Below are 84,324 nucleotides of genomic sequence, written 5' to 3'. Positions count from 1 at the left end.
GAAGCGATGCTGATCCTGACCGACCGCAAGGGCGTGATCCTCGACACCGTCGGCGACACCTCGACGCTGAACAAGGCCCGGAAGATCAACCTGACCGTGGGCGGCGTCTGGAGCGAGGATGCCGCCGGCACCAACGGCATCGGGACGGCGCTCTTCATGGGTGCGCCGGTCTATGTGCATGGCGACGAACACTTTTGCGAAGGCATGAAAGCGTGGAGCTGCGCCGCCGCTCCGATCCGCGATCCGGTCGACCAGTCGATCATCGGTGTCATCAACCTCAGCGGGCTGACGACGATCTTCCAGAAGCACAACGCCGCCTTTGCCGCCACCGCAGCCCGCGACATCGAGGTGGCCATCGCCCAAGAGCAGTCCCTGCTCAACATGCGCCTGATGGAGGAAACCATCGGCCATTTCCCGAAGACCTCCGGCCCGAATGACGGCCTGGCGATCATCGACCGGTTCGGCCGCCTGATCTTCAACAGCAACTGCGGAGAGACCGTGCCAAAGCTGGGCCAGGGCCTGGGTCTTGGGGCCAAATTCCTCGATCTCCCCGACGGGCTGTCCGAGGAAATGATCCTGCGTGCCCTGCCCGAAGGGCTGCGCTGTCAGGACATCCGCCTGCTGAAGATCGACGGCGACATGCGGGGCGCAGCCCTCGTCTTCAACCAACCAAGTTCCTTTTCGCATCCCCAGCCCGCCCCCCTGTCGCGGAAGGCCGCCCCCGACCTGCCCGGCGTCGCAATTCCGGACACCAACCTGACCATTGTCGGCGGTAGTGCTGCGATCCTCGATGCGCTGGACACGGCCAGCCGGATCGACCTGACGGACGCGGCCATCCTCATCGAAGGACAGACCGGCGTCGGAAAGCAGCTTTTTGCCCGCCTGATCCATGCCCGCATCGCCCCGCCCGGCAAATCCGACTTCACCACGATCAATTGCGGCGCGGTCACCGAAAGCGTCTTTCGCAGCCGTCTTCAGGGCTCCAACGACGCCAGTCCCGGCACGCTGCTCTGTCTGGACGAGATCGGAGAGCTTCACCCGGAAAACCAGACGCTGCTTCTGCGCCACCTTGAAGAACGCCTCATCCGGCTGAGCGGGCCAGAGCGTCAGAACGACTCCCTGGTCCTCTTGTCGCTGACCAACCGCAACCTGCAGGCCGAGGTCGAGGCCGGGCGGTTCCGGCGTGACCTGTTCTACCGTCTCAGCAGCACGGTCCTGACGATCCCGCCCCTCAAGGACCGGGACGACGATGTCCTGCTGATTGCCGAACATTACAACCGCAAGCTCGCGCGCGAAACCGGGCGCGACCTCCTGATCTTCGGGGACGAGGTCCAGTCGGCCCTCCTCGCCCATTCCTGGCCGGGCAACGTCCGCGAGTTGCGCAACGCGGTCATCAGCCTGCACGCCTTGGCGAAGTCCCGGCATGTCACGCTCGCCGACCTGCCCCGCGCCGTCACCGCCCCGGCGCCCGCCCCGGCCGACCCATCGCTTCTGGCCGCCCACGACAGGCTGCAGGCCGGATCGGTGTCCTTGCGCATGGCAGAGGTGCTGTTGATCGAAAGCGCACTGGCCCAGCATCGCGGCAACCTCAGCAGCACCGCCAAGGCCCTGGGCATCTCCCGGCCGACGCTTTACCGCAAGCTCCACGACTACGGCATCGACGCGCGCCCGGACGAACCGAAGTCCTAGACCGGCCGCAGGTCACTCCACCGCGAAAGCCGTCGGTCTGCCCGCTGTCAATCCCGACACCTTCTCGACAATGCGTTCGGCCGAGATGCCGAAGTGGTCGTAAAGCTCGGCTATCGTGCCGGTCTGCCCGAAATGCTCGACGCCAAGCGGGATGGTCCGGTGCCCGCAGACCCCGCCCAACCAGGCCAGCGTGGCCGGATGGCCGTCGATCACCGTGATCAGATGGCAATGCGCAGGCAGGTCCTCCAGCAGCGTCTCGACAGCCGACCGGGCATCGCGCCGCCCGCGCGTCCGGGCGCGCTGCGCCGCGGTCCACCCGGCGTTCAGCCGGTCGGCCGAGGTCACCGCCAGCACGCCTACGTCACGCCGGCTGCCGCCAATCATGCCCGCCGCGCGGATCGCTTCCGGCGCCACGACGCCCTGATAGGCGATGACCACCTCGCAGTTCGGCCCCGGCTTGCGCAGCCAATAGCCGCCGTCAATCGCCCCCTGGACAAAGGCCTGATCCACCCGCCGCCCCGGCTGTTCCACCGGATTGGTGCTCAGTCGCAGATAGACCGAGCCGCCGGTTTCATCCCGTAGCCAGGTGCGCTCGTCCGGATCGCCGTCCCCCGACCGCTGCAGATAGCCGAACGCCCAGTGCAGGATGACCGCAAGTTCATCGGCGAAGGCAGGCTCGAAGGCGGCCAGCCCATCCTGTGCCATTCCGATCAGCGGCGTGCCGATCGACTGATGCGCCCCGCCTTCGGGCGCCAGCGTCACGCCGGACGGGGTGCCCACGATCATGAACCGTGCATCCTGATAGCAGGCATAGTTCAGCGCATCGAGGCCGCGCACCACGAAGGGGTCATAGACTGTGCCGATAGGGATCAGCCGCTTGCCAAACAGCGCATGCGACAGCCCGGCGGCCCCCAGCAAGAGGAACAGGTTCATCTCGGCGATGCCAAGCTCGATATGCTGGCCATCGGGGGCAAACTCCCATTTCGCGGTCGAGGCGATCTTCTCGGCCATGAACGTATCGGCCCGCGCCGTCCGCGCAAACAGCTTGCGGCGGTTGACCCAGGGGCCGAGGTTGGTCGTCCCGGTGACATCGGGGGATGTGGTCACGATCCGGCGGGCCAGATCACTGTCGCCCTTGCCCAGATCGTCCAGAATCTTGCCAAAGGCCATCTGGGTCGAGATTTCGCGGTCGGATTGCAAACTGATTTCCGGCACGGCGACGGTGCTGTCGTCCAGACGGCGCGGGCCACCCTGAAAGAACTGCACCCGGTCCAGAAAGGCCTGCAGCGCATCCTTGTCGCCGACCGTGGCAAAGCGGTCCCATTCCTGGCCCTCGGGCACGCCCATATGCGCCTGCCAGTCCGCCATCTGCGCCTTGGTCATCAGCCCGCCGTGGTTGTCCTTGTGCCCGGCAATCGGCGTCCCCCAGCCCTTGACCGTATAGGCCAGAAAGCAGACCGGCCGGTCGTGGTCGATGGCGGCAAAGGTTTCAGCCAGCGTCGCCACGCAATTGCCGCCCAGGTTTTCCATCAGCGCCGCCAGTTCCGCATCACTGCGCCGCGCCAGCAGTGCCGAGACCGGGCCCTGATCGCCCAGATCGTTCAGCAGCCGCGCGCGCCAGACCGCGCCACCCATGAAGGTCAGCGCCGCGTAAAGCTGGTTGGGGCAGTCGTCGATCCACTGCCGCAGGGCATCGCCACCCGGTTCCTGGAACGCAGCGCGCTGCAGGCGGCCATGCTTGACCCGCACGACATCCCAGCCGAAGGCCTCGAAAATCCGCTCGACCCGGCTCCACAGCCCTTCATGCACCACCCCGTCCAGCGACTGGCGGTTGTAGTCGATGATCCACCAGCAGTTCCGCAGCCCGTTCTTCCAGCCCTCCTGCAGCGCCTCATAGACGTTGCCCTCGTCCAGTTCGGCGTCCCCCACCAGCGCCACCATGCGTCCCGGGCGCACGCCCTCGCCCCAGGGCTTGGCCCGCACGTAATCCTGCACCAGCGAGGCAAAGGCGGTGATCGCCACCCCAAGCCCCACCGAGCCGGTGGAGAAATCGACATCGATCTGGTCCTTGGTGCGGCTGGGATAGCTTTGCGCCCCGCCAAACCCGCGGAAGTTTTCCATCCGCTCGCGGGACTGCCTGCCCATCAGGTAATGGATGGCATGCAGCACCGGGGCCGCATGTGGCTTCACCGCAATCCGGTCTTCCGGCCGCAAGGCATGGAAGTACAGCGCCGTCAGGATCGACACCATCGAGGCCGAGGATGCCTGATGCCCGCCGGTCTTGATCCCGTCCACCTTAGGGCGGATGTGGTTGGCGTGGTGGATCATCCAGTGCGACAGCCACAACAGCCGCTGCTCGACTGTCTTCAACTGATCGATACCGGCTTCGGTCATGTCGGTTGCCCCCTCTTGCGCAACCTCAGATTAATGCCAAACGCGCGCGCTTTTCCGGCTTTCTCTGCCGCTCTGATGGGCTATCCTGGTGATAATCAGCGCCATTCAGGAACCAGTCGATGCAATCCGCCAATGTCGATCCGCTGAACCTGTCGATTCTGCGTATCCTGCAGACGAACGGCCGCGCGACCGTCAACGAGATCAGCGCAGGCGTAGGACTAAGCCCCTCGCCCGTGGCGCGCCGGATCCGATTGCTGGAGGAGGCGGGGATCATCGCCGGTTACGCGGCCCGCATCGATGAAGCCGCCCTTGGCTACGGGTTTTCGGTGTTTGTCTCGGTCAAGCTGGACAAGCAGGTCGACGAGGCCCTGATGAAATTCGAAGCGGCGATCCAGGCCTTCCCGGAAGTGGTGGATTGCTGGCTGATGACCGGCAACCGCGACTATCTCTTGCGCATCGCCACAAGCGGCCTCGCCGAGTTCGAACGCTTTCTGGTCGGCAAGTTCACCAAACTTCCCGGCGTGGCCTCCATCGAAAGCTCGATCCCCCTGCGCCGCGTCAAGGTCGGTCTGGCACGCCTGGCTTAGGCGCCCAAGCCGCCACAACTCTTCCCCGGCGTCGCAGCGATCGGACAGAATGCTGTTGCCCAACTCCCAGACCCACCAGCCGACCCCCGGCAGATCCGGCACCTTCCCGGTCCCCGCAGGCCCACCACCCCACTTAACCGCCCGGTCAAGCCTCCGGCGCTGCGCCAAAACCTACCCCATGAACTCCACCGACAAGACCGTCGGCAGATGCCGCGCGACCTCCTCCCAGGTCTCCCCCTCATCCCGGCTCAGGAACACCGACCCCGAGTTCGTCCCGAAGGCCACGCCTCCCTCGCACGACGCCATCCCCTGCCGCAGCACCGTGAAAAAGCAGTCCTTCTCCGGCAGCCCCTGTCCCTTCCCCGCCCAGGTCTCGCCCCCATCCTCGGTCTTCCAGACCAACGCCCGCCCGCCCACCGGATAGCGCCCCAGCGAGTCCCCGTTCAACGGAAACACCCAGGCCACCCCCGGCTTCAATGGATGCGCCGCAACCGGAAACCCGAACGTCGACGGCAACCCCTCCGTCACCTCTTCCCAAACCTGCCCACCATCCCGGGACCGATAAACCCCCTGGTGGTTCTGCATCCAGATCAGCCCCTCCGCCGCCCCGAACGCCAGATTGTGCACGCAACTGAAGATCTCATCCTCCCGCCTGATCTCCTCGCCGTCCCAATGCCGCGGCAAGGCCCCCGCCGGCCCCGCCCGGTTCCCCCGCCGGTTCCGCTGCTGCCAGCTTTGCCCGCCATCCCGAGACTCGAACACCCCCGCCGCCGAGATCCCGACCCACAGCCCGCCCTTTCCGTCCGAAAGGATCGTGTGCAGCGTCAGCCCCGCCGCCCCCGGCTGCCACTGGTCCGCCCCCGGCTGATCCGTCAGCGCCTCCAGCCGCCGCCAGCTGACCCCGCCATCCCCGCTTTCAAACAGATACGCGGGCTTCGACCCCGCCAGCAGCCGCCCGCCGTCCAGACAGACCGACCACAGCTGCTCGGCCCCCGGAAACGGCCCCTTCGACACGCTCCACTCCCCGCCAACCCGCCGCCAGACCCCCGCCCCGTGCCAGCCGCTCCCCCCGGCCGCAAAGATCTCGCCCCCGCGCCCGACCGCATGGTTGATGGGCCAGCCCTCGCAGAACGGCCCCTCCACCCGCCCGCCAGACAGCACGAAAAGCCCTTTCGTCGTCCCGACCAGTATCTCCATCGCCGCCTCCTCCGCCCGCGCGCCCCAAAATCCTACTCCCCCGCCGTCGCATTGCACGCCTTTTCCTGACCGTCTGGACAAACTTCCCCCCATCCCGCTAACTCCCCGCAAAGGAGCCCTCCCATGTCCCGCAAGATCATCATCGACACCGACCCCGGCCAGGACGACGCCGTCGCCATCCTCCTCGCCCTCGCCTCGCCGGAACTTGAGGTTCTTGCCCTGACCGCCGTCGCCGGCAACGTGCCCCTTGCGCTGACCCAGAAGAACGCCCGCATCATCGTCGAACTCGCCGGACGCCAGACCCCGGTCCACGCCGGCTGCGACCGCCCGCTCACGCGCCCCCTCGTCACGGCCGAGCATGTCCACGGCAAGACCGGCCTCGATGGCATCCCCCTGCCCGAACCGACCCACCCGCTGCAGGACCAGCACGCCGTCGACTATCTGATTGAGACGCTGCGCGCCCACCCGACCGGCACCATCACCCTCTGCCCCCTCGGCCCCCTGACGAACATCGCCACCGCCTTCCAGCGCGCCCCCGACATCATCGCCAAGGTGGCCGAGATCGTCCTGATGGGCGGCGGCTATTTCGAGGGCGGCAACATCACCCCCGCGGCCGAGTTCAACATCTACGTCGACCCCGAAGCCGCTGACATCGTGTTCAAATCCGGCGTGCCCCTGGTGGTGATGCCGCTGGATGTCACCCACAAGGCCTTGACCTCGCGCGCGTGGGTGGAGGAGATGCGCGCCCTCGGCACACCCGTCGGCCAGGCCGTCGCCTCCTGGACCGATTTCTTCGAACGCTTCGACACCGCCAAATACGGCAGCGAGGGCGCCCCCCTGCACGACCCCTGCGTGATCGCCTACCTTCTGGAGCCCGCCCTCTTCACCGGCCGCCATGTGAACGTAGAGATCGAGACAGTCTCCGAGCTCACCCTCGGCATGACCGTCGCCGACTGGTGGCGCGTGACCGGGAGGGAGCCCAACGCGATGTTCATGGGCGGCGTGGACCGGGACGGGTTCTACCGGCTGTTGACGGAGCGGTTGGGGAGGTTGTGAGGGGCTGAACTCACAGTCAACGTAACCTCATTGCGCATAATTCAAAAGTCTATTCAACTGCACGATGAGTATGCTAAGAGATAAATAGTTTGTAGTGTAGGGTCACCATTATGCCTCAGGAACTTGCAAAGGTTACGTTCTACTTGGCAAAAGCGGGTCGCAAATTCGACGATCTGCTGAGCGACCCTGCCGAAGTGATTGAGGATGGCCAAGAAAAGGAAAAGGACCGTAAAGTGCGGACCTTTGACTTGGGCGAAGTGCCTGTTATGGTGGTTTGCCAACTGAACCGGGTCGTCCAGACGCCACCTTGGATCGACTTCATAAACGAAAGAATCGGGTTGCCCGAGGACAGGATTGCCTTCTCGGTTAACTCTGTTCGCCCAAGTGGGGTAATATTAATCGAGCTTGAGGGTCGAGTCCTTGCGGCAACGTTCGGTACAGGCGGCAGATCACTTTTGAAGTTTTCTGAATTTGTTCCAGATTTTGGAATTAAGACGGCCATGAACATGTGCGGGAACCAGGATTTGCGTCAAACGAAAACCCGCACCCATGCGCTTACAACCAAGCAAATTGATCGCCAAGTTAGTCGACCTTCAGACTCGCTAGACTTTGGCATGACCGAAACGGAGATTCTAAAGTATATCTCAGCGCACGCCGAACTTGACAAGAATGTAACGCTACAAGGGAAGGATAGTTTAACCGTCAAAGTTATTGGCGACGAGAAGCTTAGTTGGGATCGCTTAGTTGAATGGTCCGAAATCTTCCTTCAGAAGTATAAGGAAGACAGATACAAGCAACTATTTCCAAACTACCCCGCATTCGAGCCGGTCCCAAGCGAGATCGTTGACATTTTAGATCAGATTCTAGTTGATAAGATAAAGAGCGGCGACCTTACGCGCTTGCATCTTGCAGTTCCAGAATTTCTCCCGGATGATGACTTTAGCTTTTCATATTCTAACCATGCCAGTAAAAACATTGTAGTCTCGCACGTCGTCGCATCCGATCTCCTAAGTCAGAAACACTTTCCGACCGATAAACTGTCCGTGGCGAAGCTGAAGGCTAAGCAAATCTACGCGTACTCCCACGAGCAGGACAAGATTCTAGGCGATCGCTGTTGGAGCACCTATTCGTGTATAGTCACCGAAGTTGACCATGCAGGTGCATGCTACGTGCTTTCTGAGGGCGTCTGGCAGAAGGTCGATGACGACTTTTATAAGGCAGTAAATAACTTCATTGCAAAGGTTCTCCCGGTAGAGAAAGTAGATAAGAAGTTCCATGGTATAGATATTTCAGTCGTTAAGGAGCGAAAGAACAAAGAGTCTAGGTTCAATGAGAGATTCGCCGAACTGTGCGACAAGAGCATAATGTTTGATCGCGCCAAGCTCAAGATTGGTCAGGGTCGTAAGGATAAGGAATTCTGTGATCTGCTACAGCTTTGCGATGACGGAAGAATCAATATCATTCAAGTGAAGCAGCATTCTGGCTCCAGTAACTTGAGCTATCTATTCTCGCAAGCCAGGTTCTACTGTGATTTCTTTCTTTCGGATCAAGTATTCTTGGATGAGATTCGGGACTTCATCAAGAATTCCAAGCACGGGAAGGTAGATTCGTTTCTCGCTAAGATCGGGGAAAAGATTGCGGACGTAAATGGGGGTTCCTTTGTCGTTAAGTTGTGGACACTCTACAATGAGAAGGAAGCCCCTCCTGCCCCGGTCGATCTTCCACTCATGGCAAAGTATGAGTTGAAATTGGCATACGAGCGGTTACGGAATATTAACAAGTACGCGAACGTCTGCTATTCTACAATTCCGGTAAAGATCGTGAACTTTCAGCTAGATCGCGGCGGCGGGAAGAAGAAAGCAGCTTAACATTGCACCCCAAATTCCTAACAAACCCCTAACGCCCACAGCCAACCCCTTGAAATCCTTACCCTCCAAACCCTGCCCACGCGCGGGCGGAGTCCTTTGCGGCCCCCATCACCCCAAGGGCAGCACCACCGAGAACCGGCTCCCCTCGCCCACCACGCTCTCCACCCGCAGCCACCCCCGGTGCCGGCTCACGATGTGCTTCACGATGGCCAGCCCCAGCCCCGTCCCCCCCATCTCGCGGCTCCGGTGGGAATCGACCCGGTAGAACCGCTCCGTCAGCCGCGGCAGGTGGACCGCATCGATCCCCTCCCCCTCGTCCGCGACCTCGACCCGCACCGCCGGTCCCCGCACCGTCTCCTCCAGGGAAAGCGAGACCCGCACCACCTGCCCCGCCCGCCCATATTTCAGCGCGTTCTCGACCAGGTTCGTGAAGACCTGCACCAGCTGGTCCGCATCCCCCGGCACCGTCACCGGATCGCCCACCAGCTCCACCCGGTCCCCCTTCCGCTCCGCCACCCCGGCGAGCGATGAGATCACCCCCTCCAGCACCCCGCGCAGTTCCACCGGACCCTTCGGCCGCACCCGCTCCTCCGCCTCGACCCGGGACAGCCGCAGAAGGTCGCCCACCAGCCGGTTCATCCGCCCCGCCTCTGCCTCCATGATCCCCAGGAACATCTCCCGCGCCTTGGGGTCGTCCTTCGCGGCGTGTTTCAGGGTCTCGATGAACCCCATCAGCGCGGTCAGCGGAGTCCGGAGTTCATGGGACACGTTCGCCACGAAATCCCGCCGCATCTCCCCCGCCCGCTCCTCCTCGGTCACGTCGCGGAAGATGCACAAGAGAAGCTCTCCCTGCGCCGAGACGGTGGTCTGGAACACCGCCTCCTGCCCCTCGCGGCGGAGCGTCATCCGCACCTCCTGCACCCCGCCCGCGCGCGCGACCTCGCCGATCGCCTGCAGGACCGTGGGCGCGCGGACCGCCATCGCGGGGTGCCGCCCCGCCAGTCCCGCGCCGAACAGCGCCTCGGCCAGCGGATTCAGCGCCAGAATGCGGTCGTCGCGCCGCACCAGCATCGCGGGAAGCGGCACGCCCGCCAGCAGTTGGTCAGGGTCCAGGGCGGTCATTCGCGCGACTTCTCCGGAACATTCGGTCCTCTGCCCTTGTCTTGCGCGGGAATACCAGTAAATTCCCGGTTGTATAGATTATGCGGTGCGGAACCGGCCTTTACCCGGACCAAGTGTCGGCCCCGACGTGAGTCCTTAAGACAGACGATTTGGCGGCGCCTCACGGTATGAGAGGTTGGGATTTGTCGCAAAAGCTTAGGTGTCTGGTTATTGGCATTCCCGAAGCCCGCGCCGCCGAGGGCAGCCTTCGGCCGGAGGAATTTGCATCCATCAGTCTCGAGGCCTTCGAAAGCCAGTTGCCGCTGCCGGCTTCGCTGGAACTGGTGGTGACGCCGCTGTTCTGCAAGACCTTTGACGCATTGGAGATTATCGAGAAGCTTGGCGCGCAGGACTACCGCAAGACGCTGCGGGTGGTGGCGCCGAAGCTGCCGAACCGGCAGATCGTCTTGCGTGAACTGCGCAGTCATGCGGCCCGCCAAGGCATCACCATCGAACTGATCGAGGAAGGCTGACGGCCTCACACGCGGCTCAGCCCGGCGCGGAACCTGCGGGCATTGGCCTGGTATCCCGCGGCCGAGGCAAGCAGGCGTGCGCGTGCGGTCTGGTCCAGATCCCGCACAACCTTTCCGGGAGAACCCATGACCAGGCTGCCATCCGGGATCTCCTTGCCTTCGGTGATCAGGGCGCAGGCACCTATCAGGCACCCCCGGCCGATCTTCGCCCCATTCAGCACCGTGGCCCCCATGCCGATCAGGGTCCCCTCGCCGATGGTGCAGCCATGCAACATGGCCTTGTGGCCGATGGTGCAGTTGGCACCGATGGTCAGCGGATAGCCCATGTCGGTGTGCAGGACCGCATTCTCCTGCACGTTCGAGCCGGCTCCGACCCGGATCTCTTCATTGTCGCCGCGGATTGCCGCGCCGAACCAGATCGAGGCATCGGCTTCGACGACCACCTTGCCGATCAGGACGGCGGTGTCGGCCACCCAGGCCGAAGGGTCGATCTCTGGCGCGATGCCGTCCAGGGCGTAGATCATCGGGCTTCGAACTCCTCGTTCAGCGTGCGGACAAAGGCAGAGAGCTGGGGCTGGCGTTCACGCTTCAGCCGTTCGGCGGTAAGGACCGCCTTCAGCCGTTCGAACGTCAGTTCCAGGTCGTCATTCACCAGCACGTAATCGTATTCCGCCCAGTGGCTGATCTCGTCGCGGCTTTTCGCCATGCGACCGGCGATCACCTCGTCGCTGTCCTGGGCACGCGAGCGAAGGCGGCGGTCAAGCTCGGCGATCGATGGCGGGAGGATGAAGATCGACACGACATCACCCCGCATGGCCTGGGCTACCTGCTGGCCGCCCTGCCAATCGATGTCGAAGACGGTGTCGGTACCCGCCTGCATCGCGGCCTCGACCGGGCCTCGGGGCGATCCATAAAGGTTGCCGAAAACCTCGGCATGTTCCAGCATCTGGCCATCCGCGACCATCGCCAGAAAGTCCTCACGGCCGCGGAAATAGTATTCTCGGCCGTCCTCCTCGCCGGGTCTGGGCTTCCGCGTCGTGGCCGAGACCGAGAAACGCATGGTGGGGTCCCAGGCCATCAGCATCCGGGAAAGCGTCGATTTGCCTGCGCCGGAGGGCGAGGAAAGGATGAGAAGAAGCCCGCGCCGGGTCATGCGTCATTCCACATTCTGAACCTGCTCGCGCATCTGATCGATCACGGTTTTCAGGTCAAGACCGATGCGGGTCAGCGCCAGCGACTGCGCCTTGGAGCAGAGCGTGTTCGCCTCGCGCATGAATTCCTGCATCAGGAAGTCCAGCTTGCGCCCGGCGGGCTGCCCTTCGGCCAGATGCGCGCGGGCGGCGGAGACATGGGCGGCCAGACGGTCCAGTTCCTCGGTGATGTCGGTCTTCACCGCCAGAAGCGCCAGTTCCTGTGCCAGCCGTCCCGGGTCCACGGCATCTGTCGCACCGACGACGCGGGCGACGGCTTCGCGCAGGGTATCGGCCTGGGTCACAGCACGGGCAGCGGTCTCGGCCTGCGCTTCGGCGGTGAGGCTGGCAATGCGGTCCAGCTGCGCGGTCAGGACGGCGGCCAGCGCCCGGCCCTCCGCCCCGCGCATGGTGTGGAAATCGGCCAGAAGTGCTGGCAGGTCGGCAAGCAGGGCCTGGCGCAGCGGGCCCGTGTCGGTTTCCTGCGCCGCCGCATCGATCACCCCGCGCAGGGTCAGCACATCCGCCGCCGTCGGCTGGCGCAGCGTCACGCCCGCGGACATCGCCGCCGCCTCGACCCGCCCCAGCGCGCCCAAGGCTGCCCCCAGCGCCGCCTCGTTCAGCCGGAAGGCCGTGTCGTCGCGCCCATCCTCCTGCGTCACCTTCAGCGTCAGGCTGACGTTGCCCCGGGTGACCGCCTTCTGCAGCTCGGCCCGCAGCGCCACTTCCAGCCCGTCGATCCAGTCCGGCACCCGCAGGCGCAGGTCCAGCCCCTTGCCGTTGACCGACCGCAAGTCCCAGGTCCAGCTGTAGCCACCCCCTGCGCCGCGCCGGGCAGCGAAGCCTGTCATCGAGATCATGCGGTCCTTTCAGCGCCCGGCGCGCGGGGTATTTACCATTTGACTAGATTTTCGCCCGAATCTTCACGATCCGCGCTAATTTCCCTTCATGGCGCGGCCCGCGGTTCACCCGCAAGGGCAACGATGCAGCCGGTGGAGAGAATGATGTCGCTAAGCTTCCTGGATCGGTTCCGCCCGCAGCGCCCCGCGCAGACGCCGGTGGTCTTCGACGGTCTGGCGCAGGTCCGCGGCTACTGGGAAGGCCTGCGCCAAGGTGAGGCGCTGCCCGCCCGCGCGGCCATCGACCCCCGCGGTCTGGGCGGAGTGCTGGACCGCGTCTTTCTGGCCGAAAGGATCGGACGCGGGCTGGTGCAGCTTCGGATCGCGGGATCGGGGCTGGCCGAGTTTGCTGGAATGGACGTACGCGGCCTGCCGCTCAGCTGCCTCTTCGCCGCCGAGTCCCGGGCGCAGCTGTCGGTCACGGTCGAGCGCGCCTTTAGCGAACCCGCGGTGGCCGAAGTCGACCTCGGCTCGGACCGGGCGGCCGGTGGCGGGCTGGTGGCACGACTACTACTTCTGCCGTTGGCCGATGAGGGCGGGACGAAGCTGATATTGGGGGCCATCAGCTTTGCCCCGGGGCCGACGGCGCGATGCAAATTCCAGATCCGCAGCTGGCGCGACGAGCGCCTGCCGCGGGCCCCCGAACCCCAGTCCGACGCGCCGGCCGCCCCGCCGGTCCGGCAGTTCGGCCATCTGTCGCTGGTGCATGTCAGCGAATGAAAAAAGGCGGCGGGTTGCCCCACCTCCCCTCATCCGTCTTTTCCTGACGCTTAAAGCGCGACGCGGCGCGCGGCCTCGCGCTGCGAGGACAGCTCTTCCGCAACAAGGAAGGCCAGCTCCAGCGACTGCGAGGCGTTGAGACGCGGGTCGCAGGCGGTGTGATAGCGGTCGGCCAGATTCTCATCCGACACGGCGCGCAGACCGCCGGTGCATTCGGTCACGTCCTGGCCCGTCATCTCGAAATGCACGCCGCCGGGGACGGTGCCCTCGGCCTTGTGGATCGCGAAGAACTCCCGCACTTCGCGCAACACGCTGTCGAACGGCCGGGTCTTGTAGCCCGAGGCCGCCTTGATCGTGTTGCCGTGCATCGGGTCGCAGGACCAGACGACGTTGGCGCCCTCGGCTTGGACGGTCTTGATCAGGCGCGGCAGATGCTCGCCGACCTTGCCCGCGCCAAAGCGGGCGATCAGGGTCAGGCGACCGGCTTCGTTTTCCGGGTTCAGCTTGGCCATCAGGACCTTAAGGTCCTCCGCCGTGGTCGAGGGGCCGCACTTCAGCCCGATCGGGTTCAGCACGCCGCGGCAGAATTCGACATGCGCGCCGTCGGGCTGACGGGTGCGGTCGCCGATCCAGATCATGTGACCCGACCCGGCCACGTTCTGTCCGGTGATCGAATCCACCCGGCACAGCGCCTCTTCGTATTCCAGAAGCAGGGCTTCGTGGCTGGTGTAGAAGTCCACGCGGCTAAGCTCGTTCGCGGTGTCGCTGTTCACGCCGGCCGCATTCATGAAGTCCAGCGCGTCGGAAATCCGGTTCGCCATCTCGCGGTAGCGTTCGGCCTTGTCATGCTCGGCAAAGCCCAGGGTCCAGCTGTGCACTCGGTGGATGTCGGCGAAACCGCCCGTGCTGAAGGCGCGCAGAAGGTTCAACGACGCTGCCGCCTGGGTATAGGCCTGCAGCATCCGGTTCGGATCGGCGACCCGCGCTTCGGGGGTCGGCTCGAAGCCGTTGATGATGTCGCCCTTGTAGGACGGCATTTCGACGCCGTTGATCACTTCGGTCGGGGCCGAGCGCGGCTTGGCGAACTGGCCGGCCATCCGGCCGACCTTGATGACCGGAACCTTGGCGGCGTAGGTCAACACCACCGCCATCTGCAGCATCACCCGGAAGGTGTCGCGGATGTTGTCGGCGCTGAATTCCGCAAAGCTTTCGGCGCAGTCGCCGCCTTGCAGGAGAAACGCCTTGCCCTCTGCCGCCAGCGCAAGCTGCTTCTTCAGCCGCCGCGCTTCGCCGGCAAAGACCAGCGGCGGGTATTTCGACAGTTGCGCCTCGACCGAATTCAGCGCCGTCTGATCGGGATAATCCGGCATCTGGATCCGCGGTTTCGCGCGCCACGCCGTCTTCGTCCATCCCTTGGTCATCGTCCCACTCCGGTCCCGTGCAATCGGCCAGCGGTATACGCCCCCGTTTCCGCCTTTGCAAAGGGCGATTGGGCGGAAACTGCCGCTTTCGGCCCTTGCGGCTGGTCGGAATTTCGGTTTCGATGGCCCGCAAACGACATAATCAGGTCGCAGACATGACGCTCGCGCCACGAAAAGCCACCCAGACCCCGAAGACAACCGCGACGCGTCGCTTTGTCTTCCTGCTGCTGGACAAGTTCACCATGATCAGCTTCGCCGGCGCGATCGAGCCGTTGCGGTTGGCCAATCGCGTTGCGGGCGAGGCGCTTTACAGCTGGGTCCTTTGCGGCGAGGGAGTTGAGAAGACCTGCTCGAACGGTGCCACGTTCCGGCTCGACATGGGGCTGGAGGAGATGGACCGCGAGGACATCATCCTTGTCTGCGGCGGGTTGGACATCCAGCGCACCACGACCAAGGGCGTCGTCAACTGGCTGCGGCGCGAGGCGCGGCGGGGTGTCACCATCGGCGGTATCTGCACCGGGGGACATGCGCTTGCGAAGGCGGGGCTTCTGGACGGCAAGAAAGCGACGATCCACTGGGAAAACCAGGATGGATTCTCCGAGGAATTCGAGGATGTGAAGCTGACCAAGTCGGTCTACGTGATGGACGGCAACCGCTGGACCACGGCAGGCGGGATTTCGTCGCTGGACCTGATGCTGAAGCTTATCGCCGCCGATCATGGCGAGGATCTGGCCAATACCGTGGCCGACCAGCTGATCTACTCCACCATCCGCACCGACCAGGACACCCAGCGCCTGTCGATCCCGACCCGGATCGGCGTGCGGCACCCGAAGCTGAGCCAGGTCATCCAGATGATGGAGGGCAATATCGAGGACCCGATGTCGCCCGCCGATCTGGCCGAGGAAGTGGGCATGTCGACCCGCCAACTGGAGCGTCTGTTCCGCCGCTACCTGAACCGCTCTCCCAAGCGGTATTACATGGAACTGCGGTTGCAAAAGGCCCGCAACCTGTTGATGCAGACCGACATGAGCGTGATCAACGTGGCCTTGGCCTGCGGGTTCGCGTCGCCCTCGCACTTCTCCAAGTGCTACCGCAGCCACTACAGCACCACCCCTTACCGCGAGCGGGGCACCCAAGGCCTGCCCGGCGCGTTGCCGGTGCGGCTGTCGATCTAGGGCCGTGGACAGGTGTTAAGACCAGGTTAACGCGAAACGGCAACCCTCTGTAAACATTGGAAGCCCTCGATTTGTCCACCGTGGGCACTAGTCGGCTGGAGCCATCCGGTAGACCGCCCCGTCATAGACCGCCAGAAACCAGATCGACCCGTCCGGCGCCTCGATCACATCCCTGACCCGACCCGTCTCTGGCCCCGCGATCCGTTCCTCGGCGAAGCCCGTCTCGGCCGGCGTGTCGGGGTCCAGCCGACCGAGGAAGTCGCTGTTCAGGGACCCGAAGAAGATGTCGCCGGCCCACTCCGGCACCAGCTTGCCGGAATAGACCAGCAGCCCCGACGGCGCGATGGAAGGGTCCCAGTAATGCAGCGGCTGCTGCATCCCCGCCAAGGCCTGCCCCTGCCCGATAGGATCGCCGTTGTAGTTGATCCCGTAGCTGATCACCGGCCAGCCATAATTCTTGCCCGTCGCCGGCGCGTTCAACTCGTCCCCGCCCTGCGCCCCGTGTTCCACTGTCAGAAGCCGCCCCGTCAGGTCCAGAGCCGCGCCCTGGATGTTGCGGTGGCCCCGCGACAATGCGCCCGGAAGCCAGCCGTCCTGCGTGACTGCGGGACTGCCTTCGCGGTTCAGGACGATCACCTTGCCGGGCGAGACCTGCGGGTCCTGCGCCTGCATCCCGCCCGGACCGGTGCCACGGTCACCGGTCGCAAGCGCGATGGTCCCGTCCGCCAGTTCGACCAGCCGCGCCCCGAAGTGGCGGCCGCCCGGATAGCCATCGCCGGTGAAGACAGTCTGGAAATCCTCCAGCCGGGAGCCGTCCTCGGAAAGACGTCCCTTGCCCGCCGCGGTCGCCCCGCCGGCAACGGTCTCTGCCGCGAAGCTGAGCCAGACCTCACGGGCGGTGGCGAAGTCGCGCGGCACGAGGACGTCCAGCAAGCCGCCCTGCCCTTCGACCAGCACCTCGGGCAAGCCCTCGACCCGCTGGGCGGCCCCGTCCCGGACCAACTGCAGACGACCGTCTCGTTCCGTGACCAGGAAGGACCCGTCTGGAAGAAATTCGATGCCCCAGGGCTCTTCAAGTCCTTCGATCACCGGAGTGATGGCCATTGTCCCGGCCGAGGTCTGCAGTTCACTCGCAAACAGGCTTTGGGGCAGCAGGGCCAAGAGCGGCAAGAGAAGTGAGGTCTTCATGTCGATCCTTTTTCGGGGACAGCACGGCGGCACTGGCAGCAAGGGTTGCGCCGCAATAAAGGTAGTGCGCGCTGCAGTTGTGTCGACTCACATGCGGTAACAGTGTCGCCAGCGTGTCGACAAAATGGGCCTTTTCTTTTTACACGGCCCGCACTACCGTCTGCGCAGGATTTCGATCCAATCAGGGAGATACAATCAATGAAGAAACTTCTGCTGGCCGCTTCGGCCTGCGCACTGATGGCTGGTGCTGCCGCTGCCGAGGACGTCAAGATCGGCATTCTGATCGGTTTCACCGGCCCTATCGAATCGCTGACCTCGCACATGGCGAACGCGGCCGAAACCGCGATGGCCGAAGTGAATGCTTCGGGCAAGGCCAAGAACACCTACGCCTCGGTGCGTGGTGACTCGACCTGCACCGACGCGGCGGCTGCCACTGCCGCGGCTGAGCGCATGGTCACCGCCGAAGGCGTCAAGGGCATCATCGGCGGCGACTGCTCGGGCGTGACCCGCGCAGTGCTGACGAACGTCGCCATGCCGAACGGCATCGTGATGGTCTCGCCCTCGGCCACCTCGCCGGCGCTGACTGCCGACCCGGACAATGGCCTGTTCTTCCGCACCGCCCCGTCGGACGCGCGCGAAGGCGAAGTCATGGCGGACATCCTGACCGAAAAGGGCATCAAGTCGATCGCCCTGACCTACTCCAACTCGGACTACGGCAAGGGTCTGGCGGAATCGATCGCGGCGGCTTTCATCGCCAAGGGCGGCACCGTGACGATCAACGCGGCGCATGACGACGGCAAGGCCGACTACTCGGCCGAAGTCGCGGCACTCGCGGCGGCAGGCGGCGACCTTCTGGTCGTGGCAGGCTACCTCGACCAGGGCGGCAAGGGCATCATCCAGGCCTCGCTCGACACCGGCGCCTTCTCGACCTTCGGTCTGCCCGGCGGCATGGTGGGTGACTCGCTCCCCGTAGCCATCGGCCCGGCACTGGACGGCTCCTACGGCCAGGTTGCACAGTCCGACAGCCCCGGCGCTGCGGTCCTGCAGGAAATGGGCAAGACCAACGAGCCCGCTTTCGACGCGACCTCGCCCTACACCCCCGAAAGCTATGACGCCGCAGCACTGCTGATGCTTGCCATGGAGGCTTCCGGTTCGACCGATCCGGCCGTCTACAAGGAAAAGATCCTGGAAATCGCCAACGGACCTGCTGACGGTTCGGGCACCAAGGTCCTTCCGGGCGAACTGGGCAAGGCGCTGGAGCTGATCGCGGCCGGGACTGCCATCGACTATGATGGCGCTTCGGGTGTGACGCTGATCGGACCGGGTGAATCCGCTGGTCGCTACAAGCAGTTCGAAGTCAAGGGCGGCGTCTACGAGACCGTCCAGTTCCGTTGATCCCTAACCGGATCGGTTGACATGGCACGGCCCGGGCAGCACGCCCGGGCCGTCGCCTAAAAAAGAAGCCCTCCACCCCCCGAAGACGGGACAAGGATGGGCTACGACAGGGGAAGCACATGATCCGGGTCGAGAAGCTGCACAAGCATTTCGGCGGCTTTCACGCCGTTGACGGCGCATCGCTGGAGATCAAGACCGGTTCGATCACCGGGCTGATCGGGCCCAACGGCGCTGGCAAGACCACGTTATTCAACGTCATCGCCGGGCGCTATGAGGCGACCTCCGGTCACGTCTACATGGACGGCGAGGAAATCACCGGCCTGCCGCCGCACAAGCTGTTCGACAAGGGCCTTCTGCGCACCTTCCAGATCGCCCACGAGTTCAGCTCGATGACCGTACGCGAGAACCTGATGATGGTTCCGCCGCGCCAGACCGGAGAAAAGCTGTGGAATGCGCTGTTCTCGCGCGGGGCCGTCGCCGAGGAAGAGGAACGCATCCGCCAGAAGGCCGACGAGGTGCTCGAGTTCCTGACCATCAGCCACATCGCCGACCAGAAGGCCGGGATGATCTCGGGCGGGCAGAAGAAGCTGGTCGAACTGGGCCGCACGATGATGGTCGACGCCAAGATCGTCTTCCTGGACGAGGTCGGCGCGGGCGTGAACCGGACGCTGCTGAACACCATCGGCGACGCCATCGTGCGGCTGAACAAGGAACGCGGCTACACCTTCTGCGTGATCGAGCATGACATGGACTTCATCGGTCGCCTTTGCGACCCGGTGATCTGCATGGCCGAGGGCAAGGTCCTAGCCGAGGGCACCGTCGACCAGGTCAAGAACGACGAACGCGTGATCGAGGCCTATCTGGGCCGCGGCCTGAAGAACAAGCTGAAGGAAGGTGCGGCATGAGGCTTTCCGCCCTTCTTCTGGCGGCCGGTCTGGCCACTCCGGGGATCGCTCTTGCCTATTCAGAGGTCGAGAAGGCCGTCGCACCCGTTTCGACGGTTTCGACCCTGGACGAATCCGCTGCGTTATCGGTTGGCCTTGGCGATGCCGCCGCGGTCGACTGCACGCCGATCACTCTGGCGGTGCAGTTCTGCGGCAGTGCCCTTGGCTGGACCAGCACGACCCCTGCCAGCCCCGAGATCGACGCGGCCTACCGGATCGATGCGCTGCACTATGCGCAATATCTGATCGAGGATCTGGACAGCGACAATGGGCTGACGGCCCAGGACATGCGGCATGTCGTGTTGGACAACATCGGACTGGTCAGCGCCACAACCCCCGAACTGATCAGCGTCGGCCCGGCCAGTCTGGGTGTCCTGACCGGAGACACCGTGGTCTACAAGGCCAGGATCAAGGGAATGGACGTGGTCTTCGCTAACTCGGTCTTCCTTCAGCCGAAGCGGGTCATGCAGATCATGACCTTTGCCGTCGGGGCAGAATACACGGCGCAGCAGGCGGACTATCAGGCCGCGCTGCTGTCCAACACGAAGCTGGCCAAATGACCGCATCGCCGTCGCCTTGCACTCCTCCGGCCCTGCACCTGGACCTTTCCCAATGAGCGCTCCTTTCCTGATCGGCGAGAACATGACCGGCGGCTACGGCGCGGTCGACATCCTGCATGACTGCACCCTGGCCGTGGAGCCGGGCGAGATCGCGGTGATCGTCGGCCCGAACGGCGCCGGCAAGTCGACCGCGATGAAGGCGGTTTTCGGGATGCTGAAACTGCGACAGGGCAGCGTCAAGCTGATGGGCGAGGATATCACCTCGCTTTCCCCGCAGGCGCGCGTCCGAAAGGGCATGGGCTTCGTGCCGCAGACCCACAACATCTTCACCGGAATGACCGTCGAGGAAAACCTGGAGATGGGCGCCTTCATCCGGACGGACGACACGATCCGCGACACCATGCAGCAGATCTACGACCTGTTCCCGATCCTGAAGCAGAAGCGCTACCAGAAGGCGGGAGAGCTTTCGGGCGGCCAGCGCCAGCAGGTCGCCGTGGGCCGTGCGCTGATGACCCAGCCGAAGGTCCTCATGCTGGACGAACCAACCGCGGGCGTCAGCCCCATCGTCATGGACGAACTGTTCGACCGCATCATCGAGATCGCCCGCACCGGGATTTCGATCCTGATGGTCGAGCAGAACGCACGCCAGGCGCTGGACATCGCCGACAAGGGCTATGTGCTGGTCCAGGGTCGCAACCGGTATACCGACACCGGGCAGGCGCTGCTTGCCGACCCGGATGTCCGCAAGTCGTTTCTGGGGGGTTGAACATGCACATGCACCCCCTTCCGCACCTGGCTCCCGGGTTGGTTCTGGCTGTGACGTTGGTTTCCCCCGGTTTCGCACAAGAGACCTGGGGCTGCGCCGCCATCGAGGAATGCCGCAGCGACTTCGATACCTGCGAGGCTCTGGCAGGGTTCAAGTTCCCGCTGGACGTGTCTGCAGACGGCAAGACCGCCCGGCTGGTCACGCCCGGCTTCCGGCTGAAACTGGCACTCTCTCAAGCCGACGAAGCCAAGCGGACCTTTGCAACCGTCACAGATGACGGGACCTTTGCCGTTACGCTGGAACCCGGCGGGGCGTTCGTAGGACTGAGAACGCAGGAGGTTTTCGGCACGATGGTCGATCACCGACTGACGGCGACATGCAAGAAGGCTGCGAACTGATGGACATTCTCAACGCCCTTGTCGCCTTTCTGAACTTCATCGTCGTGCCCGGCCTTGCCTATGGCAGCCAGCTGGCGCTGGGGGCGCTTGGCATCACGCTGATCTTCAGCGTCCTGCGCTTTTCCAACTTCGCGCATGGCGACACGATGGCCTTCGGAACGGCCTTCGTGATCCTCTTCACCTGGTGGTTCCAGTCGATGGGCATCACGGCAGGCCCGTTGCCGACGGCGCTTCTTGCCCTGCCCCTTGGCATCCTGGTCACCATCGCGATGGTGCTGGGGACAGACCGGGTGGTCTACCGCTTCTACCGCAAGCAACGCGCCAAGCCGATCATCGTGGTGATCGTCTCGACCGGCGTCATGTTCGTCATGAACGGCCTCGTGCGCCTGATTATCGGCACCTCCGAGCAGAACTTCACCGATGGCGAGCGGATGATGCTGAACCCGCAGGACTTCAAAGCCTGGACCGGGTTGGCCGAACCCTTGGCAATCAAGACGACGGCGGCACTTTCGGTCGTCGCGGCGGTGATCTGTTGCGTCCTTCTGTTCTGGTTCCTGCAGAAGACCCGGACCGGCAAATCGATGCGCGCCTATTCCGACAACGAGGACCTGGCGCTCCTTTCCGGCATCAACCCTGAACGCGTGGTGATGGTCACCTGGATCATTGCAGGTGCGCTGGCCTGCATCGCGGGCACGCTTTACGGCTTGGACAAGTCCTATCGCGGGATCGTCTACTTCAGCCTCTTGATGCCGATGTTTGCCGCCGCCGTCGTGGGGGGCCTCGGCTCGCCCGTGGGCGCTGTCGTCGGCAGCTTCATCGTCGCCTTCTCGGAACTGATCGTGACCAGCGCCTGGAAGAAGATCCTGGGCTACCTGGTCCCGCCCGAGTGGCTTGGCGATGGGCTCTACCAGGCGCTGTCGACCGACTACAAGGTCGCCGTCAGCTTCTCGATCCTGATCCTGGTCCTGCTGTTCCGCCCGCAGGGCATCTTCGGAGGCAAGTGATATGCACCGCAACCTCTACCTCTTCGCCGGTGTGGCACTGCTGTTCATCCTGACCGGGGTGTTCCAGAGCTGGAACCTGTCACTGAACATCCTGAACCTCGCCCTTCTGTCCTGCATCATGGCGATCGGTGTGAACATCCAGTGGGGCTATGCGGGTCTGTTCTCGACCGGGATCGTCGGCTCGGTCGCGCTCGGTGGCCTCGCTGTCGTCCTCGTCTCGGCCAAGCCGGTGCCCGAGGGCTGGGCAGCCGGCGGTCCGCAGATCGTCGAAGGGCTGCTTTTCGCTGCCTTTGCCATCGCTTTTGCGACCTGGCTGTACCGGCGTCTCAAGCCGGGCACCAACCGCGCCCTGGCCTTGGCGCTGTATCTGGTCGTGGCCTTCTTCATCTACCGCATGATCCTTGACCCTGGTGTCGTTGCTGTCGAATCGAACAACCCCGCCCAGGACGGCAACATCGGCGGGCTGGGTCTGAACTCGCTGCTCGCCTGGCCCGTCGGCGCGCTGATGGCCGCTGCTGCCGCCTGGGTCATCGGGAAGATCGCCCTTGGCCTGCGCGAGGATTACCTGGCCATCGCGACCCTTGGCATCGCCGAGATCATCGTCACCGTCCTGCGCAACGAGGACTGGCTGGCGCGTGGCGTGAAGAACCTGATCGACCTGCCCCGTCCCTGGCCCGTGCCCTACGAGGTCGACCTTCAGCTCAACCCGGCGTTCCTTGAACCAGTCGCAAATGCCGGGCTTGACCCGGTCACCGCGTCGACCATCTTCGTCAAGCTTCTCTACGCCACCATGTTCGGACTGGTCCTGGTCCTGTTGGTCTGGGGCTGCGAGCGGGCGCTGAACAGCCCCTGGGGACGCACCGTCCGCGCCATCCGCGACAACGAAGTGTCTGCGGCCGCGATGGGCAAGGACGTGAAGTTCCGCCACCTGCAGATCTTCATCATCGGCTCGGCCGTGGTGGGACTGGCGGGGGCGATGCTGACCTCGATGGAAGGCCAGTTGACGCCGCCGTCCTACCTGCCCCTGCGCTTCACCTTCCTGATCTGGGTGATGGTGATCGTCGGTGGGTCCGGCAACAACTGGGGCTCGATCCTGGGGGGGTTGCTGATCGGCTGGCTCTACCTGGCCGTGGAGTTCCTGGGACCGCAGGTCATGGGCGCAATCACGGCGGGCCTGCCTGCCGGCGACCTGAAGGACCACCTGCAGGACACCGCCGCCCACATGCGTCTGCTGACGCTGGGTGTCGTCCTTCTGCTGGTCATGCGTTTCGCCCCACGCGGCTTAATCCCCGAGAAGTAAGCCCCTCGCGGCCCGGCATCTGTGTCTGGCCGCGACATTCTTTGTCGCAAATCCTCATGCCAACCGGCCCCTGCCCCGTCATGGTGCGGCAAAACCGGATATGGCGGAGAGACTTGCAATGAAGACCCATGCGCGCGTTGTGGTGATCGGTGGCGGCGTTGTCGGCTGCTCGGTGCTGTATCACCTGACCAAACTCGGCTGGTCCGACGTCATGCTGATCGAACGGTCGGAGTTGACCAGCGGGTCGACCTGGCACGCGGCGGGCGGCTTTCACACGCTGAACGGCGACACCAACATGGCCGCGCTGCAGGGCTACACGATCCGGCTTTACAAGGAGCTGGAGGCGATCACCGGCATGTCCTGCGGGTTGCACCATGTCGGCGGCATCACTTTGGCCGACAACAAGGAGCGGTTCGACCAGCTGAAGGCCGAACGCGCCAAGCACCGCTACATGGGTCTGGACACCGAGATCCTGGGGCCGGAGGAGATCAACAAGTTCACCGACGGCATGGTGAACCTGGAAGGCATCGTCGGTGCGCTTTACGATCCCTTGGACGGCCACCTCGACCCCTCGGGCACCACCCACGCCTACGCCAAAGCCGCGCGGATGGGCGGGGCCGAGATCGTGCTTCATAACCGCGTGCTGGAGACGAACCCGACCAAGGACGGTTGGGAAGTTGTCACCGAAAAGGGCACCGTCACCTGCGAGCATCTGGTGAACGCCGGTGGCCTGTGGGCGCGGGAAATCGGGGCAATGGCCGGGGTTTACCTGCCACTGTTGCCGATGGCGCACCAATACCTCGTCACAGACGACATCCCCGAGATCATGGAGATCCTGAAATCGGGCCGCGAATTCCCGCATGTCATGGACCCGGGCGGTGAAAGCTACCTGCGCCAGGAAGGCCGGGGTCTCTGCATCGGCTTTTATGAAAAGCCTTGCGAACCCTGGTCCGTCGACGGCACGCCCTGGACCTTCGGCCATGAGCTGCTGAACGAACAGTTCGACAAGATCGAGGACTCGGTCAACTTCGCCTACCGCCGCTTCCCGGTGCTGGAGCGCACCGGCGTCAAGCGCGTGATCCACGGACCCTTCACCTTTGCGCCGGATGGCAACCCGCTGATCGGCCCGGTCCAGGGCCTGCGCAACTACTGGTCGGCCTGCGCCGTGATGGCGGGCTTCTCTCAGGGTGGCGGCATGGGCCTCGCGCTGGCGCAATGGATGATCGAGGGCGAGGTCGAGCGTGACCCCCGCGGATTCGACGTCAGCCGTTTCGGCACCTGGACAACACCGGGCTACACCGTCCCGAAGGTCATCGAAAACTACCAGATGCGCTTCTCGGTCGGCTACCCGAACGAGGAACGCCCCGCCGCCCGCCCGTTCCGCACCACGCCGATGTACGACATCAACGACAAGCTGGGCGCGGTCTGGGGGCAGCAGTATGGTCTGGAAGTCCCGAACTACTACGCCCTGCCCGGCGAGCCGCGCTATGAGACGCCGACCTTCAAACGCTCCAACGCCTGGGAGGCGACGCGGCAAGAGGTGATGGCGGTCCGCGAACATGTCGGCATCAACGAATTGCAGAACTTCGGCAAATACTCCGTCACTGGTCCCAATGCCCGCGCCTGGCTGGACAAGATCATGGCGGGCCGCATTCCGAAGCCAGGCCGGTTGTCGCTGACCCCGATGCTGGCCCATTCCGGCAAGATCATCGGCGATTTCACCGTATCCTGCCTGTCCGAGACCGAGTTCCAGCTGACCGCCAGCTACGGCGCGCAGGGCTGGCATGCCCGCTGGTTCGAGCAGAACGCGATGGACGGCGTGCGCGTCGACAACATCTCGGACGCGCGGTCGGGCTTCACCATCGCCGGTCCGAAGGCGCGCGAGCTTCTGGCCCGCGTCACCCGCAGCGACGTCAGCGCCGAGGCGTTCAAGTTCATGGACGTGAAGCGGATGACGGTGGGCATGGCCAACTGCATCGTCCAGCGCGTCAGCTACACCGCTGATCTGGGCTATGAAATCTTCACCGACCACATGTCGGTGCGCCAGCTGTGGGACACGCTGTGGGCCGCCGGACAGGACTTCGGCATTCGCCCCTTCGGGATGCGGGCGATGATGTCGCTGCGCCTGGACAAATGGTTCGGCTCCTGGGGTCGGGAATTCAGCCCCGACTACACGCCTGCGGAAACCGGGCTGGATCGCTTCATCTCGTGGAACAAGCCCGCCGACTGGATCGGCAAGGCCGCCGCCACGAAGGAAAAGGCCGAAGGTCCGTCGCGGAAACTGGTGCCCATCGTGGTCGACGCCAGCGACGCCGATGTCGTGGCATGGGAGCCGATCTGGCTGGACGGCGGCGTGGTCGGCTGGTGCACATCCGGCGGCTACAGCCACTGGACCGGCAAGTCCGTCGCGCAGGGCTTCATCCCCGCCGACCGGGTGCAGGACGGGCTGGAGCTGGAGGTCGAGATCCTGGGCGAACGCCGCAAGGCCCGTGTCCACCTCGCCCCGATCTGGGATGACGGCGGGCGGATGCGTGCTTGACGTAGCGTCACGCGGCGCTTGACAAGCTGGCGGGGTCGGATGGAGCATTCCTTCATGCGACCCACCGTGCACATTCTTGTCCTTGCTGCAGGCGCCTCCTCGCGGATGCGGGGACGCGACAAGCTTGTGCAGCGGATCAAGGGCAAGCCGATCCTGCGGATGGTTGCCGAGACCGCCCTTGCGACGGGTGCGCCGGTTCTGGTTACCCTGCCGCCCGCGTCCGAAGCACGCCGCGCTGCGGTTGCGGACCTTGCGCTGCAGGTCGTCGAAGTCCCGGATGCAGGACTGGGCATGTCGCGGTCGATTGTCGGCGGACTGGCCGCGATCACCGACCCCGGACCCAACGACGGGATGATGATCCTGCCCGCCGACATGCCCGGCTTTTCCGCCAAGGCGCTGGCCGACCTCATCTCTCGGTTTCGGGCGGAGCCCGATCTGGCGTGGCGCGGCGGGACCACGGATGGCACTCCCGGCCATCCCGCCATCTTTCCGCGTGACCTCTGGCCCGCATTATCGGCAATTTCGGGGGATGAAGGCGGGCGCTCGGTCCTGAAGCGCCATGCCGACCGGGTCAGGCAGGTTCCCCTTCCCGGGAACATGGCCATCCTCGACCTCGATACGCCCGAGGACTGGGCAACCTATCTTGGCCGCCCGACTGGGTCAGACTGAAACAAGCACCCGCGCCTCATGCGCTTTCAGCGTCAGGCGGGCGGCGGGGAAAAGGGTGGCGTCCGCGTTCAGTTCGGGGAAAAGCGCCAGCACTTCCGCACGGGCCGCGTCCTCCAGCGCGCCAAGGGTCCGCTCGGCGGGCTGGAAGCTTTCGGTCCAGATCCCGTCCGACAGCACGATCTCGTGGCGGTCGAAAAGGATATGGACATAGGTCACGCCCCCGGACGGCACCGTGCGCGAGATTTTGGCCAGGCCGATCAGGTGCTTGGCCGGGACCAGCACTTCGCTTTCGCCGAAATACATCTCGGCTCTGGCACCCTCGACCAGCACGCGGTGCTGCGGCGAAAGCATCATGCTGCGATCCGGCCCTGCGCTGCCAAGCGCGCCGGCACCGATGCGGACCGGCTGCAGTGCGGGACGCGCTAGCAGGTCCGCCATGCTCAGCACAATCCGGCCAACCCAGCGCAGGGGTTGCAACCCGTTGTCGCGGGTCGTCACCAAGTCGCCCGGCGCGAGGTCCTCGACGGCCACCAGCCCTGCCCCGGTCATGATCCGGGTGCCGGCGGTAAAGCACACGATCACCAGGTTCTCGATGTCGGTGAAGTTCAGCGTCCCAAGGACCGTGGTTCCGTCCAAGGCGAAGAAGGTAATTGTCCCGTTCTCGGCGTTCAGTGGATCATAGGTCAGGTCCATCTGCGCCCAACCGAAGCCGGTTATGTCGACCCGCAGCGTATCGTTGTCCACGCCGCCGCCACCGCCGAACACGTTCTCCAACCCGGTGACATCGACAAAGCTTGCCGCGATCAGGTCGCTGTCGTCGCCGCCGTAGATCAGGTCAGCCCCGAGGCCGCCGAAAAGGATGTCGTTGCCGACCTCTCCGTCCAGCCGGTCCGACCCAGCGCCGCCATAGACCGTATCGGAATCGTTTCCGGACCAGATGGTATCGCCGCCGTCGCCGCCATAGATCAGGTTCTGCCCGGCCAAGGCTGCAGACGGCACATCGTCAATCGTGTCATCGCCGGCACCACCATAGACCGTGTCGTTGCCCGAGCCGAAAATGAGCCGGTCGTTGCCGTCTCCGCCGTCGACAAGGTCAGCACCGTCGCCAGCCTCGACGCTGTCGTTGCCCAGCCCGCCGAAGATCTGGTCCGCGGCATCGCCGCCCAGTAGGGTGTCGTTCCCGCCATCGCCGTATAGCGTGTCCTGATCCGCCCCGCCGAAGACCTGGTCATCCTCGGTGCCGCCATAGATGAGGTCGTTCTCGATCCCGCCATAAAGCGTGTCATTGCCCGCCTCACCCGACAGGGTGTCGCGGCCCTCATCGCCGTAAAGCAGATCCTCGCCAAGCCCGGCCTGCAGGAAGTCGTCGCCAAGGCCGCCAGAAACCGTGTCGTCGTCCGCCGTGGCGGCGGTCTCCGGGATGGTCGTGAAATGGACATCGGAGACGTTGATGGCCTGGGCTGACCCGGTCGTGCCGGCGTCGCCGTACTGAATGACGATCGATGCGACAGGCCCCGGAATGAAATAGAGGACCGAGCCGTCAGCCGCGCCTGGCGAGGTGTTGAACCCGTTTGGATCGCCGGGTTGCGGAACTGCCGTCACGGTGTTTCCGGTCTGAACCAGCTGTGAGGAGCCGACGGTGATCGTCACCGGCAGGAGGTTGCCGAACGCGTCGTAGGCGTTGACTGTGACCGTGTCGCGGAAACCGGCGGCCGAGTCCGATGTGTCGATGTCCGAGATACGAAAATAGACGTTGCTGACCTGATCGGTCACCCCCGATCCGCTGGGAGCCGAGAAATCGAGGGTGACTTCCGAGACGCCTGGGCCGCCGTCCCGGTACAGCACACCGGCCGAGCCGGTGTCAAAACTGCGTCCATCCGGAAAATCCGTCGAACCGGCAAAGATCGGACCGGCTGCACCGCCGCCCGGAAGGTCATCTTCCGCGAACTGAGAATTCGCGTTGTCTTCGGTGTAGGTCACCGAAACGTTCATCCGGGCCGTGCCGCCTGCGCCAGCCACCGATTGGGTGAAGCCGGCCTCAAAACTTGTTCCGGTGCCTCCCGTCTGGGCGTCCCAATCCAGCCGCAGGTTCTCGGCCGGGGCGGGTGTCACGGTGGGCGGAGTGTCCGGTCCTGCGTCGATGACGTCGTTTCCACTGCCGCCGACAATGGAATCGCTGCCAAAACCGCCGACAATCGTGTCCGCGCCATCACCGCCATCAATGATGTTCGCGTCGGAGGTGCCAACGAGGGAATCGTTGAAGGCCGAGCCGATGAGACCTTCGATGCCTGTCAGGGTGTCGCCTGCCGCATGGCCACCGGTTTCGGCGGCTGCATCGCCCAGATTGACCTGAACCGCACTGTTCGACCCGCTGTAGTCGGCAAAGTCGAAGCCCTGCCCGCCGAAAAGCGTGTCGCCGCTTTCACCGCCGACCAGCGTGTCGCGACCCGACCCGCCGTACAGAAAGTCGATGCCGGCGCCACCATCCAGAACGTCGTTGTCGATCCCGCCGAAAAGCCGGTCCGCGTCAGCGCCGCCGAAAAGCCGGTCGTTGCCTGCGGCACCCAAGAGGGAATCCGTCCCAGCCTCGCCATAGATCGTATCGTCGCCAGCGGCGCCGTCTGACGTATCCGCACCGCCGCCCAGCGAAATCAGGTTCGCCTGTGCATTCCCCGTCACGACATCGGCGCCGCTGCCGGTGATAACGTTTTCGATCCCGAACAGTTGGTCCGTGCCCAACCCCGTGGCCACGCCGCTGGCAAGGTTCACATTGACCGCCGTCGTGTTGGTCGCAAAGACGGGGGATGGGTCAAGATCGGTCAGATTGCGGCTGTAGTCGGCCGTATCGATCCCCGCGCCACCGTAAAGTACATCACTGACGTTGCCCGATCCGCCGACCAGCGTGTCGCTGCCATCGCCACCGTAAATGGTGTCGCTGCCAGTACCGCCGTCCAGAAAGTCGTTGCCCGCACCGGTGGACGCCCCACCATAGAGTACATCCGCGCCGCCGGCACCCCAGATGGAATCGTTCTCGGCGTCGTTGCCAGTGTGGACGTCGCCCGAACCCGAGCCCTCGATCGTCGCCATTGCAGTCTGTCCCCGTTCTCCGTCGATCGGGTAGCAAGTCATCTTGTTCGATCGGTGACCGAACACGGAAACTTTGCGCCATTCTGGTGGCGTCTCTACCTGATGCGCTGGAACGTTAACCTTTTGACTGTTTGATCTGCAATGTTATTGCACGAACAGTCAGGTTGGGTGGGCCAAGTGTTGCCTTAAACCACAGCTTCCGCGCGGTGCGGACCGTTCGCGAAGAAGCGGCTTTGCCCATAGGCCGCGCGACCTGCCTCGGTCTTCAACTCTGGGAAGATCTCGAAGATCTCCAGCCGCTGCGCGTTGCCGATTCCCTTCAGCGAATTGTCTTCGGGATGGAAGGTTTCGGTCCAGACGCCGTTGCTGAGCACCACTTCGTGCCGTTCGCACATGAAGTGGATGTAGGTCGTCCCGCTGGACTGCACCGTGTGCACGCCTTGCGCGGCCAGGTGCTTTGCGGCAACCAGGACTTCGCGTTCGGCAAAGCGCACGGAGGTCCGGTTGTTCGCGACAAGGATCCGGTGGTTCGGCGAGACCATCATGTCGCGTTCCGGCAGCCCCTTGCCCAGCGAACCTTGCTGGATGAACACCGGCAACAGATGCGGGTCGGCCTGGAAGTCATGCAGGAACATCTGGGTCTTCCCAACCCAGCGCACCGGCTGAATCCCATTGTCACGGGTCACCACCCGGTCGCCGGCCGCAATGAATTCCACTGGAATTTCACCGCGCTGCGTCGTGATCATGGTGCCGGGCGTAAAGCAGGGCGTGCAGCGTTGGGGCTTGGGGGAATCCGGGCTGGGCAAAGTCATTTTCTTCATATCCGTAATGGCGTCATTGTCCTCGGCCCATCGATTTTCCCGATGCCGAAAGGATAGGGCTATCCCTTCTGGATAGTCCTGCCAGACCCAGCATGGGAAGGGAAAAGTTCTTTGGAAAACAAGGACAACACAGGCAGAATTCAGCCGAAACGTGTGCGCTTAAGCCCAGACCGGCCAAGGGGCCACGGTTGGCTCCGTCGAAACCGAAAAATCAGGTGCGGGCAGGCTTCGCTAACCCTACCCCATCACTGATCTTTCAATTTGGACGTGTGCCCTATCCGTCCACTCAACCTGCGCTTCAGACACCCGGAACGCGAGTGGTCACGGATGGGTGAGGAGCGCTCCAGTCGGCTTACTGCCCCGTGAGACATCCGGTGCAGTGTTTCCCAGGACTGGGGCAAACCACCTTTGCACCAGCGACTGGCTCCGATCCGCGAAGGATGGTTCACGCGGGAAGTGAACAACGTCGAATCAGGGGGGTGGTGCCCGAGGCGAGACTCGAACTCGCAAGCCTTGCGGCGGAGGATTTTGAATCCCCTGCGTCTACCATTCCACCACTCGGGCCACCGGATGCTGCTCTAATGCCTTGGCCTCCGGTCGTCAACGCATCACAGATCGTCTGTCCCAAAGGTGTCGCAGTCGGCGAGGCGACCGGACTCCAGGCCGACCATGAACCAGCGCGACCGCTGCTCCGAGGTGCCGTGGGTGAAGGTGTGCGGCATCGGGCGCTGGCCGGCGTTCTTCTGCAGGGTGTCGTCGCCGATCTGGCGGGCGGCATTGACCGCTTCTTCCAGATCGCCGCGCTCGATGGTGCCCAGGCTTTGCGCCGCTTCGCGGGCCCAGATGCCCGAGAGGCAGTCGGCCTGCAACTCGACCCGGACCGAGATGGCGTTCGATTCCTCCTGGCTGACCTGCTGCCGGATTCGGGTCGATTCCTCCAGAATGCCAAGCTCGTTCTGGATGTGGTGGCCGATCTCGTGGGCGACGACATAGGCGGCGGCAAAGTCGCCCTCGGCGCCGAGCTGGCGGTGCATCGTCGTGAAGAAGGCGGTGTCGAGATAGACCTTGCGATCCACCGGGCAGTAGAACGGGCCCGTCGCTTCGGAGGCGCCACCGCAGGCGGAGCGGGTGCCTTCCTTGAAGAGGACCAGCGTGGCGGGGCGATACTGCTGGCCGAGTTGATCCTGGAAGACGCGGGTCCAGATTTCCTCGGTATCGGCGAGGACTACCGAGACGAACTCGCCCTCGGCACGGTCCTCCTCGGTCAGCTCGACCGGGGCGGAGGAGGAGATCTCGCCGGTTCCGCCGGGGCCAAGAAGCTGGCTGGGGTCGACCCCGAGGAACATGGCGATCAGGAAGACCACGATGGCCCCCGCGCCGCCGATCCCGCCGACCCGCGCGGCCCCGCCGCCGCCCATCCGGCGCCGGTCTTCGATGTTGCTGCTTCCCCTGCGCCCGCGCCACTGCATGTCGTCACCCTTTCCTGTGGACGGGCACCACGGTGGGCATCCCGACCTTCCCGTTCAAAACCAATGCCTTGGCCGTGGGCATTCACGAATCCTTAACCCGTGCCCTCCCCGGTTGCCGGAAATTCTATCCGCCCCAGGGCCGCATCGGAAGCCGGAATGAGAACCCCTGCCCCGCGCGTTCGGTTCCTCTTCCCCTTGCTCAACACCGGGCCTATGGTCGCGCCGCGTAAACATTGTCCGGAAAATCGAGCATGCCCCTGTCGAGCCGCAGCCTGATCCTGATCGCAACTCTGGGCTCGGTTGCCCTTCTGGGCGGGGCGTTCGCCTTCCAGTACATCGGCGGTCTTGCGCCCTGCCAGCTGTGCCTGTGGCAGCGCTGGCCGCATGCGGCGGCGATCGCAATCGGACTTGTCGCCCTCTTGACCGGATGGCGCGGGCTTGCCTGGCTGGGTGCACTTGCCGCGCTGGCGACGGCGGGGATCGGCCTCTTCCACGTCGGCGTGGAGCAACTGTGGTGGGAGGGGCTGGCGTCCTGCACGGCGGGTTCGATCGAGGGGATCTCGGCCGCGGACCTTCTCGATCCGTCCAAGGATGTCGCCGCCGTCGTGCGTTGCGACGAGATCGCCTGGCAGATGTTGGGCGTCTCGATGGCCGGGTGGAACGCGATCCTGTCGGTGGTCCTGGCAGGCATCTGGGTCAGGGCCGCGCGGACCGTTTGAGGCCTTCCCGCGCTTGAAGGCCCCCGATCAGGTCCCGGTCGGGGGCGTCGTGCCAAAGAGCCGCGCGTGTTCCTGGATCGCGAAGCGGTCGGTCATGCCCGCCACGTAGTCCGCAACCACGCGGGCAAGCGCGGTCTCGTCGGTCGCAGCCCGCACGTCGCCCTGCCATTCCGGCGGCAGGAGGCTTGGCTCTTTCATGAACAGCGGGAACAAGTCGTCCACCATCCGCGTGACCTCGGCCCGGACCGCCATGACGCTGGGCGCGCGGTACATCCGGTGGAAGAGGAAGCTGCGGACGGCCTTCAGTTCCTGGTAAAGCGGTTTCGAGAATCGGATCACCGTGGTGCCCATCTGGCGGATGTCGTCGACGGACTTTGGCTGGGCGGACGTCAGTCGGTTCTGGGCGACGGCGATCACATCCTCGACCATGCGGCCGAAGACCCGCCGCAAAGCCTCATGCCGACGGCGCATCTTTTCCAGACCGGGGTAACTGCGGTCCACCTCCTCGAAGGCGGGGCCGGTCACGGGAAGCTCCATCAGGTCGTCCTCGGTGAAAAGCCCCGAGCGCAGGCCATCGTGCAGATCGTGGTGCGAATAGGCAACGTCATCCGCGATGGCCGCGACCTGAGCCTCGGCTGACGCGTGGGTGTGCAGATCAAGGTCCCACTGTGCGTTCACTTCGGCCAAGGCGTAGGGCAAGGGTCCCTCATGCTTGGCATCGGCATTGGGGCCAGTGACCGGCCCGTTGTGTTTCGCAATGCCTTCAAGGGTTTCCCAGGTGAGGTTCAACCCGTCGAAGTCGGCGTAATGCCGTTCCAGCCGGGTCACGATCCGCAGCGCCTGGGCGTTGTGGTCAAAGCCGCCAAAGGGCGCCATCAGCCGCTCCATCGCGTCCTCACCCGTGTGACCAAAGGGCGTGTGGCCAAGGTCATGGGCCAGCGCCACGGCCTCGGCCAGGTCGGTGTTCAGGCCAAGGACCCCGGCGATGGTTCGGGCGACCTGCGCCACCTCGATCGTGTGGGTCAGGCGGGTGCGGTAGTAGTCGCCCTCGTGTTCGACGAAGACCTGGGTCTTGTGCTTCAGGCGGCGGAAGGCGGAAGAATGGATGATCCGGTCCCGGTCGCGCTGGAAGGGCGAGCGGAACGACGACAGCCTTTCGGGCCAAAGCCTGCCGCGGCTGGCATCGGGTTGGCAGGCATAGGGCGCGAGCATGCGGGTCTTGTCCTTGTGGCGGTCGGTCAGGCTTCATATATTCGGAGGGCGAGCCGAAGGATACGGGAACAGCCATGGAACTGACGCTGCCGCCGAAAGTCACCGACCGGGCCTTTGCCCGACTGGCTGAAATTGCCGAGACCACGGGCGAGGTGAAGCCGCTGCGGGTTGCCGTCGATGGCGGCGGCTGCTCGGGCTTTTCGTACTCGATCACGCTGGACGCGCCCGCGCCCGACGATCTGGTGTTGGAAAAGGATGGCCAGCGTGTGCTGGTGGATCAGGTGAGCCTGCCCTTCCTGTCCAACGCGGTGATCGATTTCAACGACGAGCTGATCGGGGCACGCTTCGTCGTGGAAAATCCGAACGCCAAGTCAAGTTGTGGCTGCGGCACCAGTTTTTCGATGTAACCCTCTCGCCGCGCTGCCGCATTGCGCTAGCTTTGCCGCAGCGGACGATTGAGGGACAATCCATGCGTGTACTGATGCTGGGGTCGGCGCCAATGGCGGCGCAGGCCGCGTCGTGGCCGCGACAGCCGTTTGATGTGGTGCTGGCCATCAACAACGCCTGGCGTATTCGGCCGGATTGGGACGTGGCGATTCATCCCTACGACTTTCCCGAGGACCGGCAGGCGGTGGCTGGCCAGGGTCAGCGCGTGGTGACAGAGGTCGACTTTGTCCCGGCACAAAATACCTACGGTGGATTTGTCTACGCTGGCGCAACAATGGCGTTCACGGCCGCTTATTGGGCGCTGAATGCGCTGAAGCCCAGCGTGATCGCGGTCTACGGCTGCGACATGCATTATCCACAGTCGGGTCCGACACATTTCTATGGCGCGGGGACCCCGGACCCGCTGCGGCCGGACGTGACGCTGCGCTGTCTGGAGGCCAAGGCGGCGCGCCTGATGCTGCTGGCCGCGCGGCAGGGCTGCGCCATGGTGAACCTGTCGACCGGGCCGTCGCGGCTGGTCTTCCCGCGGGTGACCCAGCCTGAGGTTGACGGAGCGGTGCCATGCATGGGCGACGCGTCACGGGTTGAGGCGGCCTTGGCGGACGAGGCGGAGCTGGGATACTACGTGCCGTCCGGCCGCTATTGGGAAGAGCCGGGTCGGTTCGACGTGGCGGCGCTGGACCGGCTGGACGCGCTGTGGCTGGCGGCGGCGGCGCTGCCATTGCGGCAGACGGCTTGAGGCTTCGGTTCGCGCGGCCTAGGGTTGGCGGACGGAGGACCTGGGCATGAAGCTGGCGACGTTCAACATCAACGGGATCAAGGCGCGGATCGAGGCGCTGAAGGGGTGGCTGGAGCAGTCGGCCCCGGACGTGGCCTGCCTGCAGGAGATCAAGTCGGTGGACGAGGGCTTCCCCCGCGCCGAGATCGAGGCGATGGGCTACCGGGTCGAGACGCACGGGCAGAAGGGCTTCAACGGCGTGGCGATCCTGTCGAAGCTGCCTTTGTCCGATGTGCGGCGCGGCTTGCCGGGCGACGACAGCGACGAGCAGGCGCGGTGGATCGAGGCGGTGGTGGATGCGGGGCGGCCGGTGCGGGTCTGCGGGCTTTACCTGCCGAACGGGAACCCGGCTCCGGGGCCGAAGTACGATTACAAACTGGCCTGGATGGCGCGGATGGAGATTCGGGTGCGTGAATTGCTGGCCGCGGAGGAGCCGTTCATCTGTCTGGGGGACTACAACGTGATCCCGCAGCCGGTGGATGCGGCGAAGCCGGAGGTCTGGGTCAACGATGCGCTCTATCTGCCGGAAAGCCGGGGGGCGTTCCAGCGGCTGGCGAACCTAGGGCTGACTGATGCGGTGCGGGTGCGGGACCCGGCGCCGGGGGTCTACACGTTCTGGGATTATCAGGCCGGCGCCTGGGAGCGGAACAACGGGATCCGGATCGACCATGTGATGTGCAGCCCGCAGGCGGCGGACAGGCTGGAGGCGGCGGGGATCGACAAGGCGGTGCGGGGTGGCGAGAAGCCGAGCGACCACGTGCCGGTCTGGGTCCAGATCGCCGCCTAGGCGGGTCACCAAAATCCTTGAGCGAGGATTTTGACAAGTTCCTTGCTTAAGAAATTTGCGTCACGTCGTGGCCGTAGAGCCAGTCGAAGCGGCTGAGCATCGTGCCCGGCGAGAAGCGTCCCAGAAGCCGCAGACCGGTGTGGCCAAGCATCCGCGGCAGGCCCGACAGGTGATAGGCACGGGCATTGGCGGTGGCTGCGGCGACGATGCGGGTGGTGCGGGGTTTGCGCAGTGCCTGATAGGCCGCCAGGGCGGCAGTTGGAGTGTCGTGCGTCGCTAGCGCATGGGCAAGGACCCAGGCGTCTTCCAGACCCATCGACGCGCCCTGCGCGAGGAAGGGCAGCGTCGGGTGGGCCGCGTCGCCAAGCAGGGCAACACCGCCCTGCCCCATCGGTTTCACCCAGGTCGGCGCGACGGCGTGGCGGAAAAGGCCCCAGAGCCAGGGGTCCTCCACCCGGTCCAGCCAGGCGCGGACGCGGGGCGCGAAGCCTTCGAACGCAAGCCGCAGGTCCATGCTGTCGTCGCGGAGACTCCAGCTTTCCTCGGCCCATTTCGCGCGCTCTTCGACGGCCACGATGTTGCGCAGGGTGCCACCGCGCAGGGGGTAGCTCACAAGGTGGCGGCCGGGGCCCATATGGACCTCGGCGACGGGGGCGGCACCCGGTTCACAGGGGATCACGGCGCGCCAGGCAACCTGGTGGGTGAAGAAGGGTTGCTCGGGCCCGTTCAACGCGGCGCGGGTCCTCGAGTGCAGGCCGTCGGCACCGATGAGGAGTGGAGTTTCGATCCGCTCCCCCGCCTCCAGCGTCACGACGGGGTGCACGCCGGAGACATCCACCGAGGCCACGCGGGACAGGAGGCGCAGGGTAACGCCAGCTTCGGTCGCACCCTTCAGGAGAAGTGCAATCAGGTCGGCGCGGTGCAGGAAATGATAACCCTGATCGGGACGGAGGCGGGCGAGGTCCAGACGCGTGACGGCCTCGCCGGTGGGGCCGTCGATCAACTGGACCGCCTCGGCCCGCGTGGATGCCGCGTCCAGATGGGGCTGCAAGCCAAGGGCGCGCAGGACGCAGGCGCCATTCGGGGATATCTGGAGGCCAGCACCAACCTCGCGGATCGCGTCCGCCTGTTCGAGGATGGTCACTTGCGCCCCGCGCAACGCCAGAGCGCGGGCGGCGGCAAGGCCCGCGACACCTGCGCCGATGATCGTGACAGGTTGGCCGATCAGGCTCATTCCGGGAACTCCTGGTATTGCGGCAGGTCGTCGGTAATCTCGTGCCAGGGGGCCTTGCTGCCGACAAAGACATGCGCCGAGGGGCGGATCGTCGGTACGTCGATCAGGGTCCCCATTGCGACATGGACCCATCCGCCGTCGCGCACGACGGAATAGAGCAGCGAGCCGCAGGTGGCGCAATGCGTGTTGTTGGTCTGGTCGTCGCCATTGACCAACAGGTGGTCGGCTCCGCGGGTTATGGTCAGACGGTCGTGGGAAATTCCGGCAAACGGCTTGAAGGCCGACCCGGTGGTGCGGCGGCAATTGCCGCAGTGACAGATCAGCGCGTAGTCGAACCGATCGGCGACCGTGTATCCCACTGCGCCGCAATAGCAGCCCCCGGTCAGGCGTCTGTCTGTCGTGAGGGTCATGGCAGGTCCTGCGCAGTCCGCCGCACCGGCCCTTATGCCGGACGCGACACCAGGCGGAGTATCACCCACAACGGCTGGAGCATCCAGTCCAGAACGCCGGAAAGCGGAGCGGCGCAGTAACACATGTCAGACTTCGCAGCCGCATGGGCAGACCATCAGCCGCCAGATACCTTGACGGGACCGAGCGGTCCGGCCGGCAAGCTTACTCGTCGCGGTGAACTTTCTCGCGGCGCTCGTGCTTTTCCTGCGCTTCCAGGGTCATCGTCGCGATGGGCCGCGCATCCAGGCGCTTGAGGCTGATCGGTTCCCCGGTCACTTCGCAGTAGCCGAATTCGCCGTTCTCGATCCGGCGCAGGGCCGCGTCGATCTTGGCGACCAGCTTGCGCTGACGGTCACGGGTGCGCAGTTCAAGTGCACGGTCGGTTTCCTCGGAGGCGCGGTCGGCGATGTCGGGGACATTGCGCGCGCTGTCCTGGAGGGAGTCGATCGTCTCGGCGGACTGGTCCAGCAGTTCCTGCTTCCACACCAGCAGCTTGCGGCGGAAGTACTCCAGCTGGCGGTCGTTCATGAACGGCTCGTCCTCGGCGGGACGGTAATCGTCTGGGAGGAAAACCTCGGCCTTCATCGAAACACTCTCCTTGGCGCCGGATCGCTCCGACAGGTGGGCTTCTGTCATGGACGCGCTCCTGTTGGGCGGGCATGTATCCCAACGCTTCCACATTGTCACTAGCGGTTGCGACATTTTCTGGGCACAGGTAGGGTTTGTGAAACTGCGGCCGTCAGGATGTTGTAATCACCATGAAATTCGCCACGACATCCCGCTACGTCGCCTCCGACGATCTGGCGCTTGCGGTGAACGCTGCGGTCACATTGCAGCGACCCTTGCTGGTCAAGGGCGAGCCGGGGACGGGCAAGACCGAACTGGCGCGGCAGGTGGCGGCGGCGCTTGCCCTACCCCTGATTGAGTGGCACGTGAAGTCCACAACCAAAGCGCAGCAAGGCCTGTACGAATACGATGCGGTGGGCCGGTTGCGGGACAGCCAGCTGGGTCCCGGCCTTGGTGGCGAGCGGGTGCATGACGTGCGCAACTACATCCGCAAGGGCAAGCTTTGGCAGGCCTTCGAGGCGGAGGGACGCGTGGTCCTGCTGATCGACGAGATCGACAAGGCGGACATCGAGTTTCCCAATGACCTGCTGCAGGAACTGGACCGGATGGAGTTCCACGTCTACGAGACCGGGGACATGGTCCGGGCAAAGCACCGGCCAGTGGTGATCATCACCTCGAACAACGAAAAGGAGCTGCCCGACGCTTTCCTGCGGCGATGCTTCTTCCATTACATCCGTTTTCCCGAGGCGGACACTTTGGCGGCGATCGTGAAGGTGCATTTCCCGGACATCAAGGACCGGCTTCTGACGGCGGCGCTGACGCAGTTCTACGAGATCCGCGACGTGCCGGGGCTGAAGAAGAAGCCCTCAACGTCCGAGGTGCTGGACTGGCTGCGGCTTTTGCTGGCCGAAGATCTGGCGCCCGAGGACCTGCGGAAGGACACGAAAAGCGCGCTTCCCCGGCTGCATGGCGCGCTGCTGAAGAACGAGCAGGACGTGCAGCTGTTCGAACGGCTGGCCTTCATGGCGCGGGGACAGCGGTAGCCTTTGCGCAGGGTTATGGCCGCGATCATGGGTGGATAGGTCGGCAAGCCGAATCAACCATGCCTCGTCTTATGGCGAAATAGCGTCCCACCCATTGTCCGAATTGTAACAATCCGTGACCGCGCTGGATACATCCTGCGCCCTTCGCAACATCAACCGCGAGGGGTAGTGTCCCGAAAATCCGACATTTTTCCGGAATTGACTCCGGCCCGGTGCCAGCCGGACACTTGCCCCGACCCTGCTGCCCGGGGCCCGCTGCCTGACGGTCATTCCTATGCGCCTGCCCCTTCTGATCGCTGCGCTTGGCGTGGTTTCGGCCTGTGCCCCGCCGGCGCAAGTGTCGAAGAACCGGCCTCTGGCCGAGGTGGGCGCTGGTTTTGACACGTCGGGTGCCCTGCAGATGGTCGCGGCCCCGGGGTCGGACGGGTCACTGGTGCGGGACTTCATGGACCTGACCTTCGCGATGGAAAGCGGCCGCTGGCTGGCGACCTTCAGCCGGTTCGAGGGGCCCGTGACGGTTGCGATGACCGGTGATGTGCCGGCGACGGCACCGCGCGACCTGGGGGTCCTGATCGGTCGGCTGCAGTCCGAAGCGGGGATCGACATCCGGCCCGCTTCAGGTGCCGCGACCATCACCGTCGAATTCGCAAGCCGGTCCGAACTGCGCCGTCTGGCCCCGACTGCCGCCTGTTTCGTGGTGCCGAACGTCGGCTCCCTGGCCGAATACCGGCGACAGCGGGGGTCGGACGCGGTGGACTGGGCTTTGGTCACCCGGCGCGAGCGGGCGGCGATCTTCATTCCGTCCGACACCAGCCCGCAAGAGGTGCGCGACTGCCTCCACGAGGAACTTGCCCAGGCGCTGGGACCGCTGAACGACCTTTACCGGCTGCCGGACAGTGTCTTCAACGACGACAATTTCCATTCGGTGCTGACCGGCTTCGACATGGACATCCTGCGGCTGACCTACTCTGCCGGGCTGGTCAGCGGCATGACCGAAGCGGAGGTCGCCGCGCGGCTTGGGGCGCGCGCCGGGTTGCAGGCGGGCAATCCGCCGGACTGGAGCCGGGCTATCGAGACATCGCTGGGCCGCAATGGCTCGGTTTCCGCGCGCAAGGCATCGGCCGAGCGGGCGCTGGACATCGCGGTCGCGCGGGGCTGGCGCGACAGTCGACTGGCGTTCAGCTGGTTCGCCGTGGGGCGCCTCTCTGCAGGCAGCGACCCGGCGCGCGCAGTCGAGGCTTTCTCGCGCGCCGGGGCGATCTACGCCAGTTTGCCGGGGGGCGAGGTACACCTGGCCCATGTCGACATGCAGATGGCGGCAATGGCGCTGGCCGGAGGGTTGGCCGAAGAGGCGGTGCGCCTCACCGACCGGGCCATTCCGGTCGTCGAACGGCACCAGAACGCGGCCCTTCTGGCGACGCTCATGCTGATCAAGGCCGAGGCGCTGGACGCGCTGGGCAACCCGGCCGCTGCGACGGCGCTGCGCATGGACAGCGCAGTCCACGCGCGCTATGGCTTCGGGCCTGACAAGGTGGTCCAGGCCCGGATGCGCGACATCGCCGCCGTGGCCGACCGCGCAGACAAGGGCTAGGGGCGCATCGGCGCGCCCCGGAAATGGGGCGGCATGTTCGTGATCGGCGGCTTTCTGGTGGGCGCAATCGGCGGTGGCCTGCGCGCCAAGGCACGGGGCGGCAAGGTGGCCGACATCCTGCAATATGCTTTCGTCCACGGTCTGATCTTCGCGCTGATGGGCCTTTTCATCACCATCTACCTTGACCGCTTGCTGCGTGCCTGATGCAGCGGGTAGCGGAATTATCCAGGATTCCGCTTCGGAGCTTTCGCAGGCTCCTCTCCGATCTACCCACAGAAACCGGGGCTTAAGCGGTGTTCCTTCCGTTCTTCCAGACCTTGCGGGAAGAAGGGGTGCCAGTCTCCCTGCGCGAGTTTCTGAGTTTTCTCGAAGCGATGGCCGCAAGGCTGGTGATCTATGACGCCGAAGGTTTCTATCACCTGGCGCGCCTGACGCTGGTCAAGGACGAGCGTCACATCGACCGCTTCGACCGGGCCTTCGGACGCGCCTTTTCGGGGCTGGAGGCGGTAACGCCGGATCAGGTGCTGGAGGCGCTGGATCTCCCCCGCGACTGGCTTGAGAAGTTGGCCGAGCGGCATCTTTCAGCCGAGGAACGAGCAGCGATTCAGGCCGTGGGCGGGTTCGACAAGCTGATGGAGACGCTGCGCCAGCGGCTGGCTGAGCAGCAGGGCCGCCACCAGGGCGGCTCGAAGTGGATCGGCACGGCGGGGACCTCACCCTTCGGGGCTTATGGCTACAACCCCGAGGGAGTCCGGATCGGTCAGGACCAAAGCCGTCACCAGCGGGCGGTCAAGGTCTGGGACAAGCGCGAGTTCCGCAATCTGGACGGCGACGCCGAGATCGGCACGCGGACGATGAAGCTGGCGCTGCGCCGGTTGCGGCGCTGGGCGCGCGATGGCGCGGCCGAGGAGCTGGACCTGGACGGCACGATCCGCGCGACGGCGGCGCAGGGCTGGCTGGACGTGCAGACCCGCCCCGAAAGGCGCAATGCGGTGAAGGTGCTGCTGCTTCTGGACATCGGCGGGTCGATGGACCCGCATGTGCGGGTGATGGAAGAGCTTTTCACCGCCGCCAAGGCCGAGTTCCGGAATCTGGAGGTCTTCTACTTCCACAACTGCATCTACGAGGGTCTCTGGCGCGACAACCGCCGCCGTTGGGATCACCAGACTCCAACCTGGGACGTGATCCGGACCTATGGCGCCGACTGGCGGGTGATCGTGGTCGGAGATGCTGCGATGTCGCCCTATGAAGTGACGCATCCCGGCGGTGCGAACGAACACTGGAACCCAGAGGCGGGCGAGCTGTGGCTGCGACGGATCCGCGCGCAGTGGCCGTATCATGTCTGGATCAATCCGGTCGAGGAGCGGGCCTGGGGCTATGCGCGCTCGACGGCGCTGATCCGGGACATCTTCGAGGGCCGCATGGTGCCGATGACGCTGGACGGCTTGGCGCGCGGAATAAGGGAGCTGCGATGAAACGGCTTTTCGCTGCCTGGCGCACGCGGCCCTGGCTGACCTCGGCTTTCCTGATGGCCTGCGCGGTCACGCTGTTCTTTGCCGGGCGGCTGGTCTTCTTCACCGCCTACTGGGCCACCCACAGCGAGATGCCGGTCGAGCCCTGGATGACGGTGGGCTATGTCGCGCGATCGTGGGGTGTGGAGCCGCGCCAGCTGGACGCGGAGGCGGGCCTGCCCCTGCCCGAGGTGAAAGGCCATCCCCAACCCCTGGCCGAGATTGCCCGGGATCGCCGGGTGCCGGTCGAAACGGTGATCGCCGAGGTCGAGGCGGCGCTGGACCGGATGCAGGCGGGGTCGGAATGACCAATTGGCTTTTGGAACTGGTGCCGCAGTACGGGCTTTGGCTTCTTGCGGCGACGACGTTCCTGTCCTGCCTCGCCCTGCCGTTTCCGGCCTCGATCCTGATGCTGACGGCGGGAGGATTTGCCGCGGCCGGGGACCTTGTCCTGTGGCAGGCCTTCCTTTCCGCGGCGGCGGGCGCGGTCGCGGGGGATCAGCTTGGCTTTTGGGCCGGACGCGGGCTGGGCCTGTCGCTTCTGACGCGGCTTCGGGCCGATCCGGCGCGCGACCGGCTTTTGGCCCGGGCGGATGCCCTGATGGACCGGCGGGGGGTCTTGGCCGTGTTCTTCTCGCGCTGGCTGGTCAGCCCGCTTGGGCCTTGGGTCAATCTCCTGGCAGGCAGTACCGGTCTGGGCTGGGCGCGGTTCACCGCGGCAGGCTTGGCCGGCGAGGCGGTCTGGGCGGGGCTTTACGTCGGGACCGGCTACGGCTTTGCGGGGAACATCGCGGCGGCGAGCGGGATGCTCGGCTCTGTCCTCGGGATGGTCGGAGGTCTGGGGGCTGTGCTCGCCCTTGGCTACTGGCTTTTCGGACCTGCGCGTGCGGGGGTTTGAAGCGGGCCCGGTCCGGCATATATCCCGGTCATGAGCGCACTTCTTCTCTCCCTTCTCGTGGCCGTGGCCTATGCCGTCCTGATGATGCAGGTCTCGGTCTGGCGCACCCGGCAGATGCTGGATGAAAAGTCGGTCCTTCTGCGCGATCCCGAACTGGTGCGGCTTGCAGGCAGGATGGCCGCGGCCCTGGGGGTGCCGAATATCGAAGTCCGGGTGTTCGAGGTCGAGCCGGTCAATGGCCTCGCCTCTCCGGACGGGCGGATCTACCTGACGCGGGGGTTTCTCGACCGGCGTTCGAAGGGCGAGGTCACGGACGAGGAACTGGCCAGCGTGATCGCGCATGAACTGGGGCATGTGGCGATGGGGCACATGCGACGGCGGATGATCGATTTCACCGGGCAGAACGCGGTTTTCGTGATGTTGTCGGCGCTGCTGAACCGTTTCCTGCCGATCATCGGCATCTGGATCGCCAACCTGATCGCGACGGCGTTGATGGCGCGGCTGAGCCGCAGGGACGAATTCGAGGCGGATGCCTATGCCTCGGCGCTGTTGATCAAGTCGGGGATCGGGACCGGGCCGCAGAAGTCGCTGTTCCGCAAGCTGGGCGCGCTGACACAGAACCGCGGTCAGGGCATTCCGGCCTGGTTGATGAGCCATCCGAAGACCGATGAACGCATCGCGGCGATCGAGGCCAATGAGGCGCGCTGGGTGGGCGATCGGCAGACGTCCTGAAAGGGACTAGGCGCCCATCGCCTTTCCCAGCCGGAAAAGCCGCGCGCGTTTCAACAACGGCTTCAAGGGCTGAGGCCGACCGGAAATTGCCTCGGCCTTGGCTCGGACGGCTTCCACGACCCCGCCGATGACCTCGGGGTGCCGGGATTGCAGCTCCCACAGAAAACCATCGGGATCGCGTCGGGTAATCCCCTCGGCCGCAAGGACGTGGCCGGGAAAATCCTGGGCGTTGAAGGTGACGATGCCATCGGCACCGCTGGCGATGGCCGTGGCTAGGACGTGGCGGTCGTTGGGGTCGGGCAGGAGCAGGCGCTTGTCGATTTCCGGGTGTTCGCGGGTCACGGCGCGCGGAAACGTGGCGCGAAGAAGTGCGGCTTCACCTTCCGCGATGGCCGGCGCTGCAGGGCCAAGCTTGGCGGTTGCCAGCACCCATTCGCGCAGGATGCGTTCCGAGAAGACCGGTTGGTAAAGTCCGGCTTCGGCCGCACCCTGCAGGATCTCGCGCAGGATCGTCGGATACAGGACACAAGCATCAAGGACCGCCTTCGGCACCCCCTTCGCTGGCGTAGGGTGGGCAGTGTTGCCCACCCTACCCGTCCAGCCGGAAGGCCAGCGCCTTGAGATACGACGATTCCGCCAGTTGCGGCAGGACCGGGTGGTCGGGGCCGGCAAAGCCGGTGTGGATGATCTGCCCGCGCCGCCCGCCGCGCCCGATGCCCCGGGCCGAGGCGTTGCGGAACGCCTGCAGGTCCGCCGCATGAGAGCAGGAACACAGCACCAGGTATCCGCCCGGTGCGACCAGCGGGGCCGCCAGCCGCGCGAGGCGTTCATAGGCACGCAGCCCCGCCTCCAGCGCGGGTTTCGCCGGCGCAAAGGCTGGCGGGTCGCAGATCACCAGATCGAAGCGCGCGCCTTCGGCGCCCAGGGCCTCCAGCACCTCGAAGGCGTCGCCCTGCCGGGTGGTGAAACGGTCGGCAAACCCCGACGCCTTGGCCCCCTGCTCCGCCAAAGCCAGCGCAGGCGCCGAGGCGTCGACGGCCAGCGCCTCGGTCGCCCCGCCCGCCAGAGCCGCGAGGGCGAAACCGCCGACATGGCTGAAGACATCAAGCACGGTTCCGCCGCGCGAAAGCCGGGCGGCAAAGGCGTGGTTCTCACGCTGGTCAAAGAAAAGGCCGGTCTTCTGACCACCCATCAGATCGGCCATGTAGGTCGCACCGCTCATCGGGACCGCGATCGGTCCGGCGGGCTCGGACCCGTGGATCACCACGACCTCTTCCGCCAGTCCCTCCAGCCCGCGCGACCGGCCAGAGCCGTTCTTGATGACAGTCTCCACCCCCGTCACCGCAACCAGTGCCGCGACGAGGTCCTCAAGGTGACCTTCCGCCCAGGCCGCATTTGGCTGGACCACCGCCACCGAGCCGAAACGGTCGATGACCACGCCCGGCAGGCCATCGGATTCAGCATGGACGAGGCGGTAGAAAGGTTCGGCATAAAGCCGCGCGCGATGCGCCAGCGCCCGCGAAAGCCGGGCTTCGAACCAGGCCCGGTCGATCACCGCATCCGGGTCGCGGTCCAGCATCCGGGCGATGATCTTCGACTTCACATTGACGGTGACCAGCCCCAAAGGCCGCCGCTCGCCATCCTCCAGCACCGCAAGCGCGCCGGGATCAAGGCCCTGCGTGCGGCGGTCGGTCACCAGCTCATCGGCATAGACCCAGGGGAAACCGTGCCGGATCGCCCGCGCCTCGGCCTTTGGCTTCAACCGCACGACCGGCAAAGACCTGAGCGATCCCTCGACTTCCGACATTCTGACCCCTTCCGGACCTTGCAACCCAAGCCGACCGCATAGCCGCTTTTGTGCCGACCCGGAAGGGTGGTTGGGGGATCAGTCGGCGGTGGCAAGCTTGTAGGCGGCAGCCCGGTCCAGCGTGGGGACCGGCGGCGCCGTGCCGCCAACCGGCTGCGGAGCGGCAAGCACCATCGCGGACAACAGAACGCCGGCAAGGGCCGCAGGTGCAAGGATGGAAAGCTTCTTCATGGTGAAAACCCCGGTGACTGATTATGCTGTCCCGTGGTCTCACGGTTCCGTGTTGGCATTTGGACCGTCCCGGCAAAGATTCGGTCGACAATCAGGCAACCCGGTGTCCGTTGTCGCCGGATCGCAACCAATGGCCGGATTGCGGGCCGATTACGCTGCGCGCAGCTCGAAATCGTGGTTGTTAGCGCTAACAGTCGATGTTATATCTGCCCTGACCCATTCAGAGGACGCCATGTCACTGCACCCGACGATCGCCCGTGTCACCGACCGGATCCGCACCCGCTCCGAGACCAGCCGTGGGACTTATCTGGAGCGGATGGGCACGGCCGTTGCGAACGGCCCGGTCCGCGCGCATCTAAGCTGTGGCAATCAGGCACATGCCTATGCGGCAATGGGCGCGGCAAAGGACGCTCTGGCCGAGGCCAAGGTGCCGAACCTGGGGATCGTCACGGCCTACAACGACATGCTGTCGGCGCATCAGCCCTTCGAACGCTATCCCGACCTGATCCGGGCGGCGGCGGCAAAAGCAGGGGTGACGGTGCAGGTCGCCGGCGGGGTTCCGGCGATGTGCGACGGGGTCACGCAAGGCCAACCGGGGATGGAGCTCTCGCTCTTCTCCCGCGATGTCATCGCTCTGGCCGCCGGGGTGGCGCTTAGCCACAACTGCTTTGACGCGGCCCTATACCTGGGCGTCTGCGACAAGATCGTGCCGGGCCTGATCATGGCCGCCGCGACCTTCGGCCATATTCCGGCAGTTTTCGTGCCCGCAGGCCCGATGACCAGCGGCATCGCCAACGACGAGAAATCCCGGGTGCGCAACGCCTATGCCGAAGGCAAGGCGACGCGGGAGGAGCTGATGGCCGCCGAAATGGCCAGCTACCACGGCCCCGGCACTTGCACCTTCTACGGCACGGCAAACACCAACCAGATGCTGATGGAGTTCATGGGGCTCCACCTGCCCGGCACCAGCTTCGTCAACCCCGGCACCCCGCTACGCGAGGCGCTGACCACCGCGGCGGTGGAACGCGCGGCGGCGATCACCGCGCTTGGCAACGATTTCCGCCCGGCGGGCGAGATCCTCGACGAGCGCGCCTATGTCAACGGAATCGTGGGCCTCATGGCGACGGGGGGGTCGACGAACCTGGTCCTCCACCTGACCGCGATGGCGCGCGCATCCGGAGTGATCCTGGACCTGCAGGACTTCGCGGACCTCTCGGAAGCGGTGCCGCTGATGGCCAAGGTCTACCCGAACGGGTTGGCGGATGTGAACCACTTCCACGCGGCGGGGGGCCTGCAATTTCTGATCGGCCAGCTTCTGGACGCAGGGCTGCTGCATCCCGATGCCAAGACCATCGTCGGCGACGGGCTGGAGTCCTACCGGCAGGAGCCGGTGCTGTCCGCGGGCACCCTTGCCTGGCGCGCCGGGCCGAAGGCAAGCCTCAACGAAAAGGTGGTCCGACCGGCCTCGGACCCCTTCGCACCGCAAGGCGGGCTGAAGCAACTGACCGGGAACCTGGGGCGCGGCGTCATCAAGGTCTCGGCCGTGGCACCCGACCGGCATGTGATCGAGGCACCCGCCCGGGTGTTCCACAGCCAGGACGCGGTGAAAGCGGCCTTCAAGGCCGGGGAGTTCACCGGGGATACCGTGGTGGTGGTGCGTTTCCAGGGGCCGCAGGCCAACGGAATGCCCGAACTGCACTCGCTGACCCCGACGCTGTCGGTGCTGCAAGACCGCGGCCTGCGGGTGGCGCTGGTGACGGATGGGCGGATGTCGGGAGCTTCGGGCAAGGTTCCGGCGGCGATCCATGTTGCGCCAGAAGCTGCGGCGGGTGGACCGCTGGCCAAGCTGCGCGACGGCGACATGGTGCGGCTGGACGCGGTTGCGGGAACATTGTCGGTGCTGGCCCCGGACTTCTTGTCCCGCGCGCCGGTGACCGTGGACCTCTCCGCTAATGAATTCGGCATCGGCCGCGAACTTTTCGCCGCCTTCCGCCGCCATGCCGGGTCCGCCGACACCGGCGCGGCGCTCGTTCTCTGACCGGGTGCACCCGGTCGAACTGTTGCTGCCTCCGGCGGGGATATTTTGGCAAAGATGAAAGGAATCAGCAGGTAGGTTGACCAGGCGGTACAGGCGGGGACGCCGATGACCGCCAAAGGTGAAAGGCCCCCCGTCTCCCCCCGGTTCCACCGGCTCGAGATGGGGGTGCCCGCACCGACCGCCATTGCGATTTCATCTTTGTCCAAATATCCCCGCCGGAGGCTCCCTCACCATCCAACCACCCCTTCGCCGGGGCCTGAAGGAGCCGACCCATGACCCCCGCCCAGCAATCGCTGAAAGCCGCCGAGATCTGCCGCCTGGCCCCTGTCGTCCCGGTCCTCGTGATCGACGAGCTTTCCCATGCCCGCCCGCTGGCCGAGGCCCTGGTCGCCGGCGGCCTGCCCGCGCTGGAGGTGACCTTGCGCACCGCCGTGGCACTGGACGCGATCCGGGCGATGGCCGAAGTTCCGGGCGGGGTCGTGGGTGCCGGGACCTTGCTGACGCCCGCCGACGTGAAGGCCGCGAAAGCGGCAGGGGCGATGTTCGGGGTCTCTCCCGGCGCCACCGACCGGATCATCGCGGCCTGCGAGGATGAGGGCCTGCCGCTCTTGCCGGGGGCTGCAACCGCGTCCGAGATCATGGCACTTCTGGAAAAGGGCTACACGGTGCAGAAGTTCTTCCCGGCGGAACAGGCGGGGGGGGCGGCTTACCTGAAGTCCATCGGCTCGCCGCTGCCGCAGGTGAAGTTCTGCCCGACGGGTGGGATCAGCCTGAAGATCGCGCCGGATTACCTGGCCTTGAAGAACATCCTCTGCGTCGGCGGCAGTTGGGTCGCGCCAAAGGAGGCGATGGCGAAAGGCGACTGGGCGGCGATCACTACCCTTGCACGGGAAGCCGCGGGCCTGCCCCGCAGCGCCTGACCGGTTAACCGCGAAACCGCCCCGGAAATCGTTGGAGTTCCGGGCGAGCGTCGATCAGCCCACGGACCCTTGGCGGCCGGTGCGGCCTCCCCTGCGGCGGGGGGCTTCGGGGGCGGTCAGCGCCTGGTGCAGGACCGTGGTCATCGGGTGGTCGGGGTTCGGGGCGCCATAGGTCGCGATCAGCACGCGGACGGCATCCGGTACCGTGGCATCGACCGGGATCGACAGCGCCCAGTCCATGAAGATCGACCGGCATTCGCCTGCCGTGATCCCGTCGATCCGGTAGCTTTCCCGCACCAGCCCCTTGGGGTCCGCCTCAGCCAGTTCCATCGCCCGTCTCCCTGTCCGCCGTTCCCACCAACCGCGTCACGGCGGCTTCCGCCCCTGCCACCGCCTGCGCCAGATCCCGCGCCAGCGTTGCGGCATCCGCTGCCCCCGTTTCGCGCAGGATGAAGGCACGGCCACCCTCGCCCAGCTCCTGCCAGTCCAGCGCGCGCTCACTGAGAAGCCGCGCCGCAGCGTGCAGCCGCCACAGCAACCTGTAGGCAGAGCTTAGCGCCTGCGCGTCCGAATCCGGCACTCTCCGGCCCGCCCCCGCCGCGATCTGACGTTCGACGCTGCGCGCGGGGCTTGCCGACAGGAGCGCGACGGTCTGCGCCGCAAGCTCGATGTCCATCAACCGGCCGGGACCATTCTTCGCATCCCACTCCCCTTGCGTCGGCTTTGCCGCGGCCAGCCGGGCCCGCATCTCGGCCACGTCGGGTTTTACCCGCTCCCCCTGACCTTTCCGCGCCAGGAGATCGCGGCGGAAGGCCTCGACATCACCCGCCAGCGTCGGCTCGCCCGCAAGAACCCGGGCGCGGGTCAGGGCGAGGTGTTCCCAGGTCCAGGCTTCGCTCTCCTGATAGGTGGTGAAGCTGTGCAGGCTGGTCGCCACCGGCCCAGCCCGCCCCGAGGGACGCAGCCGCATGTCAACTTCGTAAAGCCGGCCCTCGGGCATCTGCGCCGTCAGGGCCGTCACCAGCGCCTGGGTCAGTCGCGCATAGTAGGGCCGCGTGGCCAGGGGCCGCGGGCCGTCCGAGCCTTCGCCCCCCCGGTCGTCATAGATCACGATCAGGTCGAGGTCGGAGCCCGCGTTCAGCCGCGCCGCCCCCATGCTTCCCATCCCGATGACGACGGCACCCCGCCCCGGCATCGCGCCATGCTTGCGGGCAAAGTCACCCAGGACTTCCGTCCAGATCACCTGGACCACGGCTTCGGCGAGATCAGCGTATTGCTTGGCCGCCTCGAACCCGTCGACAAGGCCCCGCAGGTGGTGGACGCCGACACGGAAGTGCCATTCCTTCATCCAGCGCCGCGCCATGTCGAGCCGGCCTTCATAGTCCGGTGCGGTGGCGATGCGGGTGGCAAGCTCGGCGCGCAGGGCAGCGGTTCCGGGCCAGTCGCCCCAGAAGCTGCCGCCGATCACCCCATCAAGAACCGCAGCGTTGCGCGACAGGTAGCGCGCCAGCGCCGGGGCCGATCCGGCGATGTCGATGATCAGCTCGACCAGCGTCGGATTTGCCTCGAACAGCGCGAAAATCTGCACCCCGGCTGGCAGCCCGGCCAGGAAGCCGTCCAGCGCAACCAGCGCCTCGTCCGGGTGGGCCGCGCGGGCAAGCTCCTTCAGCAGGCGGGGTCGCAGGCGGCGGAAGATCGACTGGGCACGCTCGGAGCGCAGCGCGGGATAGCTTTCCCAGCCCTTGGTGATCTCGCGCGCGCTGGCGGAAAGCTCGGGGCCGTCCTCGACTGCACCGGGCGAGAAGAAGCCCTCGGTCAGCCGGTCGGTCCGGTTCAAACGGTCCAGAAGGTCCCGGCGGAAATCGGCCTCGGTCTGCCCGCAGAAGGCGGCGATGCGGGCGACACCCACGGGGGATGCGGGCATTGCATGGGTCTGGGCATCGTTGACCATCTGCAGCCGGTGCTCCACCTCGCGGTGGGCGCGGTAAAGCGTGGTCAGTTCGTCCGCAACCTCGGGGGGGACCCAGCCCCTTGCGGCCAGCGCGGCAAGACCGCCGACGGTGGTCCGGTCGCGCAAGCTGGGGTCGCGGCCCCCGGCGATCAGCTGGCGGGTCTGGGTGAAGAACTCGATCTCGCGGATGCCGCCCGCGCCAAGCTTCATGTTGTGACCTTCCACCGTGACTGGCCCGTGCAGGCCCCGGTGGTCGCGGATGCGCAGGCGCATGTCGTGCGCGTCTTGGATCGCGACGAAGTCCAGGTGCTTGCGCCAGACGAAGGGCGTGAGGGTCTTCAGGAACCGGTCCCCGGCCTGCAGGTCCCCGCCGCAGGGGCGCGCCTTGATGTAGGCGGCGCGTTCCCAGGTGCGTCCCTCGGCCTCGTAATAGCTTTCGGCGGCGGCCATCGACAGGCAGACCGGCGTGACCGAAGCATCAGGGCGCAGCCGGAGGTCAGAGCGGAAGACATAGCCGTCGGTCGCATCGGACAGGATCGCGGTCATCCGGCGGGTGACCTTGATGAAACTGGCGCGGGCCTCCTGTTCTTCGCCGGGGTAGCGGGTTTCGTCAAAAAGGCAGATCAGGTCGATGTCGGAGGAATAGTTCAGCTCTCCTGCCCCCATCTTGCCCATCGCCAGCGCCACCATCCCGCCAGCCGTTGCGGCGTCGTCCGGGGTGGCACCGGGCAGCTTGCCGCGGCGGATCTCCTCGGCCACGAGGGTGGTCAGGGAAAGGTGGACCGCGCGGTCGGCAAGGCGGGTCAGCGCGCCCGTCACCTCTTCCAGGGACCAGGCCCCACCGACGTCGCAAAGTGCCGCCAGAAGGGCCACGCGGCGCTTGGCTTCGCGCAGGGCCAGGGCAAGCGCCTCGGCGGTAAGGCCGTCGGCGATGGCGAGGGTCGCGGCAAGCGCGGCCTCGGGGGCCTCGACCGCCTCGCGCAGCCAGTCGGCTTCGCGCAGCATCAGGCCGCGCAGGAACAGGCTGCAGGCGGCGGTGGCGGCCATCAGGTCCATCACCTCGGGAGCAAAGCCGGAAATGTCAGCGCGCAGGTCGGCGGCGGCGGCGGTGTCGAAGGCGATGGGCGTGCGGGTGATGCGGGCGGCAAGGGTCATGCGCGGACCTTGCTGCGGCAGGGCGGAAGCGTCAACTCCTCCAGCCGATTGACGGGACCGGGCCGGGGTGGTTGGCTGAAGGAAAACAGAAAGGCACCCATGTCGAAATCCCTGGCCCGCGTCGCGGCCGCGCTGCAGGCGGCCGGCATTCCTTCGAACGTGGTCGCGGCTGCGGCCGAGATCCGCACCGCCGAGGCGGCGGCGGCAGAGGCTGGCGTGGTGGTGGACCAGATCGTCAAGTCGATCCTCTTCCAGGGCACCAGCGGTCGGCTGTACCTGTTCCTTACGGCAGGCGGCAACAGGGTGGACCCCGCAAAGGCCGCGGCGCTGGCCGGAGAGGCCCTGTCGCGGGCCGAGGTCGACGTGGTGCGCAGCGTCACCGGCTTTGCGATCGGCGGGGTGGCGCCGCTTGGGCACCTGACCCCCTCGCCCACCTTCGCGGACCCGAGGCTGCTGGCTTTCCCCGAAGTCTGGGCCGCAGCCGGCACGCCCCGCCACATGTTCAGCGTTAAGCCGCACGCGCTGGTCCGGGCCGCGGGCGCAACCCTCGCGGACTTCACCGGATAGGCGAAAAGAAGCCTGCCGCCGCACGATGTAAAAATACTTCACATAGGCTCTTGCAGCCGGGCTAGGCTGAGTCCATCTTCCCTCATGTGAAAGACATTCACATCAACTGGAGACCCGCCGATGTACATGACTTCCGACACCGCCCGGCCTGGCGGGATCCGCAATGCCTTCCGTCGTGCCGAGGGCTGGCTTGACCAGCGCGGCAAGTGGGCCTGGATCGCCGCGATGGTACTGGGCTTCATCATCTTCTGGCCCGTTGGCCTTGCCCTTCTGGCCTACATGATCTGGGGAAAAAAGATGTTCGCACGGTCCTGCGGCCAGCGCCGCCAAGCCACTGACCACTCCTGGGGCCGCCACGCGATGCGCGCGGGCCAGCCCACCGGCAACCATGCCTTCGACGACTACAAGGCGCAGGCTCTGCGCCGTCTGGAAGAAGAGCAGGAAGCGTTCGAGGCTTTCCTGCAGCGCCTGCGGACCTCGAAGGACAAGTCCGAGTTTGACAGCTTCATGGACGAACGGGCCCGGGCGACCTCGGCCCAGGACGCCGCGGAAAGCGAAGCGAAGCCCGAACCGGGGGCGCGTGCGGGCGAATACTGATCGCCTGACCGCATGACCCCTGCCCCGCCCGTGTCCCCGCACGGGCGGGTTTTCCTTTTCCGCACGGGGACGCTTGGCGGATCGGCTTTCGCTTGCTAGGCTTCGCGCCAATCCAATCCTGATCCGAAACCGATGCGCCATTCCCTTCCCCTGACGCCCCAATTCTACGTGACGGCGCCGCAGCCATGCCCCTACCTGCCGGGGCGGATGGAGCGTAAGCTGTTCACGGCGTTGCAGGGCGAACATGCGCAAAAGCTGAACGACACGCTGTCGAAGCAGGGCTTCCGCCGCAGCCAGAACGTGCTTTACCGCCCGTCCTGCGCCGAGTGTTCGGCCTGCCTGTCGGCGCGGATCCGGGTGGCGGATTTCGAACCCTCGCGGACGCAGAAGCGGGTGATGAAGAAGGCGTCCGACCTGCGGCGGAATGCGACCAGCCCCTGGGCGACGGAAGACCAGTTCTCGCTCTTCCGCCGCTATCTCGACCAGCGCCACGCGGACGGCGGGATGGCCGACATGGACATCTTCGAGTTCGCGGCGATGATCGAAGAGACCCCGATCAAGTCGCGCGTGATCGAATACAGCCGACCCGCCGCCGAAGGTGACCGTGGCCGCGCGCTGGCTGCCGTCTGCCTGACCGACGTCTTCGATGACGGCCTCAGCATGGTCTACAGCTTTTACGACCCGGACCTGACGGACATGAGCCTGGGGACCTACGTCATCCTGGACCACATCGCCATCGCGCGCGAGGCCGGGCTGCCTTACGTCTACCTGGGCTACTGGGTGCCGGGCAGCCGCAAGATGGGCTACAAGGCGGGTTTCTCGGCGCTGGAGATCTACAAGGGCGGCGAATGGGTGGCGATGGGCGAGCCCTCCGACCATGCCGCCGACCTGCACCCGCTGTCCGTGGACCCGATCGCCGAACAGGTGGCGCGGATCAGCCTGCCCGATACGCGGCTGTGACCTCCCGCATCTCGGCCTTGGCGCTGGTCGTGCCCGATTATGACGAAGCACTCGCCTTCTATGTGGGCAAGCTTGGCTTCCGGCAGGTCGAGGACATTGACCAAGGCCGCAAGCGCTGGGTGACGGTAGAGCCTTCCGGTGGCGGAGTGCGGCTGGTTCTGGCCCGGGCCGAAGGGGCGGCGCAGGTCGCCTCCATCGGCAACCAGGCGGGCGGCCGGGTATTCCTGTTCCTGCAGACCGACGATTTTACCCGCGACCACGCCGCGATGCTGGCCGCGGGCGTGGTGTTCGAGGAAGCACCACGGCACGAGGTCTACGGCTCTGTCGCCGTCTGGCGCGATCCCTTCGGCAACCGCTGGGACCTGATCGGCCCGCGCGCCGGGTAACCCGGTCAGCCCCGCTGGCTCAGCGCGATCCCGACGGCCATCACCGCAAGACCCAGAAGCCTTGTGCCGCTGACCGGCCGCGCGGCCAGGCCCATCAGTCCGGTGGCGTCGATCAGCGTCGAACTGACGATCTGGCCCAGCAGGACGAACAGGATGGCGTTGCCCAGCCCGAAGCGCGGGGCGACGAAGGTGATCGACAAAAGGTAGAACACCATCAGCGCACCGGCAAGGAACAGGACCGGCGGCTGACCGGGCGCCTTGGCAAGTGCGGCCCCCTGCCCCGAGACAGCCAGCACCACCAGCGCCACCACGAACGCCAGCGCGAACATGATCGCCCCGGCGGCGATGGGCGAGCCGATCCGCTGACCCAGCGCCGCATTCAGCCCGGCAAGAAGCGGCACGCCCATCCCCGCCGCGAACATCAGGGCCGCATAGCGGATGCCGTCACCCATTGACCTTGGCCTTTGCCCGATACTCCTGGACCGGCAGGCCTCCGATCCCCCAGTCCTCCAGCGCGACCTCGTCGATCACGACGAAGGTCGTGGCCGGGTTCTTGTCCAGAACGCGCTGCAGAAGTTCCGTGACCCCCGCGATCAGTTCGGCCTTCTGCTCCGACGTGGCGCCTTCGCGGGTGATCTTGATGTTCACATATGGCATGGGAGTTCCTTCTGTCTGGTCCTCGGAAAGCTTGGATATGACTTGTCGCGGCGCGTCCAGTCGGATCAGCGCCCAACCGGGTAGATCACTTTGCGCTGCGGTAACTTGCGGTAACGCCTCCCCTGCGCTATCTCCAGATGAACCACCGTGAGGCCCCGCGATGACGCTGCAATGCCGCAAGAACCGCACGCCGCACCCGATGTGCCCCCTGTCCGACTGCATGGCCTTTATCGGCGGGGCCTGGACGCCGAACATCCTGTGGAACCTCTCCCCCGGTCCGCGGCGGTTCTCCGAACTGCGTTCGGATATCCCGCTGGTCTCGGCCAAGGTCCTGACCCAACGCCTGCGCGAGCTGGAAGAACGGGGCCTGCTGACCCGCAAGGTGATGGAAACCTCGCCCCCCTCGGTCGAATACCAACTGACCGGGCTCGGGCAGGAATTCATGCCGGTGATCCGCGCGATTGCCGAGGTTGGGCAGCGGCTGAAGGACAAGGCCATAGCCTGACCCGGGCAGAATCTTCCTCCTCTCGCGGTTGAGTTCTTGGCGGCTGCGACTAGATGCCCTACCAATTGCGAACTGGCACGCCGAACAAATGGCGGCCGTCAACGGGAGGGGTAAGGGATGCAGGCTTTGCTTGCCATCGCACGCGGCATTGACCGCGTGAATGCGTTGATCGGTAAATCCGTTGTCTGGTTGATCCTGTTTGCGGTGCTGGTCAGCGCGGGCAATGCCGTAAGCCGCAAGCTGTTCAACCTGTCGTCCAACGCCTGGCTGGAACTGCAATGGTACCTGTTTGGTGCAGCCTTCATGGGCGCGGCCGCCTACACGCTGCAACAGAACGAACATATCCGGATCGACGTCTTCTACGGCTCCCGCAGTCGCAGGACACAGCACTGGATCGACCTTCTGGGGCACATCTTCTTCCTCTTGCCCTTCGTCGCGCTGATGGCGTGGTACCTCTGGCCCTACACCATCCAGGCGTTCTACTCGGGCCAGGTTTCGACCAACGCGGGCGGCCTGCTGATCTGGCCCGCCCGCGCGATCCTGCTGGCCGGTTTCGTGATGCTGACCTTTCAGGCCGTGGCCGAGATCATCAAGAAGATCGCCGTGATGCGCGGGTGGATGGAGGACCCCCATCCCTTCATCTCGGCCCAGGAGCAGGCCTTGAAAGAGGCCGAGGAACTGGCGGCCGAAGTCAAGGCCGCCGCCGACGCTGCAACCGCCGCTGCTGAGGGGAAGAAATGATCGAGATCATCGCGCACAACATGGCTCCGATCATCTTCGTGAGCCTCGTCGTCTTCCTGCTTTATGGCTATCCGGTCAGCTTCGCCCTTGCCGCGAACGGCATGATCTTCTTCGTCATTGGCGTTTGGCTTGCCCCCTATTCCAACGGCGAGATCACCCTGGACTGGCCGCTTCTCGGCACCATGCCGCAACGATTGTGGGGGGTCCTGTCGAACGAGACGTTGCTCGCGATTCCCTTCTTCACCTTCATGGGGATCATCCTGGAACGAAGCGGGATGGCCGAGGACCTTCTTGACACCATCGGCCAGCTTTTCGGGCCGATCCGCGGCGGACTGGCCTTCGCGGTGATCCTTGTCGGCGCACTTCTGGCCGCAACCACCGGCGTCGTTGCAGCTTCGGTCATCGCGATGGGCCTCATCTCGCTGCCGATCATGCTGCGCTATGGCTATGACCGGCGCACGGCGACGGGGGTCATCGCGGCAAGCGGCACACTGGCGCAGATCATCCCGCCGTCACTGGTCCTGATCGTGCTGGCCGACCAGCTGGGCCGGTCGGTGGGCGACATGTACAAGGGCGCACTGATCCCCGGACTGATCCTGACCGGCATGTATCTGGGCTACATCTGCATGGTCGCGATCTTCCAGCCGCATAAAGTCCCTGCGCTGCCACCCGAGGCGCGAACGCTGGGCGGGGGTGTCACCTCGCTTCTGGTGGCGCTGGCTGCGGGGGTCGGCATCGGCTACGCGGCGCATTACCTGTGGTATGACGCCTGGGGAGCCAACGCCGACGTGCTCGGCGCCACCATCGCTACCCTCGTAGTCTACTTCTACGCGCTGGCCGACCGCTACCTCGCCATCAACCTGCTGTCGCGTCTGGCGCAGCAGGTCATCATGGTGCTGATCCCGCCGCTGGCCCTGATCTTCCTGGTGCTGGGGACGATCTTCATCGGCCTTGCCACCCCGACCGAGGGCGGTGCAATGGGGGCCGTGGGCGCGATGATCCTGGCCTGGGCCAAGGGGCGCTTCAAGTTCCCGGTCCTGCAATCGGCGCTGATCGCCACCACGCGGCTGTCAGCCTTCGTCATGTTCGTCCTGATCGGCGCGCGCATGTTCAGCCTGACTTTCTACGGCGTGAACGGCCACGTCTGGGTCGAGGAGCTGCTGACCGCCGTGCCAGGGGGACAGTATGGTTTCCTTCTGGTGGTGAACCTGATCATCTTCGTCCTGGGGTTCTTCCTGGACTTCTTCGAGATCGCCTTCGTCCTCGTCCCGCTTCTGATCGCCCCGGCACAGACCCTGGGGATCGACCTGATCTGGCTCGGGGTGATCATCGGGGTGAACCTGCAGACTTCGTTCCTGACGCCGCCCTTCGGCTTTGCGCTCTTCTACCTGCGTTCGGTCGCGGCCAAGGTGCCATACCTCGACAAGGTCACCGGCAAGAAGATGGACGGGATCAAGACCGGCGAGATCTACAAGGGTGCGATCCCCTTCATCATCATCCAGGTGACGATGATCTTTGTGGTCGTCTTCTTCCCGCAGGTCGTGATGCACTACAAAGGCCCGGTGGTCGACGCCTCGACCATCGAGATCAAGGTGCCGACACTTACCCCGCTGGGCACGGGCGGGGCGACACCGGCACCGGGGGGCTTGCCCGGACTGCCGGGCGCGCCGCAGCTCGGTGCACCGAACATTGGCGGCACCGCCCCGGCCGAAAGTGCACTGCCTGCCCCGGGCGGGTTGCCGAAGCTTGGCGCGCCAGTCATCAACCCCTGACGCCCCGCATAAAAAGAAAAGGCCCCGGAGCAATCCGGGGCCTTTCCTCTTGGCGGGGTCGGAAGCCTTACAGCTTGCCAGCCTGCTGCTGCGTCATCATGAAGACGTCGTAGTTGTATTCCGCGATCTGCGCCCAGAGATAGGCGTCCTTCTTGAACGCGGTCTGGCTGTCGTGGATCTTCTTGAACGCGGCGTTGGTGGCGCTGATCTCGGCATAGGTCGCCATAGCTGCCTCATAGGCGGCGGTAAGCACGTCCTGCGGGAAGGGCCGCAGCTGCGCGCCGTTCGCCACCAGGTTCTTCAGCGCGGTCGGGTTCTTGTAGTCGTAGCTTGCCATCATGTTCGAGTTCGAAGCCTCGCAGGCGGTCGACAGAACGCCCTGGTAGAACTTCGGCAGCTCGTTCCACTTGGCCAGGTTGACCATCGTGGACAGCGTCGGACCACCTTCCCACCAGCCGGGATAGTAGTAGTAGGGCGCGACCTTCTGGAAGCCGAGCTTTTCGTCGTCATATGGCCCGACCCATTCGGCCGCGTCGATGGTGCCTTTCTCCAGCGACGGATAAATGTCGCCGCCCGCGATCTGCTGCGGCACGACGCCCAGCTTCTCGATCACCTTGCCGGCAAAGCCACCGATCCGCATCTTCAGACCCTGCATGTCCGCAAGGCTGTTGATCTCCTTGCGGTACCAGCCGCCCATCTGCACCCCGGTGTTGCCGCAGGGCAGGTAATGCAGGTTCTGGGTGTTGAAGAACTCGTTCATCAGGTCGATGCCACCGCCGTAGTACAGCCAGGCGTTCATCTGGCGGTAGTTCAGGCCGAAGGGCACCGTGGTTCCCAAGGCGTAGGTCGGGTCCTTGCCCCAGTAGTAGTAGCTGGCGGTGTGGCAGGCCTCGACCGTGCCGGCCGAAACGGCGTCCGCCGCTTCCAGACCCGGAACCAGTTCGCCCGCGGGGAAGATCTGCAGCTGGAATTTGCCGTCCGTCGCCTCGGCCACGTATTTGGACATCGTCTCGGCAGCGCCGTAGATCGTGTCCAGCGACTTCGGGAACGACGACGTGACCCGCCAGGTCACCGTCGGGCTTTCCTGCGCGATCGCAGGGGCCGCAAGCGTCGCTGCACCCGCGGCAGCAACGCCGCCCACCGAGGCCTTGGTCAAGAATGAACGTCTATCCATGCAGTACTCCTCCCATATGGTTGACCCGTTCACGCCCTGTAAAAAGCGTACGGGGTTGATAGGACATAGAGCCTATTTCCCGTCCTGCAATATGGGAAGCATATTCCGCACGCAGGGCGAGAGGACCTCGGAATGAACGCGCCCTGTGGCTGAGTGCCCTTGGAATCCCCGGCGCGTCGGCCGAGATTGCCGAAACCGCAGGATGGAGGCCCCATGTTCAGCTATGTCTCGCTAGGCACTCGCGACCTTGCACGTGCCCTGCCCTTCTATGACGCAGTGCTCGCGCCACTCGGCCACCAGAGGGTCGAGGACTTTGACCCCGAGGACCGCTCCGCCGCCTGGGGTCTGGACGATCCCGGGCCGCATCTTTGGGTGACCCAGCCCTTCGACGGGTCCCCCGCGACACCGGGGAACGGGACGATGGTCAGCTTTCTGGCCGATACCCGCGCTGCGGTGGACGCTTTCCACGCGGCGGCCGTGGCCCATGGCGGCACAGATGAAGGTGCGCCGGGGCTGCGCCCGCAGTATGGCCCGCATTTCTATGCGGCCTATGTCCGCGACCCGGACGGCAACAAGCTGAACGCCGTCTGTTACCGGGCCGCCACGGAACCTGCACAACCCTAGGCAATTGGACGGGCAACAGACGAAATCGGCAAGATCGCCCTTGCATTCCGACGCAGTCGCCCAACCTTTGGCCAAACCAAATTTGGGGAACCCTGTGACCTACCTTATGTTTTTTGTTGGCCTTGTCATCCTTGTGGCCGGGGGAGAGTTCCTTGTACGCGGCGCCTCCTCCATCGCCCGCGCCTTCCACCTGTCGCCGCTTCTGATCGGCCTCACCATTGTCGGTTTCGGCACTTCGGCACCCGAGCTGATTGTCTCGGTCCAGGCTGCCTTGGCAGATCAGCCGGGCATCGCCATCGGCAACGTGATCGGCTCGAACATAGGCAACGTGCTTCTGATCCTTGGCATCTCGGCCCTGATCGCCCCGCTGATCATTCCCGGCCGCAAACTCTGGCGCGACCTTGCCTTCATGCTGGCCGCCACCGCGACAATTTGGGTCATGCTACTGGACGGACAGGTCACGCGGCTGGATGGGCTGATCCTCCTCGCTGGTCTGGCTGCCTTCCTGACAGTCGCCTTCACCGCCGGCAGCGGCCACCCGCCCGAGGGTGGGACCGAAACCTTCGGCCCGAACTGGAAACCCTGGGTCATGACCGGCGCGGGGCTGGTCGCTCTGGTGATCGGGGCGGGCTTCCTGGTCGACAGCGCCACCACCATCGCGCGCGAGTTCGGCATCTCCGAAGCGGTGATCGGGCTGACCATCGTCGCCGTCGGCACGTCACTGCCGGAACTGGCGACCAGCGTGATCGCGGCATTCCGCAAGCATACCGAGATAGCAGTGGGCAACATCGTCGGGTCGAACATCTTCAACATCTTCGGCATCCTCGGGCTCACCGCGCTGATCGCTCCAATCCCGGCCGAGGCACGTTTTGCCGCCGTCGACATGTGGTGGGTTGCTGCCTCGTCCGTCGGGCTAGCCGTTGTGGCCTTCGTGCTGGGAGGCTTGCCGCGCATCGCGGGCGCCGGGCTTCTGGCGACCTACGGCGCCTATCTATTGCTTATCGGCTGAAAGCCTGGGGGGCCGGATCGGCCCCCCGCCTGTGACCCTCAGGCAGCCAGACCTTCGGCCTGCAAAGCCTTCTGCACAGCGGGGCGCGCCGCGACCTTGTCGCGCAACGCGGTGATGCGCGGGAACTTCGTCAGGTCATGGGCAAAGGCTTTCGACCAGTTCGTCACCGTGAAGAAATAGGCGTCTGCCGGAGTATAGGCGTCGCCTGCCATCCAGTCGCGGTCGGCCAGACGGTCCTCGACCACCTGCAGACGCGCGTCCAGAAGACCCAGCTGCGCCGCCTTGGCATCACCGTCTAGACCCCGGAAGAACGGCGAATAGGTCTTGTGCACTTCGGTCGAGACGTAGTTCAGCGCCTCGGCCATACGGGCGCGGGCAATCGTCCCAAGCGCGGGCAGCGAGCCCGGAGCGGCGCTGTCCATCACGTGCTGCATGATCGCGACGCCTTCGGTCAGCACATCGCCGTTGCCAAGGTCCAGCGCTGGCACCGCTCCGCGCGGGTTGATGGCAGTAAAATCCGCGCCGGTCTCGGTGCGCTTGGCGCGGACGTCAACCTTTTCCACGGTGAAATCCACGCCCGCTTCGTTCAGCGTGATGTGCGAGGCCAGCGAGCAGGCGCCCGGCGAATAATACAGCTTCATGTCAGTCTCCCGTGTGGCAGGATCAGCCCCACCGTTCCGGCGTCTGCCATAGCGCAGACGAAGGGTGGATTCACCTGCCCATCGCGGCAGAGCCTCTGCGCCTTTTTGCAAATAGTGGTGAAAGTTGCGTGGCGCGGCATCCTGCCGCAACAAAAGTTCAAAAATACCGGCCGCTAGCGACATTTTCGTATTGCAAATCCGGTTGACGCCCGGCATATCCGCCCCTAAGTTCCAACCGAACGTGAAGGGGATGGGCCAATGGCCAGACTTCTTGTCATCGTAGGAAGGACGCGCATGGGCCGGTAACGGTTGACCATAGTGGTTCCCATGCGCCCCCGAAGGAAACTCCGGGGGCTTTTTGTTGCGCGAAGGAGATCGAAGATGTCGAAGCAGATGACCGGTGCGAAGATGGTGGTCCAGGCCCTGAAGGACCAGGGTGTCGAGGTCGTCTTCGGCTATCCCGGTGGCGCCGTGCTTCCGATCTATGACGAGCTTTTCCTGCAGAACGACATCCGCCACATCCTGGTGCGTCACGAACAGGGCGCGGTCCATATGGCGGAAGGCTATGCGCGGTCCACCGGCAAGCCGGGTGTCGCTCTGGTGACCTCGGGTCCCGGCGCGACCAACGCCGTGACCGGGCTGACCGACGCGCTGATGGATTCGATCCCGATCGTGGTGCTGACCGGACAGGTCCCGACCTTCATGATCGGCACCGACGGCTTCCAGGAGGCGGACACCGTCGGGATCACCCGGCCCTGCACCAAGATGAACTGGCTGGTGAAGGACACGGCAAAGCTGTCCGACACCATCCACCAGGCCTTCCACGTCGCCACACACGGCCGTCCCGGCCCGGTGCTGGTCGACATCCCGAAGGACGTGCAGTTCGCCACTGCTGATTATGTCGCTGCCGAAAATGCGAAGATCAGCCACTACCAGCCCCGGACCGAAGGCGACCCGGCCCAGATCGCCCGTCTGGTCGAACTTATGGAAAGCGCCGAGCGTCCGATCTTCTACACCGGCGGCGGTGTCATCAACTCCGGCCCGCGCGCAAGCCAGCTTCTGCGCGAGCTGGTGGCCGAGACGAACTTCCCGATCACCTCGACCCTGATGGGTCTGGGCTGTTATCCGGCGTCCGGCAAGAACTGGGTCGGCATGCTGGGGATGCACGGGCTTTACGAAGCCAACCTTGCGATGCATGGCTGCGACGTGATGATCAACATCGGCGCGCGCTTTGACGACCGCATCACCGGTCGGATCAAGGATTTCAGCCCGAAATCCCGCAAGGCGCACATCGACATCGACCCGTCGTCGATCAACAAGGTGATCCGCGTCGAGGTGCCGATCGTCGGCGACGTGTCCCGCGTGCTGGAGGAAGTCCTGCGCCAGTGGCGTGCGCGGGGGTCGAAGACCAACCAGCGTGGCCTGTCGCAGTGGTGGGCGCAGATCGAGGAATGGCGCGCGGTGAAGTGCCTCTCGTACAAGAACTCCACCACCACGATCAAACCGCAATACGCGCTGGAGCGGCTTGAGGCGCTGACCAAGGGGATGGACCGCTACATCACCACCGAAGTTGGCCAGCACCAGATGTGGGCAGCCCAGTTCCTCGGGTTCGAGGACCCGAACCGCTGGATGACCTCGGGCGGGTTGGGGACGATGGGTTACGGCCTGCCCGCGTCGATTGGCGTGCAGATCGCCCACCCCGAGGCGCTGGTCATCAACGTGGCAGGTGAGGCCTCCTGGCTGATGAACATGCAGGAAATGGGAACCGCGATGCAGTTCCGCGCCCCGGTCAAGCAGTTTATCCTGAACAACGAACGCCTCGGCATGGTCCGCCAGTGGCAGGAGCTTCTGCATGGCGAGCGGTATTCCTCGTCCTGGAGCGAAAGCCTGCCCGACTTCGTCAAGCTGGCCGAGGCTTTCGGCTGCAAGGGCATCAAATGCGACGACCCGAAAGACCTGGACGATGCGATCATGGAGATGCTGCGCTACGACGGCCCGGTGATCTTTGACTGCCTGGTCGAAAAGCACGAAAACTGCTTCCCGATGATCCCCTCGGGCAAGCCGCACAACGAGATGCTGCTTGGCGATGCCGATACCCAGGGCGTGATCGGCGCCAAGGGCGCGGTGCTGGTGTGATGTGAAGCGGCTTGCCGGACCCGGTCCGGCAAGCCAGCCACCCAGACCCCAGTCAGGAACCCCATGACCCTCACCGCCGAGGCCAGCCCGAAGACCCGAGACATGTGGATGGATGTCGCCAAGGGCGTTGGCATCATCCTCGTGGTCATCGGCCATGCCTGGCGCGGGCTCGAGACGGCAGGGATGATCGGCAATGCCTGGGCGTTCCAGCTGGTGGACCGGCTGATCTACAATTTCCACATGCCGCTGTTCTTCCTGTTGTCGGGCATGACCTTTCAGTCCTGGGCGCTGCGCCGGCCCGTGGGCGAGGCAGCCTTCAGCCGGGTGACGCGGCTTTTGTGGCCCTTGGTCCTCTGGACCTATCTTTTCACCGCCGCGCGGCTTGCAGCGGGGGATGCGGCCAATACGCAGATGTCGGGGCTGGAAAGCCTGTTGTTCTTCCCCCTGCCCCCGCGGGACCACTTCTGGTTCCTCTGGGCCTTGTTTCTGCAGCACCTCGTCGTGCTGGCTCTGATCCGTTTCGTGACTGGCCCACTTTCTGCGCCGACCTGGGCTGCCCTGGCCGGGCTTGTCGTGCTCGCCTCCAGCTTCACGCCCGTCGGCCTGAACGCCTGGACCGTCGGCGCCGCGACCTATGCGGGGGCGTTCCTGGCCGGGTTGGCGCTGGGCCAAACGAACTGGCGACCGCAGGGTGCCTTCGCCTTCCTGATCGCCGTTGCCGTCTTTGTCGGCTTTCAGGCGGCCAGTTTTCAGCTGCCGCAATCCCTGCTCGTCGCCCAGGTTCTGGGCATCGCTCTGTCCCTGGCCGCGCTGGCGGTGGTCTACCTTCTGACCAATAGCCGCCAGACTGCGCCCCTGCGCCTTCTGGCCTATCTCGGCATCGCGTCGATGGGCATCTACCTTGCCCACACGATCTTTTCCGCCGGCACCCGCGCCGTGCTGGGCCGTTTCACCCCCGACCTCACCGCCCACATGATCCTTGGCACGCTTGCCGGGATCGTCGGCCCCCTGATCATCTACGCCGTCATCCGCCGGGTCGGTCGTCCGTCCTGGATCGGATTCTGACGCCGTGTCCCACAGCAGAAGGTAGGACCCATGTCCGCACTGAACATCAAGAAGGGCTCGACCAGCCATTCCGCCTATGACCTGCGCTCCGCGCTCTCCGAGGTCGAGGAATCCCACACCCTCGCCGTCATCGTCGAGAACGAGCCCGGCGTCCTCGCGCGGGTCATCGGCCTCTTCTCCGGCCGCGGCTACAACATCGACAGCCTGACCGTGGCCGAGGTCGACCACACCGGCCACCGCAGCCGCATCACCATCGTCACCCGCGGCACCCCCGCCGTGATCGACCAGATCGAGGCGCAGCTGAAGCGCATGGTCCCGGTGCATGAGGTCCAGGACCTCACCGCCGAGGGTCCGTCGGTCCAGCGCGAACTTGCGCTGGTCAAGGTCAAGGGCCACGGCGATCACCGGATCGAAGCCCTGCGCCTGGCCGAGATCTTCCGGGCCAATGTCGTCGATTCCACGCTGGAAAGCTTCGTCTTCGAGATGACCGGCACGCCCGAGAAGATCGACGCCTTCGCCGACCTCATGCGCCCGCTGGGCCTGGTCGAGATCGCCCGCACCGGTGTCGCAGGGCTGAAGCGCGGCGCCTAGCTGTTCCGCGCCGGATACAGGTAGTCGCGCGTCATCGGCACGGTGCCGCGCGCCTTGGTCAGTTGCAGCTGGTGGATCACCATATAGCCCTCGGCAAAGCCCATCTCGGCTGATTGCAGGTAGTAGCGCCACATCCGGATGAAGCGGTCGTCGTGCATCTGTCGGACCCGGTCGATATTGGCGTCGAACCGCTTCAGCCACTCCTGCAGCGTCCGTTCATAATGCCCGCGCCAGACCTCCAGATCCGACAGGATCATCCCGGTCTTCTCCACCACCCGCATCGCCTCGGAGATCGTCGGGCAATAGGCGCCGGGAAAGATGTACTTGTCGAACCAGGGCGAGATCGTGCCCGGCGTGGACCAGCGCCCGATGTAATGGATCAGCGCCACCCCCTCCTGCGGCATCAGGTCGGCGACCTTCTGGAAATAGGTCCGCAGGTGCGGCAGACCCACATGCTCCATCATCCCGACCGAGACGACACGGTCATAGGTCTCGGTCACATCGCGGTAATCCTGCAGCCGGAAGGTCACCTGCCCGGCAAGACCGGCCTCACGGGCGCGCGCCTCTGCCTTGGACAGCTGGACCTCGGACAGGGTGATGCCCGTCACCTCGACCCCGTGGTCGCGCGCCAGCGCCAGGGCCAGCGTTCCGAAGCCGCAGCCGATGTCCAGAACCCGCATTCCGGGCCGAAGCAGAAGCTTGCCCCCGATATGCGCCATCTTTGCCGCCTGCGCCTCGTCCAGCGTCATGTCCGGGCGGCGGAAATAGGCGCAGGTGTATTGCTTGGTCTCGCCCAGAAAAAGGTCGTAGAGGTCGGGGGAGATGTCATAGTGATGCGCCACGTTCCTGCGGGCGACGCCCATGTGGTTCCAGATCGCCCAGGATTTCGCCCGGCTCCACAAGGCACCAAGTTGCGGCAGGGGTGCGGGCAGGCGGCGCCCCCGGACATTACGCAGGGCGAAGGTCAGCAGACTGCGAACATCATCGTCGCGAAGGGTAAGCCTGCCATCCATATAGGCCTCGCCCATCGCAAGGTCCGGGTTCAACAGAAACTTCCGCGGCCAGTCGGGGTCGTGCAGCGTGACCTCGGTTTCCGGCGGCCCGCCCGGACCGAACTCCCGGCGCGTGCCGTCCGCGAAGGTCAGCCTCAACCGTCCGGTCCGCATGCCCAGATCCAGAAGCGCCGTCAACGCCTGGTTCCACATCGCCGCCACCCCTGCTGAACACCGAAGGCGACAACGCGGCCGGCGGGTTGCGGTTCCCTACCGCCCCTGAAAGACCGCCGAGCGCTTGGACAGGAAGGCGGCAACACCCTCCCGGAAGTCGGCGCTCGCCCCGCAGCGGCCCTGCAGCCGGGCCTCGACCTCCAGCTGCGCTTCCAGAGATTGGTCGAAAGCCCCGCGCAAGGCCTGCTTCAGGGCGGCATAGGCCCCGGTGGGACCACTGGCCAGCTTCGTCGCCCGCGCGGCCACCACCTCGGCAAAGCGGTCATCGGGGACCGCCTCCCAGATCATGCCCCAGTCCACCGCCTGTGCGGCACTGACCGGCTCGGCCAGCAAGGCCGCTCCCATGGCGCGTTGCAGACCCACCCGGCGCGGCAGAAAGCTGGTCCCGCCCGCGTCCGGGATCAGGCCGATCCGGGTGAAAGCCTGCAGGAAGACCGCGCCTTCAGCGGCGATCACCAGGTCGCAGGCCAGCGCGAGGTTTGCCCCTGCCCCCACGGCCGCCCCGTTCACCGCTGCGATGACCGGCACCGGGGCCTCGGTGATCGCGCGGATCATCGGGACGTATTCGTCGTTCAGGATCGCCTCGAACCCGGCGGCTTCCAGCCCCTCGGCATCAGTGAGGTCCTGACCCGAGCAGAAGCCGCGCCCTGCCCCGGTCAGCACGATGACGCGCGCGCCGTGGCCCGCCTGCAGGGCAGCAAGCAGTTCCAGCCGCATCTCGCGGTTCAGCGCGTTCATCACCTCGGGGCGGTTGAGCGTGATGTGATGCACGCCACCCTCGACCTTCACCGTCACCAATCCCGCCATCTGTGCCGCCTCCCAAGCTTTGCGGCCAGACTAGCGGGACTGGCGTGAAGGCCAAGCCCTACGCGGCGTCACGGGCGCGACAAGCGCTGGGTGGGCGGGATCGCCCACCCTACTCCTTGAGGATTTCCTTCAACCGGCTCTCTTCCTCGGTGGTCAGCACGACGTCCGGCGCAACCCGCCTGCGTCCCGCTGCCAGGGCGACGGCAATACCGGCCAGAAGCAGCGCCGGACCCGCAAGCCAGAGGACCAGGTTCGCCCCCTCGGCCGGCGGGTTGAACAGCACGCCCTCGCCGTAGCGCGCAACGATGTAGTCGACAACCTCGGCATCGCTGTCGCCTGCGACCAGCCTTTCACGGATGATCAGTCGCAGGTCCCGGCTGATGGGAGCGTTGCTGTCATCGATGGTCTCTCCCTGGCAGACCGGGCAGCGGATGTCGCGGCTGATCTCGCGGGCGCGGGATTCCAGCACCGGGTCGGTCAGCATCTCGTCGGGCTGCACCGCCCAGGCCGGGGTCACCGCCAGGAAAAGGGCAAGGGCGTAGGGTGGGCAATCTGCCCACCACCGCTTGAGGAAGGCGATCATTCCGCCGGCACTCCGGCCGGGACCTTCCGCGCGCCCGCGGCCACCCGATAGCGGCGGTCCGACAGGCTGAGAAGCCCGCCAAGCGCCATCAGGATGCATCCGGCCCACAGCCAGTTGGCGAAAGGCTCGATGTAGCTGCGCACAGCCCAGCCGCCGGACTGTTGGCGGTCGCCCAGCACCAGATAGATGTCGCGCAGGAAGCCATAGTCGATCGCGGCCTCCGTGGTCGGCATCTGCGCTACCGGATAAATCCGCTTTTCGGGGTTCAGCACCGCCACCACTGCGCCGCCGCGCGTCACCGTCATCCAGCCCATGGTGGAGGTATAGTTCGGCCCCTGCACCTCTTCGACCTTGTCCAGCCGCACCTCATAGCGCCCCAGCGGGAAGGTCTCGCCTTCCTGCAGAATGCGGATGTCCTCGATCTTCCACGACATCATTGCCGAGACGGCGAAGATCGTGACGCCAAGGCCGAAGTGCGCCGTGGCCTTGCCCCAGTCCGCCCGCGGCAAGCGGAACAGGCGGGCAAAGCGTGCCCCGACGCCTTCGCGCCCGGTCCGCGCCCAGATGTCTGCCATCGCGCCGAAGCCGACCCAGGCGCCCAGCATCAGGCCCACCGGCCCCAGCGCCGTGCGCCCGGTCTGCATCGCAAAGGCCAGCGCCCCAAGCGCCACCGCAAGCACCATCACCGGGATCAGCCCGCGCAAGCTGCGCCCGATGTCGCCCCGCTTCCAGGCCAGCATCGCTCCCGGAGGCAGGACCAGCGCCAGCGCCACCATGAAGGGCGAGAAGGCCGCGTTGAAGAAAGGCTCGCCCACCGACAGGTCACGACCCAGCAACATTGACCCAACCAGCGGCCAGATTGTCCCGATGAACACAACAAACGCAGCGACCGTCAGCAGGATGTTGTTCGCCACCAACGCGCTTTCGCGACTGACCAGACTGAACACCCCCCGCGCCTCCATCGACCCGGCCCGCAGCGCAAAGAGGATCAGCGCACCTCCGGTGAAGAAGGCGAGGATCATCAGGATGAACACCCCCCGCTCGGGGTCGTTGGCAAAGGCGTGGACCGAGGTGATAACCCCCGACCGCACGATGAAGGTCCCGATCAGGCTGAACCCGAAGGCCATGATCGCCAGAAGGATCGTCCAGGCCTTCAGACTTTCGCGCTTCTCCACGACGATGGACGAATGCAACAAGGCCGCCGCAAGGAGCCAAGGCATGAAGCTCGCGTTTTCCACCGGGTCCCAGAACCAGAACCCGCCCCAGCCCAGCTCATAGTAGGCCCACCAGGACCCCAGCGCGATACCGATGGTCAGGAAGACCCAGGCCGCCAGCGTCCAGGGCCGCACCCAGCGGCCCCAGGCGGCATCGACGCGGCCCTCGATCAGGGCGGCCACGGCGAAGCTGAACGCCATCGAAAGCCCGACATAGCCCAGATACAGGAACGGCGGATGGAACGCCAAACCGGGGTCTTGCAGCAGCGGGTTCAGGTCTTGCCCGTCCAAGGGCGGTAGCGCCAAACGCCAGAACGGGTTCGAGGTGAGCAAAAGGAACAATAGGAACGCCACCCCGATCATCCCCTGCACCGCCAGCACCCGCGCTTTCAGCCGGTCGGGCAGGTTGTCCCCGAACCACGCCACCGCCGCCCCGTAGACCGCCAGGATCAGCACCCACAAAAGCAGGGAGCCCTCGTGGTTCCCCCAGACGCCCGACACCTTGTACAGCATCGGCTTCAGCGTGTGCGAGTTCGACACCACGACCGCCAGCGAGAAGTCGGACACCACGAAGGCCCAGGTCAGCGCCGCAAAGGACCCCGCGACCAGCGCCATCTGCACCAGCGCCGCCGGTCCCGCCAGCGCCATCAGCCGCGCGTCGCCCCGGTGCGCGCCCCACAAGGGCAGCGTGGACTGCACCAGCGCCACCATCAGCGCCAGGATCAGCGCGAAATGCCCAAGCTCGACGATCATCAGCCTCTCCCGTGGTTATCCCCAATGATAGGCGCTGTGGCCTCCGGGGGAAAGCCCTGCGCCCCTTCGCCGCGCCAAGGCTCCACTGTGCCCGCGCATCCCCGCCGATCCCGCCGAATTGTCCGTTGCCACCGGCAGTCCGGCCCCGCTACACCGGACCAAAGCGCCCGACCAGAATGGAGACCCCCATGCCCAAGACGATCCTGATCGGCGCGCCCATCGACTCTGGCCAGAAGCGCCCCGGCTGCCTGATGGGCCCCGCCGCCTACCGCGTCGCCGGGATCGCCCGGGAAGTCAGCGCCGAAGGCCACGGGGTCGAGGATTGGGGCGACCTTGTCCTTCCCGAGCTGAAACCGGTCACCTGCGGCAATCCCGTCGTGCACGATCTACCCGAAACCGTCGCCTGGGCCGAGATCCTGATGGACCGCGTCGATGATGCGCTTTCCCAGGGCGGCTTTCCGATCATCATGGGCGGCGATCATTCGCTGGCCCTTGGGTCCGCCGCCGGGGCCGCCGCCTTTGCCGCGCGGCAGGGGCGACCCCTGTTCCTGCTGTGGCTCGACGCACATTCCGATTTCCACACGCCGCTGACCACCACCTCGGGCAACCTGCATGGCACGCCCCTGGCCTATATCGCGGGCCGCGACGGGTTCGACGCCTTCCCGCCCTTCCCGGCCCCGGTCCCGGCCCGTCGGATCTGCATGTTCGGCATCCGCTCGGTCGACCCCGAGGAGCAGGCCGCAATGCTGGAGCGCGACATCTTCATCAACGACATGCGGGTGATCGATGAGCGTGGCTTGGTCGCCCCCCTGCGCGAGTTCCTGGACCTCGTGCGGCGCGAAGGCGGGATGCTGCATGTCAGCCTGGACGTCGACTTCCTGGACCCTTCGATTGCCCCCGCCGTCGGAACCACCGTTCCGGGCGGCGCCACCTTCCGCGAGGCGCATCTGGTGATGGAACTGCTCCACGAAAGCGGTCTCGTGACCTCGCTGGACCTTGTAGAGCTGAACCCGTTTCTCGACGACCGCGGGATGACGGCCCGGCTCATGGTGGATCTGGTAGGGTCCCTGATGGGCAAGAAGGTTTTCGACCGTCCGACGCGTTCCAAGTGACCGATTGCGCCAAGCAGTTGATCCGCCGAAGGGAATCTGAGCGTATATACATCCTGTAGCTACACTGTAACTGCTGTGGATACAAACACCGTTCATATCCGGCGATTGTTTCTGGCTATCTTTTCCACAACTGGAAACAACCAGCCCGCGACCGTGCGACTGTTTCCGTTCAATGCAAGTAGAACTCGCCCACGACATTCCGCCACTCACCCGGCGAGATCAGCTTACGGTGGGTGAAGCGCACCGAATGCAGCGGTCCTTCAATCTTTTCCTGCCAGAACTCGATGAACTGGAAAAGCTTCGGATAATCCGGCGCCAGATCATACTCCTGCCAGATGAAGCTGTTGAGAACACTGCGATAATCCGGCATCCGGTAGTAAAGCTCAGCCGTGGTCAGCCCATAGCCCTTCAGCATCAGTTCCGTCTCTTGTCCGACCATTGCTTTCCGTCCTTTCTGATGGTCCGTGACGGAATCATGACAGGCCTAGGCTAAAAATCAATGAAAACAGTGTGTTGTCACTCTCTTTCAACGGCTGCCAATGGACCGCAGCGCGCCATTGCACCCCATAGCTAGGATGGTGTATCCTTCCTCCTGCTAAATCTTGATCCCGCAAGGAAGGCGCGCGCCCTCATGGCCGATACCCCGGAAGACACTGATAAAAAAGAAGAAGCGCCGGAGCGTCCCACTTGGCACGGCCCCCAGGTCGATATCGCCGCCGAGATGAAGACCGCCTACCTCGACTACGCGATGAGCGTGATCGTTTCCCGCGCGATCCCCGATCTGCGCGACGGGCTGAAACCCGTCCACCGCCGCATCCTGTTCGCCATGCAGGAATCGGGCAACACCCACGACAAGGCCTACCGCAAGTCGGCCCGCCCCGTGGGCGACACGATGGGGAAATACCACCCCCACGGCGACTCGGCGATCTACGACGCGCTCGTCCGCATGGCCCAGCCGTTTTCCATGTCGCTGCCGCTTCTCGACGGCCAGGGCAACTTCGGTTCGATGGACGGCGATAACGCCGCGGCCATGCGCTACACCGAAGTCCGGATGGACAAGCCCGCCGCTTTCCTTCTGGCCGACATCGACAAGGAAACCGTCGATTTTCAGGACAACTACGACGGCAAGGACAAGGAGCCCACGGTCCTTCCTGCCCGCTTCCCGAACATGCTGGTCAACGGCGCGGGCGGCATCGCCGTCGGCATGGCGACGAACATCCCGCCGCACAACCTTGGCGAAGTGATCGACGGCACACTGGCGCTGATCGAAAACCCTGACATCAGCATGGAACAGCTGATGGAAATCATTCCGGCCCCTGACTTTCCCACGGGCGGGCAGATCCTTGGTCGCTCCGGCGCGCGGAAGGCCTATCTGGAGGGGCGTGGCAGCGTCATCATCCGCGCCAAGACCCACATCGAGGAACTCCGCAAGGACCGCTGGGGGATCATCATCGATGAGATCCCCTATCAGGTCAACAAAGCCACGATGATCGAAAAGATCGCCGAACTGGTCCGCGATAAACGGGTCGAGGGGATCGCCAACATCGCCGACGAATCCGACCGGATCGGCGTGCGCGTGGTGATCGAACTGAAGCGCGACGCGACACCGGACGTGGTTCTGAACCAGCTCTTCCGTTTTTCGGCCATGCAGGTCAGCTTCGGCTGCAACATGCTGGCGCTGAACGGGGGCCGCCCGGAACAGCTGACGCTGCGCGATTTCCTGAGCTATTTCATTACCTTCCGCGAGGAAGTTGTCGCCCGCCGCACTGCCTATGAACTCCGCAAGGCGCGCGAACGCAGCCATGTCCTCTGCGGTCTGGCCGTCGCCGTGTCGAATGTCGATGAAGTCGTCGCCACCATCCGCGCCTCGGCCACCCCGGCCGACGCGCGCGAGCAACTGATGACGCGGCGCTGGCCAGCCCACGAGATCGCGCCCTATATCCGCCTGATCGACGACCCGACGCACCCGATCAACGACGACGGGACCTACAACCTGTCCGAAGTGCAGGCCCGCGCGATCCTTGACCTGCAACTGCAGCGCCTGACGCAGCTTGGTGTGAAGACCATCACCGACGAGCTGGAACAGCTTGCGGCCAAGATCAAGGACTACCTCGACATCCTCGGCAGCCGCGAGCGGATCATGGCGATCATCTCGGACGAACTCCGCGAGGTCAAAGCCCTCTTCGCCGTCCCCCGCCGCACCGAGATCATGGACTGGTCCGGCGACATGGAGGACGAGGACCTGATTGAGCGCGAGGATATGGTCGTGACCATCACCTCGGGCGGCTACATCAAGCGGACCCCGCTGGCCGAATTCCGCAGCCAGAACCGCGGCGGCAAGGGTTTGGCCTCGATGCAGACCAAGGACGACGATGTCGTCACCACGCTTTTCGTCGCGAATACACATACTTGGCTCTTGTTCTTCACCACTGACGGCATGGTGTACAAACTGAAGACCTGGCGCCTGCCCCAGGCAGGCCGCACCGCCAAGGGCAAGGCCCTGGTCAACATCCTGCCGATCGATCCCGGCATCTCCATCGCCGCCCTGATGCCCGTCGACGTCCCCGAAGAAGACTGGGGCAACCTCCAGATCGTCTTCGCCACCTCCGATGGCGACGTCCGCCAGAACGACCTGTCCGACTTCACCAACGTCATGCGCAACGGCAAGATCGCGATGAAGCTCCCCGAGGGCATCACCCTGGTCAACGCCGCGATCGCCGACGATCAGGACGACATCATGCTGGTCACCGAAGCCGGCCGCGCCATCCGCTTCTCCACCACCGAGATCCGCGTCTTCAAATCCCGCGGCTCCACCGGCGTGCGCGGCATCCGCCTTGGCGCAGACGACCACGTGGTCAGCATGTCGATCATCCGCCACTTCGAGGCCACGCCCGAAGAACGCGAGGCCTACCTCAAGCAGCGCCGCCTCATGGCCGGGATCACCGAAGAGGACACCGACGACGAGGAAGACCACGTCCCCGCCGGCCAGCTTTCCCCCGACCGCTACGCCGAGATGTCGGCGGCCGAGGATCTGATCCTGACCATCACCAAGGGCGGCTCGGGCAAGCTTTCCTCCTCCCACGACTATCCCGTCCGGGGCCGTGGCGGCATGGGCGTCAAGGCGATCTCGCCCGGGCCCCGTGGCGGCCGGATCATCGCCTCCTTCCCGGTTGAGACCTCCGACCAGATCATGCTCGCCACCTCGACCGGGCAGTCGATCCGGGTGCCGGTCGACCAGGTAAGCTTCCGCTCCCGGTCAGCAGGTGGCGTCAAGGTCTTCTCCGTGGCCGCCGATGAAGAAGTCGTCTCGGTCGCCCGCGTCGCCGATCAGGGTGATGAGGCTTGAAGCCAGGCTCGCAGCCCTCGCGGCTGCGGGCGAAACGCTGCACTACGGCGCCTTGGCGCGGGACCTGGGCCTGCGCATGGGCGAGCTTACCGCAGCGCTTGAGTCCCTGATGGAGGAAGACGCCGCCCAAGGCCGTCCCTTCCGCGCCGCAGTCTTGAGCCAACGTCTGTCGCCCGACCACCTGCCGGCCCCAGGCTTCTTCCAGAAAGCCGCCGAACTTGGAGCAGACGTTTCCGATCCGGCCGCCTTCACCGCTGACCAGCGCCGGCGCCTTGCGCAGTGCAGCTGACTGCGCATCAGCGCACAATACCCCTGCCCCGGCACGGAATTTGCACAATTCTGCCGGTATGCAAGAACGTCCGGACCCGGCAAAAGACCGGAGCAAGCGTTCAAGGGATACTCATGGAACAGCTCAAGACCTATGCGCCGCTCATCACGCGCCTCTTCCTCGCCGCCGTGTTCATTCCGGCCGGCCTGGGCAAGCTTGGCGATGTTGCCGGCTTTGCCGGCTATCTGACCTCGGGCGGCCTGCCCGCCTTTCTCGCCTGGCCCTCGATCATTTTCGAGGTGCTGCTTGGCCTGTCGATGCTGATCGGTTTCCAGGCCCGCTGGATGGCCCTGCTTGGCGCGGGCTTCTGCGTGCTTGCCGGGCTGCTTTACCACTTTGCGCCTGCAGACCAGATGCAGATGATCATGTTCTTCAAGAACCTCGGCATCGCCGGTGCCTTCCTGATGATCTTCGCCCATGGCCCCGGCAAGCTTGCCGTGGACAAGGCCTGAACTTCAGCCGGGGGCGCATCAGCCCCCGGCTTTCCTTTTCCGGCGATCCGGCCTAAATCCGGGCCATGACCGAACCTCTTCACATCATCGGCGGCGGAATGGCAGGCTCCGAAGCCGCATGGGCCGCTGCGAACCTGGGCGTCCCCGTTGTGCTGCACGAGATGCGGCCCAAGGTCGCTACCTTCGCGCACCGGACCGGCGATTTCGCCGAGATGGTCTGCTCGAACTCCTTCCGCTCGGATGACCATGAGCAGAACGCCGTCGGGCTGATCCACTGGGAGATGCGGGCGGCGGGCAGCCTGGTCATGGAGATGGCCCACAAGCACCGCCTTCCGGCTGGTGGGGCCTTGGCCGTGGACCGCGATCCCTTTGCCGCGGCCGTGACGGAAAAGCTGAAGTCGCATCCGCTGATTTCTACGTCCTACGAAGAGGTTGTCGAACTTCCTTCATCCGGAAACTGGATTATTGCCACCGGACCTCTGACCAGCCCCGCTTTGGCCGAATCGATCCGCGCCGCAACCGGGGCCGAGGCGCTGGCCTTCTTCGACGCCATCGCACCTATTGTATATACAGACACGATCGACATGTCGGTGGCCTGGCTGCAAAGCCGCTACGACAAGGGCGAGACCGAGGATGAGCAAAAGGCCTACATCAACTGTCCGATGACGAAGGACCAGTACGAGGCCTTCATCGACGCACTCCTTGCCGCCGAGAAGACCGAGTTCCACGAGGGCGAGACCGCAGGCTATTTCGACGGTTGCCTCCCCATCGAGGTCATGGCCGAACGCGGACGCGAGACCTTGCGCCACGGCCCGATGAAGCCAGTGGGCCTGACCAATGCGCACAAGCCCGAGGAAAAGGCCTATGCCGTGGTCCAACTCCGCCGCGACAACAAGCTTGGCACCCTGCACAACATCGTCGGCTTCCAGACCAAGATGAAATACGGCGGGCAAACCGCTGTTTTCAAGATGATTCCGGGACTGGAGAATGCCAGTTTTGCCCGCCTTGGCGGCATCCACCGCAACACCTTCATCAATTCGCCGACCCTGCTGGACGCGCAGATGCGCCTGAAATCCCGACCGTATATACGCTTCGCCGGACAGATCACCGGCGTCGAAGGCTATGTCGAATCCGCCGCGATGGGGCTTCTGGCCGGACGAATGGCCGCGCACGAGATACTCGGGCGCGATCTTTCTCCGCCTCCTTCGGAAACCGCGATGGGCGCCCTTGTGACACACATCACCGGCGGGGCCGAGGCCAAGACCTTCCAGCCGATGAACGTGAACTTCGGTCTCTTCCCGCCCATCGATGCGAAGGGCGGCCGCCGGGGCCGCAAGGACCGCTACAAGGCCTATACCGACCGGGCAAAGCAGGCGTTCACGGAATGGCTTTCGTAACCCGCTTCGCTCCCAGTCCGACCGGCCCCTTGCACCTGGGCCACGCCTATTCCGCAATCCTGGCGCATGACATGGCCCGCGCCGCCGAGGGGCAGTTCCTCCTGCGGATGGAGGATACCGACCTCGAACGCTGCAGACCGGAATACGACGCGCTTATCCAGGAAGACCTGGACTGGCTGGGCTTGACCTGGAACGGCCCGATCCACCGCCAGTCAGAGCATATCGTTCATTATAACGCCCGGCTGGAAACCCTTGAAGGCAAAGGGCTTCTCTACCCCTGCTCCTGCACACGGTCGGACATCCGCTCTGCCCTAGCCGCCCCGCAGGAAGGCGTTGCCTTCGCTGTTTACCCAGGCACCTGCCGCGACCGCGGGATGGGGACCCGTCAACGCGAAGACGCCCTGCGCCTGAACCTCGCTGCGGCCCTGCGCCAGCTTGCCGCCGCCGACCTGTCCTTTATCGAGACCGGCTCTGCCCATGCTGGCCACCACCGTGTCGATTCCGACCAGGCGCAGCGCCAGATCGGCGATGTGGTCCTGTCCCGCAAAGGCGAGGACATCGTGGCCTATTTCCTTGCCTCGGCCTTCGACGATGGCGACCAGCACGTCACGCACGTGATCCGGGGTGAGGACCTGTTCGACTTCACGCCAGTCCAGGTGATCCTGCAGCATCTGTTTGGTCTGCCGACGCCCATTTACCACCACCACCGCCTGATCCGCGATCCGGAGGGCAAGCGCCTGGCAAAGCGCGACGACGCTCGGGCGCTGTCGAAATACCGGGCCGAGGGCGCCACCCCCGCCGACATCCGCCGCATGGTCGGGTTACCGAATCCTTAACGCCCGCAGCCAAGCCCTTGATTTCGCTGCACCCGTCAGGGTGTCCACGCGTGGGCAGGCGCCATGATCTCGACCTCCTCCCCGCCCCGGACCGCCGTATAGAAGCAGGACCGCCGGCCCGTGTGACAGGCCGGCCCTTCCTGCTCGACCAGCGCCAGCAGGCAGTCCCGATCACAGTCTACCCGCAGCTCGACCAGCTTTTGATGGTGCCCCGAGGTCTCTCCCTTCACCCAGAACGCCCCCCGCGACCGCGACCAGTAAGTCACCTTGCCCGTCTCCAGCGTCGCCGCCACCGAGGCCGCATTCATCCACGCGACCATCAGCACGTCCCCCGAGGCCGCATCCTGCGCCACGCAGGGGATCAGCCCCGCCGCATCATACTTTAGTGTGGCCGGGTCGAATGGCATGGCTCTGTCCTTGGCAGTTGGGGTCGCGGGGTCTACATACGGGGTCAGCCAAGGAATTTCCATGCGCGAAGGCAATCCTTCCAAGTGAGCGACAGCGATCTCATCAAACTCTACTCGGGTCGCATCCTCGGCCTCGCCGCCGAGATCCCGCATCTTGGCCGGCTTCCCGCCCCGCAAGGCACGGCACGCAGACGCTCGCCCCTTTGCGGGTCCACGGTGACCGTCGACGTCGTGGTCAAGGACGGCCGTGTCGCTGAATTTGCCCAGGACGTGAAGGCCTGCGCCCTCGGGCAAGCTTCGGCCGCGGTGCTGGGCGAGGCTGTGATCGGCCGCGCCCTGCCCGAGCTTCAGGCCGCAAGGGACTCGCTTCGGGCGATGCTGAGAGAGGGTGGCCCGGTCCCCTCTGCGCCGTTCCAGGCCTACGAGGTCCTTCTGCCTGCCCGCGACTACAAGAACCGCCACGCGTCCATCCTTCTGGCGCTGGAAGCCGTGTGCGAGGCGATGGAGGCGGCCGAGGCAGCCGCATAAAAAAAACCGCCGCACATCCTATGGGATGGCGGCGGCAGTAGCGCGTCTGGAATCGGCGGACGGTAGGCCAGGCGAGGCGGACCGTCACCCTTGGGGGACAGAGCGCGGGGCAGAAACCTCAGTGCAGCCCGGGGACGGACAGCACGGCAAAAAGCAGAACAAACAGCGACGCGACGCCAACCAGATCCTCCATCGCACCTTTGGGAGTGTGGCTGAGCAGGGTCTTCATGGCGTCTTTCATTGCGTCCTCCATGACTTGTTGCTGAATTGTTCTCATATCCGCAACGGCCTGTAAAGAACTTTTTAAGAACATTTGTGAACAGACCGGAACAGACGGCTCAGCCGACGCTCATCAACCGCAGGGCGCGGTCCTGATCCATGATCCAGAGCAGCGCCCGCACGGCCTGCCCGCGCGTGCCGGAAAGGTTCGGATCGTCCAGCAGAAGCTTCCTTGCATCGGTCTGCGCCAGCGCCATCAGGCCTGCCTGCCGCTCCAGATCCGCCACCCGGAAGCGCGGGAGACCGGACTGCGCCGTGCCAATAAGATCGCCCGCCCCGCGCATCGCGAGGTCTTCTTCAGCAATGCGGAAGCCGTCTTCGGTGTCCCTGATCGTGGTCAGGCGGCGACGTCCGGTCTCGTTCAACGGGGGCTGGTACATCAGAAGACAGGTCGAGGCCGCTTCGCCCCGCCCGACACGACCCCGAAGCTGGTGGAGTTGCGCCAACCCGAAGCTTTCCGCCTGTTCGATCACCATGATGGTCGCGTTGGGCACGTTGACCCCGACCTCGATCACCGTCGTCGCGACGAGCACCGAAGTCTCCCCCGCCACGAAGCGCGCCATCGCGCTGTCCTTGTCGGCCGGCGGCATCTGGCCGTGAACCAGACCAACGCGGTCCCCAAGTGCTGCGCGGAGGGTCCGGAAACGTTGTTCGGCGCTGGCATAATCGACAACTTCGGATTCCTCGACCAGCGGGCAGACCCAATAGGCCTGTCGGCCCTCTGCCACTGCGTTGCGCAAGTGATCGACCACCTCGTCAAGCCGGTCCGCGGACACCAGCGCGGTGCGGATCGGCTTCCGGCCTGCGGGTTTCTCGTCCAGGACCGAAACGTCCATGTCGCCATGTGTCGCCAAGGCCAGACTGCGCGGGATCGGCGTCGCGGTCATCACAAGGACGTCCACGGCTTCGCCCTTCGCGCCAAGTTCCATCCGTTGCGCCACCCCGAACCGGTGCTGCTCATCGACGACCGCCAGCCGCAAGTCCTGAAACTCGACGTCTTTCTGAAAAACCGCATGGGTTCCGACCAGGATCGGGATCCGCCCCATCGCCAGGTCTTCCAGTTTCATCGCCCGATCTGCACCCCGGTCCCGACCAGTCAGCAGTTCCAGCCGGACGCCTGCTGCCCGGGCAAGCGGAGCCAGCCCCTCGAAATGCTGCCGTGCCAGAATTTCCGTCGGCGCCATCATTACGCCTTGCCCTCCGGCCTCGACCGCGATCAGGAGCGCTTGAAAGGCAACCAGGGTCTTTCCCGCCCCGACGTCGCCCTGCAACAGCCGGTTCATCCGCAACGGCTGGGCCATGTCGGCAGCAATCTCCCGCACTGCTCGGGCTTGCGCCGCCGTGGGGTCATGGGGCAGGCTTTTCAGTACTTTGTCGCATAAAGCTCCGGTTCCCGCGGTCACGTGGCCCTTGCTTCTGCGCAGCTTGGCGCGGGCGATGGAAAGCGTCAGCTGATGCGCGAAAAGTTCGTCATAGGCGAGCCGCTGCCGCGCGGGATGGGTGTAGGCAAGCCCGGCCGACCCCGTAGGCCCGTGTCCCGCCTGCAGGGCCGACGGCCAATCGGGCCAGCCTTCCCGCGCCATCAGGCCGGGATCGATCCATTCCGTCAGGATCGGCAGCCGGGTCAGGGCGGCCTGCGCCGCCTTTCCGACGACCCGCTGAGTCAATCCGGCGGCCAAAGGGTACACCGGCTCGTAGGCCGGGACCTCGCGCGCCTCTTCGGGGCGCAGCACGTGGTCGGGATGCACCATCTGCGCGATGCCATCGAACAGCTCGACCTTGCCCGAGACCAGCCGCCTCTGACCAGTGGGAAGGAGCTTCGCCAAAGCCTCGGCGCGGGCGTGGAAATAGACGAGCAAGAACTCGACCCGCGCGTCACGGACGTGGATGCGGTAGGGCCCGCCCTTGCGGCGCGCGGGCACGTGCTGGCCGATCTCCACCTCGACTGTCAGGGTGGCGGGCGGGACGACCTCACGGACGGAACTGCGCAGGGCGCGGTCCACCCCGGAATGCGGCAAGAGATAAAGCAGGTCCTTGGGCCGGGTCACGCCCAGGCTTTCGAAGGCTTTCGCGGCCTTGGGGCCGACGCCGGGCAGCGTCTCCAGCCCTGCGAACAGCGGAAAAAGCGCCTCGGGCCGGCTCATGCGTCGCCGATCAACTGCAACCAGCCGTCTTCGTCGATCATGCGTACCCCCAGACGCTCGGCTTCCTTGGCCTTCGACCCGGCACCCGGCCCGGCGACAAGAAGGTCGGTCTTGGCGCTGACCGACCCTGCGACCTTGGCGCCCAAAGCCTCGGCGCGGGCCTTGGCCTCGGCCCGCGTCATCTTCTCCAAAGTGCCGGTGAAAACGACCGTTAGACCCGCGACTGGGCTATCCACGGCACCGCGCGCCTGGACGGGCTGGACCATCAACTGCGCCGCCAGCGCATCAATGGCGTGCCGTTCGGCCGTGTTCTGAAACGCCTCGACCAGGCTTTGCGCCATGACCTCGCCCACCCCGTTGATCGAGGTCAGTTCGGCCCATTCGGGTGTCCCCGGCGTCGCACGGGTTATCGCTGTCTCGAACGCCGCCCAGGTGCTGTAGTGCCGGGCGAGAAGGCCAGCCGCGACTTCGCCCACGTGGCGGATGCCCAGCGAGAAAATCAACCGATCCAGCGGGATGCTGCGGCGCGCTTCGATCGAGGCGAAGAGCTTTGCGGCGGAGACATCACCGAAACCCTCGCGATTTTTGAGCTTCTGCAAGGGGTTGGCGGAGTCCCTTGCGGCGAGGGTGAAGATGTCGGCTGGGGTCCTCATGGGCAGGGTCGCGTCCTTGAAGAACATCTCGATCTGCTTCGCGCCCAAGCCTTCGATGTCAAAGGCGCCACGACTGACAAAGTGCTTCAACCGCTCCACCGCCTGGGCCGGACAGATAAGGCCGCCCGTGCAACGGCGGACGGAATCGCCTTCCTCGCGGTGGGCCGGGCTGCCGCATTGCGGACATTTTTTCGGGAATACATAAGGTTGCGCGCCGTCCTTGCGGTAGGTCAGGTCGATGTCGGCAACTTTGGGAATCACGTCCCCGGCACGGTAGACCTGCACCCAGTCGCCGATCCGGATGTCCTTGCCGCTGCGGATTTCCTGCCCGCGCGAGTCGCGTCCGGCGATGTAATCCTCGTTGTGAAGCGTGGCGTTCGAGACCACCACACCGCCCACGGTCACAGGGCGCAGCCTCGCGACAGGCGACAACGCCCCGGTGCGGCCAACCTGGATGTCGATGCCCAGAAGCTCGGTCCAGGCAAGTTCGGCGGGGAACTTGTGCGCGATGGCCCAGCGGGGGGTGGATGAGCGGAAGCCAAGCCGGCCCTGCAGAGCAAGGTCGTTCACCTTGTAGACGACGCCGTCGATATCGTAGCCGAGGACAGCACGCTGTGCCTCGATCCGCCGGTAGTGGACCAGCATTTCCTCGGGGCCAGAGCAAAGGACGGTCAGCGGATTGGTCTGAAACCCCAAGGCTTCAAGGCGCCGGATCGCTTCGAATTGGGTTGCAGCCAGCGGCACGGAGAGTTGGCCCCAGGAATAGGCAAAGAACCGCAGGGGTCGGGCGGCCGTGATCCGGGCGTCCAGTTGGCGAAGCGACCCTGCTGCGGCGTTGCGCGGGTTGGCGAATGTCTTTTCGCCGCTCGCCGCCTGTCGCTGGTTCAGAGCGGCAAAATCGGCGTGGGACATGTAGACCTCGCCCCGAACCTCCAGCACCTGCGGTGCGCCGGTCAGGGTCTGCGGGATGTCGGCAATGGTCCGAGCATTATCGGTGACGTTTTCGCCCACCTCACCGTCACCCCGGGTTGCGGCTTGGATCAGCAGGCCATCTTCGTAGCGCAAGGACAACGACAAGCCGTCGATCTTTGGCTCGGCGGTATAGCTGACAGTCCCGGCATGCCCCAGAAAGCGGCGAACGCGATCGTCGAACTCCGCCACCTCGTCCGCCGCGAAGGCGTTTTCCAGCGACAGCATCCGAACCCGGTGCGCGACCTTGCCGAACCCGTCGGCCACCGCTGCGCCGACCTGGTCGCTGGGAGAATCTGCGCGTTTCAGGTCGGGAAACCGCGCCTCGATCTCGGCATTGCGCCGCTTCAGCGCATCATAATCGGCATCCGAAATCTCGGGCGCGTCAAGTGTGTGATAGGCAGTGTTCGCGGCTGCAATCGCCCGACCAAGGCGCGCAAGTTCCTCTCGCGCCTCGGCTTCCGTCAGGAGATCGACTGCCTTCTCCAACATGCCCGCCCCCTGTGCTGCCCTTGCAGACGTTAGGCGGCGGGCCGGGGAAGGTAAAGTCAGGCCGTGGCCGCCAACCGAGCCTGCCCGCCCACCGGATCGCGCAGCACATAGCCGCGGCCCCAGACGGTTTCGATGTAATTGTCGCCCCCCGTCGCCTCGGCGAGTTTCTTGCGCAGCTTGCAAATGAAGACGTCGATGATCTTCAATTCCGGTTCGTCCATGCCGCCGTAAAGGTGGTTCAGGAACATCTCCTTCGTCAGGGTCGTGCCCTTGCGCAAAGAAAGGAGTTCCAGCATCTGGTATTCCTTGCCGGTGAGATGCACCGCCTTGCCTTCCACATCCACCGTCTTTGCATCCAGATTGACCGCCACCCGGCCGGTCTTGATGATCGACTGGCTGTGGCCCTTGGAGCGCCGGATGATCGCGTGGATGCGGGCGACGAGTTCTTCGCGGTGGAAGGGCTTGGTCAGGTAGTCGTCGGCCCCGAAACCGAAGCCTTTCAGCTTGTTTTCCGTATCATCGGCGCCGGACAGGATCAGGATCGGAGTTTCGACCCGCGCCTGGCGCACTTGGCGAAGCACTTCATGCCCGCTCATGTCCGGCAGGTTCAGGTCCAGAAGGATCAGGTCATAATCGTAAAGCTTGGCCAGATCGATTCCGTCTTCGCCCATGTCGGTGCAATAGACGTTCAGATTGGCATGGGTCAGCATCAATTCGATGCTGCGCGAGGTCGTTGGATCGTCCTCTACAAGCAGAATGCGCATTCGTTAAATCTCCGCTCCGGTGGGTTCATCGTTAACGACAATGGCCCGCAATGGTTAACGTAGAGTTACTATGCCAGAGGGAGAGTCAGAATCCATTTAAAGTTGTCTGTATTTCTGAATCGCTGTGACTTTCAGGCCATCATCACCATGTTTGGCAACCGCACTGCGCCAAAGTCCGAATTCTTCGTCGGACAATGCGTAGCGATCCAGCGCCTCCTTTTCGGAAATCAGGCCGTAGACCACGGCCCGCACCACGATCGCCTTGCGACTGGCAACCCAGCGCCGGGTATCCGCAGGCGGCAGATCCGCCCGGGTAAGAATGCTGCCATCCGGCAGAATGACCTGCCTTGGCCCGTCGACACGCTTGAGAAACATGACCGTTCCCTTGTTGGTTTGACGCAGGATGAAGGATCAGGCTTAATCAATCCTGAAACAGGGGATTGAGAGTGCACAGCATTTTCATATATTCCCCATCATTCCCGTAACCCGGACAATCTCTGGAAGGATGGGTCCCATGCCCCGCGACCTGGCCCTCAACTCTTTGGGTTTTGCCAAGCCCCCCGCCGAA

At 65.1% G+C, this 84,324-nt stretch carries 84 protein-coding genes and 1 tRNA gene (1 of these 85 cut by a window edge); 49 read left to right on the top strand and 36 right to left on the bottom strand.

Annotation, left to right across the window (positions count from 1 at the left end; genetic code table 11):
• Nucleotides 1-1,689 (top strand): sigma 54-interacting transcriptional regulator (locus Q0C42_RS12845; RefSeq protein ID WP_295076276.1); only part of this gene is annotated, 1,689 nt, incomplete at its 5' end.
• Between the two features lie 12 nt (nucleotides 1,690-1,701).
• Here Q0C42_RS12845 and Q0C42_RS12840 read toward each other — a convergent pair.
• Nucleotides 1,702-4,083, bottom strand: coding sequence for a 1-deoxy-D-xylulose-5-phosphate synthase N-terminal domain-containing protein (locus Q0C42_RS12840; RefSeq protein ID WP_295076273.1), 2,382 nt, complete (start codon nucleotides 4,081-4,083; stop codon nucleotides 1,702-1,704).
• Nucleotides 4,084-4,202: 119 nt separating this feature from the next.
• On the opposite strand from Q0C42_RS12840, the gene Q0C42_RS12835 reads away from it, so the two are divergent.
• Nucleotides 4,203-4,670, top strand: coding sequence for an Lrp/AsnC family transcriptional regulator (locus tag Q0C42_RS12835; RefSeq protein ID WP_295076270.1), 468 nt, complete (start codon nucleotides 4,203-4,205; stop codon nucleotides 4,668-4,670).
• Between the two features lie 171 nt (nucleotides 4,671-4,841).
• Here Q0C42_RS12835 and Q0C42_RS12830 read toward each other — a convergent pair whose 3' ends face one another.
• Complete coding sequence (locus tag Q0C42_RS12830) at nucleotides 4,842-5,867, bottom strand: exo-alpha-sialidase (RefSeq protein ID WP_295076267.1); 1,026 nt, start codon at nucleotides 5,865-5,867, stop codon at nucleotides 4,842-4,844.
• A gap of 123 nt (nucleotides 5,868-5,990) precedes the next feature.
• Between Q0C42_RS12830 and Q0C42_RS12825 the strand changes: the two genes are divergently transcribed.
• Both Q0C42_RS12825 and Q0C42_RS12820 read left to right on the top strand, forming a co-directional pair.
• On the top strand, nucleotides 5,991-6,923 hold the full coding sequence (locus Q0C42_RS12825; protein ID WP_295076263.1) for a nucleoside hydrolase: 933 nt from the start codon (nucleotides 5,991-5,993) through the stop codon (nucleotides 6,921-6,923).
• Between the two features lie 110 nt (nucleotides 6,924-7,033).
• Nucleotides 7,034-8,791, top strand: a complete 1,758-nt coding sequence (locus Q0C42_RS12820; protein ID WP_295076260.1) for a DUF6119 family protein — start codon at nucleotides 7,034-7,036, stop codon at nucleotides 8,789-8,791.
• Between the two features lie 108 nt (nucleotides 8,792-8,899).
• Here Q0C42_RS12820 and Q0C42_RS12815 read toward each other — a convergent pair whose 3' ends face one another.
• A complete protein-coding gene (locus tag Q0C42_RS12815; protein ID WP_295076257.1) occupies nucleotides 8,900-9,913 on the bottom strand; it encodes an ATP-binding protein in 1,014 nt (337 codons plus the stop codon).
• 296 nt (nucleotides 9,914-10,209) lie between these two features.
• Between Q0C42_RS12815 and Q0C42_RS12810 the strand changes: the two genes are divergently transcribed.
• On the top strand, nucleotides 10,210-10,425 hold the full coding sequence (locus tag Q0C42_RS12810) for a hypothetical protein (RefSeq protein WP_295076254.1): 216 nt from the start codon (nucleotides 10,210-10,212) through the stop codon (nucleotides 10,423-10,425).
• Between the two features lie 5 nt (nucleotides 10,426-10,430).
• Here the strand turns inward: Q0C42_RS12810 and Q0C42_RS12805 are convergent, their stop codons facing one another.
• From Q0C42_RS12805 to Q0C42_RS12795, 3 genes are read right to left on the bottom strand one after another with little or no spacing between them, the layout of a single operon-like run.
• Complete coding sequence (locus tag Q0C42_RS12805) at nucleotides 10,431-10,949, bottom strand: gamma carbonic anhydrase family protein (protein WP_295076251.1); 519 nt, start codon at nucleotides 10,947-10,949, stop codon at nucleotides 10,431-10,433.
• Nucleotides 10,946-11,578, bottom strand: a complete 633-nt coding sequence (gene gmk / locus Q0C42_RS12800; RefSeq protein ID WP_295076248.1) for a guanylate kinase — start codon at nucleotides 11,576-11,578, stop codon at nucleotides 10,946-10,948. Before gmk ends, Q0C42_RS12805 begins: the two co-directional genes overlap by 4 nt.
• 3 nt (nucleotides 11,579-11,581) lie before the next feature.
• On the bottom strand, nucleotides 11,582-12,475 hold the full coding sequence (locus Q0C42_RS12795) for a YicC/YloC family endoribonuclease (protein ID WP_295076245.1): 894 nt from the start codon (nucleotides 12,473-12,475) through the stop codon (nucleotides 11,582-11,584).
• 144 nt (nucleotides 12,476-12,619) lie between these two features.
• Here Q0C42_RS12795 and Q0C42_RS12790 point away from each other — a divergent pair, with 144 nt between their 5' ends.
• Entirely contained in the window at nucleotides 12,620-13,234 is a 615-nt protein-coding gene (locus Q0C42_RS12790) for a PAS domain-containing protein (protein WP_295076242.1), read from the top strand.
• Nucleotides 13,235-13,284: 50 nt separating this feature from the next.
• Here the strand turns inward: Q0C42_RS12790 and Q0C42_RS12785 are convergent, their stop codons facing one another.
• On the bottom strand, nucleotides 13,285-14,655 hold the full coding sequence (locus Q0C42_RS12785) for a class II 3-deoxy-7-phosphoheptulonate synthase (RefSeq protein WP_295076239.1): 1,371 nt from the start codon (nucleotides 14,653-14,655) through the stop codon (nucleotides 13,285-13,287).
• Nucleotides 14,656-14,810: 155 nt separating this feature from the next.
• Between Q0C42_RS12785 and Q0C42_RS12780 the strand changes: the two genes are divergently transcribed.
• Complete coding sequence (locus Q0C42_RS12780) at nucleotides 14,811-15,830, top strand: GlxA family transcriptional regulator (protein ID WP_295076236.1); 1,020 nt, start codon at nucleotides 14,811-14,813, stop codon at nucleotides 15,828-15,830.
• 87 nt (nucleotides 15,831-15,917) lie between these two features.
• Here the strand turns inward: Q0C42_RS12780 and Q0C42_RS12775 are convergent, their stop codons facing one another.
• The gene (locus tag Q0C42_RS12775; RefSeq protein WP_295076233.1) at nucleotides 15,918-17,018 is read right to left on the bottom strand and encodes a PQQ-dependent sugar dehydrogenase; all 1,101 of its coding nucleotides are present in this window, start codon (nucleotides 17,016-17,018) and stop codon (nucleotides 15,918-15,920) included.
• A 198-nt stretch (nucleotides 17,019-17,216) separates the two neighbouring features.
• Here Q0C42_RS12775 and Q0C42_RS12770 point away from each other — a divergent pair, with 198 nt between their 5' ends.
• The 9 genes from Q0C42_RS12770 (at nucleotide 17,217) to Q0C42_RS12730 (ending at nucleotide 26,593) form a co-directional block, all read left to right on the top strand.
• Nucleotides 17,217-18,413 (top strand): ABC transporter substrate-binding protein, encoded by a 1,197-nt coding sequence (locus Q0C42_RS12770; RefSeq protein WP_295076230.1) that lies wholly within the window; start codon nucleotides 17,217-17,219, stop codon nucleotides 18,411-18,413.
• A gap of 119 nt (nucleotides 18,414-18,532) precedes the next feature.
• A complete protein-coding gene (locus Q0C42_RS12765; protein ID WP_295076227.1) occupies nucleotides 18,533-19,318 on the top strand; it encodes an ABC transporter ATP-binding protein in 786 nt (261 codons plus the stop codon).
• Nucleotides 19,315-19,917, top strand: a complete 603-nt coding sequence (locus tag Q0C42_RS12760; RefSeq protein WP_295076224.1) for a hypothetical protein — start codon at nucleotides 19,315-19,317, stop codon at nucleotides 19,915-19,917. Before Q0C42_RS12765 ends, Q0C42_RS12760 begins: the two co-directional genes overlap by 4 nt.
• Nucleotides 19,918-19,969: 52 nt before the next feature.
• Nucleotides 19,970-20,683 carry an ABC transporter ATP-binding protein gene (locus tag Q0C42_RS12755; RefSeq protein ID WP_295076221.1) on the top strand — a complete coding sequence of 238 codons (714 nt, stop codon included), beginning with the start codon at nucleotides 19,970-19,972 and terminating at the stop codon, nucleotides 20,681-20,683.
• Nucleotides 20,684-20,691: 8 nt separating this feature from the next.
• Nucleotides 20,692-21,081, top strand: a complete 390-nt coding sequence (locus Q0C42_RS12750) for a hypothetical protein (RefSeq protein WP_295076218.1) — start codon at nucleotides 20,692-20,694, stop codon at nucleotides 21,079-21,081.
• Nucleotides 21,081-22,085 (top strand): branched-chain amino acid ABC transporter permease, encoded by a 1,005-nt coding sequence (locus Q0C42_RS12745; RefSeq protein ID WP_295076345.1) that lies wholly within the window; start codon nucleotides 21,081-21,083, stop codon nucleotides 22,083-22,085. Before Q0C42_RS12750 ends, Q0C42_RS12745 begins: the two co-directional genes overlap by 1 nt.
• Nucleotide 22,086: 1 nt before the next feature.
• Nucleotides 22,087-23,385, top strand: a complete 1,299-nt coding sequence (locus tag Q0C42_RS12740) for a branched-chain amino acid ABC transporter permease (RefSeq protein WP_295076215.1) — start codon at nucleotides 22,087-22,089, stop codon at nucleotides 23,383-23,385.
• Nucleotides 23,386-23,503: 118 nt separating this feature from the next.
• Entirely contained in the window at nucleotides 23,504-25,924 is a 2,421-nt protein-coding gene (locus Q0C42_RS12735; RefSeq protein WP_295076212.1) for an FAD-dependent oxidoreductase, read from the top strand.
• A 54-nt stretch (nucleotides 25,925-25,978) separates the two neighbouring features.
• Nucleotides 25,979-26,593, top strand: a complete 615-nt coding sequence (locus Q0C42_RS12730) for a nucleotidyltransferase family protein (protein WP_295076209.1) — start codon at nucleotides 25,979-25,981, stop codon at nucleotides 26,591-26,593.
• Here Q0C42_RS12730 and Q0C42_RS12725 read toward each other — a convergent pair.
• The 4 genes from Q0C42_RS12725 to Q0C42_RS12710 all read right to left on the bottom strand — a co-directional run bounded on the left by Q0C42_RS12725 (nucleotide 26,585) and on the right by Q0C42_RS12710 (nucleotide 31,970).
• Nucleotides 26,585-29,680, bottom strand: a complete 3,096-nt coding sequence (locus Q0C42_RS12725) for a Hint domain-containing protein (RefSeq protein ID WP_295076206.1) — start codon at nucleotides 29,678-29,680, stop codon at nucleotides 26,585-26,587. The genes Q0C42_RS12730 and Q0C42_RS12725 overlap by 9 nt on opposite strands.
• A gap of 185 nt (nucleotides 29,681-29,865) precedes the next feature.
• Nucleotides 29,866-30,492, bottom strand: coding sequence for a Hint domain-containing protein (locus Q0C42_RS12720; RefSeq protein WP_367115734.1), 627 nt, complete (start codon nucleotides 30,490-30,492; stop codon nucleotides 29,866-29,868).
• Between the two features lie 489 nt (nucleotides 30,493-30,981).
• Nucleotides 30,982-31,065 (bottom strand) — tRNA-Leu (locus tag Q0C42_RS12715).
• A 44-nt stretch (nucleotides 31,066-31,109) separates the two neighbouring features.
• Nucleotides 31,110-31,970: a neutral zinc metallopeptidase gene (locus Q0C42_RS12710; protein WP_295076203.1), complete on the bottom strand. Its 861-nt coding sequence runs from the start codon at nucleotides 31,968-31,970 to the stop codon at nucleotides 31,110-31,112.
• 257 nt (nucleotides 31,971-32,227) lie between these two features.
• Here Q0C42_RS12710 and Q0C42_RS12705 point away from each other — a divergent pair, with 257 nt between their 5' ends.
• A complete protein-coding gene (locus Q0C42_RS12705; protein ID WP_295076342.1) occupies nucleotides 32,228-32,689 on the top strand; it encodes a disulfide bond formation protein B in 462 nt (153 codons plus the stop codon).
• 27 nt (nucleotides 32,690-32,716) lie between these two features.
• Here the strand turns inward: Q0C42_RS12705 and Q0C42_RS12700 are convergent, their stop codons facing one another.
• A complete protein-coding gene (locus Q0C42_RS12700; protein WP_295076200.1) occupies nucleotides 32,717-33,901 on the bottom strand; it encodes a deoxyguanosinetriphosphate triphosphohydrolase in 1,185 nt (394 codons plus the stop codon).
• An 80-nt stretch (nucleotides 33,902-33,981) separates the two neighbouring features.
• On the opposite strand from Q0C42_RS12700, the gene Q0C42_RS12695 reads away from it, so the two are divergent.
• The 3 genes from Q0C42_RS12695 to xth all read left to right on the top strand — a co-directional run bounded on the left by Q0C42_RS12695 (nucleotide 33,982) and on the right by xth (nucleotide 35,913).
• Nucleotides 33,982-34,308 carry an iron-sulfur cluster assembly accessory protein gene (locus Q0C42_RS12695; protein ID WP_295076339.1) on the top strand — a complete coding sequence of 109 codons (327 nt, stop codon included), beginning with the start codon at nucleotides 33,982-33,984 and terminating at the stop codon, nucleotides 34,306-34,308.
• A 62-nt stretch (nucleotides 34,309-34,370) separates the two neighbouring features.
• Nucleotides 34,371-35,087: a hypothetical protein gene (locus tag Q0C42_RS12690; protein WP_295076198.1), complete on the top strand. Its 717-nt coding sequence runs from the start codon at nucleotides 34,371-34,373 to the stop codon at nucleotides 35,085-35,087.
• A 46-nt stretch (nucleotides 35,088-35,133) separates the two neighbouring features.
• Nucleotides 35,134-35,913: an exodeoxyribonuclease III gene (gene xth, locus Q0C42_RS12685; protein ID WP_295076195.1), complete on the top strand. Its 780-nt coding sequence runs from the start codon at nucleotides 35,134-35,136 to the stop codon at nucleotides 35,911-35,913.
• Between the two features lie 46 nt (nucleotides 35,914-35,959).
• Here the strand turns inward: xth and Q0C42_RS12680 are convergent, their stop codons facing one another.
• The 3 genes from Q0C42_RS12680 to dksA form a co-directional block, all read right to left on the bottom strand.
• Complete coding sequence (locus Q0C42_RS12680; RefSeq protein ID WP_295076192.1) at nucleotides 35,960-37,147, bottom strand: FAD-dependent oxidoreductase; 1,188 nt, start codon at nucleotides 37,145-37,147, stop codon at nucleotides 35,960-35,962.
• Nucleotides 37,144-37,557, bottom strand: a complete 414-nt coding sequence (locus Q0C42_RS12675) for a GFA family protein (protein WP_295076189.1) — start codon at nucleotides 37,555-37,557, stop codon at nucleotides 37,144-37,146. Before Q0C42_RS12675 ends, Q0C42_RS12680 begins: the two co-directional genes overlap by 4 nt.
• A gap of 202 nt (nucleotides 37,558-37,759) precedes the next feature.
• Nucleotides 37,760-38,182 (bottom strand): RNA polymerase-binding protein DksA, encoded by a 423-nt coding sequence (dksA, locus tag Q0C42_RS12670; RefSeq protein ID WP_295076336.1) that lies wholly within the window; start codon nucleotides 38,180-38,182, stop codon nucleotides 37,760-37,762.
• Between the two features lie 173 nt (nucleotides 38,183-38,355).
• Between dksA and Q0C42_RS12665 the strand changes: the two genes are divergently transcribed.
• From Q0C42_RS12665 to Q0C42_RS12635, 7 genes are all read left to right on the top strand, one after another.
• A complete protein-coding gene (locus tag Q0C42_RS12665; protein ID WP_295076186.1) occupies nucleotides 38,356-39,207 on the top strand; it encodes a MoxR family ATPase in 852 nt (283 codons plus the stop codon).
• A gap of 274 nt (nucleotides 39,208-39,481) precedes the next feature.
• Complete coding sequence (locus tag Q0C42_RS12660) at nucleotides 39,482-40,798, top strand: DUF2927 domain-containing protein (protein WP_295076183.1); 1,317 nt, start codon at nucleotides 39,482-39,484, stop codon at nucleotides 40,796-40,798.
• A 33-nt stretch (nucleotides 40,799-40,831) separates the two neighbouring features.
• Nucleotides 40,832-41,002: a hypothetical protein gene (locus Q0C42_RS12655; RefSeq protein WP_295076180.1), complete on the top strand. Its 171-nt coding sequence runs from the start codon at nucleotides 40,832-40,834 to the stop codon at nucleotides 41,000-41,002.
• Between the two features lie 89 nt (nucleotides 41,003-41,091).
• Nucleotides 41,092-42,273 (top strand): VWA domain-containing protein, encoded by a 1,182-nt coding sequence (locus Q0C42_RS12650; protein WP_295076177.1) that lies wholly within the window; start codon nucleotides 41,092-41,094, stop codon nucleotides 42,271-42,273.
• Nucleotides 42,270-42,617: a hypothetical protein gene (locus Q0C42_RS12645; protein WP_295076174.1), complete on the top strand. Its 348-nt coding sequence runs from the start codon at nucleotides 42,270-42,272 to the stop codon at nucleotides 42,615-42,617. The genes Q0C42_RS12650 and Q0C42_RS12645 overlap by 4 nt, the downstream gene beginning before the upstream one ends.
• Nucleotides 42,614-43,207, top strand: coding sequence for a DedA family protein (locus tag Q0C42_RS12640; protein WP_295076171.1), 594 nt, complete (start codon nucleotides 42,614-42,616; stop codon nucleotides 43,205-43,207). Before Q0C42_RS12645 ends, Q0C42_RS12640 begins: the two co-directional genes overlap by 4 nt.
• 30 nt (nucleotides 43,208-43,237) lie before the next feature.
• On the top strand, nucleotides 43,238-43,939 hold the full coding sequence (locus Q0C42_RS12635; protein ID WP_295076167.1) for a M48 family metallopeptidase: 702 nt from the start codon (nucleotides 43,238-43,240) through the stop codon (nucleotides 43,937-43,939).
• 6 nt (nucleotides 43,940-43,945) lie between these two features.
• Here Q0C42_RS12635 and Q0C42_RS12630 read toward each other — a convergent pair whose 3' ends face one another.
• The 3 genes from Q0C42_RS12630 to Q0C42_RS12620 form a co-directional block, all read right to left on the bottom strand.
• The gene (locus tag Q0C42_RS12630) at nucleotides 43,946-44,491 is read right to left on the bottom strand and encodes an RSP_2648 family PIN domain-containing protein (RefSeq protein WP_295076165.1); all 546 of its coding nucleotides are present in this window, start codon (nucleotides 44,489-44,491) and stop codon (nucleotides 43,946-43,948) included.
• A gap of 37 nt (nucleotides 44,492-44,528) precedes the next feature.
• The gene (locus Q0C42_RS12625) at nucleotides 44,529-45,746 is read right to left on the bottom strand and encodes an RSP_2647 family RNA methyltransferase (protein ID WP_295076162.1); all 1,218 of its coding nucleotides are present in this window, start codon (nucleotides 45,744-45,746) and stop codon (nucleotides 44,529-44,531) included.
• Between the two features lie 78 nt (nucleotides 45,747-45,824).
• Nucleotides 45,825-45,977: a hypothetical protein gene (locus Q0C42_RS12620; RefSeq protein ID WP_295076160.1), complete on the bottom strand. Its 153-nt coding sequence runs from the start codon at nucleotides 45,975-45,977 to the stop codon at nucleotides 45,825-45,827.
• A 232-nt stretch (nucleotides 45,978-46,209) separates the two neighbouring features.
• Here Q0C42_RS12620 and edd point away from each other — a divergent pair, with 232 nt between their 5' ends.
• Nucleotides 46,210-48,015: a phosphogluconate dehydratase gene (gene edd, locus Q0C42_RS12615; RefSeq protein WP_295076157.1), complete on the top strand. Its 1,806-nt coding sequence runs from the start codon at nucleotides 46,210-46,212 to the stop codon at nucleotides 48,013-48,015.
• 272 nt (nucleotides 48,016-48,287) lie between these two features.
• Nucleotides 48,288-48,935 (top strand): bifunctional 4-hydroxy-2-oxoglutarate aldolase/2-dehydro-3-deoxy-phosphogluconate aldolase, encoded by a 648-nt coding sequence (eda, locus tag Q0C42_RS12610; RefSeq protein WP_295076154.1) that lies wholly within the window; start codon nucleotides 48,288-48,290, stop codon nucleotides 48,933-48,935.
• A gap of 54 nt (nucleotides 48,936-48,989) precedes the next feature.
• On the opposite strand, the gene Q0C42_RS12605 is transcribed toward eda, so the two are convergent.
• Both Q0C42_RS12605 and Q0C42_RS12600 read right to left on the bottom strand, forming a co-directional pair.
• On the bottom strand, nucleotides 48,990-49,265 hold the full coding sequence (locus Q0C42_RS12605) for a hypothetical protein (RefSeq protein WP_295076152.1): 276 nt from the start codon (nucleotides 49,263-49,265) through the stop codon (nucleotides 48,990-48,992).
• On the bottom strand, nucleotides 49,252-52,041 hold the full coding sequence (locus Q0C42_RS12600; RefSeq protein WP_295076150.1) for a glutamine-synthetase adenylyltransferase: 2,790 nt from the start codon (nucleotides 52,039-52,041) through the stop codon (nucleotides 49,252-49,254). The genes Q0C42_RS12605 and Q0C42_RS12600 overlap by 14 nt, the downstream gene beginning before the upstream one ends.
• A gap of 99 nt (nucleotides 52,042-52,140) precedes the next feature.
• Here Q0C42_RS12600 and Q0C42_RS12595 point away from each other — a divergent pair, with 99 nt between their 5' ends.
• The 4 genes from Q0C42_RS12595 to Q0C42_RS12580 all read left to right on the top strand — a co-directional run bounded on the left by Q0C42_RS12595 (nucleotide 52,141) and on the right by Q0C42_RS12580 (nucleotide 54,551).
• Nucleotides 52,141-52,608, top strand: coding sequence for a YbaK/EbsC family protein (locus Q0C42_RS12595; protein ID WP_295076148.1), 468 nt, complete (start codon nucleotides 52,141-52,143; stop codon nucleotides 52,606-52,608).
• 126 nt (nucleotides 52,609-52,734) lie between these two features.
• On the top strand, nucleotides 52,735-53,205 hold the full coding sequence (locus Q0C42_RS12590; RefSeq protein WP_295076333.1) for a DUF2852 domain-containing protein: 471 nt from the start codon (nucleotides 52,735-52,737) through the stop codon (nucleotides 53,203-53,205).
• A 132-nt stretch (nucleotides 53,206-53,337) separates the two neighbouring features.
• Nucleotides 53,338-54,165, top strand: a complete 828-nt coding sequence (locus Q0C42_RS12585) for an arginyltransferase (RefSeq protein WP_295076146.1) — start codon at nucleotides 53,338-53,340, stop codon at nucleotides 54,163-54,165.
• The gene (locus tag Q0C42_RS12580; RefSeq protein ID WP_295076143.1) at nucleotides 54,162-54,551 is read left to right on the top strand and encodes a VOC family protein; all 390 of its coding nucleotides are present in this window, start codon (nucleotides 54,162-54,164) and stop codon (nucleotides 54,549-54,551) included. Before Q0C42_RS12585 ends, Q0C42_RS12580 begins: the two co-directional genes overlap by 4 nt.
• Before the next feature lie 5 nt (nucleotides 54,552-54,556).
• Here the strand turns inward: Q0C42_RS12580 and Q0C42_RS12575 are convergent, their stop codons facing one another.
• Nucleotides 54,557-55,003 (bottom strand): DMT family transporter, encoded by a 447-nt coding sequence (locus Q0C42_RS12575; RefSeq protein WP_295076141.1) that lies wholly within the window; start codon nucleotides 55,001-55,003, stop codon nucleotides 54,557-54,559.
• Nucleotides 54,996-55,208, bottom strand: coding sequence for a 4-oxalocrotonate tautomerase family protein (locus Q0C42_RS12570; protein ID WP_295076139.1), 213 nt, complete (start codon nucleotides 55,206-55,208; stop codon nucleotides 54,996-54,998). The genes Q0C42_RS12575 and Q0C42_RS12570 overlap by 8 nt, the downstream gene beginning before the upstream one ends.
• 160 nt (nucleotides 55,209-55,368) lie before the next feature.
• On the opposite strand from Q0C42_RS12570, the gene Q0C42_RS12565 reads away from it, so the two are divergent.
• The 3 genes from Q0C42_RS12565 (at nucleotide 55,369) to Q0C42_RS12555 (ending at nucleotide 58,226) form a co-directional block, all read left to right on the top strand.
• Nucleotides 55,369-55,713, top strand: a complete 345-nt coding sequence (locus tag Q0C42_RS12565; RefSeq protein ID WP_295076136.1) for a helix-turn-helix domain-containing protein — start codon at nucleotides 55,369-55,371, stop codon at nucleotides 55,711-55,713.
• A gap of 117 nt (nucleotides 55,714-55,830) precedes the next feature.
• On the top strand, nucleotides 55,831-56,454 hold the full coding sequence (locus Q0C42_RS12560; protein ID WP_295076133.1) for a TRAP transporter small permease subunit: 624 nt from the start codon (nucleotides 55,831-55,833) through the stop codon (nucleotides 56,452-56,454).
• A complete protein-coding gene (locus tag Q0C42_RS12555) occupies nucleotides 56,451-58,226 on the top strand; it encodes a TRAP transporter large permease subunit (RefSeq protein WP_295076130.1) in 1,776 nt (591 codons plus the stop codon). The genes Q0C42_RS12560 and Q0C42_RS12555 overlap by 4 nt, the downstream gene beginning before the upstream one ends.
• Nucleotides 58,227-58,293: 67 nt before the next feature.
• Here the strand turns inward: Q0C42_RS12555 and Q0C42_RS12550 are convergent, their stop codons facing one another.
• Entirely contained in the window at nucleotides 58,294-59,400 is a 1,107-nt protein-coding gene (locus Q0C42_RS12550) for a TRAP transporter substrate-binding protein (protein ID WP_295076127.1), read from the bottom strand.
• A 213-nt stretch (nucleotides 59,401-59,613) separates the two neighbouring features.
• Here Q0C42_RS12550 and Q0C42_RS12545 point away from each other — a divergent pair, with 213 nt between their 5' ends.
• Entirely contained in the window at nucleotides 59,614-60,024 is a 411-nt protein-coding gene (locus tag Q0C42_RS12545) for a VOC family protein (protein ID WP_295076124.1), read from the top strand.
• A gap of 106 nt (nucleotides 60,025-60,130) precedes the next feature.
• A complete protein-coding gene (locus Q0C42_RS12540) occupies nucleotides 60,131-61,033 on the top strand; it encodes a calcium/sodium antiporter (protein ID WP_295076121.1) in 903 nt (300 codons plus the stop codon).
• Between the two features lie 38 nt (nucleotides 61,034-61,071).
• On the opposite strand, the gene gstA is transcribed toward Q0C42_RS12540, so the two are convergent.
• A complete protein-coding gene (gstA, locus tag Q0C42_RS12535) occupies nucleotides 61,072-61,674 on the bottom strand; it encodes a glutathione transferase GstA (RefSeq protein ID WP_295076118.1) in 603 nt (200 codons plus the stop codon).
• Nucleotides 61,675-62,055: 381 nt separating this feature from the next.
• Between gstA and Q0C42_RS12530 the strand changes: the two genes are divergently transcribed.
• From Q0C42_RS12530 to ilvN, 3 genes are all read left to right on the top strand, one after another.
• Entirely contained in the window at nucleotides 62,056-63,810 is a 1,755-nt protein-coding gene (locus Q0C42_RS12530) for an acetolactate synthase 3 large subunit (protein ID WP_295076115.1), read from the top strand.
• A 63-nt stretch (nucleotides 63,811-63,873) separates the two neighbouring features.
• On the top strand, nucleotides 63,874-64,875 hold the full coding sequence (locus tag Q0C42_RS12525) for an acyltransferase family protein (RefSeq protein ID WP_295076112.1): 1,002 nt from the start codon (nucleotides 63,874-63,876) through the stop codon (nucleotides 64,873-64,875).
• A 30-nt stretch (nucleotides 64,876-64,905) separates the two neighbouring features.
• Entirely contained in the window at nucleotides 64,906-65,466 is a 561-nt protein-coding gene (ilvN, locus tag Q0C42_RS12520; RefSeq protein ID WP_295076109.1) for an acetolactate synthase small subunit, read from the top strand.
• Here the strand turns inward: ilvN and Q0C42_RS12515 are convergent.
• The 4 genes from Q0C42_RS12515 to Q0C42_RS12500 all read right to left on the bottom strand — a co-directional run bounded on the left by Q0C42_RS12515 (nucleotide 65,463) and on the right by Q0C42_RS12500 (nucleotide 70,049).
• Nucleotides 65,463-66,671 carry a cyclopropane-fatty-acyl-phospholipid synthase family protein gene (locus Q0C42_RS12515; RefSeq protein ID WP_295076106.1) on the bottom strand — a complete coding sequence of 403 codons (1,209 nt, stop codon included), beginning with the start codon at nucleotides 66,669-66,671 and terminating at the stop codon, nucleotides 65,463-65,465. The two genes, ilvN and Q0C42_RS12515, sit on opposite strands and share 4 nt — an antisense overlap.
• 57 nt (nucleotides 66,672-66,728) lie before the next feature.
• Nucleotides 66,729-67,499 (bottom strand): enoyl-CoA hydratase-related protein, encoded by a 771-nt coding sequence (locus Q0C42_RS12510; protein ID WP_295076102.1) that lies wholly within the window; start codon nucleotides 67,497-67,499, stop codon nucleotides 66,729-66,731.
• Between the two features lie 109 nt (nucleotides 67,500-67,608).
• Entirely contained in the window at nucleotides 67,609-68,082 is a 474-nt protein-coding gene (locus Q0C42_RS12505) for a cytochrome c-type biogenesis protein (RefSeq protein ID WP_295076099.1), read from the bottom strand.
• On the bottom strand, nucleotides 68,079-70,049 hold the full coding sequence (locus Q0C42_RS12500) for a heme lyase CcmF/NrfE family subunit (protein WP_295076096.1): 1,971 nt from the start codon (nucleotides 70,047-70,049) through the stop codon (nucleotides 68,079-68,081). The genes Q0C42_RS12505 and Q0C42_RS12500 overlap by 4 nt, the downstream gene beginning before the upstream one ends.
• 188 nt (nucleotides 70,050-70,237) lie before the next feature.
• On the opposite strand from Q0C42_RS12500, the gene rocF reads away from it, so the two are divergent.
• A complete protein-coding gene (gene rocF, locus Q0C42_RS12495; RefSeq protein WP_295076093.1) occupies nucleotides 70,238-71,161 on the top strand; it encodes an arginase in 924 nt (307 codons plus the stop codon).
• 169 nt (nucleotides 71,162-71,330) lie between these two features.
• Here the strand turns inward: rocF and Q0C42_RS12490 are convergent, their stop codons facing one another.
• Nucleotides 71,331-71,600 (bottom strand): usg protein, encoded by a 270-nt coding sequence (locus Q0C42_RS12490; RefSeq protein ID WP_295076090.1) that lies wholly within the window; start codon nucleotides 71,598-71,600, stop codon nucleotides 71,331-71,333.
• Between the two features lie 192 nt (nucleotides 71,601-71,792).
• Here Q0C42_RS12490 and gyrA point away from each other — a divergent pair, with 192 nt between their 5' ends.
• The 5 genes from gyrA (at nucleotide 71,793) to gluQRS (ending at nucleotide 77,520) form a co-directional block, all read left to right on the top strand.
• The gene (gene gyrA / locus Q0C42_RS12485) at nucleotides 71,793-74,507 is read left to right on the top strand and encodes a DNA gyrase subunit A (protein ID WP_295076086.1); all 2,715 of its coding nucleotides are present in this window, start codon (nucleotides 71,793-71,795) and stop codon (nucleotides 74,505-74,507) included.
• Complete coding sequence (locus Q0C42_RS12480; protein ID WP_295076083.1) at nucleotides 74,497-74,796, top strand: hypothetical protein; 300 nt, start codon at nucleotides 74,497-74,499, stop codon at nucleotides 74,794-74,796. Before gyrA ends, Q0C42_RS12480 begins: the two co-directional genes overlap by 11 nt.
• 113 nt (nucleotides 74,797-74,909) lie before the next feature.
• The gene (locus tag Q0C42_RS12475; RefSeq protein ID WP_295076080.1) at nucleotides 74,910-75,287 is read left to right on the top strand and encodes a DoxX family protein; all 378 of its coding nucleotides are present in this window, start codon (nucleotides 74,910-74,912) and stop codon (nucleotides 75,285-75,287) included.
• 65 nt (nucleotides 75,288-75,352) lie between these two features.
• A complete protein-coding gene (trmFO, locus tag Q0C42_RS12470) occupies nucleotides 75,353-76,684 on the top strand; it encodes a methylenetetrahydrofolate--tRNA-(uracil(54)-C(5))-methyltransferase (FADH(2)-oxidizing) TrmFO (RefSeq protein ID WP_295076077.1) in 1,332 nt (443 codons plus the stop codon).
• Nucleotides 76,672-77,520 carry a tRNA glutamyl-Q(34) synthetase GluQRS gene (gene gluQRS / locus Q0C42_RS12465; RefSeq protein WP_295076074.1) on the top strand — a complete coding sequence of 283 codons (849 nt, stop codon included), beginning with the start codon at nucleotides 76,672-76,674 and terminating at the stop codon, nucleotides 77,518-77,520. The genes trmFO and gluQRS overlap by 13 nt, the downstream gene beginning before the upstream one ends.
• A gap of 35 nt (nucleotides 77,521-77,555) precedes the next feature.
• Here gluQRS and hisI read toward each other — a convergent pair whose 3' ends face one another.
• Complete coding sequence (gene hisI, locus Q0C42_RS12460) at nucleotides 77,556-77,927, bottom strand: phosphoribosyl-AMP cyclohydrolase (RefSeq protein WP_295076071.1); 372 nt, start codon at nucleotides 77,925-77,927, stop codon at nucleotides 77,556-77,558.
• An 84-nt stretch (nucleotides 77,928-78,011) separates the two neighbouring features.
• Between hisI and Q0C42_RS12455 the strand changes: the two genes are divergently transcribed.
• Nucleotides 78,012-78,455 carry an iron-sulfur cluster assembly scaffold protein gene (locus tag Q0C42_RS12455; protein ID WP_295076068.1) on the top strand — a complete coding sequence of 148 codons (444 nt, stop codon included), beginning with the start codon at nucleotides 78,012-78,014 and terminating at the stop codon, nucleotides 78,453-78,455.
• Nucleotides 78,456-78,573: 118 nt separating this feature from the next.
• On the opposite strand, the gene Q0C42_RS12450 is transcribed toward Q0C42_RS12455, so the two are convergent.
• The 5 genes from Q0C42_RS12450 to Q0C42_RS12430 all read right to left on the bottom strand — a co-directional run bounded on the left by Q0C42_RS12450 (nucleotide 78,574) and on the right by Q0C42_RS12430 (nucleotide 84,131).
• Complete coding sequence (locus tag Q0C42_RS12450; RefSeq protein ID WP_295076065.1) at nucleotides 78,574-78,696, bottom strand: hypothetical protein; 123 nt, start codon at nucleotides 78,694-78,696, stop codon at nucleotides 78,574-78,576.
• A 97-nt stretch (nucleotides 78,697-78,793) separates the two neighbouring features.
• Nucleotides 78,794-80,878: an ATP-dependent DNA helicase RecG gene (gene recG, locus Q0C42_RS12445; RefSeq protein WP_295076062.1), complete on the bottom strand. Its 2,085-nt coding sequence runs from the start codon at nucleotides 80,876-80,878 to the stop codon at nucleotides 78,794-78,796.
• A complete protein-coding gene (gene ligA / locus Q0C42_RS12440) occupies nucleotides 80,875-82,992 on the bottom strand; it encodes an NAD-dependent DNA ligase LigA (protein ID WP_295076059.1) in 2,118 nt (705 codons plus the stop codon). Before ligA ends, recG begins: the two co-directional genes overlap by 4 nt.
• Before the next feature lie 56 nt (nucleotides 82,993-83,048).
• Entirely contained in the window at nucleotides 83,049-83,756 is a 708-nt protein-coding gene (gene ctrA / locus Q0C42_RS12435) for a response regulator transcription factor CtrA (protein WP_295076056.1), read from the bottom strand.
• A gap of 96 nt (nucleotides 83,757-83,852) precedes the next feature.
• The gene (locus Q0C42_RS12430) at nucleotides 83,853-84,131 is read right to left on the bottom strand and encodes a DUF1153 domain-containing protein (protein WP_295076053.1); all 279 of its coding nucleotides are present in this window, start codon (nucleotides 84,129-84,131) and stop codon (nucleotides 83,853-83,855) included.
• Nucleotides 84,132-84,270: 139 nt separating this feature from the next.
• Here Q0C42_RS12430 and mnmA point away from each other — a divergent pair, with 139 nt between their 5' ends.
• Nucleotides 84,271-84,324, top strand: partial view of a tRNA 2-thiouridine(34) synthase MnmA gene (gene mnmA, locus Q0C42_RS12425; RefSeq protein ID WP_295076050.1) — the beginning only. It continues 1,092 nt past the right edge of the window; the window shows 54 of its 1,146 coding nt (coding positions 1-54); it begins with the start codon at nucleotides 84,271-84,273; its stop codon lies beyond the right edge, outside the window.

The organism is Tabrizicola sp., from assembly GCF_022842145.1.
Taxonomy (GTDB): domain Bacteria; phylum Pseudomonadota; class Alphaproteobacteria; order Rhodobacterales; family Rhodobacteraceae; genus Tabrizicola.
The sequence above is the reverse complement of the archived record's forward strand: the minus strand, read 5'-3'. Positions and strand labels throughout refer to the sequence as shown.

Coding starts and splice junctions, on each gene's coding strand:
- Q0C42_RS12840 (WP_295076273.1), bottom strand. CDS start 4,083: ATGACCGAAGCCGGTATCGATCAGTTGAAGACAGTCGAGCAGCGGCTG.
- Q0C42_RS12835 (WP_295076270.1), top strand. CDS start 4,203: ATGCAATCCGCCAATGTCGATCCGCTGAACCTGTCGATTCTGCGTATC.
- Q0C42_RS12830 (WP_295076267.1), bottom strand. CDS start 5,867: ATGGAGATACTGGTCGGGACGACGAAAGGGCTTTTCGTGCTGTCTGGC.
- Q0C42_RS12825 (WP_295076263.1), top strand. CDS start 5,991: ATGTCCCGCAAGATCATCATCGACACCGACCCCGGCCAGGACGACGCC.
- Q0C42_RS12820 (WP_295076260.1), top strand. CDS start 7,034: ATGCCTCAGGAACTTGCAAAGGTTACGTTCTACTTGGCAAAAGCGGGT.
- Q0C42_RS12815 (WP_295076257.1), bottom strand. CDS start 9,913: ATGACCGCCCTGGACCCTGACCAACTGCTGGCGGGCGTGCCGCTTCCC.
- Q0C42_RS12805 (WP_295076251.1), bottom strand. CDS start 10,949: ATGATCTACGCCCTGGACGGCATCGCGCCAGAGATCGACCCTTCGGCC.
- gmk (WP_295076248.1), bottom strand. CDS start 11,578: ATGACCCGGCGCGGGCTTCTTCTCATCCTTTCCTCGCCCTCCGGCGCA.
- Q0C42_RS12795 (WP_295076245.1), bottom strand. CDS start 12,475: ATGATCTCGATGACAGGCTTCGCTGCCCGGCGCGGCGCAGGGGGTGGC.
- Q0C42_RS12790 (WP_295076242.1), top strand. CDS start 12,620: ATGTCGCTAAGCTTCCTGGATCGGTTCCGCCCGCAGCGCCCCGCGCAG.
- Q0C42_RS12785 (WP_295076239.1), bottom strand. CDS start 14,655: ATGACCAAGGGATGGACGAAGACGGCGTGGCGCGCGAAACCGCGGATC.
- Q0C42_RS12780 (WP_295076236.1), top strand. CDS start 14,811: ATGACGCTCGCGCCACGAAAAGCCACCCAGACCCCGAAGACAACCGCG.
- Q0C42_RS12775 (WP_295076233.1), bottom strand. CDS start 17,018: ATGAAGACCTCACTTCTCTTGCCGCTCTTGGCCCTGCTGCCCCAAAGC.
- Q0C42_RS12770 (WP_295076230.1), top strand. CDS start 17,217: ATGAAGAAACTTCTGCTGGCCGCTTCGGCCTGCGCACTGATGGCTGGT.
- Q0C42_RS12765 (WP_295076227.1), top strand. CDS start 18,533: ATGATCCGGGTCGAGAAGCTGCACAAGCATTTCGGCGGCTTTCACGCC.
- Q0C42_RS12760 (WP_295076224.1), top strand. CDS start 19,315: ATGAGGCTTTCCGCCCTTCTTCTGGCGGCCGGTCTGGCCACTCCGGGG.
- Q0C42_RS12755 (WP_295076221.1), top strand. CDS start 19,970: ATGAGCGCTCCTTTCCTGATCGGCGAGAACATGACCGGCGGCTACGGC.
- Q0C42_RS12750 (WP_295076218.1), top strand. CDS start 20,692: ATGCACCCCCTTCCGCACCTGGCTCCCGGGTTGGTTCTGGCTGTGACG.
- Q0C42_RS12745 (WP_295076345.1), top strand. CDS start 21,081: ATGGACATTCTCAACGCCCTTGTCGCCTTTCTGAACTTCATCGTCGTG.
- Q0C42_RS12740 (WP_295076215.1), top strand. CDS start 22,087: ATGCACCGCAACCTCTACCTCTTCGCCGGTGTGGCACTGCTGTTCATC.
- Q0C42_RS12735 (WP_295076212.1), top strand. CDS start 23,504: ATGAAGACCCATGCGCGCGTTGTGGTGATCGGTGGCGGCGTTGTCGGC.
- Q0C42_RS12730 (WP_295076209.1), top strand. CDS start 25,979: ATGCGACCCACCGTGCACATTCTTGTCCTTGCTGCAGGCGCCTCCTCG.
- Q0C42_RS12725 (WP_295076206.1), bottom strand. CDS start 29,680: ATGGCGACGATCGAGGGCTCGGGTTCGGGCGACGTCCACACTGGCAAC.
- Q0C42_RS12720 (WP_367115734.1), bottom strand. CDS start 30,492: ATGACTTTGCCCAGCCCGGATTCCCCCAAGCCCCAACGCTGCACGCCC.
- Q0C42_RS12710 (WP_295076203.1), bottom strand. CDS start 31,970: ATGCAGTGGCGCGGGCGCAGGGGAAGCAGCAACATCGAAGACCGGCGC.
- Q0C42_RS12700 (WP_295076200.1), bottom strand. CDS start 33,901: ATGCTCGCGCCCTATGCCTGCCAACCCGATGCCAGCCGCGGCAGGCTT.
- Q0C42_RS12690 (WP_295076198.1), top strand. CDS start 34,371: ATGCGTGTACTGATGCTGGGGTCGGCGCCAATGGCGGCGCAGGCCGCG.
- xth (WP_295076195.1), top strand. CDS start 35,134: ATGAAGCTGGCGACGTTCAACATCAACGGGATCAAGGCGCGGATCGAG.
- Q0C42_RS12680 (WP_295076192.1), bottom strand. CDS start 37,147: ATGAGCCTGATCGGCCAACCTGTCACGATCATCGGCGCAGGTGTCGCG.
- Q0C42_RS12675 (WP_295076189.1), bottom strand. CDS start 37,557: ATGACCCTCACGACAGACAGACGCCTGACCGGGGGCTGCTATTGCGGC.
- dksA (WP_295076336.1), bottom strand. CDS start 38,182: ATGAAGGCCGAGGTTTTCCTCCCAGACGATTACCGTCCCGCCGAGGAC.
- Q0C42_RS12665 (WP_295076186.1), top strand. CDS start 38,356: ATGAAATTCGCCACGACATCCCGCTACGTCGCCTCCGACGATCTGGCG.
- Q0C42_RS12660 (WP_295076183.1), top strand. CDS start 39,482: ATGCGCCTGCCCCTTCTGATCGCTGCGCTTGGCGTGGTTTCGGCCTGT.
- Q0C42_RS12655 (WP_295076180.1), top strand. CDS start 40,832: ATGTTCGTGATCGGCGGCTTTCTGGTGGGCGCAATCGGCGGTGGCCTG.
- Q0C42_RS12645 (WP_295076174.1), top strand. CDS start 42,270: ATGAAACGGCTTTTCGCTGCCTGGCGCACGCGGCCCTGGCTGACCTCG.
- Q0C42_RS12640 (WP_295076171.1), top strand. CDS start 42,614: ATGACCAATTGGCTTTTGGAACTGGTGCCGCAGTACGGGCTTTGGCTT.
- Q0C42_RS12635 (WP_295076167.1), top strand. CDS start 43,238: ATGAGCGCACTTCTTCTCTCCCTTCTCGTGGCCGTGGCCTATGCCGTC.
- Q0C42_RS12625 (WP_295076162.1), bottom strand. CDS start 45,746: ATGTCGGAAGTCGAGGGATCGCTCAGGTCTTTGCCGGTCGTGCGGTTG.
- Q0C42_RS12620 (WP_295076160.1), bottom strand. CDS start 45,977: ATGAAGAAGCTTTCCATCCTTGCACCTGCGGCCCTTGCCGGCGTTCTG.
- edd (WP_295076157.1), top strand. CDS start 46,210: ATGTCACTGCACCCGACGATCGCCCGTGTCACCGACCGGATCCGCACC.
- eda (WP_295076154.1), top strand. CDS start 48,288: ATGACCCCCGCCCAGCAATCGCTGAAAGCCGCCGAGATCTGCCGCCTG.
- Q0C42_RS12605 (WP_295076152.1), bottom strand. CDS start 49,265: ATGGAACTGGCTGAGGCGGACCCCAAGGGGCTGGTGCGGGAAAGCTAC.
- Q0C42_RS12600 (WP_295076150.1), bottom strand. CDS start 52,041: ATGACCCTTGCCGCCCGCATCACCCGCACGCCCATCGCCTTCGACACC.
- Q0C42_RS12595 (WP_295076148.1), top strand. CDS start 52,141: ATGTCGAAATCCCTGGCCCGCGTCGCGGCCGCGCTGCAGGCGGCCGGC.
- Q0C42_RS12590 (WP_295076333.1), top strand. CDS start 52,735: ATGACTTCCGACACCGCCCGGCCTGGCGGGATCCGCAATGCCTTCCGT.
- Q0C42_RS12585 (WP_295076146.1), top strand. CDS start 53,338: ATGCGCCATTCCCTTCCCCTGACGCCCCAATTCTACGTGACGGCGCCG.
- Q0C42_RS12575 (WP_295076141.1), bottom strand. CDS start 55,003: ATGGGTGACGGCATCCGCTATGCGGCCCTGATGTTCGCGGCGGGGATG.
- Q0C42_RS12570 (WP_295076139.1), bottom strand. CDS start 55,208: ATGCCATATGTGAACATCAAGATCACCCGCGAAGGCGCCACGTCGGAG.
- Q0C42_RS12565 (WP_295076136.1), top strand. CDS start 55,369: ATGACGCTGCAATGCCGCAAGAACCGCACGCCGCACCCGATGTGCCCC.
- Q0C42_RS12560 (WP_295076133.1), top strand. CDS start 55,831: ATGCAGGCTTTGCTTGCCATCGCACGCGGCATTGACCGCGTGAATGCG.
- Q0C42_RS12555 (WP_295076130.1), top strand. CDS start 56,451: ATGATCGAGATCATCGCGCACAACATGGCTCCGATCATCTTCGTGAGC.
- Q0C42_RS12550 (WP_295076127.1), bottom strand. CDS start 59,400: ATGGATAGACGTTCATTCTTGACCAAGGCCTCGGTGGGCGGCGTTGCT.
- Q0C42_RS12545 (WP_295076124.1), top strand. CDS start 59,614: ATGTTCAGCTATGTCTCGCTAGGCACTCGCGACCTTGCACGTGCCCTG.
- Q0C42_RS12540 (WP_295076121.1), top strand. CDS start 60,131: ATGTTTTTTGTTGGCCTTGTCATCCTTGTGGCCGGGGGAGAGTTCCTT.
- gstA (WP_295076118.1), bottom strand. CDS start 61,674: ATGAAGCTGTATTATTCGCCGGGCGCCTGCTCGCTGGCCTCGCACATC.
- Q0C42_RS12530 (WP_295076115.1), top strand. CDS start 62,056: ATGTCGAAGCAGATGACCGGTGCGAAGATGGTGGTCCAGGCCCTGAAG.
- Q0C42_RS12525 (WP_295076112.1), top strand. CDS start 63,874: ATGACCCTCACCGCCGAGGCCAGCCCGAAGACCCGAGACATGTGGATG.
- ilvN (WP_295076109.1), top strand. CDS start 64,906: ATGTCCGCACTGAACATCAAGAAGGGCTCGACCAGCCATTCCGCCTAT.
- Q0C42_RS12515 (WP_295076106.1), bottom strand. CDS start 66,671: ATGTGGAACCAGGCGTTGACGGCGCTTCTGGATCTGGGCATGCGGACC.
- Q0C42_RS12510 (WP_295076102.1), bottom strand. CDS start 67,499: ATGGCGGGATTGGTGACGGTGAAGGTCGAGGGTGGCGTGCATCACATC.
- Q0C42_RS12505 (WP_295076099.1), bottom strand. CDS start 68,082: ATGATCGCCTTCCTCAAGCGGTGGTGGGCAGATTGCCCACCCTACGCC.
- Q0C42_RS12500 (WP_295076096.1), bottom strand. CDS start 70,049: ATGATCGTCGAGCTTGGGCATTTCGCGCTGATCCTGGCGCTGATGGTG.
- rocF (WP_295076093.1), top strand. CDS start 70,238: ATGCCCAAGACGATCCTGATCGGCGCGCCCATCGACTCTGGCCAGAAG.
- Q0C42_RS12490 (WP_295076090.1), bottom strand. CDS start 71,600: ATGGTCGGACAAGAGACGGAACTGATGCTGAAGGGCTATGGGCTGACC.
- gyrA (WP_295076086.1), top strand. CDS start 71,793: ATGGCCGATACCCCGGAAGACACTGATAAAAAAGAAGAAGCGCCGGAG.
- Q0C42_RS12480 (WP_295076083.1), top strand. CDS start 74,497: ATGAGGCTTGAAGCCAGGCTCGCAGCCCTCGCGGCTGCGGGCGAAACG.
- Q0C42_RS12475 (WP_295076080.1), top strand. CDS start 74,910: ATGGAACAGCTCAAGACCTATGCGCCGCTCATCACGCGCCTCTTCCTC.
- trmFO (WP_295076077.1), top strand. CDS start 75,353: ATGACCGAACCTCTTCACATCATCGGCGGCGGAATGGCAGGCTCCGAA.
- gluQRS (WP_295076074.1), top strand. CDS start 76,672: ATGGCTTTCGTAACCCGCTTCGCTCCCAGTCCGACCGGCCCCTTGCAC.
- hisI (WP_295076071.1), bottom strand. CDS start 77,927: ATGCCATTCGACCCGGCCACACTAAAGTATGATGCGGCGGGGCTGATC.
- Q0C42_RS12450 (WP_295076065.1), bottom strand. CDS start 78,696: ATGAAAGACGCCATGAAGACCCTGCTCAGCCACACTCCCAAAGGTGCG.
- recG (WP_295076062.1), bottom strand. CDS start 80,878: ATGAGCCGGCCCGAGGCGCTTTTTCCGCTGTTCGCAGGGCTGGAGACG.
- ligA (WP_295076059.1), bottom strand. CDS start 82,992: ATGTTGGAGAAGGCAGTCGATCTCCTGACGGAAGCCGAGGCGCGAGAG.
- ctrA (WP_295076056.1), bottom strand. CDS start 83,756: ATGCGCATTCTGCTTGTAGAGGACGATCCAACGACCTCGCGCAGCATC.
- Q0C42_RS12430 (WP_295076053.1), bottom strand. CDS start 84,131: ATGTTTCTCAAGCGTGTCGACGGGCCAAGGCAGGTCATTCTGCCGGAT.